Source organism: Paenibacillus sp. FSL R7-0331, from assembly GCF_000758645.1.
In the GTDB taxonomy this organism is placed as follows: Bacteria; Bacillota; Bacilli; order Paenibacillales; family Paenibacillaceae; genus Paenibacillus_AQ; species Paenibacillus_AQ camerounensis.
Genome location: NZ_CP009284.1, coordinates 2,944,360 through 3,059,702 on the forward strand (window position 1 = coordinate 2,944,360; position 115,343 = coordinate 3,059,702).

Below are 115,343 nucleotides of genomic sequence, written 5' to 3' on the forward strand. Positions count from 1 at the left end.
AGCCGGCGCCATCAGCTAGCCCAAACAACAGCGCTAGACGAAGACTGATCCGTAAGTGTGTGCGGACCGGTCTTTTTTGATTCTGAAGCATGGTTTTTCCTGTGTATATTTCATTCTGCTGCCCCGGACTGTTATAATGGATGGATATATACGGTTATGGAGAACAGGGAATTACTTTCACCGTTGAGCGATCAATATGCAGAAGGAAGTGGACAGATGACCAGCGATAACGCACAGGATTTGCAGGGCCTGCAGGCAGCAGGGAAAGTGGTTGGCTATACCATCGCAGAGATGAAGCGCAGTGTGGTTCCGGGTATGACAACGGCAGAGTTGGATAAGATTGGGGAAGAGCTGCTGGAGCGTTTCGGGGCCAGATCAGCACCCCGGGTAACCTATGATTTTCCGGGAAGCACCTGTATCAGTATCAATGATGAGGTTGCGCACGGTATTCCCGGCCCGAAGGTGATTCAGCCTGGAGACCTCATTAACATTGATGTATCGGCTGAGCTGAACGGATATTATGCAGATGCCGGGGTTTCTTTTCAGCTGCCTCCTTATAATGAAAAGCTGATTCACCTGTGCCGCAGTACAGAAGAGACCATGATGAGTGTAATTAATCATTTGCGTGCGGGGATGAAGGTCAATGAGATCGGCCGGGTGATGGAGCGCGAAGCCGGCAAACGCGGCTATAAAGTAATCCGTAACCTGTGCAGCCATGGAATCGGCAAGGCGCTGCATGAGAAGCCGTTTGAAATCCTGCCGTTTTATAATCCGCGCGTACAGACGGTGCTTAAGGAAGGCCAGGTCATCACTGTTGAGCCTTTCCTGAGTACCGGAGCGGATTTTGCAGAGCAGCAGAGTGACGGATGGACCTTAAGTGTCGGTGACGGCAGCCGGGTTGCCCAGTTTGAGCATACCATTATCGTGACCAAGGGCAAGCCGATTATCCTCACGAGCGCTTAAGAAATAACAGACAGCAGGAAAACGCGATGTAATCAGGGCTGCACCGGTAATAGTCAGGCAATGGCTGTCCGGGGCAGCCTTTATTATTGGTCGCCGTACTGCTCCAACGTTGTAAAAGCGCGGATCGTCCAAGACGGAAATGTTATCACAGGCGGCGGTGTCTCCACCTCTATTGACCTGGGGCTGTACATGCTGTCACTGCTGGCTGGTGAAGAGGCTATGCTGGAAGTGAAGAAGCAGATTGATTATCCATATATTCTACAAGGGATCGTGCAGCGGCAGTGAAATTTGCTAGTTAAAGGGGCCTTTATGTATGAGCGGAAAAAAGGATCAATTTGAACCGTTGCAGGAGCTGCTTGACAGCAGCGGGTGCTGGCCGCAGCTTGAGGAATATATGCTGCGCAATAGCGGCCTGCCTGGGCCGAGAGCTAATCTTGCGCTGGCAGCACAGTTTGCCAAATATTATGCTGAGAAGGAAATTACAGATACAGCATGGTCTTTGCTTATACAATGGACCGGAGATCCCGGTGAATACCTCCCGTTCTGTGCCGTTCAAGCTTGTGCTGCCCACTACAGCTACGCGGATAACGAACGCCGCAGACGGATCGGGGCCATACTCAGAACGGCCATGAACGATCCAAGGTGGAGAGTCCGTGAAGCGGCTGCAATCGGATTACAGTACATAGGGGAAGATGATTTCCGGCTGCTGCAGGAGCTTCTGGACGGCTGGAGGCCCAATGCTTCTGTTTTGGAGCAGCGTGCTTTTCTGGCCGGCCTGGCTCATCCGCCCCTGCTCAAAACCAGCCGTCAAGTGCTGTATTGTCTGGAGCTGGCAGGTGAAATGACGGATGGCATTATTCAAGGGAAGACGCAAGGCTGTGATCCTGAACATTTCCGCGTATTGTCCAAGGGTCTTGAATATAGTCTCAGCCTGTTTGCAGCCGGCGAACCGGAGGCCGGATTCGCTCTGCTGCGCAGGCTGGGAGAGAGCGGCGATGCCAGGATGATCCGGGTCGTGAAGGAGAATCTGGGCAAGGCGCGGCTCAGTAAAAAATATCCGGAGCAGGTTCAGGAGCTGCTTGCGGGATTGACAACAGTTTAAAATGTAACTATTATAGTTGCATCTATAGCTTTTGTCTGAAGGCCCTAAAGGAGAGATACTCATGAACATCAGCACCCGCTTTGCGGTCGCTATTCATATTTTGACGCTAATTGACAGTAATAAGGAAGGAAAAAGCACCTCCGAGTGGATTGCCGGCAGCGTAAATACCAATCCGGTCGTGATCCGGCGGCTTACCGGTATGCTTAACAAGGCAGGGCTGGTGGAGGTCCGTCCCGGTGTAGCCGGTGCCAAGCTTACGCGCAGCGCAGCAGAAATTACCCTTTTGGAAATATACCGTGCTGTGAACGCTGTAGAGGAAGACAGCTTGTTCTCGGTGCATGATCATCCGAATCCTGAGTGTCCTGTCGGCAAGAACATTGCAGGTGCGATTGTTCCAGTCTTTTCTATGGCCCAGAAAGCGATGGAGAAGGTGCTGCAGGAGGTTACGCTTGATCTGATTGTGGACCAGATTCCCGTCGGTTAATGTAGCAAAAATGTGTATTTTTTAGAATTTTAAGTTAGCTTTCAGCAGGATTTTATCTTATTTTAAGGTTTGGGGAGTATAGTTGAGGTCTCCACCCCCCAGTGGATGCATTTTGATAGATCCTGTCGTGCCTCGGCAGGGTCTTTTTATTTGCCTTTTTTATTTGAATTCATTTCATAAAACCTTTATGCGCGGTTCATCCGTTTTTAAGGTTCAGCCGTTATAGTAATCACATGACCCCCTTATAATAGACCTTGGCCCTGCCGGACACCGGCGGGGCTACTTTTTTGCGGGCAGAAGCATTCCTTTACAGAATATTCCATAACCTTTAGACTTACATGAAGAGAGCCGCTGTGGCAGGGAAAGAAGAGGCCGGGCATACCGGAAATATGAAATAAGGGAGACAGAATACATATGAAGAATCATTATCTAGCCATGCTTGGATCAAGTCTGATATTGGGCATTTCCTTTATCATAGGCTGCCTGATTATCAGCAGTGAACGTGCAGAGAGCAGTGATAAGGCCGTGCAGGCGGCGGTAGCGCAGACACAGATTGAAGCTGAGGCTCAGTCTGAGCTGCTGGTGAAGATAAAGTCAGAGGGTAAAGAAGTGTTGAATATCCAGGAAGCAGCGCAGCTGTTGGGTCTGGAAGAGGATCAGATCATTAACGTTATAAAAGCGGAGAATGCAATCCTCAGTAATAATGGAATCTTTACCGGGCATATGCTGCCATTTTTTAAAGTGGATAATGAGTTTAAATTTAGCAGGGAAGAATTGATGGAATGGGTCTACGTTGTCACAGAGCAAAACCGGATCTATAGGGCAGACAAGATTATTAAATAGAGATTGTTAAAGTAATTGACAAACTTATGGAGTGCAACTATAATAAAGTTAGTTTAAATGTAACTGAGTAAGTTACAAGTGAATGATAATAGTAGCAGAAGCTAAGACTAAGCTGCAATTTAAGGTTCAGCGGAGGCAGCTACCTTCAGGAGGGATTCCATATGACGGCAACAGCGGTATTACACGAGACAACGGCGATTGGTTTTGTAAAGATTAGAGTAAGCAACCTTGAACGCTCGCTCGCCTTTTATCAGAATGTTGTGGGGCTGCAGGTTCTGCGCCGGCATGGCCGGGAGGCGGAAATGACGGCAGACGGGCAGCGGGTACTGCTGAACCTGCGTGAAATTGAACATCCGCAGGTGTTAAGCCGTAAAGGTGCGGGATTATTCCACTTCGCAATTCTGTTGCCCGACCGGCCAAGTCTGGGGCTGGTGCTGCGCAATCTGATTGACTCAGAGATGGAGATCGGACAAGGCGACCATCTGGTCAGTGAAGCTCTATATATTCAGGACCCGGACAACAACGGGATTGAACTCTACCGTGACCGTCCGCGTGATACCTGGCAGCGGGACTCTGCCGGGGATTACGTGATGACCACTGATCCGGTGGATGTGGACGGACTGCTGGCTGCTTCAGAAGGACTTGCCTGGAAGGGCCTGCCTGCAGGTACAGTGATTGGGCATGTGCATTTTCATGTCGGAGATTTAGCAGAGGCCAAGAAGTTCTATGTGGATGCACTCGGTTTTGAGCCGACGACCCATTATGGTAATTCAGCGTTGTTTATATCGGCCGGCGGCTACCATCACCATATGGGGCTGAATATCTGGGCAGGCCAAGGTGCGCCTGCAACTCCGGATAATGCTCCGGGCATTGATTATTTCACGCTGCAGCTGCCCGGCGTACATGAGGTTGAAGCAGTTGCACTGCGGGTGAGGGAGGCCGGTTATCCGGTGACGGATACAGCAGACGGGGTTATTTTAACAGACCCGTGGAATGTCGGCATTCACCTGACTGTGCAACATCAGAAGCAATAATAGACCTGGAGGGATAAACGATGAAAATTGCAGTTATAGGAGCAGGCGGCAAAGCCGGAAGCGAGATTGTAAAGGAGGCGCTGGACAGGGGCCATGAGGTTACCGCCATTGTACGCAGCGCTGCAAAAGTAACAGATAGCCGGGCAGCCGTTTTGGAAAAGGATGTTTTTGAGCTGTCTGCCGCTGATTTGCAGATTTTTGATGCCGTAGTCAATGCTTTCGGCGCGCCGTTCGGCCAGGAGCATCTGCATGTGGATGCCGGAAATGTGCTGATTAATGCACTTAAGGATGCTAAGGGAACACGGCTGATCGTCGTCGGCGGAGCGGGCAGCCTGTTTGTGGATGAAGCCAAAACAACCAGAGTAGTAGAGACACCGGGCTTCCCGGACTTCGTTAAGCCCACGGCGCTGAACCAAGGGAAAAATCTTGAAATTCTGCAGGGCACGGAAGGTCTGAAATGGACCTTTGTCAGCCCGTCCGCAAACTTTGCTGTTGGGGCTAGAACCGGTTCCTATACCAAGGGTAAGGATCATCTGCTGGCCAACTCCAAGGGTGAAAGCTACGTCAGCTATGCAGATTACGCTATTGCTATTGTAGATGAGCTCGAACAGCCGCAGCATATCGGGGAACGGTTCACGGTTGTTTCCGAGTCCTGAGCCACAAGTGAATGGTGGATGATTAATTAGTGTGCAGGAGGCATAGCCGGATGATGCGGCCATGCCTCTTTTTGGGATATAATAAAGGGAAATTGTATGGAATGGAGCTGAGGCAGCTTGGAAACTTTTCTTGCGGTACTGTTAATGCTGGGGCTCATTGCGGCATCCAATGTTGTGAACAGGTTCATTCCTTTTGTGCCGGTTCCCCTGATCCAGATCGGTCTTGGAGTTATCGCCGCACTGGTTCCTACGGGAATACATATGCATTTTGAGCCTGAGCTTTTCTTTGTGTTATTCATTGCTCCGCTGCTCTTCAACGACGGCAGGCGGACACCCCGCGGGGAGCTGTGGAATCTGCGGGCACCGATTCTGCTGCTGGCGCTGGGGCTGGTGTTTGTCACTGTGGTTGTTGCGGGATATGCCATCAACTGGATGATTCCGTCCATTCCGCTGGCTGCAGCTTTTGCGCTGGCGGCAATCCTCTCGCCGACTGATGCAGTCGCGGTAGGCTCGCTGGCCGGAAGAGTGCATCTGCCTGGCAGCATCCACCGGATTCTCGAGGGGGAGTCGCTGATGAATGATGCCTCCGGCCTGGTTGCCTTCAAGTTTGCGATTGCCGCTGCGGTTACCGGTGTATTTTCGCTGCCGAAGGCGGGTCTAAGCTTTGTTATCATTGCTGCCGGGGGTCTGCTGCTGGGGGCAATACTTTCTTTTTTGCTGATCCGCCTAAGTGTGTTCCTGCGCCGGTTTGGCATGGAGGATGTTACTATGCACGTCCTGCTGCAGATCCTTACTCCGTTCATTATCTATCTGGTTAGTGAGGAGATCGGGGTCTCCGGCATTCTTGCCGTTGTCGCAGGCGGGGTTGTATATGCGATTGAGAAGGACCGGGCCGCTTCTCCGCAATACAAGCTGCAGCTGGTATCGGCGAGCACCTGGTCAGTCCTGCTGTTTGTGCTGAACGGCCTGGTCTTTCTGATTCTTGGAGTGTCAGTGCCGGATGTCGTTGAGGTCATTTACCGGGATGAGTCGATTAACAACTTTATGGTGTTCGGGTATGTGCTGGTCATTACCGCCCTTCTGATTGTGCTGCGCTTTGTCTGGGTGTATCTGTATTCCCTGATTGAAAATCTGAGGTTTAAGGACAAGCGGACCCCGCTCAAATCGCTGGTGATTACCTCAGTCTCAGGTGTCCGGGGAGCCGTTACACTGGCCGGTGCGTTCTCTATACCTCTGGCATTGGGAGACGGAACCCCGTTTCCTGAGCGCGACTTAATCATTGCGCTTGCGGCCGGTGTTATTCTGATGTCTCTGGTAATCGCAAGTATTCTGCTGCCGCTGCTGGCAGGCAACCCGGAAGAGACGGTTCTCCAGGCAGCAGGCGGAGGCAGTACAGAGCTGGCGGCAAGATCGGTGGTTATAGATGCAGGAATGAGCATGCTGCGGAGCCTTGTCACAGAGACCGGGGAACGCGCGAACCAGCCTGCGCTGCTGGAGTTCACCGACAAGATTGACCGCATCTGTGCGCTCAGGCAGGATAATGATCCGGCAGCAGAACGAATGCGCCGCCTGGGCGTTGAAGCGAGGCTGAACGGTCTTGAGGCGGAACGCACCGAGCTGAGGCGGATGACGGAGACCGGAACGATTCCAGCCCCTGTTGCAGTGAAAATGGAGGAAATGCTGGATCATACTGAATCCATCCTGTGCCAGCGGTTTGATACGCATGTGAAGTTCTCGCTGACCGAGCTTCAGCGGCTGTTCTCGGGGCTTTTTACCGGCAGGCTCGGCGGTGAAGAAGGCAGGCAGGCGATCCAGAATGCGGAAGAGGCCCGCAAAGCCAAAATCGCTATGTGCCAGGCTGCCGTCAGTGCAGTCACCAGCGGGATCAATGATGAGAACCGTGCGGCGGCCGAGCGGGTTATCGATAAATATGAACGAATCGAATCAAGGCTGGAGCAGGGGGAAGGCTGGAGCAAAGACGGGATTGTTGACGATCAGAAGCTTGAGCTTAAGCTTAAGGCGATTCAGGAGCAGCGGGATACGGTACAGCAGATGTATCAGACCGGGGCGATCAATCTCAAGATTGCCGGCAGGCTGCGCCGGTTCGTCGATCAGCTGGAAACATCAATCTGGGAGGATTAACTATGGGGGAAAGCGAAACAATCGGGGTTGGCCTGCTTTTTGAGGAGATGACAGAAGAGCATCTGGCCGGTGTGCTGGACATTTATAATTATTACGTGCTGAATACGACCGTATCATTCCATACGGAGCCTTTGACTCTGGACGAAATGAGACAATCCGTATTAAACGGCGATCCGCGCTTCAAATCCTATGCCGTTATGCAGGCAGGCAGTTTAGCGGGTTATGTCCTTATAACCAGGCATAAGAATAAGCAGGCTTATGATACTTCCGGTGAAATCAGTATTTATCTGAGTCCCGACAGCGGCGGGCGGGGGATTGGCGGGCAGGCATTGATGTTCATAGAGCAAAAAGCAGCTGCCCTCCGCTTCCATGCTCTGGTTGCCACCGTCTGTGCAGACAATGAACACAGCCGCCGTCTGTTCACCAGACACGGCTACGAGCAGAGTGCCCTGTTCAGGCAGATTGGCCGTAAGTTTGGAAGATGGCTGGATATCGCCAGCTACCAGAAAATAATCGGACCGGCTGATCAATCAAACAGCTGATCCTGTTCATAGATAAGGCCGGCTGCGGTAAGGGGGTTCCCTTGACCGCAGCCGGCCTTTTTCTGTGTACACTTGCGTCTATTCACAGACCGCAGCCGTCAGGCCTTTTTCCGGCGGAACATCTGGCCGAGAACCTCGCTTAAAACAAGACCTGTTGCAATGGCCCCGGATAACAGCAATGCCTGGACGCCGTATTGGATCGCCTGATTATTGTCATTCTCGACAAATTTGCGCATGGCATCATACGCCAGCCCTCCGGGAACCAGCGGAATGATCCCGCCGACACTGAAGATGATAACCGGCATTTTGTAGGAGCGGGCAAACAGCTGGCTTATCACACCGACCACAACTGTAGCCAGGAAGGTCGCGACTACCGTGTCCAGCTGTTTATCAAGCTCCAAGTAAAGAACCCAGCCGACCATTCCGGCAATCCCGCACTGCAGCAGCGCACGTGCCGGAGCATTGAACAGGATACAGAAGGCGGCGGCGGCAATGAAGCTGGTAACTAATTGCAAAATCATGAACGACAGACCTCTTTCGCACCGTATATTTTAGAAGAGTGACAGCACAAGCCCGATGCCTGTCCCGATAGCAAATGCGGTCAGGAAAGCATCTGCTCCCTTGGACAGGCCGGATACGAGATGGCCGGCCATCAGATCGCGGACTGCGTTGGTAATGAGAAGTCCCGGAACGAGCGGCATGACCGAGCCGATAATAATCTTGTCCATCTCCTGGCCGATTCCTGCCTTGACTGAGAGAAAAGCAGTCAGGCCGATCAGAAACGAGGCAGAGAATTCTGCGAAAAACCGGACCTGGACAAGCCGGTGCAGATAAGTTGCAGCTGCGAAGCCCAGCGCGGATACCAGCAGGGCCGGAAGTGCGTCCCAAATGCTGCCCTTGAACATGATTGTGAAGCATGCCCCGGTCAAGGCAGCTGCAGCAATCTGCAGCCAGGCCGGGTAAGCATGAGCGGCATCATCCACTTCCCCCAGGCGCTTGCGGGCTTCAGCTGCCGTTAGCTGGCGTTCGCTCAGCCGGCGGGAAATATCATTAACCTCAGACACCTTTTTCAGATCCGTTGTCCGTTCCGCAATCCGGAACAGCTTGACCGGCTCGAGCCGGCTCGTAGTGAACATAATAACTGTCGGGGTCACATAGCTGTGTGCTCCGGGAAACCCGAGCGCTGCCGCCATGCGCGACATGGTGTCCTCCACACGGTAGGTTTCTGCACCGCTTTGAAGCATGATTTTGCCGGCCAAAAGACACACATCAATAATATCATGCGTGGAAGTCATACTGTTGTTGCTTGTACTGTCCAACTTCGTTAGATCCTCCCCTGGAATGTTATATATCCGATTGTCGCCGCAATTCCGCAAAAGATCAACTATTATTCATTTGAAACGCCAGAAAGTTAAAAATTAATCGAAAAAATGAATTAAATATCAACTTTTCACTTTTATCTTACGATATAAAGATGAAGAAAATCACAAAATGTTACAGGACTAACCCTTTTTTTGCTTGAACTGAAAGGAGAATTTTATGCCAGGCGCTTTTCCGGAGGATTCCCTGCTTGAACTCTTTATCTTTGAAACGATGCAATCACTGCAGCAGCTGGAGGATTCCGTACTTGCCGGAGAGCAGCAGGATTCACTTCATCCCGAGGATATCAACCTCATATTCAGGATTATGCATACGATTAAAGGCTCGGCAGCTGTGATGGGATATGTGAACATCTCTGCACTGGCCCATGTAATGGAGGATTTGTTTTTTTATCTGCGTGACCGGCCTGAAGCAGCTTATGACAGCTCTGATCTGTCGGATCTGATGCTGCAGGGCATAGATTTCATTAAGCTGGAGACTGTCAAAATCCGCAGCGGAGATCCGGCAGACGGGGATGCTGCTGCTTTGGCTGAAGAACTGTCAGCTTATCTGCAGCTGCTGAAGATCAGCACGGAGACATCAGAGGAGACGGCCTGCCGTCAGCACCCGGTAGCGCAACCGGCTAAGGAGGTTAAGGCCGGATCAGCGGAGCCCGGGCGCTACAGGGCACTTCTGCGGTTCGAGGAAGCCTGCCAGATGGAGAATATCCGCGCCTTTGCTGTGATTCATCAGCTGGATGAAACGATAAGCTGTACTTTTACTTACCATCCTGATGATATTATTGAGAATCCCGACAGTGCAGATGTAATCCGCAGGGACGGATTTATTATTATGCTGGAAACCGCTGCCAGCGGGGATTCTGTTGCTGATTTTTTACGGAATGCCCCTTATGTCTGTGAACTGGAATTCGACAAGCTCCATACAGCCGGAGACGCAATAGAGACGTCCGGTATGGATGCGGAAATACTGTCTTTGGCGGATACACTGCCGGTTCATACTGACCGCAAGCCTGCAGGGCCGGCGGTCCGGGATAAGAAGTCCAGGGAAGCCGTCTCTCCGCCTGCACAGCAGACTATGATTAATGTGCATGTGTCCAAAATGGATAAGCTGATGGATCTGATCGGTGAACTGGTTATCGCCGAAGCCATGGTAACCCAGAATCCCGATCTGGCAGCCGTACACGGCCCGCTGGATAATTTCGCCAAGGCTGCCCGGCATTTACGCAAAATATCGGGAGAAATGCAGGATGTGGTTATGTCGCTGCGCATGGTTCCTATCTCAGCCACTTTTCATAAAATGGGCCGGATTGTCAGGGATATGACCCGTAAGCTGGATAAAGAAGCCAGCCTCGTAATTGTGGGAGAAGAGACAGAGGTCGATAAGCACATTATTGAGCATTTGTCCGATCCTTTAATGCATATCGTCCGCAATGCGCTCGACCACGGTATTGAGCTGCCTGAGGAAAGGCTGGCTGCAGGCAAGCCGCGCAGCGGAACAGTGACGCTGGAAGCCAGGCATTCCGGCGGAGAGGTGATTGTCATGATCCGTGATGACGGAAAGGGGCTGCACCGGGATAAGATTATCCGCCGCGCAGCGGAGAACGGCCTCCTGAGCCGGGATGAACGTGAGCTTAGCGACCGTGAGGTGTACAGGCTGATCTTTCATCCGGGCTTCTCGACAAAGGACAGCATCAGTGAGTTCAGCGGCAGAGGAGTGGGCATGGATGTAGTGGTAAAAGATCTGGAAAAGGTGGGCGGCACAGCAACTGTAGACAGTGTGCCGGGTGCCGGCTCGACCGTCACTTTAAGAATTCCGCTTACCCTTGCCATTATTGACGGGATGAATGTCGGTGTAGGCAGTGCGAGGTTCACCTTGCCGACAAATTCCATTGTACGCTCCTTCAGGCCGGAACAGCAGGATCTGCTTACCGACCCGGAAGGAAACGAGTGGATTATGGTGCGCGGCAGCTGTTATCCGGTAATCCGCCTGCATAACCTTACAGCCGCTGCCGGAAGCGCCTCCCCCGTTGAGCAGGGCATTCTGATCATGGTCGAGGATGACGGGCGCAGCCTGTGTCTGCTGGCAGATGAACTGCTGGGACAGCAGCAGGTTGTTGTTAAAGCACTTCCGGACTATATTCTGAACAGTGCGGGAAGCAGGCCTTTTAGCGGATGTACCCTGCTGGGCGACGGCAGCATCAGCCTGATTCTCGATATCATCCGGCTGACGTCGTCCGTGAACGCTGTTTCGGGTCAATAACTTTCAGGAGGTGATCACTTTGTCAGGTAACAACGTATATGAAAACACGCCGGAGGAGGATACACAGAGGGATAAATATCTGGTTTTTTCACTGGGGAGCCAGGACTACGGTATTGAAATTCAATATGTTACAGAAATCATCGGCATTCAGCCGATTGCCGGGATACCGGATCTTCCGGAATATATTAAGGGAATTATCAATCTGCGCGGGACTATGATCCCGGTAATGGATGTCAGGGTGAGGTTCAGAATGGAGCCGCTGCCCTATCATGACCGTACCTGTGTCATTGTCATTAACATCATGGATGAGGTGCTGGGTCTTATTGTTGAGAGTGTGTCTGAAGTATTGACCATACTTCCGGGAGATACGGTTCCGGCTCCGGATATAACAGCAGGCGGCGGCTTTGTTACACGGATCGGTAAGACGGTGCAGGGAGTGAAGCTGCTGCTGGACTGCGGAAGGCTCCTCCGGGATGCTGAATTGGAAATATCAGGCGGAAGCAGACAGCCAAACGAATAAGGAGTAGATGATGATGAGATGGTTCAGTAACATGAAAATCAGTGCCAAACTGATAACTTCGTTCATTATTGTCGCCATAATGGCCGGCATTGTAGGAGTTGTGGGGATTGTAAACCTTAACCGGATCGACCGTGACTATTCGGAATTGTACGTTAATTATGGTATAGGTGTGGCTGATATCGGTAAGGCCGGAATTGAATTTCACAAAATCCGTGCGCTTACGCGTGATGCGCTGATCGATGACAGCACCGTGGACAGAGAAGAGATTCTGAATGAGATTAACGAGCTGGACATCCAGCTTATGGACAGTCTGAATGCCTTTGAAAAGAGCATCCAGAGCGAAGAGGCACAGGTAATCTTTAATGAGCTGAAAGCCGGTATACTTAAGTATGACGAAATTCGTGACCGGGTAATCGCTATGTCTGCCGGCGGACGTAATGAACAGGCGCTTACTTTGTTTTATGATAGCACATCTGGAATTGCTGCCAGTGCTAACGAAGCTATCGACAGCTTGTTTGCCAGCAAGGAGACTAACGGCTTAACCAAATCGGCGGAGTACACACAAGCCGCAGGCCGCACCACCATTATCATGATTGTTGTTGTAATTGTTGCTGTGCTGCTCGCTGTGCTGCTCGGGCTGATGATCTCCCGCATCATTAGCAGGCCGGTGGTCAAGCTGGTGCATGCGGCAGACCGAATTGCTGACGGTGACCTGAATGTGGAGATACAAACGGATTCCAGAGATGAAATCGGCCAGCTTGCAGCAGCTTTCAGACGCATGTCGGGCACGCTGAGCGAGGTGATGGGCAGTATCCGCGCCGCTTCCGAGCAGGTTGCTTCCGGAGCCAAGCAGATGTCCGAGTCCAGTATGGCATTGTCCCAGGGGGCAACGGAGCAGGCGAGCTCGATTGAAGAGCTTACAGCATCCATCGAAGAAATTGCTGCACAGACCTCCCGCAATGCACTGAGTGCAGAACAGGTGAACACCCTCGCCCGCGGGACCATGAACAATGCGGTGGACGGCAACGCCCGGATGAAGGAAATGCTGGGTGCTATGGAGCAGATCAATGAATCCTCCGGCAGCATATCAAAGATCATCAAAGTGATCGACGAGATCGCATTCCAGACGAATATTCTGGCACTGAATGCGGCTGTAGAAGCGGCGAGAGCCGGCCAGCATGGTAAAGGCTTCGCGGTTGTTGCCGAGGAAGTCCGCAATCTGGCGGCACGTTCTGCAGGTGCTGCCAAGGAAACTACAGTAATGATAGAGAGCTCCATCAAAAAAGTGGAGGGCGGCACCAGGCTTGCTGCTGCAACCGCTACAGCGCTTGAGCATATTGTCGGAGACGTCTCAAAGGTAGCCGAGATCATCGCTGAGATTACAGCTGCTTCGACAGAGCAGGCTGCCGGTATCAGCCAGATTAATCAAGGGGTAATCCAGCTGTCACAGGTGGTACAGAACAACTCCGCCACTTCGGAGGAGACGGCTGCCGCCAGCGAGCAGCTTGCCGGCCAGGCAGAGCTAATGCGTGATCAGGTATCCCGATTTAAGCTAAAGGAGCAGGGACATTACGCTTATGCCGGGCTCGATGAGCTTAATCCGGAGGTACGGCGCATGCTGGAGCAGATGTCACTGGGCAGACAGGGTTCAGGCAGCGGGGCCGGCCAATGGCCGAAGGAACATTCCCACGCAGCTCCTGTGTCTATTGCGCTCAGTGATAAAGAATTCGGCAAATACAGCTTATGATTCCAATGACGGACCTTGAGTTTACCCAGCTTGCAGAGCTTATCAAGCGCAGGGCAGGCATTCATCTCAAAGCGGAGAAAAGAGCCCTGCTGGCCGGCAGGCTCCAGAAGCTGGTTCAGGATAAGGGGTTGGAAAGCTTCAGTGAATATTATAATCTCCTTCAAGGCAGGAACCATACTTCAGCAGCGGAGCTGACGCAGCTCGTGGACCGGATCAGCACGAATCATACTTTCTTTATGCGGGAGCAAGGACACTTCACTTACTTCCGCCAGCAGGTGCTTCCAGAGCTGCTGCAGCGGCAGGGGGAGCGTGATCTGCGGATCTGGAGTGCCGGCTGCTCCAGCGGGGAAGAGCCGTATACGCTGGCAATGCTCATTGATGAGGCGTTCAGCGGGGACGGCAGAAGGGGCTGGGACACTCAATTGCTCGCTACGGATATCAGCAATTCTGCCCTGGAAGCTGCACGCAGAGGCAGATATAGCGCAGAGGCGCTGGGTGCTTTGCCGGAGCGCTGGGCCAGGCGTTATTTTGAACCGGAGGAAAAAGGGTATTATACTGTAAAGCCGGCTATCCGCAGCCAGGTGCTGTTCCGCAGGTTTAATCTTATGGATGAGAAATTTCCGTTTACCCGGCGGTTTCATGCTATATTCTGCCGGAATGTGATGATTTATTTCGATCAGGCTACCCGTATCAGGCTGGTGCACAAATTTTATGAGATGACGGAGCCTGGAGGATATTTGTTTATCGGTCATTCAGAATCGCTTGACCGCGAGCGTACGGCATACCGCTATGTAATGCCGGCTGTCTACCGCAAATAATAACAACGGCCACAGGGAAAGAAGGTTGGCTTTATGAAGAATACCCGGGCTATTCGGGTATTGGTAGTGGATGATTCTGTGCTGTTCCGGGAGGTTATCTCCCGGGGCATTTCGTCGGATCCGCAGATTGAGGTTGCAGCCCGGGCCGGTGATCCGTTTGAAGCCCGGGACGAGCTGCTGCGTGTACGGCCGGATGTGATGATCTGCGATGTTCAGATGCCGAGAATGAACGGAATTGAGTTCATCCGCCGGCTGCTGCCCCAGTATGCTATTCCGGTAATCGTCGTCAGCGGGGTTTCGGAGCTGGTATTTGAAGCGCTAAGCGCCGGTGCGGTTGATTTTGCAGCCAAGCCGGATATCCATTCTGCGGGAAGCGTCCAGCATTTTCTGGAGCAGCTTATTGTAAAAATCAAAAATGCCGTGCTGGCTAAAATTGTCACTCCGCTTCCGCAGGTCCAGACTGGCGTTGCCGGCTATGTGGCTGACAAAAGTGGTGCAGGCACACCGGTTCCGTTCAAAGAAAGGCTCATTGTCATCGGTGCTTCAACCGGCGGAACAGAAGCCATAGCCAGTGTACTTAACGCATTGCCGGCAGAAATGCCGGGAATTGTTGTTGTGCAGCATATTCCGCCGTTATTCTCGCGGATGTTCTCCGAGCGGCTGAATCTCAGCTCTGCGCTGACAGTGAAGGAAGCAGAGGACGGTGAGCTGGTCGTTCCGGGAAAGGTGCTGGTAGCTCCGGGTGACAGGCAGGTTAGCGTGCGCAGCCTGGGAGGCCAATACCGGCTTGAGTGTACAGCAGGAGAGAAGGTGAACGGCCACTGCCCGTCGGTGGACGTGCTGTTTGCTTCAGCGGCCAAAGCGGCAGGCCCGAAGGCGGTAGGGATTCTGCTGACCGGAATGGGGTATGACGGGGCAAAAGGGCTGCTGGCGATGCGCCGCAAAGGCGCACACACGATAGGACAGGACGAAGCCTCATCCGTCGTTTACGGAATGCCGAAAGCGGCTTATGAGCTTGGTGCTGTAGAGAAACAGGCAGCACTTGCTGCTATTCCCCGGTTACTGCTGGCTATGCTGCAGTAGCCGGTTTTTTTATTTATCAATCGTACATAACCCCGTAGCTACACCCCCGGAGAAGATCGTCAGGATAGAATGGAAAAAGGTTTCTTTGGAGATCAGCACACCGCCTGCCCCGATAATTACAATATCGCTCAAAAAAATAATAATCCCTACGTTCAGCGGAATGTACCGCTTGATAAACTTGGCCAGCAGATCGGTCCCGCCTGTGCTTGCCTTGAAGCGCAGCATCAGACCGAGTCCGGTGCCCATAAGAAAGCCGCCGATGATCGCGCTTGAAATGGAGCCGATTTCAATATAATACAAAAAGTAATATTGCAGCGGCCCCAGCAGCTCGATCAGGAAAGAAGAGGTAAGCAGCCCAAGAATGCTGTTGTAAAAAATATCCCGTTCCTTCATCCAGGCTAACAGGAAAATAGGCAGGCTGCAGCAGATCACAGCCAGTCCGATTTTGATGCCGCTCATATAATTGATAATAAGGGCGATGCCGATGATTCCGCCGTCGAGTATTTTGTAGGGGACGAGAAAAAAGTTAGTTCCGGCTGCGATAAGCAGGCTCCCCAGCAGGATAATTACAAACCGTGACAATGGACGCATATTCAACATCTCCACTAGTAAGGCATGTCTTAATGAATATGCGGTAAACTGGAAAAAAATAGCCGAAACACAAAAAATCCTGCTTGCGCAGGATGAATGGGCGATATGCCCTATACTTATACAAGCGCCGGCTCCGGCGATTTGAGCTGAAGCGGCGGCGGTACCAGCCAGCCCTTTTTCTTGTTTAATTTGAGTAATTCTAGTCCAAGCGCAGCCATCTGATTATGGAATTTCTTATACATGGCGCCAAGATCCTCACGAATTGACATTCCCATGGCCTGGCTGCATATAACAAGGCCTGCTGCAGATGAGGTGCTTAAAGCTGCAGCGATTTCCGGGTCGGAGAATCTGGCTCCGGCCGGGATTTCCTCAAGCTTCACCGAGGGGCGGTCAGGCAATACCGGCGGTGGAGTGAAGCCGTGCAGCTTCAACAGCTTATCGCATTCTTTGATTTCCAGATATACCTGGTCTATGCATTCGTCGATGATCTTTTTCAGATCACGGTCACCGGCATGATAGTGAAATGCCTGATATGTGGACAATGCCATTTTGGCTGAGGCGGAAAACTGCCATAAATCATAAATTTCCCCGTAATGAAGAGGCTCATCCTTCGGGTTCCCGTTAAGTACTCCAGACATATCCATATCTCCTTCGAAAAAATATAATTAAGAACGTGAAGTTAGATTGTCCGGCAGAGCTTATTTTATACGGATACATCCTGAAGCCAAGCCAATAAGACTTGCTGCCCCCACGCCGGAATCTGCTTGTACACAGGATGCCGATTACCAGAGGGGTTTATACGCTTGCTTTACCGTGAATACCGCTTGCGGTAACGGAGCGGGGAGATGCCCACCTTGCCGGTGAACCTTCGTGAAAAGTAAGCCGCACTCTCAAAGCCCGCCCGTTCGGCAATTCCGCCCACAGATAATTCTGTCTTCAGCAGCAGCAGCTTGGCCTGCTCCAGCCGGTAATCAGTCAAATATTCCATCGGTGTCAGCCCGTAGACTCGCTTCATGCAGCGGGCAAGGTAATTATAATGAAAATGAAGCTCCTCCGACAGAAGGGCATTCGTAAGCGGTTCCGCATAATGATTGCGGATATAAGCCTCCGTCTGCTCGGCAATCTCGACAGCATGGCTGCCGGCAGTATCCTGCTGGACCTGATCCATCATCCGCAGCATTTCCTCGAATATCCGCTGCTGCTGCCATACCGCTCCTGAGCGCCGGACACGGTTCAGCTGCAGCAGCAGCTCAGCCTGGCCGCTGCGCTCAAACGGGTCCGGCAGCGGACCAAACTGCGGCATCCTGATGGTATAAGGATAGGTTAGAAATTGCCGGAAGTGGGCATCCCGGTCAGCATAGACCGGCTCGCCCTCCGCTTCGGCCCACTCCCCAACAGTGTGAAAATGAACCCATATAAAGGAGGTAGTCACCTCGCAGGGCCTAGCCGGGTAATGATACCTGTCAGGCAGCAGCAGCAGGCTGTGACCAGCAGGCACGGCCCACTGCTTATGCTCCTCTCCGAGATAAAGGCAGCCCTGTTCAACGAGAATCAGATCAAACTTGCCCATCGCTTTGCGGCTGGGATGCTGGTCTCCGGGCTGGTAGACGGTACGGTCACATTCCAGAAAGTAAGGGAAGGGCGGCGCCGCCAAGTGAATATATGAAGGTGGGAAAATCATTTTCAGGCTCCTCTCCGGCTGTGTGAAATAGTGCAAAAACAGGGTTGCTTCTGCTCCTGTTTTTGTTTCATTTTACCGCCTATAATAGCAATTAGCGAGGAGAAATATATAGCGGAGGGAATATAAATATGAACAAAATTACACAGCCAGCAACAACGCTTCCTGGCACTACCGAGATTAAAGATGAATTCTGGGGCCGTTATATCAAGCTTGTACAGGATGTTGTGATCCCTTATCAATATGAAGCGCTGCATGACCGTGTACCGGAAGCCGAGCCGAGCCATGCTATTGCCAATTTTGAAATCGCTGCCGGAAGAAAAAGCGGTGAATTCAAGGGCTGGGTGTTCCAGGACAGTGACGTGGCCAAATGGCTGGAAGCGGTCGGCTACTCTCTGAGCATTAGACGTGACCCGGAGCTGGAGCGCCAGGCGGATGAGGTTATCGATCTGGTCGGCGAAGCGCAGCAGCCTGACGGGTATCTGGATACTTATTTTATCGTTAAAGAACCGGGGAAACGCTGGACTAATCTTCAGGATTGCCACGAGCTCTATTGCGCCGGACACTTCATCGAAGCAGCAGTTGCCTATTATGAAGCGACCGGAAAAGACAAGCTGCTGAATATTGTCCGGCGGCTGGTTGATCATATCGCAGACGTCTTTGGACCTGAAGAGGGTAAGCTTAAAGGTTACGACGGACACCAGGAGATTGAATTGGCGCTGGTGAAGCTGTACCGGCTGACCGGAGAAAAGAAACACCTTGAGCTTAGCAGCTTTTTCATCGACCAGCGCGGACAAGAGCCTAATTTTCTCCGTAAAGAGTGGGAAGAACGGGGTCAGGTTACACATTGGAGCGGCAAAACAGACAAGACGGATCTGGCTTATCTCCAGGCGCATCTGCCGGTCCGTGAGCAGAGCGTAGCAGTAGGACACTCTGTCCGTGCAGTTTATATGTATACGGCAATGGCGGATTTAGCCGCTCATACCGGGGACCAATCACTGCGCGAAGCCTGCGAGCGATTGTGGCACAATATGACCCGCAAGCAGATGTATATAACGGGAGGGATCGGTTCGACCCATCACGGTGAAGCGTTCACCTTTGATTATGACCTGCCTAATGACACTGTATATGCTGAGACCTGCGCTTCAATCGGGCTGATCTTTTTTGCAAAGCGCATGCTGGAGCTGATTCCCGATGCGAAGTATGCGGATGTGATGGAACGTGCGCTGTACAATAATGTGCTTGGCTCTATGGCACAGGACGGCAAGCATTACTTCTATGTGAATCCGCTGGAAGTGTGGCCGCAGGCCTGCAGCTGTAATCCGGGCAAGCATCATGTAAAAGCAGAGCGTCAGGGCTGGTTCGGGTGTGCCTGCTGCCCTCCGAATGTGGCGCGTCTGCTTACTTCACTGAACCAGTACATTTATTCGGTGCACGGCGATACGTTATATACGAACCTGTACATCGGCAGTGAGTCCAGCTTCAAGCTTGGCGGGCAGGAGGTTGCGGTCAGCCAGCAGAGCAGCTATCCGTGGGAAGGCAAGGTGCAGCTGAAGATAGACCCGGCTGCGGCTGCAAAATTCGGTATTGCGGTGCGTATTCCAGCCTGGAGCGCAAGTGCAGAGCTCACTGTTAACGGAGAGTCAGTTGATATTACTTCTGTTCTGGAGCAGGGCTATGCCGTTATCCGCCGCACCTGGACAGCTGGTGATGTCATTGAATTAAGCCTCCCTATGACAGCAACCCGTATCTACGCCCACCCGCAGCTGCGGGCGGATGCCGGCCTGACAGCCATTCAGCGGGGACCGCTCGTCTATTGTCTGGAGGAAGCAGATAACGGGGCAACGCTCAGCTCCATTTCGCTGGATGGAGCAGGAGCATTCACTGAGCGCTTTGAAGAGTCGCTGCTCGGCGGAGCCGTCGTAGTGAAGACAGATGGCTTCCGGATCGATGAGGGAAGCTGGAACGGAGGCTTGTACGGCAGTATGAAGGCCGGGGTTACGCCTGTTGAGGTTACGGCCGTCCCTTATTACCTGTGGGGCAACCGCGGCAGCGGCGAGATGAAGGTATGGGTCCGGGGTTAGCTTTTGACATACCGGCTCTCGACAAAAGCTGTAAGACAGCTGATTGAGTAATCAGTCTCGGGGCTAAGCGTCGTTAACAGCAACTTTTAGACCGGCATTGGCGTCTCATAAGTATCCGGGAATAAGGAGGATACTTATGAGACGTTTTTGGATGATGCTGTCTATACTGGCAGTGCTGCTGCTGGCAGGCTGTGGAGACAACGGTCCGCTGAACGGGGCAGGCGGACAAGCTTCAGAAGCAACAGCGCAGAGATTGGCAGAAGCAACGCAGCCCGTATCTGAAGCATCCGGAAGTCCTGTGTCTGTGCCGTCAAGCGCACAGGAAACCGCTACACCGCAGATGGCGGAAGCCGTGGCATATATGCGTGAAATAGCTTTTGATATCGATGCCATTGCTGATCCTATCGTTAATGATGAGATCAAAGCCAGCTTGAAGGACGCGCTGGAGGGAATCGTCAACGAGGATCAGGAACAGTTCAACGGAGCTTTTACAACACAGGAGCTGGCTCAGGCGAATGAGTACGGATTTAAGACCGGAGGCGGAATTATTTTCACCGGAGTGGATTACATCTCCAACCAGCCGGAGGGAAGAGTAGTAATGAACGTGAATTACAACTGGATAACCGCAGACGGTGAAGAGAGGGAGGACAGCCCGAATTACTGGTTCATGCAGAGCAAGGAAGGCAAGTGGGGACTGGTTACTATCGACTGAGGCGACGTAGAGCGTACGATTTCTTAGCCAACATAGGAGACTGTAGTATCTCGCTCAGAGCATGCTTTAATTTCAGTAGCTTCTTATCCTTACAACCAGACAGACGGAAGCGGAGGCGGCTCTCAGCTACCATGACTAAGGTGTTTAACTGTACTTTGTACAATTAAAACACCTATTTTTTTGCGGAAATGGATTATAGTTGCACTTTGTACACTTAAAAGTACTCAAAAACTCCGAATTAGGCTATCCGGCCTGTTTTAGTTGCACAGAATACACTTAAAGCGCATAAAGGCAACTATTTACCAGATTTAGTTGTATAAACTGCAGTTAAGCCGGCTTACTCGAACCTGCATGTAGAAAGATATGACTATGGGAGCAGGCGGATGTGCGGTGGATGTAGTTTGTATAATAGACTGTTTAACGAATCCATTGTTCATCCGAATTTTCAGCATCTAGTGTACAACATACAAAAGATTCAGCATACAGAGTAAATTGAGCCAAGCAGGAGCATCCAGCAACGCCATTAGCACGCACATTAGCGCAGAAGCTCCCGATAGCATTTAGCTCCCGACAGTAACTCTCCGCAGCATATAGCTTCCGGCAACATTGAGCTCCCACAGCACGTTACTCCCGGCAACATAAAATTCCCCGTAGCACTGAACCCGGCAGCCGTACACACAAAGAACCCGGTTACGCCGCATCAGCGGATAACCGGGTTCTTTTACATATAACAGATTTAAGCTTACGCCCGCCTCAGCGGCCTCAGCAGCCTCAGCAGCTAATTAACCAAGCGTGACAACAACCTGGTGCACAGCGCCGTCGCCGACTGGAGTAATGATATTGCCTTCAACAGCAGCGCCGTCGAGGGTCAGGCTGGCAACGCCCTTGGATACATGGTTCGGGTTCTTAATGTTGATGACATAAGTGTCGCCGCGGAAGACGCGGGTGATTTCGAAGCCATCCCACTCGGAAGGGATACAAGGATCAACCTTCAGACCGGCAAAATCAGCCTGGATACCAAGGATCGACTGGGTAATCGCTACATAGTTCCATGCAGCTGTACCTGTCAGCCAGGAGTTCTTCGCTTCACCGTGACGCACAGCGTCTTTACCGGCGATCATCTGCGAATACACATAAGGCTCCATACGGTGCACTTCACTGATATCCTCCAGGTAGGCCGGAGCGATTTTTTTGTAGATTTCAAACGCTCTGTCCCCGTGTCCAAGCACGGTTTCGGCGATCATGATCCACGGGTTGTTGTGGCAGAAAATACCGGCATTTTCTTTGTAGCCCGGAGGGTACGTGGAAATTTCACCAAGGTTCAGATAGTACTTGGAGTAAGCAGGCTGCTGCAATACGATACCGTATTCAGTATCCAGGTGCTCCTCTACAGAAGTCAGGGCCTTGGCTGCCTCGCCTCCTTCTACACCGATACCTGCCATAACGCAGATACCCTGCGGCTCGATGAAGATTTTGCCTTCTTCGTTCTCGTTGCTGCCGATTTTATCGCCGTAGTGGTCGTAAGCGCGCAGGAACCAATCTCCGTCGAAGCCGTGAGTCAGCGTAATTTCACGCATGTTGTCGATCTTCGCTACAGCGTCTGCAGCTACATCATCAAGTCCGCGCAAGCGGCAGATTTCTGCATAGTCCGGTCCGACGAAGACGAATAGTCCGGCGATGAACACGGATTCTGCTGTACCGCCTGCGATATTCTCAGTGGTCTGGAACGATTCGCCCGGAACGGTGGAGAAGCAGTTCAGGTTGAGGCAGTCATTCCAGTCCGCGCGGCCGATCAGCGGCAGGCCGTGAGGCCCGAGATTGTTGGTAACATGCTCAAAGGACAGCTTCAAGTGCTCAAACAGGGTAGCGGTATGGTCCGGATTGCTGTCAAAAGGAACCTGCTCATCAAGAATCGAATAATCGCCGGTTTCCTTAATGTAGGCAGCAGTTCCCGAGATCAGCCAGAGCGGATCATCATTAAAGCCGGAGCCGACTTCGTTGTTGCCCTTTTTGGTAAGCGGCTGGTACTGGTGATACGCGCTGCCGTCAGGGAACTGGGTAGCAGCGATGTCGAGAATACGTTCTCTGGCACGCTCAGGAATCTGGTGTACGAAGCCGAGCAGATCCTGGTTGGAATCGCGGAAGCCCATACCGCGGCCGATACCGGATTCGAAGTAGGAAGCGGAACGGGACATGTTGAACGTAACCATACACTGATACGGATTCCAGATGTTGACCATCCGGTTCAGCTTGTCGTCACCGCTCTGGATCTGGTATTTGGACAGCAGGTTATCCCAGTGTGCAGCCAGGACAGCAAGTGCAGCGTCAACCTGCTCGTCTGTTGCGAACTGGTCGATAACAGCCTGTGCCGGTTTTTTGTTGATGACATTCAGCTCTTCCCATTTCTCGTCTTCCGGGTTCTCGATATAGCCGAGTACGAAGATGAAGGACTGCTGTTCGCCCGGTTCGAGCGTAATATCCAGAGCATGGGAGCCGATTGGCGACCAGCCGGAGGCTACAGAGTTCTTTGCCTGTCCGGAAGCGACCACCTCAGGGTTGTCCAGTCCGTTGAACATGCCGAGGAAGGATTCACGGTCAGTGTCGAAGCCGGCCAGCGGTTTATTTACAGAATAGAAAGCGTAGTGGTCTCTGCGCTCACGGTATTCGGTTTTGTGATAGATAACAGAATCCTTGACTTCAACCTCACCAATGCTCAGGTTGCGCTGGAAGTTGGTCATATCATCATGGGCATTCCACAGACAGAACTCGGCAAAGGAGAACAGCTTAACTGTTTTCTTAACATCGCCAGTGTTCTTAACGATGAGGCGGTGTACTTCGGCATTATGGCCCATCGGTACAAAAGCAAGCTGGTTAACGGAGATACCATTGCGCTCACCAGTGATGGAAGTGTAGCCAAGACCGTGGCGGCACTCGTAGAAATCGAGGTCACGCTTAACCGGCATCCAGCCCGGAGTCCAGAAATCACCATCGTCATGCAGGTAGTAGTAGCGGCCGCCATTGTCCAGCGGAATATTGTTATACCGGTAACGGGTAAGTCTTCTCATGCGTGCATCACGGTAGAAGGTGTAACCGCCGGCAGTATTAGAAATAAGACCGAAAAATTGCTCGTTACCGAGGTAGTTGATCCATGGATAAGGTGTTTTTGGGGTGTTAATTACGTACTCTTTGCGAGTGTCGTCAAAAGTTCCGAATTTCATTTAGGAGAGTCTCCTTTCGATTGTGAACGCGCGTTTACGGGAGTCAGAAAAAATTCCCTCGGGGCAAAGGGAGTTTCCCGCAGAAACGGAATCCCTCCTGTTAGGGATGGATGAACCGTTGCTGCTTGCTTATTCAGGTTGCCTTCGGCGGCTGACAGGAATCTCTTTCGACCAGCCGGGCCGGAAAGCTGATGGTGCTGAAGGTCGGCTGCTGCGAATCGCAGAGCTCGATGACCTTCTCGACGGCAGCCTTGGACATTTCATAAATCGGCAGGCGCACAGAGGTCAGCTTGGGATGAATGCGGGCAGCGAGCTGCACATCATCAAATCCGGCAATCGAGATGTCCTCAGGCACGGAGATGCCGTGCTCGGCGAGCGCTTCCATGGCCGAAATCGCCATATCGTCATTGGAGGAGAAGATAGCGGTCGGCAGCGGATTGCCTGAAGCAATCAGCTGTTTAACCTCTTCATAAGCCTTTTCCTTCAAAAAATCGCCCTGCAGGACAAACTGTTCATTGGGAATAAGCCCGTGGCGCTTCAGCGTATCCGCATAGGCCATGTAGCGTTCCCTGCCGGAATAAGTGTTCATCCGTCCGCAGATCATGCCGATTTCCTTGTGGCCAAGTCCGATCAGATGCTCTATGGCTTCGACCGTGCCCTCATAATCCTTGGAGTTAACAATAGCCAGATGATTGCGGTCCAGATGCTCTGCCATGATCTCCGAAATATCATAATCGATCAGCACAAGCGGGGAGTCAAGCCCCACCATTTCCCGCACGATATCAATATCCTTCTGGGTGCCGACGATGATGCCGCCGTCGATCCGTTTCTGCAAAAAAGCCTGCTTGACCTTCAGGAAATCATCGGGGGAGTATACGGTGTGGATCAGCACATAACAGCCTCTGGCATTCGCCGTGTCAACTACGGCATCGACGAACGGTGCAAAGTAGTTATTCTGGTAGATCCGGGTCGTGTTCTCCTTCTCGTTCATGCTGATGGCAAAAAGCCCAATCGTATCGGTCTTCTTGCCGGCCAGAGCCCTGGCAAAGCTGTTGGGCTCATACTGATGCTGCTCAATAACCTTCAGTACCTTGGCCCGCGTCTCTTCAGGGACATTGGAATAATTGTTGATCACGCGGGACACCGTGCTTCGGGACACCCCTGCGAGCCTCGCTATATCTTCGCTGCGCATATTGCCCCCTTTTTGCTTGTAAACGCGCGTTTATGAGTTCATTGTAAAATATAATGTCCCGGAAATCAATCCTCTTTTTACAATTCTCTTTATGAAAAACTGGTGAACAGAAGCTGCTATAATAGAATAGATTCATTATAAAGAGAAATAGAAGCAGAACTAAAAACAAACGGGTCAGGTGATGAAGTGTCAGTGCTGTCTATAAAACAACTGGAAAGCTATACCGAACACTCTGTTGTATTTCCCGCGTTTACAATGGAGGTTTCCCGGCATGAAGCGGTTGCGCTGCATACGGGCATGAACGCACGGACTGTGCTCCTCGGCATTCTTACAGGCAAATTGCCTGTGGCCGAAGGAGAAATCACAATTAATGGCCATATATATACCGGACGTATCCGGCAGGCGGTGCCTGAGATTGGTTTTTTGCTGCTGGAGGAAGGGGAATACACCAGATTAACGGTAAAAGAGAACCTGCGCTTTTACAGTAAGCTGTATGGCTACGGCCGTCCGGTCGAGGAGGTAATGCGGATGGTCAGGCTTGATACCAAAGCGGGTGTGCGTTTATCCTCTCTGAGCCATTCCGAGAGAAAACGTGTACAGTATGCCCGGCTGATTATCCAGGATCTTCAGCTGCTCGTCTGTGAGGAGCCGGACCAGAATGTCGATAACGAAACAAAGCTTGTGTTCAGGCGGCTTGTGCAGCAGCTGTGCGACAGCGGGAAAGCAGTGCTTATTCTGACTGGCAACATGGAGACTGCGCTCAGTGTGACCAACCGAATATACCGGCTGGATGAAAAGGGACTCCAGAGTTTTGATATACAGGATCAGGAGGAGCAGACTGCCGGGGCAGCCGAAGCTGAGCCGGATCTTTTAGATATAGCAGGGGAAGCTGCAGCTGAGGGGATAGAGCAGACGCTCCAGCTGTTCCGTTTTGAGAAAATACCAACCCGGATGAACGACAAAATCATTTTGTTTAATCCGCCGGAAATTGACTATGTCGAGAGCAGTGACGGACAGACCCAGCTCTCAATCGGAGGGGAGCTCTATCCGACTGCTTTTAAAATTAATGAGCTGGAGGAGCGGCTGCATTCGTACGGATTTTTCCGCTGCCACCGTTCCTATCTCGTTAATCTGCAGAAGGTCCGCGAAGTCATCACGTTCACCCGGAACAGCTACAGTCTCGTGCTCGATGATGCGGCGAAGACCTCGGTCCCGTTGTCCAAGACCAAGATGGCCGAATTAAAGGAAATGATGGGCCTCAAATAGCTCCATTCAGGGATACATATGCTCCATTCACGCTCTTTTGTGCTCCATTCGCGGTGATTTTAATGCGCTGCTGCGGCATTTGCCGTACGATTTGGACATAGACAGCACAAGACGGAGGATGAGCAGGAGATGGAGAATATTATTGAAGTCACTTCATTACAGAAGGCATTCGGGTCTTCCCGGGCGCTGAAGGATGTCACGTTCAGTGTGAAAAAAGGAGAGATATTCGGGTTCCTCGGTCCCAGCGGTTCAGGCAAGACGACGACTATTAAAATCCTGACAGCCCAGCTGAGGCCGACATCCGGAAGCGCGTATGCCTTTGGTGTAAGCACCGAACAGCTGAAGTCTGAGGCCTACCGGCAAAAGGTCGGCATCGTCACAGACAACACGGCCCTGTACGGCAGGCTGAATGTCTACGATAATCTGAAGCTGTATTGTGATCTTTACAGCGTGCCTTATCAAAGAATTGCTGAGGTGCTCCAGATGGTCAACCTGGCAGGTGAAGAGAAGAAGCCTGTATCCAAGCTGTCAAAAGGGATGCTGCAGCGGGTTATTCTGGCAAGGGCATTCCTGCACGAGCCTGAGCTGCTGTTCCTGGACGAGCCGACTTCGGCGCTGGATCCGGTCAATACAAAGCATATTCATGAAGGGCTGCTTCTATTAAAGGAGAAGGGCACGACGATTTTTCTGACGACACATGACATGAATGAGGCAGAGGCGTTATGCGACCGGGTTGCGTTCCTGAACAACGGGGAAATCCGGCTCCTGGACAGCCCCAAAAAGCTGCGCCAGCAGCGGGGGGAGCCTACTCTGACGGTCGAGCTAGCCGACGGCAGCATGGTCATTGTGCCGAAAGGGCCTGAAGGTGCGGACCAGATGTTCCGTTATATGAGCACGAACCAGCTTGTATCCGTGCAATCGAATCATCCGACACTAGGCGATATCTTTGTAGAAGTGACAGGGAGGAAGCTGGCATGACATTTTCAACGAGAAGAATATTTGCTATTTTACAAAAGGATTATAAGGACTTGTCCCGCAATTTGTTCGTATCCACCACATTAATTCTGCCGCTCCTGATGGCTGTTTTATTCGGCCGCATGGGGATTGAAGGCATTGCTTCTCATTATATAATCATTAATTTGGGTTTTATCCTTGTCGCTACCTACGTCCAATCCGCACTGATTGCTGAGGAGAAGGAGAAGAATACGCTGCGCGGACTGATGCTGTCTCCGGCCAGCACGATGGAAATCTTTTGCGGAAAAAGTCTGCTGAGCTTTATCGCCACAGCTGTTATTGTTGCCGGATCGATCTGGCTTAGCGGCTATAATCCCCGGAATATGGCTGTAATTGCTATTGCGCTCGTGTTATCCGCTGTGTTCTATGTTGGACTAGGTACGCTGATTGGATTGTTTACCAAATCGGTTATGGAGGCCTCTGTAGTTATCGTTCCGGTAATGTTCATCTTCAGCTCCGGCTCCTTCCTCACCTCGTTTATCGAGAAATATCCGGTACTGGCTGTGGTAGGATATATGCCGAACCTTCAATTGCTGGAGCTGGCGAACCGTGTAGAGGCTGGTGCCGGCCTGGGTGATGTTATGCTGCATCTCCTTGTTATTCTGGCATGGGTACTGGTGATACATGCTGTTGCTGCCTATGTATATAAGAAGCGGTTGGTGGATGAATAAGGCCCCCTAAAGATTAAGAGAGGGACAGTCTGTGACCCGTTGTAATGGTTACGGCTGTCTCTGTTTGTTCCTGTATGCTGTTAAAACAGATGAGTTTGTATAAAAAATCCGCTGAGAAAGTGCATTGAAACTTCGCTCAGGCATGCTAGTATTGAGCATATGATTATTGAGAATGATAATCAATTACATCGATGTCGGGAGTGGAGATTTCAATGGTAAAATGGGGCAGAAAATATATCTGGGCGGCTATGCTTATCATGGTAATGACCGTGCTGGCCGCTTGCGGAACAAATAATGATGCAGCCAGCGGAAATGCCGCGCAGACAGAGAATGCGGCAGAGGCGGCAGCAAGCAGTGCACCTGACGGCAATACAGCGGCAGAGACGGACAATTCAGGTGCCGCAGAAGGCGAAATGCGCACCGTAACCGGAGAATTCGGCGATGTTGAAATTCCGGCTAACCCGCAGCGGATCGCGGGTATTTATGTAGAGGATTATCTGAAGGCGCTGGGGGTTACACCAGTGGTGCAATGGTATCACCCGAACTGGGGCAAGCAGGATTATCTCGGGCTGGATGTTCCGGAGTTTGATATAACCGGCAGTATGGAGGCGCTTCTGGACCAGAATCCGGATCTGATCATTGTGGACGGCGGTGCGGATGCAGCGGCTTACGAGAACTACTCCAAGGTGGCACCGACCTACCGGCTGCCGGAGAACGTGCTTCAGGACTCCAGGCTGATGCTCGCTGCAATTGCTGATGCCCTGGGCATTCCGGAAAAAGCGGAGAGTGTGCTGGCAGAATATGATACAAAACTGGCAGAGGGCAAAGCCAAGCTGGAGCAGGCGATCGGCCAGGAGAAGGTGGCAGTAATCCGGCTCAATGTAGCAGATAAGTCATTTGCCTTATTCGGCGTCAAAAACCGTTACACCGGGGTGATTTATGACCAGTTCGGGCTTACGCCTGTCGATATGGCTGCAGAGATGACGGAGTTCCAATCTATTATCTCTGAAGAGGTGATTCCGGAGCTGGGCGCTGAGCATATTATTGTGTTCCTGGATAACGGGGACTGGGATACACCTGAGAATCAGGAGGCCCTGAGCATTTTGGACGGGCCGCTCTGGAAGAACATACCGGCTGTGAAGAACGGGCATATCTACAAAATGGAACGGTCACACTGGCAGTCCGGTGCCATTACCGCTAATTCCATGAAGCTTAATGATCTGCTTGAGGCGATAGTTAAATAGTCCATTCCCTTGGCAGCAAATATTGAAGAAGGTCTATCAGCATGGTTGATAGGCCTTCTTTTTTGTTTTACACTGGATTAATGAAAATGATTCTCAGTCAGGAGGCGGAGCAATGGAAGAAAGGGCATATGAAGGTACATACCCTTACAGACTGTTATACAGTCTAAATAGCATAGAGACATTGGCGCAGTCCATGTCTGATAACAGGCAAACCGGCTATTTTCCGGTTCCGGCTCTTATTATAGTAACAGACGGGCAGGGTTGGATTGAAGCAGACGGGCAGCGTTACCAGCTGGACAAGGGCGCCGGATTCCTGTTTGAATGCGGAGCAGTGGGCCGGATCAGTGCGGGGGAGCAGGGGCTGAGCTTTTACCGGCTGAATTTTGAAGTTATTGCTTCCGGTGAGAACGGGATGTACGCAATGCATAATTTTCCTGAGGATGGGCTGCTGCAGTCTGGTCCGATACAGTGCCGTCCATTCCCGCAAATCAATATGCTGCTGGAATCGATTCATCAGAGCCTTAGAAGCTTAGAGCATATAGAGCACTTTGCCGCCCAGAGCCGGTTCCAGGAACTGCTGCTGCTGCTTATGCGTGCCAATCCCTGTGCAGCTGTGCCAGAGGATGAGCGGGCGGCGGTTCAGCGTTCTATTCAATATATGCAGGAGCATTTCAATGAAACGGTAACGGTTGACGGTCTGGCTGAAATTGCCGGCCTGGGACGCAGCCGCTTTACGAGACTGTTCAAGGAACAGACCGGCCAGATTCCGCTGGAGTACCTTAACGGACTGCGGATTGAACGGGCACAGCAGCAGCTGCTGATGAGTAAAGACCGGCTGCATGAGATTGCTCTGGCAGTGGGCTATAGCAATGAGTACTATTTCAGCCGCCGTTTTAAGGGGAGCGTCGGGGTTACACCGGGCAAGTACAGAAGCCTCTATCAGGAGGGGACACGGATATTCGCCCCGTTTCTGGAGGATTATCTGCTGGCCCTGGGCATCATGCCTGTTGCGCAGTACTGTCACGCGGATTGGGGCAAGCAGGATTACCTTGGGCTTCACCAGATTCCGGCATTTGATATTTCCACCGGTGACTGGCAGGGACTGTCCCGTTATACGCCGGAGCTGATTATGCTAGATGACGGCTTTCAGCGCTGGCATCTCGAGGAATGCCGTCAGGTAGCGCCATTGTTCAAGCTTCCGTTTCATCAGGAGAACTGGCGTGCTACCCTGCGTTCAGCGGCAGCGATTTTTGGCCGGTCAGGAAGCGTTCAGGAGGTTATTGGAAGTTATGAGGACAAGGCGCGTGCAGCCAGAGAACGGCTCAGCCGCTTAGCAGGCATGCAGACTGTAGCGGTGCTCCGGATCTCTTCCGCGGGCATTATGCTGTATGGATGTGACGGTCTGGGCTATACGGGAGGTGTGCTGCATAGCGACCTCGGGCTGCAGCCGCATCCCTTAGTCCGTCAGCTGTCCCGGGGGCAGAAGCAGGTGAATCTCAGCCTGGAGGCACTTGCACAGCTGACGGCAGATCATCTGTTCATTACCTTTGACCGCCAGATGGGGGAGGGCCGTGAGCTGCTTGAAAGTCCGCTCTGGCGCAGCTTGCCGGCTGCACGCAGCGGCTGTGTCTACGAGATGGATTTTATGGCCTGGATGAATTATGGCGTGATGTCGCACCACCGCAAAATTGCCGATGTACTGCAGGTGCTGGCGTAAGGCTGATTTTCGCAGGGATACCTGATATAGCAAATAACAATTACTAGGAATATGACTAATGATAATGCTTTCATAGAAAATGAAGGGTATTCTTTATTTGGAACTAATAGGTAATCATCTGGAGGTTTCATAATAACCATTCTATGGAGGTATGTATGAAAAAGATCATTTCCGTTCTTATGGCAGGCCTCATGTTAACAGCGAACACCGCAGCAGTCTCGGCAGAGGAGCAGCCGGACCCGGCTCCGCTGGTAACGCAAGCAGATGCAGAGGCCAAAATGCAAAGTATTTTATTTACTGAGGGAGAGCTTCAGGACACTTCGGTTGACAAGGCAGCAGCAACAGCCGTTCAGGAATTTCTTAGTCAAATATCTGTCTTTGAACAAAGCGGCCTGCAGAGAAGAGCCGGAGCGGAGCGTCAGGAAATAACGCCATTGAAGGGGATTGATGAACGGACTTATTACAATATCGACCTTTATCAGGGTGACAGCTATACAGGCTACATCATTCTCGGAGATCTTGAAGGTAACGGTAAGCTTGCCGTTATGGAGCATGGAACATCGCCCTCACCCGTCCAAAGAACGAACGCTGATCCCGCATTGGACAATACAGAGATCCTCTATGGCGGACCGCTGTTGTCCTATAGTGTAGAGGTTGATAAAGAGCAGCAAGCCTTTGATAAAACAGCGCTTAATGTTATAACCGGCGAGAGAATTTCAACAGAAGCCCTGGCCTTTCAAATGCCTGAGTTCAGTGTGGCAGCAGCCCAGCCTTCTCCGCCCAGCAGCGGCTATACTCAGATTACTTTCCCGTCCCAAAGTGTCTTTCTTTCAAATGTTCAGGGCTCCTTGGGATTAGCTGAGAATTTTGGCTGCGGTCCTGCTGCCGGCACTAACCTTTTATATTCGCTGGGGCAGCGCAATTCATCCTATAATGATATGCTCTGGTGGAAGGCTGATCCGGCAAGGGCTATGGATATGTATACTATGGGCAGTATTTTAGTGAACAGTATGTCTGCGATTTGGGGCACTACTTTTCCTGAATTCAAAGACGGTCTTAATTCATATTTGAGCAATTATAATCATAGTCCTTACTTAGCGTCGCAATTAAGAAGTGATAACACCAATCTCGGCACTCCCACAACGACCTCTAATACATTGGTATGGGAGAATATCAAAACAGGCATCAACGGGAATAAACCGGTTGCTGTCCTCGCCGGCAAAAAAACGTCCACAGGCAGTACCACCTATCCTGATACGGGAAGTACCTCCAGCATGGTGTTTCACTGGTTTACAGCATTAGGCTACATTCAGGACAGCAATGCTAATATGTACATGAAGATAAGCAGCTGGGGCAATATCTATTATGTGAGCTACAATGCTTTATGCTATTGGAGAGATACGCTAGGTTCGGTGTATATCTATGCCAGCTATTAGAATCAGCTAACGGGGAGGGTTAACGTGGGTGTAGTATTAGTGCTCGCAGCTTCTATACTGTATCCGGCTCTACTATACAGGATATTCCGGCTCATCCATGACAAAAGCCGCCTGCGGATGTATTGGATTATTGTGCCTTTATGCCTCATTATCAGCTTGTCCATCCCGTTGCTGTATTCCTATATTAAGGATTCGTCCATCTTATTGTCCCTGGAAACCATGGTTGATTATTCGCTAAAATCGGGACTGCTGACTTTTCTGGTCATCCCTTCTGTTACAGCGGGCTTAATCTGTACATTGTATGGTTACCTGAGAATCAGCAGAGTGTCCGTCGCCCTTATGTCTGCAGTATGTATTGCAGGTGTGGCAGGAGTCGGGCTGGGGGGCAGCATGGCGGACCGTCTGCTTAATGAACCGGCTATCCGTTGGGAGCAGCTTGGGACAAATGAAGTTAGCGGGGCTGTATTTTGGATTTTTGGTGACGGGCAAAATACGGAGAACCGTTACATAAAGCTGAATGAACAGGAGACGGATCGGGTTAGAACAATGCTTAACTCTATTCCGGAGTCTGCGATTAATGAAATTCCGTATGCTGAACGTACATTGACTGCGGAGATTGGACTCAGCCTGAAAAAGAATGATCAGCGATCGATCCGGATTCATTATGACAAACATGAAATGTACGCTGCTATAACGGATAAGCGGAGTCAAAAGTATTTCTCTGTCCAATCCGGCGAGCTAAAAGCCTTCTTTGATCAAAAGCTGCTGGAGTAAGGGTAAGCAGACGTAGAAAAGCCACTGTCAGCAGTTATTTGCGGCTGTGGCTTTTTTTGTCCGCCGAAAGGATTTATAAGGTTAACAAGGCAAGCCGGCAATGGCTTAACGGGGTACCGTTTACCTCAGGCGTATCCCGCTCAATACATAATCCCAGTTCGCATAATCATTCATATCATTTGGAACCTCCAGCGCACAGACCTGCTCCATGCCCCAGGGAAGCTCCCGGCTGACAGTCAGATGCTCCGCAGGGTTGAGGATCAGGATGGTGAAGCTTCTTCCGCCAAGCAGTGCAGATATAATAGACCGCAGCTCATACACCTGCTCGTAGCTGGCAGACCACCTGATGAACAAAGAGCTGCTGCTAGCCATCATACTTGACCAGAAGCGGGCAAGCCGCCGGTCAAGCTTTTGCCGGTAGGCCGGATAGAAGGCACGCCAATCTACATTCGGAATGACCGGGAAATCATGGGCGGAAATGATATTGTACAAAGAATCCCTGATAAAATAGGACTGCGATAAGCTGCCCCGGGCAGGATCGTCATACACCGGATTCCCGTCATTGAGAAAAAAGTGCGTCTCCTCCAGCCTGCTTAGATTCTCAAGTGCCATAAAGCGGTTAAAACGGCTGCTGATAAGCCGGTTCACATCACTCAGCGAGGCCGAGATCATCCAGTCCAGTGGCATAGCGAACCTGCGCAGCCCGTATCGCCTCATATTAATGGCGGGTGAGCAGGAGGAGCCCAGGCTGATAATCAAATCGTATTCTTTTTGAATTTCCTGAAGGTTCATGTAATGTGTCACCTGCTTCTGTCCGGAATCATTCCATTAATAAAGTGTATACGCTGACAGATGGAATGGATTGGACTAAGCGGCGGATATTTGTAATGAATACTTCTTCATCTATATCTCCTCGAAAACTCTATGCCGCACTAAATCATCTAAGACAAAAGAAGACTATCGAGACATTCTCGACAGTCTTCAGCTGTTATAAGAAGCTTATTCCTAAATTAGTAAACTACCACGGAATTATACATGGACCATTGGGACCTGAAGGGCAATAGCCTGGTGGTCTAGGAGGTACACCAGGTTCATTTCCTCCGGGTTGGCCCGGGTTGAGAATTCCTCCTGCCAGAGCAATACTAGAAGATAAGGATACAACCATAACAATTGCAAAAGTGACAGCCAGTAATCTTTTTTTCATGTTTAACCTCCTAATATTTATGTGGTTTATACATCTCAACAATACCACATAAATACAATAAATGACAACATTTTACTTATAGATGAGGGAGTGGGAATATTGCAATGTTCACCTAAAGAATTAGATTTAGCACAGAAGAATGAAGTTAATTGGAGATATTATCATCAGGAGAAATGTAAAATGAGGTAATAAAAAAAGCAAACAAAAAACCCTTATACAATAAGGGCTTTTTGCTGAGATATGATGTTAAACCTATATAGGACGGATGGGGTTCGAACCCATGACCCCTACCCTGTCAAGATAGTGCTCTCCCGCTGAGCTACCGTCCTGCAACGAAATTTATAATACCATAGGATGTGAGATAATAGCAACCTTTATTTTTTCGTGAATCCTAGGATAAGAACCAGCCGGAATTTATTCAATGTAATCACTATGAACTAAGTTGCAGATCAGGTAAAATATAGGAGTCTGTATAAATGAAAAGGAGTGAGCACATGGCAACTATTTTCAATACTGCAAACACTGCTTTTACGCAAAAACAGTCTCCTATACCCGAGTTTGCCTGGCATACCAGTGAGAAGCTGGCAAGTATGGCGGGCTCGAAGCATCTGATCTTTGATATACGCTCGCTGGACCCCGGGAAATATTCTTACCCTTATCATTTTCATAGAAATGCGGAAGAGATCTTTGTAATCATGGAGGGGAAATCCTTACTGAGAACCCCAGTGGGAATTCAGGAGCTGAGTGCAGGAGATATTGTGTTTTTTGAGACCGGGCCGGAAGGAGCGCATCAGCTGTATAATCATACCGGAACTCCCTGCAGGTACTTGGATCTGCGGACCAACAACGGGCTGGATGTAGCAGAGTACCCGGATTCCGGTAAAATCAATATTTTACCGTATGAAGAGCTGTATCAGGCGGCGGATCAGGTTGATTATTACAAGGGTGAGGATACCATCAGAGAGAAGTGGGAGCAATTATATAGTAGAGATAGAGGGGATAACCGGTGAAAGTAACTATACATACTGATGCTGTAGAAGAAGAGGTTTCATTAGAATATGTAGTCATTGCTGTCAGGCAGGATAATCAGTGGGTCTTGGCCAGGCACAAGGAGCGGAGTACATGGGAGTTCGCCGGAGGACATATTGATTCTGGTGAAGCGGCAGATGCTGCTGCGGCCAGGGAACTATATGAAGAGACTGGTGCAGAGGAATTCTCGATAATCCCAGTCTGTATCTATTCAGTAGCCATAGAGGGGGTGCCCGAGAGTTACGGAAAATTCTATCTTGCAGATGTAATCAGGTTCGGGCAGATCCCCCAGTATGAGATGGCTGAGATAAGGGGGTTTACGGATTTGCCGGAGGATCTGACCTATCCCCTGATTGTCCCGGTACTCTTGGCAGAAGCTAAAGCTTTTATGCTGCAAGGCGGGCGGTCGTAGCGGCCGGAGTGCCCTACTTCCTTTGACAGGTATTCTCTGGCCTAAGATCCTACCTTAAATTCAAATTCAGCCGCTCCGTCTCTTCTTCAATCTGCTTCAGGTCAATCCGCTCAAACAGCAGGGTCAGACCTTGAATAGTCTGGCCTTCTGGTACGGAGATGCTGTGCCAGCCTGGCTGCCCAAGTGACAGGAAGGAGCGTATCCGGTCACAGGAAAAAGGAATAAACGGGTTCAGCAGGTTAGCAAGGTTAGCAATAATCTGAACACAGTTATAAAGGGTGTTGGCGCAGGCAGCAGGGTTTTCCTTCAGCTCTATCCAGGGCTTTTGTTCGTCAAAATATTTGTTGGCCCGGCGGATGCCGGAAAAGATTAGCTCCAGCGCATCTTTAAACCGGCCTGCTTCAATCAGCCTTCCGGCATCCCCATACAAAGCGTTAATAGCATTGTCCCATAACGGATCGGTTTCTCCACCCGGAACCTTACCGCCGAATGCTTTATTGATAAATGCCAGGCTGCGGTTGACGAAATTACCGAAGGCGCCAAGCAGCTCACCGTTATGGCTGTGGATAAATTCCCGCCAGGAGAAATCCGTATCACGCTTTTCAGGGCCGTTCGCTACCAGAAAGTAGCGGACCGAGTCCGGCTGATAGCGGCTGAGAATATCCGGCACCCAGACGGCCCAGTTGCGGCTGGTGGAGAACTTCTGCCCCTCCAGCGTCATATATTCACAGGCGAGCAGCCGGTCCGGCAGGTGCAGCCCGCCGGCGCCTGTCAGGATGGCAGGCCAGATCAGGCTGTGGAAGGGCACATTGTCTTTGCCGTGCACATAGTAAGCACAGATATCCGGTTGCTCTCCGGTGCTGTCTTCACGGCTCGCCAGCCAGAAGTCTTCCCAGCTTCCGCCGCTTTCCAGAGCCCATTGTTTACTCGCGGATAAATAACCGCTGACCGCCTCGATCCACACATAGATTTTTTTGCCGGCGAAGCCGTCGGCAGGCACATCCACACCCCAGTCCAGGTCCCGTGTTGCTGCGCGGTCCTGCAGCCCTTCCTGCAAATAACGCTGGGTTAGCCGCACGGCGTTATCCCTCCATCCATGCTCCGCCTCCGCATAAGCGGTCAGCTCCTCCTGCAGCTTCGATAGCGCAAGGTAATAATGCTCCGTTGGCCGCAGTACAGGCGGGGTACCGCAGATTTTACAGACCCGCTCCAGCAGGTCGGACGGATCAAGCAGGGCTGAGCAGTAATCGCACTGGTCACCTCTGGCCGGCTGCCCGCAGCGGGGACAGATGCCCTCTACATAACGGTCCGGCAGAAAACGCTGATCCTGCTCGCAATAACACTGTAAGGTTGACTTTTTGTACAAATAGCCGTGATCCAGCAGCTGCACAAAAAGCTCCTGAACTACCTTGTGATGCTGAGGCTGATCCGTGCGTGTGTACAGATCATAGGTGAAGCCAAGCCTCCTGAAGCATTCTGTGAATTCCTGATGGTACCTGCCGGCAAAATCTCCAGGAGTTACACCCTCCTTGGCAGCCTGCACAGCCACCGGTGTCCCGTGACAGTCACTGCCTGATACATACAGCACCCGGTCGCCCTTGGCACGGTGGTAGCGGGCAAGGATGTCTCCCGGCAGAATGCTTGCCAGCCTGCCCAGATGCAGCGAGCCGTTGGCATAAGGCCAGGCTCCGCCGATAAAAATATTTGTCATTAATCATACGCCTCCCGTTGCTTCAATTGTCTGTCTGAACAACAAAAAGACTCCTGTCCCCAAAAGGGACGGGAGCCTGTGCTCACGTGTTACCACCCAACTTCATCAATGCCTCGCAGCATTCATCTCTTCAGGTACGCCGCAGATTAAGCGGTTATACCCTAGCATGTTAACGGATGCGGGTTCCGGCGCAGCCTACAGCCCTGTAAGGGATTCGGTGCACAGCTCAGAGACCATATTCCCTTGGGTTTTCCCTGCTCCTTTTCAGCGGACGGAGCTCTCTGTGAGAGAATTGCCAAAGTACTCTTTCTCTTCTTAGCTTTTGTTGTATCCTAATTACTGGATATCTTACGGCTGGCTGCGGCTTAAGTCAAGTGGAAGTTTAAGTTTTGCCTAAGCCGTCAAAGCTGAAAGCAGCAGATAAGATTAGGAGGAACTGTATCATGCGCAAATTATGTGCTATTACAACTGCAGGCATTTTTCTTCTTCTGTCTGCAGGACTGACCGGCTGTACTGCAGAGTATAAGGCACCCGAAGCAGTGGAAATCCGTCCGATGACACAGCTGAACAGCAGACCGGACAGCATGTACGGCCCGGTATCACCGGTAATGCAGGATGTATATGACCGTTCCATATCCGCAGAAGTATATTCAACCGAATAAGCGCTGAATTTCCTGCGGTATGCCTCCCTGTACAGAATATCAAAAATTCTGTATAATAATTCAACTATTGCTTTGAGATGAAGAGGAGTGGGCAGGAACCATGGCAGCGGAAATTGTACATGTAACGACAGAGGAACAGCTTCAGATGGGGTTGGATATCCGCAAAAAAGTATTTGTGGAAGAGCAGCAGGTACCGGTTGAAGAGGAAATTGATGAATATGATGTGATAGGCGATCAGGTGCATCATCTGCTGGTTGTGGACGACGGGCTTCCGGTAGCCGCCGGCAGACTGATCTATTATAAGGCAGGATCTGCCAAAATGCAGCGGATTGCGGTGCACAAGGAATACCGCAGCAAAGGCTATGGCCGTGTCCTGTTAATGGCGCTTGAAGAACGGGCCAAGGAGCTGGGGCTTATATTCTCGGTGCTGGATGCGCAGTGCCAGGCTGAAGATTTTTATGCCAAGCAAGGCTATGAGGTCATTTCGGATGAGCCGTTTTATGACGCCGGAATTCTGCATGTGAGAATGCAGAAGAAGCTCTAGGATTGCAGGATACATACTTTTTCGCGGACCGGGGACTCTATTAGTATCCCATAGGGCGAATCCATACGCGAAGGAGCGGAATCTGAATGATTAACAATGAACGCGAACGTTTTATAGCAGCACAGAGGAACGGGGACGGCGACCTGCTGATGTTCCAGACCTCTTCCGGCCGTGTTCTTGATTACCAGCAGGCGCTGCAGGAGGTACAGGCAGGAAGCATTGCCGGAGTGAATGTTTTTAAGGGAAAAGACGGTGAAATGTACATCCGCGGAGACGCCGACGGAGACCCGACGAATAACCTGGATCAGCTGCCGCAGTTTTAGCACCATACATTGCATATGAAGACCGGACAAGCGTTATATAACGCATATGTCCGGTCTTTTTTATGCTTATATCCCCGCAGCATATCTGAGTAACCACCGAAGCTAAGGCCCTTGAAGGGTTATTTTTCCGTATAGTTCAGTGGGAAATGGCGGATAATGTGGTTACCAAGATTAGACTGGCGGAGGGATGCAGATGTTCTCATTATTCCGTAAACCAAAAGCGAACATCGGCAAGGCCGCGAAAATAGCTGAAAGCACGGCACAGCCGGCTCCGGGAAAAGAGCTTGGGCAGCGGCTCCAGTGGTTTCAGGAAAAGCTGGACAAATGCGTGGATGCGGTATTCCGGACCTTTACAGGCGCAGGCGGGCGGCAATATGCTCTGGTGTTCCTCGGCGGCATTGCCGATCTGGAGCTGCTGCAGGAGGATCTGATAAATCCGCTGACCAGTGAAGACTCCGGGGACAAGACTTCAGCCGGGCCTGCTGCAGACTTCAGCCGTCTGCTGATTACTTCATGCAATGTTAGTGTGGATTACGCAGAAGTGCTGCAGTATGTACTCGAAGGTGCGGTGCTGCTGATTATTGACGGTGAAGACCGGATGATCTGTTACCCTTATGCCCGGTTTGAGAAACGCAGTATCGGTGAGGCGCAGAATGAGGTGGTTATCCGCGGCTCCCGTGAAGCCTTTGTGGAGGAGATCCGGACAAATGTAACGATGCTGCGCCGCCGGATCAAGAGCCCGGAGCTTAAAATTCAGAGCAGCTATATCGGGAGACATACCCGGACTGAGGTGCTTGTCATTTACATGGAAGGGATCTGCCGCCCCGAGCTTATAGAGGAGGTGCATCACCGGCTATCCAAGATTGAGATTGACGGCGTTCTGGAAAGCAGCTATCTCGAAGAGTTCATTGAGGATCATCCGTACTCACCCTTTCCGCAGATCCAGAATACAGAACGCCCGGATACAGCGGCAGCTGCCCTTTTGGAAGGCCGGATCGTAATCTTTACCGACGGTACTCCGATTGCGCTGATCGCGCCGGTAACCTTTCCTGTCTTTTTTCAATCCCCGGAGGATTATTATCAGCGATCCTATGCCTCGACCTGGATCCGCTGGATCAGATTGCTTTTTATGTTCGTTTCCCTGCTGGCACCCTCCTTTTATATTGCACTGACCACTTATCACCCTGAGATGATTCCGGCCAGCCTGCTCTTTAGTATTGCTGCTGCACGTGAGCCTGTTCCATTCCCGGCTCTGTTTGAAGCGTTCATTATGGAGATTGTCTTTGAAGGCCTGAGGGAAGCCAGTATCCGCATACCGTCGGCAATCGGGCAGGCTGTCTCTATTCTGGGTACGCTGGTGATCGGCGAGGCGGCAGTCCGTGCAGGCATTGTCTCTTCACCGATGGTCATAATCGTCTCTCTGACTGGTATTTCATCGTTTATTGTACCCAGCTACAGTCTGGGGCTGACACTGCGGCTGATCCGTTTTCCGATTATGATCCTGTCAGGGAGCTTCGGGCTGCTGGGCCTGTCGGTCGGAATCTATCTGGTGCTGCTCCATCTGGTCGTGCTTTCGTCCTTTGGTGTGCCTTATCTGGCCCCGATTGCACCGCTTAAATGGAAGGATATTAAAGATACTGTAATTCGCGTGCCCTGGAGGCTGATGAAGAACAGACCTTCTGTCTATGGAATTGAGCCCACAAGGCGGTTAAAAACCATACTTCACAATGATGGGGATGACCGGGATTGAGCGGATTGCCTATGCACAAAAGAATAGCCGTAATAATACTGCTCCTGACTCTGCAGTCCCTGGTGCTTACCGGCTGCTGGTCAAGAATTGAGATTAATGACCGCCTGCTGGTGGTGGCCATGTTCCTGGATGAGCTGGAGGACGACAAGGTTCTGCTGACGCTGGGCTATGCTAAGCCTAACCAGATTGCCTCGGGAGCAGGCGGTGAGTCATCGGGGGCATCGATGCCCTATGCTACTGTCCAAGGGGAAGGACGCAATATTTCAGAGGCTTACCGTAATATCCAGACCAACATTTCACGCGAGATTTTTTGGGGACAGGTAAAAATCATTGTCATGGGCGAGCAGTATGCCCGTACAGGAGTTCAACCGCTGCTTGATTTTGTCAACCGCAAATCGGCAATCCCGCTGAAGACCTATATTCTGGTGGCAAAAGAAGCCGCAGAGGCTATTTCCATGTTCCCCACCCAGATTGAAAAATTTCCAAGTGAAATATTCCGTGAGCTGGTTGCCCGCAAAAAGATCATCACCGGCAGTGTAAAGCATTTCATGATTGCCCAGGAGTATGGCAGAGGCATGATTGTGTCTTACCTTAGTCCTAACCCCGACAAGTCACAGGGGAATCAGATCCGGGTGCTCGGTGCAGCGCTGTTTCAGGATAACCGGATGGTTGATACTATTGATATTTACAAGACGAGAGGGGCCATGTGGCTGCGCGGCAACATTAAGGATGCGATTATTACGTTTCCTTCACCGTCTGACGGAGAGCTAATCAGTCTGCTGATTATCAATGCGAAGTCCAAAATCAGCCTGAGCCGGAAGGACGAAAAGTTTGTTTACACCTTCAAGCTTGAAATTGAGAGCATTGTGGACTCCTCCAATTCCTCCATTGAAATGGCTGACCCCGATACTATGAGGCATCTGGAGAAAATACTTGACGGTGAGGTTGAGTCGAGGATTATGCAGGCATTTGACGCTTCAATTAAGGCGGGAAGTGACGCCTTTCAGCTCGGCTCCCATATCGCCTGGAATTATCCGGAAGAATGGAAGGCGGTTAAGGAGGATTGGAGCCATATGTACAAGGAGCAGGTTAGGCTTGAAGTGGAGACAAAAGCAGTGATCCGGCTGCTGGGCACACAGAAAAAATAATCTATATAATCCTGCGGGGAGATGTGACTATGGCTCTAGTATTTGTACTGTTCCTGCTCATATTCCTGTTTGAATATTCCTATTTGAGATCTAATAAAAGGAAACTTCGCACGCATCTCATCGTTTACGGGATCATGCTGCTGTCATTGACCTATAATCTGGCTGCAGCCTGGCTTCCAAAGCAGCTGAACCCTAATCTGATCATTGAAGCGGTTCTGCAAAAATAACCGGTAAGGAGAATGCTGCATGAAGCATATATCGGCCTCCCAGCTCGTTATGCTGCTGACAATCTATATCTATTCAGAGAATGCCGGTTTTCTGATCTCGCCGATCATCAAAACCGCTTCATATAATGCCGTGCTTGCCGTCATCCTCGGAGGCGTGCTGGGACTGGTGATTGTGCTGGCCGGCGCAGCTGTTGCCCGGATGAATGAACGCGAGTATTTTGCCGTATTCGGTAAATATATTGTAGGCAAATGGGTGCATATCCCGCTGATTCTGCTGCTTGCCGGATATATGCTCCACCGGGCATCCATGAGTATGCGTAATGTTGAGGATTTTTTGATGGTCAACCATTTGCCGACTACGCCGGAGACGGTGATTGCAATTCTGCTGGGATTAACCGTTGCGCTGACGGTCCGGGCCGGGATACAGGCGATTGCCAGAATGGCTGAAGTGATTTTTTTTGTGAATCTGCTTCTGTTAATTATTTTGACACCGCTGCTGCTGGGGATTGAGCTCCAGACTCCGATGCTCAGGGCATTCGTAACCAACTTTGATCTGAACCGTACAGCAGCCGGAACGCTGCAGGCAACCCCCTGGTTTGGAGATGCATTTGTGGTTCTCTTTATCTACCCCCACCTGAAGCAGCAGATCAAGATCAGGCGGGTGGCGGTCTGGGGGGCTGTTTTTTCCATGATTCTCATACTGTCCTATCTGGTTCCAAGCCTTTTGGCCTTTGGTCCGGAGCTGGGCGGCAAAATGACCTATCCGGTAATGGAATATGTCAGAAGCATGCGGATTGCCGATTTCATCGAGACGCTTGACCCGTTTCTGACGATCCTGTATATTCCTGCACTGATGCTGAAGATCAGCCTGCTGGTCTATGCCGCGGTAATCAGTCTGGCCAGAATACTGTCGCTGCATGATTATAAGCCGCTGGCCTTCTCCGTTTCAGCTGCCGTTGTGGGGTACTCTGTCCATTTTGCCGATAACACAGCAGAGCTGCTCTACTTCATGACGGCCTACTGGCCTTCGTACGCCCTCTGTATGCAGCTGATACCTATACTGTACTGGCTTGTGGCCAAAATCAGAGGAAAAGGCGCTGCGCATCCTAAAGCTCCTTGATATTTATAACGGATAAACCGTCTGCTGTTCGAGAAAGGTCATCTCGGCCGTTTTTCCTTCGTACATTGGCTTCTCGTCGCTGTAATGCATCAGGCTGATCATCTCCCGGATATCCGGCGGCAGGGAGAGTAACTGATGGAGTGATGTATGGATTACACCCTTGCCCGTGAGCTGGCATTCGTGGAAGATTCTGCGGACCCCATGCTTGCGGACGAGCTTCAGGAGTAGTTCAGGCTGAAAGATGATATCAGCGCTGTAAAAAATAGTGCTGTTCAGCAAAAGAGAGTAGCTGTCTTTCCCGCGGATATGCGGCGTGCGGATTAGCTTGATTGTTATTTCAGCAGAAAGAACATGCGCTATGTCCGGCTTCAGCAGCTTCACGTCGAAGGCTTCATCAAGGGAACGGGGGTAGCGGGAGTCATCCGGACGGTTTTTCAGAAAGCTCTCGCGGAGCGGTTCATCTAAAGCTTCAGCCGCCAAAAGGGCCATCCGGCTGCCAGTCTGGGTAAATTGCAGGCTTAACTCTGGCAATCCGCCGGCATGATCATCATGAAGGTGGGTAATCAGAACAGCATCCACCTCTAAGGATGAGCGGCCTGCCGCCTTTATTGCAGCCGGTGCCGTTGTGCCGCAGTCAATCAGCAGCGTAAAGTCCGGACTGAGCAGCAGCCCGTTATTATTATAGTAGTGTTTGGCATGGGCATCCCCTGTGCCGAGCATTTGCAGCTGTACAGCCATTGCCGAATTCCTCCAATAGTTTTCCGGAAATAGTATCCTGCCGAAGCGAATATGTCCTTACTCTAAATATAGTATTATTTTAACCGGAATGATGAAATTTTTACCTGGACCTCCGCAACTTGTAGCCATACATGTAGTATACATTAACAGCATGAATTACTTGGAGGGTCTCGGTTATGAGATGGAAAAAAATTGCTCTCTGCGTGGCTGTGTTTTCCCTGTTGGGAGGCTCAATGTTATTCGCGGATTCTGTAAATCAAAAGATTAGAGTATGGAGCAACGGAAAGGAAATCGCTGATGGCGGTTATCTGATCGACGGTAAAACGTACATTCCGGCGAGGGAAGCAGGAGGTGTCGTCAGCTGGGACGGTTCGGGTAAAGTGACGATTCTGAAACCGAATGTTCACATCGTCCTGTTTAAAGGGGATACTGTATTCGGTAATACGTATACAGGAAAGCTGAAGATGAAGGTTCTGGCCCAGGTGGACAGTCTAAAGGACAGTGTGTCGGCTGTAAAAGTAGCGATTACGGATCCATCCGGGAATGTGAAGGATATACTGGAGGACGCTGGCGGCTCAAAGAATGAGGATTTCTGGTTCTCAACGCCGGAATTCACCTATGATTTCAAGGATTCGGGCAAATACAGCGTGGGCTTCTATATCAAGGCTTCCAAAAATGCAGATTACGTTCTTGTGTCAGAAAAGGTAGTTACAGCTACAACGAAGAATTAAACGCCTTCTGCAAATTGACCTGAACTCAGCATACGTGTTACGATACGTAAGGCAGGATAATTCAATTAAAGTGAGGTATTTCAATGAGCGATCACAAACATGAGCATGGCCATGAACATGGTGAAGCATGCGGTTGCGGACATGATCACGACCATGAGCACGAGGAGTTTGTGCTGACCTTGACGAACGAGCAGGGCGAAGATGTAGAGATGGTGCTGGTTGAAACGTTCGATGTAGGCGAGAAGCTGTACGCACTGCTGCTGGAACGCGAAAACCCTGAAGCAGACGGCATCATTCTGCGTATGGAAGAAGAGAACGAGGAAATGGTTCTTTACAACATTGAAGACGAAGCTGAATGGAAAGCTGTTGAAGAAGCATACAACGAGCTGCTTGCCCAGCAAGAATAGATTTCAATGCAGCTGAGAGCGTGCCTGCCGGACAGGCAGCAGCGCTCCATGCACAAAACCCCGATACTGGTTCAGTATCGGGGTTTTGTTTAGGTTGCAGAGGCTGCTGCCGATCAGGAGATCGGGTCAGCCTCTACAATGACTTTGACAAAGTTGATGCTGCGGTCTTCCGGTCCTTTGACCGGGAGGCCGATTTCGACGTGGTCGATGATATAGTCGATGTTGTCTTGGGTAATAACTTCACCAGGCAGTAAAATTGGAATTCCCGGCGGATAGACATAGATAAATTCAGCAATAATGTATCCGGCAGATTCGCGGAACGGAACCAGCTGCGTATCAGCGTAGAAGGCATCCCGCGGAATCAGGGCGAGCTGCGGAATTTCCGGCACCTGCACCTTAAGCTCGTAGATTTCACCCTTGCTGTAGTGAACAGCTGACAGCACCCGCAGTGCGGATATCAGCTTGTCCACAGATTCACGGGTATCTCCCGGGGTAATCAGGCAAAGAATATTATACATGTCACTAAGCTCAACTTCGATATTGTACTTCTGGCGCAGCCAGTTCTCGGTTTCATAGCCGGTGATGCCCAGGTGGCGGACATGGATATTCAGCTTGGTCGGATCGAGATTAAAGGTTGCTTCTGTGCCGAGAATTTCTTTCCCGAAGCTGTACAAGCCGTCAATGCTGTTAATAGCTTCACGGGCGTAATTGGACAGGGCAATCGTCCGCTCAGCCATATCATGGCCGTTCAGTGCCAGATTGCGTCTGGAGGTATCCAAAGAGGCCAGCAATATATAAGAAGTAGATGTTGTTGTAAGCATGCTGATGATCGTCTGGACCCGCTGCGGGTTAACCAGGCCGGTCTTCGCATTGAGATTCAGCACCGAGCTCTGCGTCATGGAGCCGCCCAGCTTGTGTACGCTGGTTGCTGCCATATCCGCACCGGCCTGCATGGCCGACACCGGCAGATCTTCATGAAAATGAATCAATACTCCATGCGCCTCGTCCACCAGTACGGGAACCCCATAGCTGTGAGCAAGGTCTACAATCGAACGAAGGTCGGCCACTACACCGAAATACGTCGGATTGATGACCAGAACGCCTTTGGCATCCGGATGGCGCTTTAATGCCTTTTCCAGCGAACTGGTAGTAATACCGTGGTCTATCCCAAGATTCTCATCCTGAACAGGTGAGATGAATACAGGCTTGGCTCCAGAGAAAATAATGGCCGACATCACGGATTTGTGAATGTTGCGGGGCACAATTATTTTGTCTCCTTCCGAGCAGACAGAGAGGATCATAGTCATGATGGCATTGCTCGTGCCTTGTACGCTAAAATACGTATAATCGGCGCCGAAGGCCTGCGCAGCCAGCTTCTGAGCTTCTAAAATCACGCCGGTAGGCTGATGAAGGTCATCAAGCGGTGCGATGTTGATCAAATCTATGGATAGCGCGTTATCGCCGATAAACTCACGGAATTCGGCATCGGTTCCTAGCCCCTTCTTATGCCCGGGAATATGAAATTGTACAGGGTTTCCGGCGGCATGCTTTTTAAGAGCGGTGAAGAGGGGAGTATCGTGTTGATTCATTTAATGCTGTCACAACCTTTCGCCAAGATTTATTATTTTACGGCAAGCATCAGTATAACAAATCAATCACCATAATACTAGGATGTGATAAAATGACTGGCAAAGCTGCAGGACGTATGCATATCAATCTGGCCTCACCGTTTATCGTGGAGATGTGGGTTATCATCTTTCTGGTCGAGTTTGTAAAAGGCTCCTTACTGGTTGCACTGCTGCCGGTGTACATGGAGAATATCCTCGGATTGTCTGTTACTGTGGTAGGCTTCTCCTTTGCCCTGCAGTATTTAGGCGATAATCTCTTCCGGAGTCCGTTCGGCTGGGTGATGGAGCGGATCGGATACCGCTGGACAATGACCGGGGCGCTGGTATTGATTGTACTGGCCGTCGGGATGATTATTTATGCCAAGGATGCAGCTACACTGTCGGTTGCCTGCCTGATCCTGGGCATCGGGACCTCTCCTCTTTGGCCGTGCACCATGACCGGAATTACCGAGCTGGCCGGCTCTACAGAAAGCGGCAGCAGCGGGGCGGCTATGGGCGCTGTAGAAATGGCCTCGCTGGCCGGTACGGGCATCGGGCCCATCGTCGTCAATTTTATGATGGACCACGGCGGACAGAGCTACCGGGCGGTATTCCTTGTGCTAATGGGCTGCGCCGCGGCGGTATCTGCTGTAGCGCTCTTCCTCCCGTCACGGATTGCGGGCCATGCGCCGCGTGCGGCACAGGACATGCATGGTGATGCCCAGGCAGACCAGCACAGACCATTTCAGCCGTTGCAAAGCCTGAAGCGGACCTTCCGGCAAGTGAGAACTTCGCTGAAGGTCAGCAGGCTGCTGTTCCCGGCGCTGTTCCTGCAGGCCTTTGCCATCGGGCTGATGACACCTGTAGTCACCTTATTTGCACGTTCCGAACTGCATGTCACACCTAACCAGTTCAGTCTGCTGCTGATTGCCGGAGGCGGGATTACGGTGCTTACACTCATTCCGGCCGGCAAGCTGGTTGACCGGATCGGAACGACGGTATTCCTGAACATCGGCTTCCTGCTTGCAGCTGGTTCGCTGGCCTTTTTTTCACAGGTGCGGCGGCTGCCTCTGGCATTCATGGCTGTGGCACTTGTCGGCATCAGCTATGCGCTTATTCTTCCGGCCTGGAATGCGTTCGTTGCCAAGCAGGTGCCAAAAGGAGAGCGCGGAACGGTCTGGGGCTTGTTCCTGACTCTTCAGGGCTCGGGCATGGTTGCCGGTCCGGTGCTGTCGGGGCGGTTATGGGATTCGGTCAGCCACAGCGCGCCGTTTCTGGCAAGTGCCGTTGTAATGGTACTGCTTGCCGGACTGCATCTGCTGATCGTGCACCGTACTAAGCTCAAGCATTTTAACAGCTGAAACAGCTGTCTATCACTGCTGGCGTTTGGGAATGGCGGGAAGCGGGTAAAAATAGTCAATAAACCAAGTTACCGCTACATAAGATGAAGTATAAAATATCAGTAAGACGAACGAAAAGAGATTGACATCAGGTGGAGGTCCGGCAGTCCGTTTTATTCTAAGGTTCAGATCAAGCTGCTTTAACAAAGCTGTTAGGAGGGAGTGCCGTGAATAAAAACGACGAGGTGGAGTACTGCAACCTGGAGCTGCGCTTTGACAGGCAGCACATCCAGAACCTGATCAAGGATCTGATCAAGGAAGGCTATTCCCTGTACTGGAGTGAGAATGAAAATGTATTCCTGATCTCGGTACGTACCGGCCGTAAGCTGGTTAAGCTGCGTTTTCAGCAGATAAAGGGCGGATATAAGCTGGTTGGCGATTATATGATCCGGGACGCACGCCTGTCAGAATGGATGGAGAAGCTGATTGGTGATATGCGCGGGCATGCGGTCGTCAAGCGCTTCCGCGACCGTCAGATTATAATTGAGAACATTATGTTCGGCGAAGTGATCCGGCTGGTGGAAATTTCCGGGTACCAGCAGCGTGTGCTGTACCAGAAAGGGCCGCTGCTTACCGACCAGGAGCTGAGCAAGCTTTTTTATTCGGTGGAAGGCGAGGAACGGATCCGGCAGCGCAGAGTGGAAGTAGATGAGGAGCTTGACCGGTTAAACGAAGCGCTGCGCAGCAAGGATGATTCGCTTATCACAGCATGCAGATCGAAGCTGGCCTTGTTATCCCGTGAGCTTGATCAGCTGGAATGGTGAATGCTGTACAGTTGTTCAGGGCATCCCGTTGTACGGGATGTCCTGATTTTGCATGCGGGAGCTGTTTGTATTGAACGGGCTGATGCCTGCAGAGTTGTATACCGCCTTGGATATCACTTGCGGACAGGGGTTCACTTATGCTGCTAAAAACGTTAAAATAGTCATTGTGAGCAATTTCCTGATAGGCCGTGGCTTTGTCAATGAAATTGATCTCTAATTCGCAGGCGGAACTTTGCTGTATCTGACAAAGGGTGGTATTCTTATACTGCGAGAAATGGATTTCACAAAAATATAGGGTGCAAAGGGTGGAGAACCAGATGGCAAAACAACAAATCGGCGTTATTGGCTTGGCAGTAATGGGTAAAAATTTGGCTCTTAACATCGAGAGCAGAGGCTTTTCCGTATCGGTATTTAACCGTTCCCCGGAGAAGACCAATGACCTGATTGCCGAAGCTGAAGGTAAAAACTTGATAGGTACTTTCTCTGTTGAAGAGTTTGTTCAATCCCTTGAAGTGCCGCGCAAAATCCTGATCATGGTACAGGCCGGTAAAGCAACGGACGCTACTATTGAGCAGCTTCTGCCGTATCTGGACCAGGGTGATATCATCATCGACGGAGGTAACGCATACTTCCCTGATACTGTACGCCGCAGTAAAGAGCTTGAAGACAAAGGCTTCCGCTTCATCGGCACCGGTGTATCCGGCGGCGAAGAGGGCGCACTTAAAGGACCTTCCATCATGCCTGGCGGACAGGAAAGCGCCTATAAGCTGGTTGAACCGATTCTTACGGCAATCTCGGCCAAAGTGGACGGAGAGCCTTGCTGTACATATATTGGACCTGACGGTGCCGGACACTATGTTAAAATGGTGCATAACGGTATCGAGTACGGCGACATGCAGCTGATCTGTGAAGCTTACCAGCTCCTGAAGGATGTTCTTGGCCTGGATGCCAAGGAACTGCACAGCATCTTCAAGGAGTGGAACAGCGGAGAGCTGGACAGCTATCTGATCGAGATCACTACAGATATCTTTGCACAGTATGATGAAGAAACCGGCAAACCGATGGTTGACGTGATCCTCGATTCCGCCGGCCAAAAGGGAACCGGTAAATGGACAAGCCAGAGCTCGCTCGACCTGGGTGTACCGCTGTCCATGATCACCGAGTCTGTATTCTCCCGCTTCCTGTCTGCTATGAAGGATGAGCGCGTAGAAGCCAGTAAAGTTCTGAGCGGACCGGAAGTGGAGCCGTTCCAGGGTGACAAGGCTGAGTTCATCGAGAATGTGCGCAAAGCACTGTTTGCCAGCAAAATCGTATCCTACGCACAAGGCTTCGCACAGCTTCGCGTAGCTTCCGACGAATATAACTGGGATCTGAAGTACGGCAGCCTGGCTAAAATCTGGCGCGGCGGCTGCATTATCCGTTCCCGCTTCCTGCAGAACATCACCGATGCCTACGAGACTAATCCGGAGCTGAAGAACCTGCTGCTTGATCCGTTCTTCAAGGACATCATGAGCTCATACCAGGCTGCATGGCGTAAAGTGGTATCCGCGGCTGTTGCCCAAGGAGTGCCTGTGCCAGGCTTCTCCAGCGCGCTTGCATACTACGACAGCTACCGTACAGAGCGTCTGCCTGCGAACCTGCTTCAGGCACAGCGCGACTACTTCGGCGCCCACACCTTCCAGCGTGTGGACAAAGAAGGCGTCTTCCACCACAACTGGATTAACGAATAGGTTTTACAGTACATCTGTAAGACTGGCGGTCCGAAGGTTTCCCGGCTGCGGGAAGCCTTCGGGCTTTTTTATCATGTGAGATAGAGCCGGCAGCCAGGAAGTGGATTGTGCAACCTTTTGGGCTTGTGTTATGATATGACAAATGTCGCGGTTGGAGGGTAGTTATGTCGGGGGAAATTGCAGGGCAAAGTGCTGCTGAAACAGAGCGGCGCAGGAATATTATTCTGGTCGGGATGATGGGTACAGGCAAATCAACTGTAGGCGCGCTGCTGGCAGAGGAGCTTGGCTATGAGCTCATTGATCTGGATCATATTATAGTAGAGAATGAAGGACGGAGCATCGCGGATATTTTTGCCGCAGACGGTGAGGCGTACTTCCGGAAGGCTGAGTCTGCTGCACTGGCGCAGGTGCTTGAAGGAGAAGCCAGGATCATATCAACCGGAGGCGGAGCTGTACTTGCACCGGGGAACCCGGAAATTATGCTGGATAAAGGGCTTGTAGTAGCTTTAACAGCAACAGAAGAGGCTATTATTGCGCGTGTAAGCGGGGATTTGAACCGACCGCTGCTCGCCGGCAACGCACAGGATAAGGTCCGCGCCATTATGAAGCAGCGGCGAGAGGCTTACCGGTTTGCGCATTGCACGGTCGATACATCGGAGCTGAATGCGGCAGAAGTGTCGCAGTATATTTTAATGCATTACCGCGTTTGAGCTTTTAAGTGTATTGGCGAAAGCTGCTTAGCTTTCCGCAGTTTCGTTCCATTCAATCATTCCGCCGCTCAGGTTGGACGATTGGATGCCGAACTGCTGCAGATATTCGCAGACACGCTGGCTGCGTGCGCCGGACCGGCAAATGAAGATGATGCCGGAATCAGCCGGTAAGTCTCCGCTGCGCTGCGGAATCTGTCCCATAGGAATGTGCTGCGCGCCCGGAATCATACCGGCTGCCACCTCATCCTCCTCACGGACATCAATCAGAAGCAGGTCTTCGCCTGCCGCAAGGCGCTGCCGCAGCTCGTCCGGTGTAACTTGTGGAATATCGTTCATGAGTAAGTAAGACCCCTTTCAACTGCAGAATAATGTTATGATACCTAGCTTTGGACAGGCATGTCAAACAGTGCACTGCCTATACACATTACATAATATAAGGAGCGTATAAATAATGGACGTTATCGTTAGGCCGACACCTACCCTGCAAGGAGAATTTGGAGCGTTGTCCTCCAAAAATTACACGACCCGCTATCTGCTGGTTGCGGCGCTGTCTGAAGGTGTGAGCACAATCTATCATCCGGCCCACAGTGAAGACAGTGATGCCATCCGCAGATGTATCGCCGATCTTGGCGCTGTCCTGACGGAGGATGACGAGAAGATCGTAGTGCAGGGCTTCGGCCGGAATCCGCGTGATGTGAAGGAGCTGAATGTCGGCAATGCGGGGGCGGTGCTGCGGTTCCTTATGGCTGTGGCTGCGCTGAGCCCTGAAGTGACTTTTGTGAATACCTATCCCGATTCGCTCGGTAAGCGTCCGCATGACGATCTGATTACAGCGCTCGGGCAGCTGGGTGTGGAAGTTGAGCATAATAACGGAAGACTGCCGATTACGATCCGCGGCGGCAAGCCGGCCGGCGGACGGATTACGGTCTCCGGTGCTGTAAGCTCACAGTTTCTAAGCGCACTGCTGTTCCTGACACCGCTGCTGGAGGAAGACAGTGAGATTATCGTGCTGGACGACCTGAAATCCAAGGTTGTGGTCGGCCAGACTCTTGAGGTGCTTGAGCAGGCGGGAATCGTTGTCCACGCTGCAGATGATTATATGTCATTCCAGGTGCCGGGCCGCCAGGCTTACGCTGCCAAGTCCTATACAGTGCAGGGTGACTATCCGGGTTCTGCGGCTGTGCTTGCGGCAGCGGCTGTAACGAAGTCAGATGTGAAGATTCACCGTCTGGCTGAGAGAAGCAAGCAGGGGGAACGTGCTATTGTGGATGTGCTGCGGATGATGGAAGTTCCGCTGACCCATGAGAACGGTACGGTGCATGTGCAGGGCAACGGCGTACTCAAGGCTGTGGAATTTGACGGTGATGCAGCTACAGATGCTGTACTGGCAATGGTGGCGGCAGCTGTCTTCGCAGAAGGAACTTCGCGCTTCTATAATGTAGAGAATCTGCGTTATAAGGAATGCGACCGGATCACAGATTATTTGGCTGAGCTGACGCGTGCAGGAGCCAAGGTAGAGGAACGGCGTGACGAGATTATCGTACATGGAATGCCGGAAGGGGTTGAAGGCGGCGTTACGATCAACGCGCATTATGACCACCGGGTTATTATGGCACTGACCGTTGTCGGACTGCGCGCCTGCCAGCCGCTGCTGATTAAGGACGCCCATCATGTTGCCAAATCGTACCCGCAGTACTTTGATCACCTGCGTGAGCTTGGCGCTGATGTAGAGTGGGTAAAATAGGGTAGAGAACATATAATAACACTCTGCCGTGCGGGCGGCACCGTCTTGAGTTATCCTCTGACGGTCTCTGTGTAGACTGCCCTTACTGAGGCTCCGGCTCCTTAGATGACCGGTTCAAAGCGTGTTCTGCTGATGAATACTTCCCCCTGCTGTGTCTTATAACGCAGCAGGCTGCGGTTTCGTTGTGATACTCTTGTGACATTCTTAGTAATATGAATGAATTTTGACAACAATCATTGACAGGAGGGACATTGCGATGAGTTTTGAGAACCCTAGCCGTGAACAGATTGGAGATATCCTCGCATCAGCAGGTAATATTGCTGTTGTGGGCCTGTCCGACAAATCGGACCGCACCTCATACATGGTGGCTTATGCCATGCAGAGCCGGGGATACCGGATCATACCGGTGAATCCTATGGTAGACGGCGACATTCTCGGAGAGAAGTGCTATCACACACTGGCTGAAATTCCGGAGCCGGTTGATATTGTCAACGTGTTCCGGCGTAGTGAATACTGTGCTGAGGTGGCACAGGAGGCTGCTGACATCGGTGCCAAGGTGCTGTGGCTGCAGCAGGGTATTATCAGCCAGGAAGCGGCAGATATTGCTGCTGAGCATGGCATGACCGCAATCATGGACCGCTGCATCAAGGTTGAGGAGGCCATTACGATGCACGGGCGCAGCCGGGGCTAGTAATCAGGCTGGAAATAAACGAAGTGCATTGCTATACTGGCTTTAGACGAAGAACGTCCATTACCCGTTAGGTTACATCCGGGCTGTGGGCGTTCTTTTTTTATTTTTCCGGAGGGGGCTATTTATGGATTTCGAAGAAGCACATGGATTGTGGATTGGCCGTCATTCGGCTGAGCGGAGCGGTGAGCGCAGAGGCAGGCTTTTACGGGGGCATAACTTTGCGGAGAAGCTGTTCGTGCAGAATGTATGGTGGCCGCTGTTTGGATCGCTGGGGCATTTGCATCCCGAGTACGAGGTGTACGACTGGAACCGTAAATCACAGTTTCTGGATTTTGCCTTTTTGCCGGAGAGCGGCCCGCAGATTGGGATTGAATGCGACGGGTTTCAGACACATATTAAGGACATGGACCGGGAGAAATTCAGCTACGCGCTGAACCGGGACAATTTTCTCACCGGCATGGGCTGGCGGATGCTGCATTTTTCGTTTGATGATATCCAGCAGCGTCCTGAAGTGTGCAGAATGCTGCTGCAGCTGGCGCTGGCTCCATATTTGACAAGAACAGCCAGTGCTGCCGACCTGCTGTCCGCAGAAAAAGAGGTGCTGCGTTTAGCCTGGCGTCTTGGCAGGCCGGTGCGTCCGAAGGATGTTGTGAACCATTTTAAGGTTAATTTCCGTACGGCGCAGAAGCTGCTGATCTCTTTGAGCGATAAGGGCCTATTAAAGCCAGTGTGTTCCAAAGAACGGGTGCGGTACTACGAGGTGAAGAGTCTACAGCCCGGCCAATTGTGGTAATATAGTCGCCGGTGAGTGCCGAATGTCACTAAATGCAGAGGCCCCGTCGAATAACTGTATTCCGTACAATTAAAGTAGCCATTTTGGCGCATTTTTTAAGAATAACTGCATTCTGTGCAACTAAAATCTGCGAAATTGCTGATTAAGCCAAAAAACGTGAGGAATAGTTGCACAAAGTGCAGTTAAAATTAATTTTTGGGCTGAAGTAGTATTTTTAGATGTACAAAGTACACTTATTCAGGCTGGTGGCTGGTGGCTGGTGGCTGGTGGCTGGTGGCTGGTGGCTGGTGGCTGGTGGCTGGTGGCTGGTGGCTGGTGGCTGGTGGCTGGTGGCTGGTGGCTGGTGGCTGGTGGCTGGTGGCTGGTGGCTGGTGGCTGGTGGCCAGAATAAACTTCCCATCCTCCTGCCGTACGTGGTATTCTAGGAGTTGCGTATTCTTTTGACAAAAAATGCTGGAGCACTTACCATTTAGGATAGAATGAAAGGAGAGGGTCACCTTGAATTGGCTCGGATCACTGCAGCAGTTGGGCAGAGCCATTATGCTTCCTACCATGGTGTTGCCGGCTGCAGCTATTCTGCTGAGTCTGGGCAGCTTGCCGTGGTCTGCATGGGGACTTTCTTCGGTATCTGAAGTGACTACATACGCGGGGCAGGGAATATTTTATTTCATGCCTTATTTGTTTGCTGTCGGAGTAGCCTGGGGGCTGTCCAATCAGGCCGGACCGGCCGGACTTGCAGCATTAGCGGGAATGTTCACCTATGACCGGATTGTTTCCAATATGGGCGACGGAACGGTTCAGCCTGCCACACTCATCGGGATTATTCTCGGAATTGTCGCCGGTGTGGCACATAATAAATTTAAAAATATCAAGCTGCCGGAGGCGATCCAGTTTTTTGGCGGGTCGCGTTTCGTGCTTCTGTTCATGGGACTGTTCTCGGCCTTGTTTGCCTGGGTGATGCTCGGCGTTTCGCCGCTGCTTCAGAATGTGCTGGATCACCTGTTCCGGGATATCCAATCTGCCGGAGGCTACGGTGTCTTCGTGTACGGGGTGCTGTACAGGGTGCTTACCGCCTTCGGGCTCCATCATATCCTGAACAATGTATTCTGGTTCCAGCTTGGCAGCTTTACCTCTCCTGACGGCAGTGCGGTTGTACAGGGGGATTTGCCGCGGTTTTTTGCCGGAGACCCTACTGCCGGTATCTTTATGGCCGGATTGTTTCCGATTATGATGTTTGCCCTGCCGGCGATTGCACTGGCAATTATCCAGGAGGCGCGCGAGGACCTGAAGCCAAAGATCAAGAAGACCTTTTTGCGGGCTGCGCTGGTCTGCTTTTTGACAGGGGTGTCGGAGCAGATTGAGTTTGCCTTTCTGTTCGCGTCCCCGTATCTGTTTGCGGTGCATGTGGTAATGTCAGGTCTGGCAATGGTGATAACCTATTTGCTGGGCATCCATCACGGGTTCTCGTATTCGGCGGGAGCGATTGATTTTTTCCTGAATATGCATCTTTCACAGCGTGCCTGGCTGCTGATTCCGATCGGCATCGGCTATGCTGTGGTTTATTATAATCTGTTCCGCTGGGCAATCCGCCGTTTCCAGATTCCGACACCGGGCCGTGAGGAAGGCTCGGAGCTCGGCGACTGGGCGGGGAATATCCCTTATCAGGCTCCGCTGATTCTGGAGGCGCTGGGCGGCAAAGAAAACATTGTCCAGGTTCAGGCCTGCATCACAAGGCTAAGATTAACGGTGCATAACGACCGATATATAGATACAGCAGCACTTAAGGGCCTTGGCTCTGCGGGTATCATTAAGCTTGGCGGGGGCAATGTGCAGGTTGTATTCGGTACATACTCTGAGCTGATCCGCGAGGAAATTGACAAGCTGATGCTGCGCGATCTGCCGCAGGTGCTGTTCTGTGCCCCGATTCAGGGCAAAATGATGCCGATTGAGGAAGTGCCGGATCATATATTTGCCGCGAAGCTGGTTGGCGACGGAGTTGCTTTTTTTCCGGAAAAAGGAGAGCTGGTCTCGCCCGTCTTCGGCAAGGTCATGCACGTGTACCCTACAATGCATGCTGTAGGCATTTCTACGCCTGAAGGGCTGGAGGTGCTGATGCACATCGGGATTGATACCTCTCAGCTTAAGGGACCGTTTGAGGCCCTTGTACAGGAAGGTGACAGTGTGGAGCCGGGGCAGCTGCTGGTCCGGTTTGATCTGGCTTACCTGCAGGAGCATGCCGCGTCACTTGCAACACCAATGGTTATCACCAATCCTGACCGTGTCAAATCCTGGAGCTATGCTCCATTCAAAAATGTTAAAAAGGGGCAATCCTCAGTAATGTCCGTGGTATTACATGAAAGTGTTGGAGGGGTGGAAGCATGATTCAAGGCATAGGCGCTGCAGCAGGTGTAGCTATCGGGAAGGCCTTTGTCCTGCCGAGCTGGGAATGGAGCCTGCCGGATACGCAAGTGAATCCTGTAGATCTGGCTCAGGAGTTTGAGCGGTTATATGAAGGAATCCGCACCTCTAAAGATGAGATTGAATTCATTAAAAAAGAGTTCCGTGAGGTCGTAGGGCCTGAAGAGTCCAGCATCTTTGACGCACATCTGGCAATCCTTGATGATCCGGTGTTCATGAGTGAGATCCGCGGTATTATTGAACGCCAATATAAGGCGGCTGAGGTTGCCGTAAAAGAAGCCATAGATCATTTTGTAGCGATGTTCGATCTGCTGGACGATGAATATATGAAGGAACGGGCCGTTGATATCAAGGATGTCGGCAACCGGCTGCTTAAGCATCTGCTGGGCGCGCCGGAGGTCACGCTGCCGTCCGATACTCAGCCATATATTCTGGTGGCAAAAGAGCTGTCTCCATCCCAGCTGGCTCACCTCAACCCGGTCTACGTACTGGGGATTGTCACCATGATGGGCGGCAAGACCTCGCATTCCTCAATCATGGCCCGGGCGCTCGGCATACCGCTGGTGGCCGGACTTGAGAATAAAATTACCAATCCGATACAGACCGGAGACATGCTGGCAATGGACGGGGATACCGGAATTGTCCAGCTTCATCCGGATGAGGCGGCGATTCAGTTATATGCCTCAAGACGTGAAAAGCAGCAGCGCAAAAAAGAGCAGCTTGAGCTGCTCGCTACGGTGGAGGCAGTTACCAAGGATGGGGTGAATCTGCATCTGGCCGGCAATATCAGCTCGGTCAAGGAGCTGGATATGGCCCTGAAATACGGTGCAGAGGGTGTAGGGTTATTCCGTACAGAGTTTCTGTATATGGACCGGCATTCTTTCCCGACAGAAGATGAGCAGTTTGAAGTATACAAGCTGGTCGCCGAGAAGGTGGGCGGCAGCACTGTAGTTATCCGTACGCTGGATATCGGAGGAGATAAGCACCTCGACTACTTCCAGCTTCCGGAAGAGCAGAACCCGTTCCTGGGCTACCGTGCAATCCGCATCAGTCTGGACCGAAAGGATCTGTTCAAAACCCAGCTGAGTGCCATTCTGCGGGCCAGCCATTACGGTAATGTCAAAATAATGTTCCCGATGATCTCTTCCGTAGAAGAGGTTCAGGCGGCCAACGCTGTATTAAATGAAGTGAAGCAGGAGCTGGATGAGCGGGGCATCCCTTATAACCGCAGCATTCCGGTCGGCATCATGATTGAAGTTCCCGCCGCTGTAATGATTGCTGACCTGCTGGCTGAGGAGGTTGACTTCTTCAGCATCGGCACCAATGATCTGGTCCAGTATGTGCTGGCAGTAGACCGGATGAATGAGCAGATTGCCCATATGTACCATCCGTATCATCCTGCGGTGCTGCGCATGATCCGGATGACCGTACAGGCGGCCCGCAGTGCAGGCATCGATGTCAGCGTCTGCGGCGAGCTGGCGGCGGATGAACGCTCCCTGCCGCTTTGGCTGGAGCTTGGCATCAGCAACCTCAGCATGTCACCGCAGGCGCTGCTGCGGGTGAAGCACCGCACGCTTAATACCCTGGCTTCCGATGCCAGGGAGACAGCAAAGGCCTGCTTCCGCTACAAGACAAGCCTGGAGACAGAAGAGGTGCTTGGCGCCTTTGCCGGATTAAGCAGTGCGGCGAAGACAGTGCCGACTGAGCAGCTCCCGTATTCTGCAAAATGATGTGCCAAAAGGTCCGGCTGCTGCCGGGCCTTTTCAAATGGAATGAGAAAAAAAGTAAAACCTTTTGACGTTCAGCGAAGTAATTATAGAGTAAGACGTTTTTTTAAGAGGACAGGGGTGGGAATAGACAAGTGGCAGAGAAGAGTAGGGATGGAGCGAAAGCGGAAGAGGACGAGAAAGAGCAATTGTATAAGCTGGTATCCCGGGAGAAGCATAAGCTGTACGGGATTGCCTTCAGCTATTTTCGTAATGAAGCTAGTGCCTTGGAGGTGCTGCAGGAAACGGCCTGCCGGGCTTGGATGAAGCGTGATAGCCTGAAGGATACCGGAGAATTCCCGTCCTGGCTGATACGGACCCTGATGGATTGCTGCAATGACGAGCTGAAGAAAGGGAGGGCTGGACTGCAGCCGGACTATTCCGAAGACAGGATGACAGTGATGAAAAGCGGCTTCAGACTGGACCTGGAGCAGGCGCTGGACAGTGTGAAGGACAACTGCCGCCAGGTGCTTGTGCTTAAATATTATCAGGAGCTTAGCTTTTCAGAGATTGCCGAAGTACTGGATAAACCGGAGAGTACCATTAAAGCCTGGCTGGACAACGGCCTGAAGCAGCTCGGGGATAAAATGCGGAGGAAGGCGGAGCCGCATAATAACATGGCAGAGACTGAAGATAAGCTGCTGAGAGGTTATTTTCAGAAGATGGCCGGGATAACGGCGGATGTGCCTGAATTAAAGCTGGATACGGCTATACATAACGGAATCGCAGAGGGCAGGCACCGCAGTCCTGTACGACGCAAAAGAAACAATAGAGTGATTGTTGCGGTATTAGCTGTTGTCCTGTTAGCAAGTCTGGCTTGGATCTACGGGCAGTTAATACGGGAACCCGAAGCGCTGCCTCCCCAAAGCTGGGGTGAGCTTGAGGATTACCGTGAGGCCATTGGTGACAATATGACGGTTACCTCTGCGCTGGATGCCGGATATGTGCAGCATGTCAATATTGTGTCTCCGGAAGTGGGAGGATTTCAATTTACTATCGATGGTGTCATCGCCGACAGACGGGGAGTAATCCTTCTATATAGGGTAGAGAATAGTACAAATCAGCAATATTTAAATATGAAATTCAATTTTAAAGCAGATGAACATTCGTCAGCCAATTTGACTGCAGAGGGCACATATTTTTATAGCGGTTATCATAATTACAAACCTGGCATGTATACTGGAATTGTCCGTGATGTAATGATCATTCCCTGGAATAATCTGCAGACTGCGTTGCCGGATCGTGTGTTTGCCACACTGACGCTGCTGCCGATGGATGATGATCAATATATATTTCAGGATGCTAACGGTGAAGTCATCATGCATAAGCTGGGTGCGGTTATAGACTTAGACGAAACAGCAGAATATTCAGCGGGGGATGAGGTTGTTTTAGAGGAGGGCTTTAATATTGCCGGCTACACCTATAATATAAAGGACCTCTATCTCGGACCTACTGGGATCTACATGAATCCCGGGTATGAAGGAAAGGATCTGGACGTATACGGTGAGTATGGCTTCGGCATAGTCATGGGTACCGGGAAACATGAGAAAGAGCTGTCCAAAGCCGGGGAGTTTTCATCGGACAGTAAAAGCTATTACCTTTTTCATAATGATAGTATACGCCCAAAAGACCCGGTCAGGATGGATATCGGAGGCTTGTATGCAATTGACAAAGCGAGGCTTAATCTGATCATTAACAGCGATACCCGGGAAATCATACAAGCTCCTGACGAACGTCTGACCTTATCAGATCAGATGGTCAATGCGGAGCCTGATGAACTGATATTGGATATGACAATGCAAGTGCCGGAGGAAGAGGAGTATGCCAATATTAGGGGCTTTTCTCTGGATTCCACTTTCATGGATGGTGAAGGAACTTGGCATTGGCTGGTTAACCCGGAGGCTCAGAACGCTACACTCGACTGGAATCAAAGAACTGAAGGCACGAACGCAATTACTACAGTCCGATTCAGACTTGGTACAGAGAAGCTGCCGCAGCCGCTGACCTTTAAGCTATCTGCGTATCCGGGTATGATCATCGGGGATGACCGTATTAGAATCAGATAGTTCATATTGTCTAACACAGCATTAAAGATTAAAGGGTCTGGCGGGTACGCCGGCCTTTTTGCATTACCTGCCCACTTATGAGTTGACGTGAAAATAACTAAAACCGTTTCCGGGCTCCGGTAGTCAGTATAGATAGAAGTACAAAAAGATGCTTTTAGTAATGGAGCATGAAGGAGGGAGACCAGTCAGAGAATGGAAAGTTTAATGGAAGTTGAACGGGTCCAGCTGGCTAAAGAGGAAGCACAGACCTTTATCAGTCTCGTATCAGCACAGAGGAAAATACTTTACGGTATTGCCTACAGCTATTTCAGGAGTGAGCCGGATGCGCTGGAAATGCTGCAGGAAGCTACATACAGGGCCTGGAGCAAGCGTACAAGCCTGAAGGACCCGCAACGGTTCGCTCCTTGGATAACACGCATTTTGATTAACTGCTGTAACGATGAAATGAAGCGGAGGAAGCGTCTTATTTCCGTAAAGACTGCAGGTGTCCCCAGCGGTGAGGTGATGGTAATGACTAGTGACCGTAAGCTGGATATGGAGCAGGCACTCGACAGCGTTAAGCTGAAATACCGCCAGGTGATTGTGCTTAAATATTACCGTGATATGACGCTGGCAGAAATTGCGGAAGTACTGGGCAAGCCGGAGGGGACAGTCAAGACCTGGCTCAACAAAGGCCTTAAACAGCTCCGGAACAAGATGAAAGGGGGTCGGCACATGGCTGGCAATGAGGATAAGCTGTTAAAAGAGTATTTTGCCGAAATCACGGGACAGGCGGGTGAGGTATCGGATATTAAATTGAATACAGCAATCCGCAGCGGAGTTTCCAGACCGGTCCGTTACCGTTTCCCGGCAGGCAGGCAGTATTTGCTGGGGGTAGCGGTTGTGGCAGCTGCCTTGCTGCTGTTTGCATTCCCCTGGATTGGCAATCAGATAGAGCCGCATAATGCCCGCGGGCCATCTGCAGCATCTCAGGCAAATGCTTTATTTATACCCTATTTGGAAAAAGCCAACAATACAGTAGCTTCGGCCATTGAAGCGGGGCTGGTACAGCCTGTCAGCGGTGTTACGGCGGAGCAGAACGGTTTTGAACTCACAGTAGACGCAATTGCCGCAGACCGCAAAGGGATTATTCTATTGTTTTCACTTCACAATAATACCGGCCAGAAAGCACAGATAAATGTGCTGCAGCTTGCAGGGAAAGGCTATTCTCCGGTGAACTATCCGTATGGCATATCTTTAAACACCGGGGAAGTACCAACAGGTACGACGTATAGTTATGAAATATTGCAATGGGCCGGAGGCTTTGGCTCGCTCCCGGACAATATCACGTTTGAGCTTAATATTGGTGAGCTTGAACGGCATCCTTCAGCTCCAGTCGTCGTAGATAAGCCGTTGGCAAAACTGTCCGTTCCCATCACGCTGGATAAGAAAAAGATGGCCCAAGCGGGTGAAATCATGAGTGAAAATAAAACCCTCACCGTAGATGGACAAGAAATTCATATTGATGAAGTGTATGCTGCTGCCAGCGGTATCTATCTGCAGTATACCTACAGCCAGCAGAACAGCAAACAAATCTTTTCTATAATTAATCCGCGGTTTCATTTAGGCGGTAACGATGAGTATTCAAGCTTCAGCCCGGTTCGCACCTTGGTGGCTGAGGGCAAGGAAATTCTGGTGTTCGGCAATGACAGCCGGTCCGGGCAGCCGCTCAAAATGCAGCTAGACGGTATTCTGGCGCTGGATAAGGATGCACTAAATGTGGTTATTGATACGGAAAAGCAGCAGGTCCTCAAAGCGCCTGACGATAATTTAACCGTGTCCATGTACGCAACAGATAGTGGAACAACAATGGTTATGGAGCATAATACGGAGCCGGGAAAGAAAAAATTTTATAACTCCTTAATACTAAAAAGTGAGTTTACCGATGCAAAAGGTCAGGTTCATTCGTTCCCGGGCCTGTATGCTATTCCGCCGACTCAGGCATCTAAGGACCTGAAATCCGTGCCTGTGAAGAATTACCTGGGAATAGGCAGCAATAAGTACGCCCAGCCGCTGACCTTTACTATATACAGCTATCCGGCTCCTATTAACCAGAAGATATCCCTTGATATCCGTCAGTAGCTGCTGTACAGAACGAGAACAAGCCCTTAACCTCAACAGCAGAAGATGAGGAAGGGCTTGTTTGTCCTTTGAAAATATACCTGCAGCCTATTCTCCGGCCAGCGCATCGCAGAATGCTTTGCCGTAAGGCGGAAGATCCGGCGGACGGCGGGCGGAGATAATATGTCCGTCTGTCACGACAGCCTCGTCCTTCCAGATGGCTCCGGCATTCTCCATATCATCGCGGATACCCGGTGTGGAGGTTACAGTAACGCCGTCGAGAATTTTGGCGGAGATGAGCACCCAGCCGGCATGGCAGATCTGGCCGATCGGCTTCTTGGCTGCGTTGAAGTCCTGAACAAGCTTCAGAACAGCGCTGTAACGGCGGATTTTATCAGGGGCCCAGCCGCCCGGAACAAGAATGCCGTCATAATCGGCAGCATTCAGGTCGTCCCAGGAATATTCGGCTGTAGCCGGCACGCCGTATTTGCCGGTGTAGGTTTTGCCTTTCTCCAGACCGGCGAGATGAACCTCGGCACCCTCTTCCCGGACACGGTATACCGGATACCATAACTCCAGATCCTCGAACTCCTCATCAACCAGCGCAATAACCTTTTTACCGGATAATCTCATTGTCAGCAGCTCCCTTCAGATCACAATATTCTATCCATTCTATCAAATTTAAAATATGAAGTCATCTTTGAGTAAGTAATAATTTGCTTTGTTGCCAAATAAAACATTTTATGCAAATGGGAAGGAGTTTAGGCGAATGAAGTCGAATATAGCATATTGAAAAGGCGGGTTCTGTGTTTTTCAATATTTCAGCCTGAGGTGTAGGAGATGTTAAAAGATAACCTATTCAAAAAGTCATGCGGCTGCGGCGGCGCCATGACCATACATATGCACACGCTGGTCTACAGCGCCAAGACCAAAATCACTCATGTTCCGGTATATACCTGCGGAGTCTGCTCCCGTTATGAACCGTTGCCGTCCATTAAGAAGGAACTGGGCAAGCTGATCGGTGAGCTGGAGCCTACGATGTCACGGCGGCGGCTGTCTTTTGCCGAACGTAATGAGTGGGCAAATGTGCTAAAGGAGGTTTTCAGCGCTGGCGTATTTCCCGGCGGGTTCACTGAACTGGAAGAAGACATAGGCAAGGCTGTCCAGGCCCGGATTGATGTGCTGCTTGATGTGTACAGGCTGGCTGTAGAGCTTGCTGATCTGCAATGGATGGAAGAAACAGGCTCCAGACTGTCGCAATTGGCAATTCAGTCGGCAGAAAACGCGAAATGAAAAGATTTTTCTGCAAAATCAATGAAAACTTTTCACGAATGTTGGATTTTTCACGGACTTTTTGTTACGATAGAAGCAGGTTCATTATTTGTGCAGGGATGAACGGGCTGAAATGCCGATTATAGACAAATATCATCATAATCTTCAGCGGCTTTTTTTTACCTTTGAAAGAAATTTGAAAGGAAAATGAAGCGTTATCATTGCACAATTGTACAAAGTATCGTATCATAATTTTAATTAGTCGAACGATAAAATTTATCGCAATGGAGAGAGTAATTTGACGGTAACCATTTACGATGTAGCTCGCGAAGCAGGCGTATCTATGGCTACGGTATCACGGGTTGTGAATAATAACCCTAACGTGAAGCCGCAGACCCGGAAGAAGGTATTTGAAGCAATTGAACGTTTGGGCTATCGTCCTAACGCCGTGGCGAGAGGTCTTGCCAGCAAGAAAACAACAACTGTCGGTGTAGTCATCCCCGATATCTCCAACTCGATTTTTGCAGAAATTGCCCGCGGGATTGAGGATATCGCGAACATGTATCATTACAACATTATTTTGTGTAATGCGGACAAACGCAAAGAAAAGGAAATCCGTGTAATTAACACGCTTCTGGAGAAGCAGGTCGACGGGCTGCTCTTCATGGGCGGAACGGTAACAGATGAGCATATCCAGGCTTTCCAGACCTCTGCGGTTCCGATTGTGCTCTGCGCAACACGCGATGAGAAGGGAACGTATCCTTCAGTTGATATCGACCATGAGACTGCGGCTTTTGATGCTGTGAATACGCTTATCCGCCACGGACACCGTGAGATAGCAATGATCAGCGGAACTCTGCAGGACCCTGCCAACGGCTACGCCCGGTTCCACGGCTACAAGAAAGCATTGGAAGCGGCAGGAATTGAGTACCAGGAGGATCTGGTACGAATCGGCAACTACCGTTACGAATCCGGTGTCGAAGCAATGAAGTATTTCCTCGGCCTTAAGAAGAAGCCGACAGCAATCTTTGCTGCAACGGATGAAATGGCGATTGGTGCTATCCACAGCATTCAGGATGAGGGTCTGAAGGTCCCTGATGATTTCTCAATCATCAGCGTAGACAACATCCGCATGGCTTCCATGGTTCGTCCTCTGCTGACAACTGTAGCTCAGCCGATGTACGATCTGGGTGCGGTGGCAATGAGACTTTTGACCAAGCTGATGAAGAAGGAGACCGTTGAGAACCCGCGGGTTATTTTACCGCATGAGACGATTCTCCGCCTGTCTGTTAATCACGTCAACAAATAAGTTTTTTTATAGTGGTATATGGAAAGCTCCTTCGGGAGCTTTTTATGTTGCCTGAGCATAATGGAGGGATACATAGTGAATGAGATTATCGGATTAATCGGTGCGATGGATGAGGAGATTGAGCTGCTGCTTAGCAGCATGGAGAACAAGCAGACCACGGTCAAGGCGGGAGTAAGCTACTATACCGGTGATATTTTCGGAAAAAGGGCGGTTCTCTGCAAGTCGGGTGTCGGCAAGGTGAATGCGGCAGTAACCACACAAATTCTAATCGGTCAGTTTGGAGTGTCGAAGGTACTGTTCACAGGGGTTGCGGGAGCGGTTCATCCCGGTCTGAATATCGGTGATATTGTAATCTCCCTGGAATGTATCCAGCATGATATGGATGCAACTGCACTGGGTTACTCAAGAGGTGTCATTCCTTATCAGGAGGTATCTGTCTTCAATGCGGACTCGGTGCTGGTGAAGCTTGCAGAAAAAGCATGTATCGAGCTAGAACAGCATTTTGTTACGGGAACTGTGCTTTCCGGAGATCAGTTCATTGCCAGCAGCAGCGTGGTAGAAAGCTTATATAAAGAGCTGAACGGCGCCTGCGCGGAGATGGAAGGGGCGGCTGTTGCCCAGGTGTGCTATATGAACGCTGTTCCGTTCGTCATTATCCGTTCAATGTCCGATAAGGCCGACGGGTCGGCCCATGTGAACTACCGTGAATTTACAGTAACGGCCTCCCGGCGCTCCCATGCCATTCTTGAATATATGCTGCAGGCGCTCTAGATTCATACCCTGAAGCCTAATACATAAAGCGCTGCCTGAACCGGACTCTGTCAAAGGTCTCCTGTGAAGACAAAGGGACTTCCCGTCCGATCCTGACCATCAGGCAGTTGGCCGGATGTGAGCAGATCTCCGGATCATCGGTGGCATACCAGACCATACCAGCCGGTTTCATTAGCCTCTCCATCATACTCCTGTATGCCCACACATCCAGTCCGCTGCCTTTTAGATCCCAGTGCCAGTAGTATTCAGTAGTGAACACAATGCAGTTCTCCAGCTGTCCTTCTTCAAAAGCGGCGGCAAGCATCTGCTTGCCGAGACCGCCTCCCCTATAGGCGTCAGCTACCTCTATCGCCCCGAGCTCAATCAGATCTGCCATATTCCCCTGAGACCAGAGCTCCATTTCATCCGGATAATGAAAAGTGATGTAACCGAGCAGCAGACTATTAGAGACCGCGGCAATAACTCTGCCTTCGGGCAATGCTGCGATTTCTATCAGCGCTTCCAGCTGTTCATGCGGTCTGCGGAAGGCATCGAGATCGGGATGAATCGCAAGATCCTGTAAGAACGCGGAAGTTACAGGGCCGCAGACGCTGATGTTAGTATTGTTATGTACAATCAGTTGTGAAACAGGGATTTTGCGGTGCTCCATGAATAGGCTCCTCCCCTTCAACTAAATTATGGAATGTAACCGTTTGCTGTGCTATACTGATTCCGACACAAAATATTCATAATTGTTACGTTGACAGTCATGGCGAACTTGAAATCCCGCCCTTAAAGCTTAAATCAATCCAGCAGGGGAGGCAAGAGTAATGGGGCAAGTCCACAATGAAATTTTGCCGGGCCGTGTGCAGCAGGCGAATATGAATGATTATTCCCTGGCTGTCGAACAATTCCGGTGGGAGGATGTAGAGCAGACCTTTTCCTGGCATCATACGGGAAAAGTCAATATGGCTCACGAGGCGGTAGACCGTCATGTAGCGGAAGGGCGGGGTGCTGTCACTGCTCTGATCTATAGTGATTCTTCCCGGGAGGAGCGGTATACCTTTGCCGGCTTGCAGGAGCAATCTGGCAAGTTCGGAAATATTCTGCGCAAATACGGCATCGGCAAAGGTGACCGGGTGTTTATCTTTATGCCGCGTTGCCCGGAACTGTATTTCAGTCTGGTCGGAATTCTAAAAGTTGGAGCGGTTGCGGGACCGCTGTTCGAGGCATTCATGGAAACTGCCGTCAAAGACCGGCTGGAGGACAGCGGGGCAGTTGCGCTTGTCACCACACCAGAGCTGCTGCAGCGTGTGCGCCGTGATGAACTGCCTGAGCTGAAGCATATTATCGTTGTAGGCCGGAACAGTGCGGCCGATAAGGGGGTAATCAGCTATGAGGAAGAGATGGCTGTGTCCTCAGCAGAGCTGGAGCCGGAATGGCTGACGCTGGAGGATGGCCTGATCATGCATTATACATCAGGGTCAACCGGGAAGCCCAAAGGTGTCTATCACTTGCAGAGGGCAATGATCCAGCATTATTACACGGGGAGAATCGTGCTCGATCTGCGTCCTGAGGATATCTATTGGTGTACTGCAGATCCAGGATGGGTTACAGGCACCTCATACGGCATATTCGCGCCTTGGCTGAACGGTGTTACCAACATAGTCCGGGGCGGGCGCTTCAGCCCCAGGGACTGGTATAGGACGATTGAGCGGTTTGCTGTCACAGTCTGGTACAGTGCACCTACGGCATTCCGTATGCTGATGGGAGCAGGTGAGAACAGCCTGCAGGGTGCCGATCTGGGCAGCCTCAGACATGTGCTGTCGGTTGGGGAACCGCTGAATCCGGAGGTGGTCCGCTGGGGGGATAAGGTGTACGGCCAGCGTATCCACGATACGTGGTGGATGACGGAGACCGGTGCCCAGCTTATCTGCAACTACCCGGGGATGGATATAAAACCGGGGTCCATGGGACGCCCGCTGCCCGGTATTGAGGCAGCCATTCTCGATGACAGGGGCAATGTGCTGCCGCCCTATTCCATGGGCAACCTGGCGATCCGTACACCCTGGCCGTCCATGATGGGGATGATCTGGAACAATAAAGCTAAATTTGATGAATATTTTCGCATTCCAGGCTGGTATATCTCGGGAGATTCCGCTTATGTGGATAATGAGGGATATTTCTGGTTTCAGGGCAGGATTGATGATGTGATTAACTCCTCCGGAGAGCGGATCGGCCCGTTTGAGGTTGAGAGCAAGCTTGTAGAGCATCCCGCGGTTGCAGAAGCAGGGGTTATTGGCAAACCAGATGTGCTGCGCGGAGAGATTATTAAGGCCTTTATTTCACTGAGAGAAGGGTATAGGGCTACACCTGAGCTAAAGGAGGAAATTGCTGCCTTTGTTAAAGCAGGGCTGTCTGCACATGCGGCGCCCCGTGAAATTGAGTTCAGGGAGAAGCTGCCCAAGACCCGCTCCGGCAAAATTATGCGCCGGGTGCTGAAGGCCTGGGAGCTGGAGCTTCCTGCCGGTGATTTATCCACGATTGAAGACTAATAGCCAGAGCCACGACCAATAGTCAGTAAAAACACCGGTACCCGTTATTGCGGGTTACCGGTGTTTTATGTGTTCTATAGATTACGGCGTGTTGCTGCTGCCGGCATTATTGGCACCGCCGGCCGGCACTTCTTCGCTGCCCGGCGGATGCACGATAATCATTCCCGGATCCTCTTCCGTCCCGCCAGGCAGAATTCCGCCCTCCGGCGTCGCTTCTGCTCCAGGCAGTTCTTCCGGCGTAGGGGTTGGCTCAGGTGTAGGGACCGTGCCGCCGGCAATACTGCCTGAAGCTGTCTCATGCCCGGCGACATCCACAGCGGTCACATAGAAGGTGGCGTTGACACTTTGCGGAGTACCCGGGGTAAAGACCGTGTTCTCCCCTGCAGAGATCACAGACTGCTTCTGGAATGCACCGCCGTTCAAGGAACGGTAGAGGCGGTAACCCACTACATCAGAAGAGCTGCTTGGAGCAAAGCTGATAACCGCTTTGCCTGTGCTGTACGACACGCTGAGGCTACCTGGCGCTGCCGGAGCATTTCCGTCGTCTACACGTGGATCTACCTCGGTCGGGAAGTCGGTTTTGGCATCAGCCGGCATATAGTAGGCCAGAGATTCATGCTCCTTCATCCCGTCGAATGCCGCCAGCAGCTCCTTGATAAGATCCTGAATCGGCTTCTCCCGCTTGACGACAATCTTTTCTTTGAGGAAGTCGTCCGGCGTGCCTTCCAGAGGCAGATAATTCACACCGCTGTAAGTAATATATTTGGCTTTGGAGATGCCGTCATCACTGTCGGTCGGCACATATTTAGCATTGAACAGATCAGTGGTGAACTTGTCAGTCAGCTTTGTCGGCAGCTTGCCGCTGTAGGCAGAGACAGTCTTCTTGACAATCCCTTCAGGCTGGGCAAACTCCTTGGTCACGAACAGCTCCGGCTGCCTTTCAATTACGGCATTCAAAACCTTTGTCCAGAGCGTCTGCGCCTGGCGTTTCTGGGTATCGCCCTGAAGCGTATTAATCTGCTCCTTGTAGCCGACCCACATGCCAAGCGTCACGTCCGGCGTATAGCCCATGAACCAGACGTCCCCGTAGTTCTGGGTAGAGCCTGTTTTACCGACGATCGGCACGTCCTTGAAGTGCTCGTAATTGTTTTTTACAGTGCTGGCTGTACCTTCTGTGATAACTGTACGCAGCATATCTGTCATCAGATAGGCGGTCTGCTCAGAGAATACCTGCTCCGGATTCACTTTATGCTGATAAATAATTTTACCTTGGAAATCCACGATCTTCTCGATCATATAGGCATCATTAAATGCACCGTTGTTGCCGATGGAAGCATAGGCATTGGTTAGTTCCTCGACGGACACACCATAACGCAAGCCGCCGATAACCCCGGTCTGTGCGCTGTAATCATTATCCTGTATTGTCGTGATTCCTAGCTTCTTGGTAAAAGCCCAGGATTCCTCGATGCCGACCTTATCGTTGAACAGCTTCAGTGCCGGCAGGTTAAGCGATTTGTTAAGCGCATAACGTGCAGTAACCAGTCCCTGATAGCGGTTATTGGCATTCTTGGGAATATGGAAGCCTTTGGAGCCGTCTTTCAGGATAATAGGCGCATCGTCCAGGATGCTGGCAGGCTGAATCAGTCCGCTGTCGAGCGCAGGCAGATAGGCGGCAATCGGCTTCATGGTAGACCCCGGCTGGCGTATCATCTGTGTAGCATAGTTCATCTGCTCGATATTGAAGTCGCGGCCTTCGATCATACCGAGAATTGCCCCGGTCTTGTTGTCGATCAGCATACCGGCCGTCTGCTCTTTGCCTCTTGATTCACTGTCCTTCGTGAAATTGTCACTGTTCTCTGAAACGCTGTGCATGGCGCTGTACACTTTTTTGTCAATTGTTGTGTAGACGCGGTAGCCGCCCGTCATCAGCTGCTGGCGTGCTTCCTCTAGCAGCACAGTATCGTTTCCGGAGACCGCGGTGCTCTCCGTGCCCTCGGTACCGTTCTTGCCCTCGTTGAGGGACAATAGGATAGCTGCAGCCTTGCGTTCCGTTTCCATCATCAGATAAGGGAAGGTAGCATAGGCTTTCTTCGTATACGGAGCCAGTGAGGCCTTGATGTCAAACTGCAGGGCTTCATTGTACTGTGTTGTAGTAATCTTGTTCTCTTCAAGCATCCGGCGCAGCACCAGCTTCTGGCGGTCCATGGCCCGGCCGAAGGCGGTTTCGTTAAACTCGCCGATACCACTAAAGGCGGAATACTTGGAGGGAAGCTGAGGGAGCCCGGCCAGATAAGCGGCTTGGGCGATATTAAGCTTATCAAGATCATCCAGCCCGAATATGCCTTTGGCTGCCGCCTTGATGCCAAATACATTGTAGCCGTTGGAGCCGTTACCAAACGGCACCTTGTTGAGATAGGCCGTTAGAATTTCGTTTTTGGACAAAAAACGCTCCAGCCGCAGCGACAGCAGAATTTCCTTGACCTTGCGGTCCTCTGTACGGTCCAGGCTTAGGAACACGCGTCTGGCCAGCTGCTGGGTCAGTGTACTGCCTCCTGTCTGGACAGACTCGTTAAGCAGCTTCTGCTTGACGGCACGCAGGGTACCGCTGAAATCTATTCCTACATGGTCGTAGAAACTATTGTCCTCAATGGCGAGGACGGCATCAATTACCAGCTGCGGGATATCATTAAATTCAATAAGCCGGCGGTCTTCTTCGGTGCGGAGCTGACCAATCGGCTGGCCGTCACGGAAATAAGCAAAGCCGGTGATGGCGTTCTGGCTGACTTGCTGCTGAATCAATTCTTCGGAGCGTACAGGATCTTCCTTCACTATGGAAGTGACGTAACCTGCCACTGCGCCGCCGGCAAACAGAAGGCCCAGGATGCCAAGTATGAACATCCACTTTACGACTGAACCGAACCTGCGGAGCCAGGATCTGCGCGGGGGACGCTGTTTTGCGGTCTTCTTCTTTTTCTCCTCAACCATCGACGATAATCCTCCTTTTAACGGAACTATTATAGCACAATTTGCCGGTTTTGAATGCGCTTCTGGCGGAAAGTCGGTTTACGGCACGGTTGACTTTCCAAAACCAGACGTGGTATAAAATAACTTAATTGGATATCAGAAAAGCATTGAAGGACATCAGTAGAAGGCAAGCCATGTGTTTCAGAGAGCCGGTGGGTGGTGCGAACCGGCAGCAGGCCCCTTTGAATTACAGTCCGGAGCTGGACGGAGGAACATCAGGTGTGTAAGCAGCGCCTGTCAGTAGTCCGGAACCGGGGCATCCCCGTTATAACAATGGAGCGAAGAATCTGCTGCCGTATACGCTGCAGAGATTCTTAATTAGGGTGGTACCGCGAGTCTTTTGCTCGTCCCTTGAGGGATGAGTGAAAGGCTCTTTTTGCGTTGTGCACAGAAGTATTTATAAGGAGGATACGGGATGGAATGGGGAGAATTGACCCCTGCGCAGCAGCAGGAGGTGGAGCGCCAGCTGGAAACGGCAGTACGGGGGGCGGCAGAAATCATACCAGTGGAAGAATTGAGAAGGAAGCTGATGAAGTCAGTGACGGCAGGAGTACCTTTGAATATCAAGCTGGGACTGGACCCGTCGGCGCCGGATATTCACATAGGGCATACGGTTGTACTGCACAAGCTGCGGCAGTTCCAGGAGTCTGGACATCAGGTGCAGCTGATTATCGGGGATTTTACGGGCCGGATCGGCGACCCGACAGGCAAATCGGAAACACGCAGACAGCTTAGTGAGGAGGATGTTCAGCGTAATGCCGCAACCTACAGTAAGCAGATTTTCAAGATTCTAGACCCTCTCAAAACAAAGCTTCTCTACAATTCAGACTGGCTCAGCCCGATGGATTTTGCGGAGGTAGTCAATCTGGCGGCGAAAGTCACGGTGGCGCGGATGATGGAGCGTGATGACTTCACCAAACGCTTTCAGAGCGGTCAGGCCATCAGTGTCCATGAGTTCTTCTACCCGCTGATGCAGGGTATGGATTCTGTTGCCAACGGAACGGATATCGAAATTGGCGGAACAGACCAGAATTTCAATATTCTGATGGGCCGTACACTGCAGAAAGAGTATGGTGCTGAGCCGCAGGCCGTTGTGCTGATGCCGCTGCTTGAAGGACTGGACGGAGTCAAGAAGATGAGTAAAAGCCTCGGTAATTACATAGGCATTGATGAAGCGCCAAACGATATATACGGAAAAACGATGTCCGTGCCTGATGAGCTGATGCTAAAATACTATGAAATGGCGACGGACCTCAGCAATGATGAGCTGGTTTCGCTCAGGCAGGCTGTGGATGCAGGGGCAGTCCACCCGCGGGATGTAAAAATGCGTCTTGCTCATACCCTGGTACGGCTGTACCACGGTGCAGAAGCCGCGGATGCCGCTCAGCTGCACTTTATAACAGTCTTTCAGCAGCGTGCCCTGCCGGAGGATATCGCAACCTGCAGAGTTGCTGCCGAAGAGCTGGAGGACGGAGGGCTCAAGCTGGTCAGACTGCTGGCAGTGGCGGGTTTTGCCGAATCGAATAGCGAGGCCCGGCGTCTGATCGTGCAGGGGGCTGTTAAGCTTAACGGGGTGAAGCAGACGGATACAGGCGGATCGGTACAGCTGCAGGAGGGTGATATAATCCAGGTTGGCAAAAGAAAGCTCGCCAGGCTGAGTCTTGGTTAGGGCAGCCCGCCTGCAAAATATATATACTAGATGACGCAAAAAAGCCTCCGGGGAACCGGAGGCTTTGATGTATGAATCTTAACGGTTGTAGAACTCGACGATTTGCTTCTCGTCAACTTCTTGGGTCAGCTCAGCGCGTTCTGGCAAACGAACATATTTGCCTTCGAATGCTGCATCAGCATATTCCAGGTAAGCTGGAAGGTGATTGCGGTTTTCCAGAGCTTCCTTGATGGATTTCATGGAACGGCTTCTTTCACGAAGACCGATTACATCGCCAACGCTTACGCGGTAAGAAGCGATATCGACTTTCTTGCCGTTAACGGTTACGTGGCCGTGGGATACCAGCTGACGTGCGCCTGCACGGGAGTTAGCAAATCCAAGACGGTAAACCAGGTTGTCCAGACGGCTTTCGAGCAGGAACATGAAGTTTTCGCCCGCGATACCCTGGATCTTTTGAGCTTTAGTGAAGAGAGTTTTAAACTGCTTTTCACCCAAGCCGTACATGTGACGGAGTTTTTGTTTTTCCAAAAGCTGCATTCCGTAGTTACTTACTTTTCTGCGTTGGTTAGCGCCGTGCTGTCCTGGAGGGAAAGGGCGTTTCAGGTCTTTGCCTGTACCGCTAAGGGAAATGCCCAGACGGCGGCTGAGTTTGAATTTAGGTCCGGTGTAACGTGCCATGTTATAGTAGACTCCTTTATAATTGAAATTTCATGGTAGGGCCTATTTGTGCCGCAACCGTATTCGTGAAAGCGTGTATTTGGTTTCACTCTGTCAGGGAAGTTCAGCCGCTGCCCTGACAGTAACGGGATGCGTGAGGGTGACACAACGTTACGCCCAAGTAAGACTTATTATCAGTCTTGTTCAACAATAAATATTATATGAAAAGAACAGGTAAAGTCAAGCTCTTATTTAATAAGATTTTGTCTATCTTTGTCGTTAGTTCTTTGGTCCTAAAAAAAATCCCGGGTTTTAGGAAAATATAATGCATTACAGCCAGAAAGAGAGTAAAATATAGCTAATTAGATGTTATCGGATAATATTATTTTTAATTTGATGTAAAGGGGATCCAAGTTATGCCGGAACAGGAAGCATACGGTCATAGAGACACACGTATGCTGTTGCAGGACACTATGCAAGCAAGCGGAGAGCCAGGTGATCCCGCCGCATGGCTAAGGGAGACGGATATTGTATCCTATGATTTCCCTTACGCAGGCCAGTTGCTTGCAGAGAGCTTCAGGGAATGGTGCGGGCTGGCTGTACTGCCGTTTGCCCGCTCTTGGGAATGGTGCGTACTGAATTCTAATGGTAAATGGGTTGAAACGGCAGACACAGCTGGTGAACAGGGCAGCCAATGGAAGAAGGAGTGGGAGGCGGCGGCTGCCGGAAGTATGCGCACACGGGAAATCTCCGTGCTCACGGCGGAGAATCCGGAGGGGAATTCCGGTCTCATACTGCTGATGATTCCTGTCTTCACCAGAAGTAAAGGTGAAATATTTGCCCTGCTGGGCTGTGTTATGCCGGAAGAACAATACATACAGGGCGGGCGGCATACGGCAGAAGCAATGGCACTTCATTACCAGACCTGTTTTTACCGCAGGTTTGAATATGTGTTTGTGTCCGATCTGGCAGGGGTCCATCAGCATGCCGAGCGCGAAAGTAACCGGAGGTCGCTGCTGTTCCAGATTGTCCAGCGGATGCACGACAACATCGATGTCAATGCTGTGCTGACAGAGGTCATTGACAGTATTTCGGCAATGTATCCGGGTGCGCGGCTGGAGCTGTTCATGTCGCAGGACCACCGCAGTACCCACCCGCAGGTGAAGCCGCTGCCGCTGTACTGGGATGCGGATAATGTCTGCGCCAAGGCTTTTAAGGACGGGCGTGTGGCACTCCATGCCGGACGGGATACCAATTCTGTGGAAATCGGCTTGCCGCTTGGCGGGAAGCAGGGTGTGTACGGTGTGTTTCATATGATGCTGGACAAGCCTGCTTTTCCCGATGTCGATCTGCGCTTCCTCACGATGGTGGCGGATACTGCAGGGACGGCCTTTGAGAACGCCAAGCTGTACGAGCGTTCCAATCAGCTGATCCGTGAACTGCGGATGATGAGTGAGCTGACCCAGCGGCTGAATCAGAGCCTGCGCCTGGGGGATATTTTTCAGTATGCCAATGAAGAGCTGCTGGAGATGTTTGATGCTGATTACTGCTGTATTCTGCACTTGAATGAAGAAAAAGGGGGGCTTGAGGCAATTGCCTGCAACTACCCTCCGCTGTGCGGGGAGATTATTGATACGGGCAAGGGATTGGGCGGGAAAGTGTATGGTACAGGAGAACCGCTTATTTTATCGGAGTACAGCAGTGCGGAAGGCATCCATTCAAGGCTAATGTCAGCAACGCAGTCGCAATCGGCGATTGCAACACCGCTTAATGTGGGCGGCGAGATACGGGGAGCCATAATGCTGACCCACCGGGAGCCGCATTTCTTCTCTTATGACAGCTTCCGTCTGCTGCAGGCTATGGCCGGCCATATCGGGCTGGCTGTCGGCAATGCACGCCTGCATGCAGAGGTGCGTTATCTGGCGAACCGGGACAGTCTGACCGGGCTGTATGCCCGCCATTATCTCGACGAGGAGATTAAAGAGCGGCAGACCAAGGACTTCTGCGGATCGCTTGTTGTAGTCGATATCGACCAGTTCAAGATGGTTAACGACACCTACGGCCACCAGAAGGGCGACAAAATTTTAAAGCAGGTCAGTGAGATCGTGAAGTCTTCCATCCGCCAAGGTGATATTGCGGCAAGATGGGGCGGAGAGGAGCTGGCAGTCTATCTTCCGCAGCTTGGCGTCCAGCAGGCCCTATACGTGGCAGAACGGATACGCAAACGGGTTATGGGTGAGACGGAGCCTCGTGTAACGGTATCCTGCGGGATTGCTGAATGGAGCTGGACAGATGACCGGGTTAGCGTCGAATCCCTTTTTTACAGGGCTGATATGGCACTGTACGAAGCAAAGAACAACGGCCGTAACCAGGTCATCATTGACAGTAAAAATACGGATATCAGTGTAAAGAATCCTTAGGCGCAGGCCGAGCGGATTCTTTTTTTGTTTGCATGAAACATACGTATAAGCGCACGGGTAAAGGAGAACCTATATAGATTGAAATTGAAAATATAACAAAAGGGATGTCTTTCATATATGAAGATGATTAAAACGGCTCTGTTAACAGCTATCTTGCTGCTCAGCGGCTGCAGTCTTGGAGACGGCAGGCCGGCAGCGGAGGATCTCGATCTGGCTCTGGCCGGTATGGACGGCAGGGATGCTGTATCCTTTGAAGGTTCCGCTGCGCTTCTCGTTGCCGGCAAGCCGGTGGAAGAATCCGCGTTATATTACGGAGGCAAGCTGCAGGATCATAACCGGGTCAGTCTGTATTCCCTGCTGCCAGACGGGAAGGGAGGGCCGGAGGCTGCAGCAGGACAGAGGCTGCAGCAGCTTGAACAGAGCGGGACGGCAGGCTCCACCTATTATACCAGCCTGGTGAAAAAGGACGGAGAATGGAAGCCGCATCAGCCGGCCGCTCTGCAGGAAGGCGCCGGAACGCTCGCGGCACTAAATCCTCTTCGCCAGCTGGAAGAGCTGCAGGAGAAGGATAAGGAGGTAACCGAGGAGGCGGGCTCTGCCGGAGGCAGCCGGGTGCTGCGGGTCAGACTCAGCTCGGCAGCCGCCAAACAGCAGCTGGTGCAGCAGCTGGAGCAGGAAATGCAAGCCGTCCGCCCCGGGACTTCAGATGCGGGTTATGCGGCACAGCCGGCTGAGGTCAGGTCAGCGATGAATAATTTATGGCTGCGGAAGAGCGGGGAGCTTAAGCAGAAGCTGGACAAGGCTGAAGTGACGTCTGTCTATTTTTTGAAGGTGGACACAAGACGGAATTTGCCCAAGCGTTTAACCTGGACGCGTACTGTCCGTTATCCGGGAGCGTCCGGTACTTCTGCCGAGGAGGCCTTTGTGACCAAGGTTGATTTTTACGGGTATCAATAAAAGGGTGAAGAACGACCTGACATAAAGCCTTGCGCTGGGTAGAGGGCGTGCTACAATAGAACGGTATGCCAATTTTTATGTAAGAGGAAGGAAGAGAGCAGGATGAAGGATCCAAGAATTCAAAAGCTGGCGGCAAACCTTGTGGGTTATTCCGTAGACGTGCAGCCGGGCGAAAATGTGCTGGTCGAAATGATCGGCAGCGAAAGAGATTTGATTAAGGCGGTTGTGGAGGAGGTCGGTAAAGCCGGAGGTAACGCTTTTGTCCAGCTGACAGACCGTACCGTCCTGCGCAGTATGCTTAAATATGCAACCCCGGAAGGGATTAAGACCTGGGCTGAGATTGACCTGAACCGCATGAAGCAGATGGATTGCTATATCGGCATCCGTGCCGGCGAGAATGTCAACGATCTGGCTGATGTGCCGGAAGAAAATATGAAGCTCTACAACTCCCTGTATTCACATCCGGTACATAGCGAGCAGCGGGTTAAGCACACCAAATGGGTAGTTCTCCGTTATCCTAACGCGAGCATGGCTCAGCTGGCCAACACTACTACCGAAGCTTTTGAAGATTTCTACTTTGAGGTATGTAACCTGGATTACGCCAAAATGGACAAGGCCCAGGATGCGCTTGCCGGTCTTATGCGGAAAACAGACAAGGTGCGCATCACAGGTCCCGGAACAGAGCTTTCCTTCTCCATTAAGGGAATCGGTGCAGAGAAATGCTCAGGCCAGAAAAATATTCCTGACGGCGAAGTTTACAGTGCTCCTGTCCGTGATTCCGTCAATGGTACAATTAGCTATAATGCAGCGACTCTGTATAATGGAATCACTTTTGAAAATGTGAAATTCCGCTTCGAAAACGGCAAAATTGTCGAGGCAACCAGCAATGATACCGCACGTCTTAACGAAATTCTTGACTCTGATGATGGTGCGCGCCATATCGGAGAATTTGCTATTGGCTTCAACCCTTATATTCTGCATCCGATGAAGGACATCCTGTTCGATGAAAAAATTGCAGGCAGCCTGCATTTCACACCGGGTCAGGCGTACGATGTGACCGATAACGGCAACCGTTCTTCAATTCACTGGGACCTCGTGCTGATTCAGCGTCCGGAATACGGCGGCGGCGAGATTTATTTTGATGATGTGCTGATCCGCAAGGACGGTATTTTTGTGATTCCGGAACTTACAGGTCTGAACCCGGAAAATCTGAAATAAAATGTAATCAAAAGAAAACATCTTGCGTGAGTAAGCGGATTCAAGGTATCATGGAATTGGTTACAAATGAACAAGCGTACTAAGTTTTTCTAATCAAGTTGCGGAGGGATTCCTATGTCCAGTACCAATGCGGCAATCGTGGATATTGCCCAAACGGCAAGCCAGTTCAACTCATCTATCGTTCTTCAGGCGGACAACAAGTACATTGACGTTAAGAGCATCCTCGGGTTGTTTACAACTCTGGTTTCCAGTCAAAGCTACGAACTTCATGTACATGGCACCGATGCCGAAGAAGCAAAAAAAGCGATGAGCGAAGTATTTTCCAAACATGGTCTGAATTTTACTGTTGTTGCTGAGTAATCGGGCAACCTCAAAGACGTCCTGCCGGGAACGGCGGGGCGTTTTTTTGCTTGCTGCAAACTGAATTCTTGTATTGGCTCTCAATTTCGACTAATATTAAATTAAATAGCATTAATAGCTGTAACTTTTGGACATGGGGGGGATAATGCATGACTTCATCGGATTTGCAGGAACAGCTTAATCTCAAAGCAATTACTCTTCTACACGAAGATGCCGATAAAATTCAGAAGCTCATCGAAGTGCAGATGGAGAATCTGGCGACTCGTTACTGCCCTCTCTATGAGGAAGTGCTGGATACCCAGATGTACGGCTTTTCAAGAGAGGTCGATTTTGCGGTCAGAGCAGGGCTTGTGCCTGAGTTCACGGGCAAGCAGGTACTGAGTGAGCTGGAACGCAATTTGGCTGTGCTGTACGAGGCGTTGAATAAGAAAGCCAACGAACGCGAGAACTAAGCGACCGCCTGTACTGATCATAAAAACGCACATGAGGGACTAAAGACCGCTCATGTGCGTTTTTTGTTGCGGTGAGAGAGTGGAGAAACAAGTCTATACCAGATAGAAGGACACGCCCAGTATTAAATACACCGCCAGCAGCAGTAAGCCTTCATACCAGTTGGTTGCACCATCCTGTATAATAGACTTGGCAATAAACACAGAGACGGCGATCGCAACAATTTCTATGGTCGTAAAGACAATATCCATTGTATTACCCATGAAATAGCTGGCGAAAATCAGGACAGGCGCCACGAACAGGGCGATCTGCAGACTGCTGCCGACGGCGATCTCCACTGCGGCGCCCATTTTGTTCTTCATCGCCAGCATGATCGCCGCGCTATGCTCGGCTGCATTACCGATGATCGCGACAAGGAAGGCGCCGACGAACAGCTCGCTGAAGCCGAAGCGCTCAGTCAGGGTCTCAAGTGTGCCTACCAGCCACTCACTGACAAAAGCGACCATGACTGTTGCCAGAATCAGATAAAAGATGGACTTGCCCTTGGACCAGACAGGCGCATGCTCGTTAGGCAGTTCCTCGGCGGAGTCATCCGTTACATCAGCCAGATATTTTTTGTGCGTAATCATGGAGAAGACCAGCCAGGCCATATAAGCGGCAATCAGCAGTCCGGCCACAACGAGGCTGAGCACATCGGTGTCCCGCTCGGTGATGGAATGGGTGTTGAAGAACATGGCCGGGACAAACAGGGCGATGACCGCCACGATCATCAGCGAGCCGTTGAGCCCTGCGAGGGTAACATTGAAATTCTGGATTTTGAACTTCATTCCGCCTGCAAAAATACTTAGGCCCAGTACCAGCAGCAGGTTGCCGATAATGGATCCGGTCAGGCTTGCCTTGACCATGTCGAACAGACCTTCCTTTACGAGGAAAAAGGCGATGATCAGTTCAGCGGCATTTCCGAAGGTGGCATTAAGAAAGCCCCCCAGCCGCTGTCCGGCATAGTGGGCCACACTTTCGGTTGCCCTGCCGAGAAAGCCGGCCACAAAAACAACCGCAATCGCGGATAATACGAACTGCAGTGTGTGGTCCCAGTTCGCGTAGTGTCCGATCGCGCTTAAGATAAAGGTGATTATCAGCAGCGCCGGAGAAATCCATTTTTTCAAGGTAAACGCACCCCGGTTTCTGTATGTAGGTTAAATTCATATTCAATATACCCAACTTGATCCGGTGTGTAAACGGGTGTTGCAGAAGTCATTTGCTTTTTAGCCTGTTTTCGAATTACAATAATTGATAATGAGTGTAGGGGGGATATGGCATGGCGGAACAACTTCAACTTGAAATGGGAAACATACGGATATCGAATGACGTCGTCTCTAAAATTGCCGGTTTGGCGGCATTGGAGACTCCGGGCATAGCAGCCATGTCGGGCGGCTTGTCTGAAGGCTGGGCGAAGCGCCTAAGCGGCAAGAATGTGCAGAAGGGTGTTACCGTAGAAGTCGGGCAGCTTGAAGCCGCAGTGGATCTGCGCATTATCGTACTGTACGAGACGCCGATCCATGAGGTCTGCCGGATGCTTCAGCAGAATGTACGCGAGGCTGTAGAGAGTATGACCGGTCTTCATATTGTGGAAGTGAATGTTAAGGTTGAAGGCGTTGCCTTCAAAAACGACGAAATTTCATAAGCGTAATCAAAAAGGCAGTCCGGAATTATTTCCGGACTGCCTTTTTATAGCTGGTGCGTACATCTGCCCGTTAGCGGCTGGCGCGTACCTGCCGCACGGTAGTGACTGATTTGGTGACCTCTTCTTTGGCCGGGCGGTTCGTTTCTCGGGAGATGCTGAGCATAATGCCCATACAGAACATCGTAACGACCAGAGAGGAGCCGCCGTAACTGATAAAGGGCAGTGTAACCCCTGTAAGCGGGATCGTCTTGGTAACCCCGCCAATGTTGACAAAGGCCTGTATGGCAATCAGGCCCATGACCCCGACGCCGACGAGTGTACCAAAAGGATCGGTGCACCTGAGGGCTATCATGATTCCCCTCCAGATAAAGTACAGATAGACCAGCAGGAAGATGGCTGTGCCGATAAAGCCGAGCTCCTCACCGATAACGGCGAAGATAAAGTCCGTATAAGGATAGGGCAGATAATGAAGTTTTTGGATACTCTGTCCGAAGCCTGCCCCGCTGGTCCCGCCTTCTCCCAATGCCATCAGCGACTGGATCATATTATAGCCTCCGTCCTGGGCATCCTGGAACGGGTCAAGAAATGCTGAAATGCGGTCCATTTTGTAATTATTATCGGCAGCCACAGTAGCTGTCTGCGGTGACAGGGAGTCGATGGCAGTCTTGGCACCCATGACAATACCCACGCCGAGCACGAGCAGTGCGATCGAGGCGATAATATGCTTCATGCTGGCGCCGCCGGCATAAATGACAAGTCCGCTTGTTGCTACAAGGATAAGGCAGGAGCCCAAATCCGGCTGCATCATGATAAGACCGGCGACAATACCTACGATTATCATTACCGGGATATAGCCTGTGCGTAAATCCCGCAGCCGCTCGCCCTTTTTGGTAATCAGTGCAGACAGATAGAGAATGATCGAGATTTTGGCCAGCTCCGTGGGCTGGATGCCGAGCCCGCCGATATTGAACCAGCTCTTAGCGCCGTTGGTGCGCTCAGCGAAGGCGACGAGCAGCAACAGAACGAGCGTAAGTAAAAAGATCGGGGCATACCATTTCTTGAATTTGCTGTAGTGAATGTTCATCACAGTGAACATGACGATACTGCCGACCACTACCCATTGAATCTGTTTTTTAATGAAGTATAAAGGATCATTGCCGAATAATGAACTGGCCAGTGTCAGGCTGGAGCTGGAGCTGAACACCATGACGAGCCCGAATCCGACCAGGACCAGAGTCAGAATGAGCAGCTGGAAATCTGGTGTTCCTCTTTTAGGGAGACTGGCTTTTTGTTTGGGTTTTCCTTTTACGGTATTCAAGCTTCAAGCAGTCCTTTCAGCTCAAGAATGCGCTGTGCTGCGGTGTCGAGTACAGGCTGGGGGACCGGTGAGTCATACTCCAGGCCATGGGGAAAGGTGGCCTTGCCCAGGTAGACGGCTTCAATAGCCAGCACGGCATCGGGCTTCTCCAGCTTGCCTTCGACAGCGCGTGTGTTGACCCGCAGGAAGTATTCGCCGCCGCTCTGCCGGTCCTCGATCTTGCAGTCGTAAGTGGCGCGGGAGTACTCCCACTGCCAGCGGATAAACCCGGCCTTGGCCGCACTTTCGTCCAGATACTGAAGATCGCTTTGCAGTCCTACGAGGCCAGTGTTCTCAAATATCATAGCGCACATATCCCCCTTATGAAGTATAATGATCATTTCGCTAGTGTCATTATAGATGTTCTACCTCATGATAGTATGTTTCCGGGGGTTGCGCAAGGTAAGCGGGGCTTAGCCATACACAGTTTTTTGCGTTTCTGCTACAATGTAAAAATACGTGAGAAGGGAATGGAACCGTAATGGACAAAAGAGAGATTGACCGGCTGCTTCCGGAGATGGTGGAATGGCGCCGCCATTTGCACCGTCACCCGGAGCCGTCCTATCAGGAGAAGGAAACCTCCGCATTTGTAGCCGCGAAGCTGGAGTCATTCGGTATTGAAGTGAAGCGCAGCAAGGCCGGCTACGGACTGACCGGAGTTATAAAAGGCAGCCGGCCGGGGAAGACGGTAGTGCTGCGTGCTGATATGGATGCACTGCATATCACCGAGGAAAGCGGCAGCGAATATGCTTCGCAGAATCCGGGAATCATGCATGCCTGCGGGCATGACGGGCATACGGCGATGCTGCTTGGAGCTGCGGCCTATTACAGTGCCCGCCGGGACGGGCTGCAGGGTGAGCTGCGCTTTCTGTTCCAGCCGGCGGAGGAGATCTGTCCGGGCGGAGCGAAGGATATGATTGCAGAAGGCGTGCTGGAAGGCGCCGATGCCGTCTACGGCCTGCATCTGTGGACACCGCTGCCGGTGGGTACCGTTGGGAGTGCACCGGGGCCGCTTATGGCCTCGGCGGACGAGTTCTTCATTGATATTACCGGCAAGGGCGGGCACGGCGGGATGCCGCACCGTACTGTGGACAGCATTGTTGCCGCAGCCGCGCTGGTTACGCAGCTGCAGACTATTGTCAGCCGGAGCGTTGATCCGCTGCAGCCTGCTGTTCTGAGTATCGGAACGATTCAGGGCGGGACAGCACAGAACATTATCGCGGAGCGCTGCCGGATAACGGGGACTGTGCGGGCTTTTGATGAGGAGACGCGTTATGCAATCCGCAGAAGAATCGAAGAGATGGCGGCAGCGGTTGCTGCGGTCTACGGGGCGGAAGCGCAGGTGGATTACCTGATGGGCTATCCGCCGCTGGTTAATGATGAGGCGGAATTCCGCCGGTTTTTCCGGGTTGCTCCCGAAGCGCTTGGAGATATGGTGCAGGTCATTCAGATGGAGAAGATTATGCCCGCTGAAGACTTTGCTTATTACGTGAAGGAGATTCCCGGCTGCTTTATCTTTGTAGGCGCCGGAAATGCGGACAAGAATGCCGTGTATCCGCATCATCACAGCAAGTTTGATTTTGACGAGGATGCCATGCTGCACGGTGCCACGCTGCTGGTGGCGCTCGCTGACTCCTGTTTGAATGAATAATTGCACTTATGATGCATAATTAGCCAGGATTGGGGGAACCTACTTCCGTATATTACGGAGGACAGGAGGTTCCGACTTGAAGACAGTAAGAGAAGTGATGACAGAGCAGCCTGCAGCGGTTACGCTGCTGGATAACGTCTATGAGGTTGCCGTCAAAATGAGAGACTATGACACCGGGTTCATTCCGGTGATTGATTCAGAGTCAGGCAACAGGCTCATCGGTGTAATTACGGACCGGGACCTTGTGCTGAGAGGGTATGCGCAGAAGCATCCGGGCTCCACTGCTGTGGAGACTGTGATGAGCAAGCAGGTTGTTTCCGTTGAGCAGTCTGCGACTGTAGATGAAGCAGCTGAGCTTATGGCTTCACGTCAGATCCGCCGCCTGCCGGTAACCCGCAACGGGCAGCTGATTGGCGTTGTGTCGCTGGGTGATCTGGCAGCAAAGGATCTTTTTGCGGACGAAGCTGGAGAGGCGCTGAGTGAGATATCCCAGCACCGGCTGCATTGAATACGTTACAGGATGAGCTCATAGCCGCTGAATTGCGGGCATGGGCTTTTTCCTGTTGGGCCTGTGCTTGCAATCAGGCACGACAGGCAGCTGATCCGTTATAAACAGACAGGAGGAGAGCAAATGAACGGAACAGGGGCATGTATAGCCCGTAAAGACAAGACTGTGCTGCTGGAATGCGGACACCCGGGATTCGGGGCTGCGGGAATGGAGCTTGCAGATTACGCCGAGCTTGTAAAAAGCCTCCCGGCCTATCACACCTACCGGATCACTCCGCTGTCATTGTGGAACGCCGCTGCCGGAGGGATGACCGCTGAAGAGATTATTGCCAGTCTGCAGCGCCTGGCGCGCTGGGGGGTTCCAGCCGGGCTGGAAGAAGAAATCCGCAAGCTGGTCATGCGGTACGGAAGACTTACGCTGCATGCTCATACAGCTGACAGCCGGCTGGTGGTGCTGCGCGCCGACAGCCCGGCGCTGCTTGATGAGCTGGAGGGCCTTTCCGGGCTGGACAGGCTGAAGCTGAGCAGAGCAGGAGAGCTGGAATGCGCTTGTCCGGCAGTCTCCCGAGGGCTATTAAAACAGGAGCTGACCCGGCTAGGTTACCCGGTCCTTGATTACGCTGGCTACCGCGAGGGTCAGGGACTGAGTCTTGCATGGATTAGCGGGGAGCCGGAGGGTGACGGCGGAAATGCTGCCTCCTTCGGGCTGCGGGCATACCAGCAGGAAGCGGTCCGCTTATTTTACGGGACGGGCGGCAGCGGAGTTGTTGTTCTTCCTTGCGGGGCAGGTAAGACAGTCGTAGGGCTCGCTGCAATGGAGAAGCTGCAGTGTGAAACGCTGATCCTTACCTCCAATACAACCTCTGTGGTGCAATGGCGGGAGGAGCTGCTGCAGCGGACCACCCTGCAGAACGGGCAAATCGGGGAATACACCGGTGAACGCCGGGAGGTCCGGCCCGTTACGCTGACAACCTATCAAATGCTGACACACCGGCGGTCGAAGGAAGAAGAGTTTGTCCACATGGATCTGTTCAATGAGCGGAACTGGGGGCTGATTATCTATGACGAGGTTCATCTGCTCCCGGCACCGGTCTTCCGGGCTACCGCCGATATCCAGGCGACGCGGCGCCTGGGGCTGACTGCAACGCTAATCCGGGAGGACGGCCGCGAGGGGGATGTCTTCTCGCTGATCGGGCCGCGCTGCTATGAGCTGCCCTGGAGATCGCTGGAAAGGCAGGGGTGGATCGCCGCTGTGGAATGCGTGGAGCTGGTCGTGCCGATGGATAACGCTCTGCGCAGCAGATATCTGTATGCCGGGGGCAAAGAGCAGTTCCGGCTGGCTGCCGGTAATCCGTCCAAGGCAGAGGCGGCAGCAAAGATTATCAAGGAGCATAACGGGGCAAAGGTGCTGGTGATCGGCCAATACCTGGATCAGCTGGAGGCGCTGGCTGGCTGCCTGAATGCACCGCTAATCACCGGAAAAACACCGCAGCGTGAGCGCAACGCGCTGTATGAGGCCTTTAATGAGGGGGAGCTAAAGGTGCTGGTGGTATCCAAGGTGGCCAACTTTGCCGTCAATCTGCCGGACGCTTCCGTTGCGATTGAAGTATCGGGTGCATATGGCTCCCGGCAGGAGGAGGCGCAGCGGCTGGGGCGGATTCTCCGGCCCAAGCAAGGAGAGAACAGGGCGTATTTCTATACGCTTGTCACCGGAGACAGCCGTGAACAGGAGTTTGCCCTGCGCCGGCGCCTGTTCCTGACGGAGCAGGGCTATGAATATGCGGTCAGGACAGCCGGCCCGCCGGAGGAGGCTTGGCGATGATGAATAAGCTTAGTCCTTATTCCATTGAGGTGCTGCAGCGCATCTGCGCGGCATATGCGGACAGGGCGTTTCCCGTAGAGAAGGCGGAACAGCTGCGGCCTGAAGCGCTTTGCCGTGCTGAGCTTCAACTGGTTGTACAGGAGCTGCGCCGGGCCGGGCTGCTGGAGCTGCGCCAGAGAATCTGGGGCGAGCAGCTGTACCAGATTCCCCCGCAGCAGCTGGCAGCTATACAGCAGGAATGCTTCAGCTTCCGGCCTGAACCGCTATTTGGCAGCAGTGTATCGGCAACAGGGCCGGCTGAGGCCGGACTGGCTGCACAACTGTTTCGCGCGCTGGTATTTATGCGGGAGGAAGGGCTTCCGTTAACAGCCAAAGGAGGCATTCACAAAAAGCATGCAGGCAGACTGGCAGGCCTGCTGCCGGTGCAGGATAAGCATCTGTACTGCCTCGTCCCGAAAGCTTCTGCAGATGAGACGGGTTCGATTAAGGTTACTGTGCTGCTGGATATAATGCTTGCGCTGGGTCTGGCAGAACGCGGGGAGACTGCTTACCGGCTGGCAGAAGAGAAGGTGAAGAGCTGGCTTGACCATAGCGAACTGCAGATGACAGGAATTCTGTACAATATGATTCTCAGCCGTTATGCTGCTGCTGAGCCGGCGCAGCAGCATTTCCGGTATCTGCTCACTTCCGGCGCTTTCATTCGGGGCAGCTGGTATGTTCTCGATGATATTCTGGAGTTATTGCAGCAGTCGGGCCTGTCCGCAGACCATAATGCCGAATCGCTGAAGCCGGGCTGTCTGGCCTGGCTTCATTGCATGGCCGGCTTCGGCTGGTGTGAAACGGGAACGGCTGATAACGGAGAAGACTGCTTCCGCTGGATGATGGACAAGCCGGTGCTGCCGGCCAGGCAGCAGGACACGGATGCAAGACACAGTGCCGCCGCAGACCTGCCCGAAGACGGGCATGACACCGGCAGAGCCGGGGGCGGCTTTATTGTACAGCCGGATTTGGAGGTGCTGGTCCCGCCGGATGTCTCCTACAGGCTGCGCTGGGGGCTCGCAGGCTGCGCTGAGCTGCTGAGCACCGATGACGGGCTGTGGAGCTTCCGTCTTAGCCGCGGGAAGCTGGAGGCGGCGGCTGAGCGCGGCTTGCCGCCGGAAGCAGTGACGGGCTGGCTTGCCGGCCATGCCGCAGGCGGGCTGCCTGATCAGGTCAGGCAGTCTCTTGTACAGTGGTCACGCACCATTGGCCGGACCTCTTGGTCAGAGGTTCTTCTGTTAACCTGCCAGGGTAACAGAGACGCTGACGACATTGCCGCACATCCGCGGCTGGGGGACAGCCTGACCCGGATCGGGCCGCTGCATTTCATTGTGCAGCAAGGCAGCGCGGATCTGGTGCGCAGGGAGCTGACCGCAGCGGGTCTGGCGCCGCCCAGGCTGTCCGGCGGAAGCGTGCCGGGAGATGCACTGCAGCCGTTTGAGCTTCCGGATGATGACGTCCCGGCTCAGAGTGAGGCCTACGACCTTCCAGCACTGGAAATGACGCGAGGCCTGCTTGGCAACACCGCTGTGCTCCGGACCGTTCCTCTTGCGGCTGCTGAAGCAGTTGAAGCGCTGCTCCCCGGAGCAGACGGTGTACCGCAGATGTGGCTGCGGGAATCGAGGGAATACCATATCACTACAGCGCAAAAGGTAATGGAGCAGGCTTACCGGTGGGGTATTAAGGTCCGCTTATCAGTAGAGGGGCAAAGCTGTGATTTCATCCCGGAGCAGCTGCGCGGTAATCCGTGGAGGGCAGCCGGCTGGCTGATGACTGCCGGAACTAACCAGTATGAGGCAGCGGAGCTGGCACCGGGCGACTGGAAGGAAATGAAGCTGCTTCTTCCGGAACAGCACAGAAATTCCTCTTCTGCTTAGGTGACCGGTTATGTTATGATAGGGTAGTCTACATTTTGCTGTAGAATATTAGTATAGAAAAGAGTTGAAGTTCATGAGCGTAGCGGAATTGAATACGGTTGATATGGCCGAAGTGCTGACATACGCCTATGAATTAGGCGACATGATTAATCAATCCGCCGAAGTGTCGGATTATTTATACTGGAAGGGGCGCGTCAGCGCCAATCCGGAAATTCAGATTATAGTCAGACGGCTGCAGAGCAAGAAGGAGCTGTTCGAAGAGACACAGCGGTTCGGGCATTTTCATCCCAACTACCATATGGCCAAGGATGAAGTAACAGCAGTAGAGATGGAGCTTGAGCAGTTCGAGGAGGTCGCCCGCTTCAAGCAGGCGGAGGCGACGCTGGACGATATTTTGCATTCCATGTCTGAAGCGATTGCATTCTCGGTATCGGAGAGCATCAAGGTTCCGAGTAATGACCCGTCGCCAAAGGGCGGCTGCGGCAGCGGAGGCAAATGCTCCTGCGGATAAGGTGCCGCTTGCAGGGGAGAGAACGAAAGGGCGGATGAGCTTATGTTTGCAGAACGGACAGGATATATCGTATGGGTCAGCGATGTCAAAGCGGCACGCAACCTGGAGAAATACGGAACACTGCATTATGTATCGCGCAGGATGCATTATGCGGTAATGTACGTCAATGCGGAACGTGCCGAAGAAGTAATGAAGAACGTCCGCAGGCTCTCATATGTGCGTAAGATTGAAAGATCCTACCGCAATGAGCTGAAGACGGAATATACCAGTAACGGGCAGGACAAGTCCCGTTATTACGGATTGTAGAATGAATAGCAGATTTGAAGCAGGCGCTCAGGCGCCTGTTTTTTTGTCATAGAGGATTTATATGTTTTGCGGTTCCGCGTTGTAGATTTATTGTGATCCGGTTGAAAAAAAGCAGCCGGTTGTCGATATTTGGCAGGAGATTTAATCGCCTCTTAATATTTGGCGTATATGCTTGTGCTAAGAGTGATAAAATTCACGAAGACAGGCATACAGGTGATCAAATGAGCAAAGAGTGGGCACTGGCCCAAAAAATAAAACAAATTCCCCGGTATCTTCAGCATTTAAATGTCAGATTAAAAGGGGAACTGCAGGAGCTCGGCCAATTATCAGCATTACTGGATATTATGAATAATGAACGTCTCGATACCTATTTTCAGCCGATTCTGCAGCTGCGCTCCGGGATTACCGTTGCACATGAGGTGCTTAACCGTCCCCCGTCCTCTGTACACTTTCCCACGACCGAGCAATTCTACGAATTTGCCGGGCGGACGGATCAGATGTTCCGCTTTGAGCAGAACTGCCGGCGGATGTCGCTGCAGCGGTATATGGAACGGCTGTCTGCGGAGGGACGTGCAAGCGGTACGCTGGTTTTTGTCAACGTCCATCCCGGGATGCTGAATGACTCCCGCCATAAGAGCGGGGAGACGCTGGCCCTGCTGCAGTCACTGGGGCTGTCACCGGAGCGTGTCGTGTTCGAGCTGACTGAACGTCAGGCGGTCCAGGATTATGTCGGATTTGAAAAGGTGCTCTCCCACTATCGGGAGCAGGGCTTCCGCATTGCGGTTGACGATGCAGGGTCCGGCTACAACAGCCTCAAAACGCTCGTCTACCTGAAGCCTGAATTTATCAAGCTGGATAAGTCGCTGATCCGCGGTATTGAGTGCTGCCGGGAGCAGCAGGAGCTGCTGGAGCTGATCCGGGAATATGCTGCAAGGTCATCTACCAAGGTAATCGCTGAGGGAATCGAAACTGCGGAGGAACTGAAATATTTACAGAGAGCAGGCATCGAGTTCGGCCAGGGGTATGCGCTGGGCAGGCCGGAGCAGCTTCCGGTCCAGGGGCGTTGTCCGGTTGAGCCCATCAAAGCTGCTGGAAGGGGAGTCTATGGCTATGTTTCTTCAAATCGGTGAAATTGCGGAGCAAATCCCGGAGATTTCCCCGCAGCATAAATGCGAGTATGTGGATCAGATTTTTAAAGGCAATCCCAGGCTGCAGGGGGTATGTGTAACAGAGAACGGGCAGGCGGTGGCCCTGATCATGCGTATCCGCTTTTATCAGCAGATCGGGACGCTGTACGGCTACACGCTGTATATGGGCAGGGCTGTGGAGCTGGTTATGGACCGCAATCCGCTTGTGGTCGATTATAAGACACAGATTACAGAGGTCAGCCGGCTGGCGATGGACCGCAGCGAGGAGAACCTGTACGATTATGTGCTGGTCCTGCATGAGGGGCATTTGTTCGGAGCGGTGAGCGTGCGTGATCTGTTGCTTAATTTTGCCGAAATCCAGGCGGTGGCTGCCAGCTTTCTCAACCCGCTTACCGGCCTTCCGGGGAATCTGAGTATTAATGAATGGATGGTAAAATCACTGCTGCAGGAGCAGTTCAGTGTGTTATACATAGATCTTGATCATTTCAAGGCTTACAACGATACGTACGGATTTAAAGAAGGCGACCGGCTGATTCAGGCGGCTGCGGAAATATTGAAGCATTGCGCTCTGCAGCTGGAGGGCTTTTTAGGGCATATTGGCGGGGACGACTTCATTATTTTCATTAGCGATTATCAGTTTGAGGACTGCTGCCGGGCAATAATCGGTGAATTTGATAAGGTTATAAAAGAGTTCTATCATCCGGGCCATCTGGCGCAGCAATTTGTACTGGCGGAGAGCCGGTCGGGCGGTATGGAAAAAATCCCGCTGGTCTCTATTTCCGTTGCGGTAGTGACTAACCGTTTCCGCCAGTTCGTTACGATTGAGGCATTGTCCGAAGAAGCGGCGCGGCTCAAAAAGAAATGCAAGAAGATCAAAGGCAGCAGCTATGTAGATGATTCAGACCTGGCGGTTAGCCAAGGACAGGCAGCTCAGCCGGAGCGGTATGCTTGAACAAGCTGCGTCAATGCGGTAAGATTGACAACAATAAGATCGTGCCCTAGACCCTTCCGGTGGAGAGTGATGATGATGCATGGCAAAGGGCTTGACTGGTGGGGGGCGTACGAGCCTTTCCACATCATGCTGAATGACTACAGGGTCGCAGATATCGTTGTAACCAGCCATGCGCAGAGCCGGTATGCAGACCGGGTCAGCAGGGAAGGGGAGGCCGGTGGTGAGGTCGCCGCCTTCCTCTGGCAGAGCCTGAAGCAGAACCGGATTAAGCCTTATCAACAGAGTAAATACAACGCCTATCTGATTGATGAGGATACCGTGGTGATTGCAGAGTTCAAGGAGCTTGAAGGCGTCACCAGCCTGTCCGGCCGGCCGCTCTATATCATGGTGATTGTATCCTTTCTGGGGCGGATCTCGGCGACCCCGCAGCTGCGTGATCTGCAGGGCTACTATTCCCGATTGCGGAATACCCGCCGCATGAAGCTGATGAAGAAGCGCCGCAGACGCAAATAAGGTACAGCAGTTTATCCAGGGAAGGCATGCGGCTTAGGCTGCATGCCTTTTTTGGAATTAGAATGAAGGAGTCCTGAATACATGAATTTTCATCAGCTGCATATTTTTTATACGGTATCCGAACAAGGGAGCTTCTCTGCTGCAGCCCAGCGGCTGCATATGACCCAGCCGGCGGTTACGATGCAGGTGCAGTCGCTGGAGGATTATTTCGGCACCAAGCTGTTCGACCGCTCCAGTAAAAAGATCGTGCTTTCGGAAGCCGGCCAGGTATTGCTGCCGTATGCGAGGCGGAGTATCCAGCTGATCCGCGAGGCGGATCAGGCTATGACGGCTTTTACGCACATGCTTGAGGGGCGGCTGCAGCTCGGGGCAAGCCTGACGATCGGTGAATATGTGCTGCCGCGCATGCTCGGACCCTTCGGCAAAGAGTATCCGAACATTTCTATTACCATGAAAGTTATGAATACTTCGCAGATTATAGAGGAGATTCATAAGCATCAGCTGGATTTCGGGCTGGTTGAAGCACAGGTAACCCACCCGGCAATGGTGCTGGAGCCGGTGATGGGCGACGAGCTGAAGCTGATTGTACCTTGGGAGCACCCGCTTGCTGAACAGGAAGAGGTTACTTTGGAGGAAGCGCTGCAATACCCGTTCGTCCTGAGGGAGCAGGGGTCGGGTACACGGATTGTAATGGAGGAGCAGCTGCTCAACAAAGGACTAGACCCGGGAGCCATGAGAATCGTCATGGAGCTGGGCAGCACCGGTGCTGTAAAATCGGCAGTGGAAGCCGGATTGGGCATCACGATCATCTCAACCTCATCGGTCAAGCATGAAGTAGCACTGGGTCTGCTGAAGGTTATTGATATCGCTGATGCATCTTTTAAAAGACAGTTCTACGCCATTCATCTGAAGTCAACGCTGCTGCCGATCCCGGCAGTCACCTTCCTGAATTATCTGCGTGAGCATAAGGATGACCGTTAGGGCCGGTACCGGCTTCTAGATAAGACATAGAGAGCGGGGGATTAGGGCATGGCTGTACGGATACAAGGGAACAGAGTGAATCTGCGTGATCTGGCTGAAGATGATCTCCGGATCATCTATTATCACTACTTTGAAGCGGAGGACCGGGAGTTTCAGAAATGGGACGGTCCTTATTACCCTACAGAAGTTGAGAGCTATGATCAATTTGCCAAAGGTTACTTGGGAGTGCTGGCGGTTACCCGTACGGACAATCCGCGGTCCCGGCTGGTTATTGAGATAGACGGTGAGCTTAAAGGTACGGTGAACTGGTACTGGGTATCGGAAGAAACGAACTGGCTCGAAATCGGAATTACCATCTTCGATTCCCGTTATTGGTCAGGCGGCTACGGAACCGAAGCCCTCAAAATGTGGATGCAATATCTGTTTGACTCGCTGAGTACTGTCCGCCTTGGCATTGCCACCTGGTCGGGCAACACCCGGATGATGGGGCTGGCTGCCAAATGCGGCATGACACTGGAGGGGCAGATCCGCAGAGCACGGATTGTCTGCGGCGAATATTACGATGCAATCAAGATGGGTATTCTCCGTGAAGAATGGGAGAGTAGGGTCTCATCGCAACAATTGAACAGCGGGGTGGCAGAGATAAACAGCCAGCAGAATGATAACACGGTTAAAGAAACCGGCAGTACCGGGCTGCAGGGGCGTGCCGACCTGCATACGCATACCCAGGCTTCGGACGGCATGCAGCCGCCGGCCGAGAATGTGCGGATCGCCTTTGATAAAGGGCTGGCGGCTGTAGCTATAACGGATCATGATACCGTAAGCGGCGTCGCGGCAGCTTTGGAGGCCGGACGGACATACGGCATTACCGTCGTACCCGGCGTAGAGATCAGTACCCGGGCGGAAGGAAAAGAGATTCATGTGCTTGGCTATTATATTGACTTTGAAGAGGAGAGGTTCCTCTCCAGGCTTGCAGCCCAGCGGGATACCCGGGCTGCCCGGAACGAGGCGATCCTGGCCCGGCTGCGTGAGCTTGGTATCGATATTACACTGGAACAGGTCGTTAAGAACCTTGGCCGTGATTTGAAGCCGGATGAGAGCATCGGCCGGCCGCACATTGCTGATGAGCTGGTCCGGCTCGGGGCAGCTTCCGATATGCGCGATGCGTTTGACAAATACCTTGCCGACGGAGCGGCTGCTTACGTATCGCCGCCGCGGATTACGCCGGAGGAGGCTTGTGAATGGATTCTTGAAGCAGGAGGAGCTCCGGTGCTGGCCCATCCCGGCATCTACGGCGATGATAAGCTGGTACGGGGAATTATTGCCCGCAGCGGACTGCGCGGCATTGAAGCGTATCACTCAGATCACAGCCCGGCAGATGCTGCGCGGTATCTTGCGATGGCAGAAGAATACGGCCTGCTGGTTACCGGCGGTTCCGACTTTCACGGTGCGCGCCAGGGGGTTGTTTTCCATGGTGATCTGGGCAGTGTGAACGTGTCTGCTGATATACTCGAACAGCTGCGTGATGCTGCACTCGGGAACCAGTAATACCAGAACAGCAGGCGGTAAGGCATGAAGGCAAGGCTTCTCTATGAATCTGGCAGCGCTCTAGTATCCAGGGAGACGGAATAACATATAAACGCCGTACTGCAGGACAGGGAATCACGTCTGCGGTACGGCGTTTTTTGTGGTTTCTAACTGCGAAGCGTATTCGGCAATGCTTTAATCCGTTCCTCATCCGGTGTGACGAACAGCGTTTTCTGATGATCATAGATGACGAAGCCGGGCTTCGCGCCGCTTGGCTTACGCACATGGCGGATCAGTGTGCAGTCAACCGGAACACTGCTGGATTGCTTGGCCTGGCTGTAAAAAGCCGCCAGTTGAGCAGCTTCCTCCAAAGTGGCATCCCCGAACGCTTCGCTGCGGATAACGACATGCGAGCCGGGAATATCCTTGGTATGCAGCCAGGTGTCATTGGGTGAGGCCAAGCGGTTTGTAACATATTCGTTTTGCAGGTTGTTTTTGCCGACGTAAATATCAATGCCCTCTGATGAGGTGTAGACCTGGATAGTCGGCCGGGCAGACTTCTTTTTCTTTTTACCCTTCTTGCTTCGGTCGCGCAGGTAGCCCTGGCTGACCAGCTCATCGCGGATCTCCTCAATATCGTTAAGCGAGGCGTGTGCAAGCTGCTGCAGGAGTGTCTCCATATAGGTGATTTCCTCGCGCGTCTTACCCCGCTGCTCTTCTATGACAAGCAGGCTGTTCTTGTACTTATTATATTTCTTGAAATAACGCTGCGCATTGTCCGATGGTGTTATCAGCGGATCCAGCGGAATCGTAATTTCCGCCTGGTTGTCATCGTAATAATTCACCAGTCTGGCTTCCTTATCGCCTTTGGAAAGAGTATGCAGGGAAGCAAACAGCAGCTCTCCCCAGATCCGGTACTGGTCGGCATCGTCCGCTTCCTCCAGATCCTTCTGAAGCTTGGCCAGCTTCTTCACATTTTTACTGCGCTCGTTAGTGAGGAAGCGGATCAGGTCAGAGACCCGTTGCTTGACTGTATCGCGCTCCGCTTTGTCTCCATAGTACTCCTCAAGGCAGCTGCTGATAGAGCCGTAGTTCCGCACCTCTCCGCCCAGTACAGTCAGCGCAATGGCAGAGAAAACCGGCTTGCCTTTGGCGTTGTTCCCGGAAACCGGAGCGAACGCAAACTCCCCGACTGGCGTCATTACAGATTCAAAAGCTGCCCACAGCTGTGCCGGCGCCTCCGTGCTCTGCGGATTATACTCCTTGCCTGCCCTATGCAGAATTTCTCCGGCGATCAGCGGGCTTAAGCCGCTGAAGGCATGTACCATCCAGCCCATGGGATCTGCTGAGGGTGCAGGGCCGCCGCTTCCGTCTTTCACCGGTTCTTCCAGCGAGCGCAGCAGATTGGCAAGCTCCCCTTCGATCATGTCTTCAGGCTCCTGCTCTTCTTCGCTTCCGTCCAGCAGAGCTGATTCCTCGGCAGCGGCCATCAGGGCAATGAATGCCTCCTGATCCACGGCCAGCGGATTCAGCTTGTGCTGCTGCGGCGGCTCGGTGTAGGCGGCTCCGGGCATGACAACCCGGTAGCTGCTGATCGACGGGGTGACATGATGAATCCCGTCAATAATCGTCCCGGCGGTAAGATCAGTTAGAATAATGTTGCTATGACGGCCCATCAGCTCGATAATCAGCTGCTTCGCTGATACATCGCCAAGCTCGTCGCGGGTCCGGATATTGATGTGGATGATCCGTTCCATGCCGACCTGGGTAATGCTCTCAATCATACCGCCCTCACAGTGCTTGCGCATCAGCATACAGAACATCGGCGCTTCCGCCGGATTGATGCTGCTCCGCTCGCTCAGATGCAGGCGGGGATAGGTCGGATTGGCCGATAGCAGCAGCTTGCCGCCGCCTCCGGCCCCGCGCAGGATAAATATAAGATCGTGGGTGCTGGGCTGATATATTTTGCCGATGCGCGCACCTATAAAGGCTTGAAGCTCGTGCACGATCGCTCTGGTAACAATTCCGTCTAATGCCATGATAAAAGCTCTCCTGTCGCTAAATGATAATGTTCTTCTTCCTATGATGCCATACTTTAACACATTCACGCAAAAGGAGAAGCAGACAGGCAGTGATATTTTGGGACGACCATGAATACACTTGGTCATGAACAGGTGGAAAAGCTGTGTGCCGCCGGAAGTCAAGAAACGACCGGGAGGGGAAAGTAACGATATGGAACAAAAAAGCTGGCACCGGCTCGGTGCAGAGGAACTGCAAAAGCTGTTCGGCGTTCAACCGGGTAAGGGCCTGAGCGCAGAGGCAGCGGAGGAAAGACGCAAGGAGAGCGGGTTCAACGAACTGTCGGAGGGTAAAAAGGTCTCGCCGCTGACCCTGCTGCTTAACCAGTTCAAGGATTTTATGGTGCTGGTGCTGATGGGGGCGACACTGGTATCCGGTCTTCTGGGCGAATACCTGGATGCTATTACGATTGTTGCCATTATTCTGCTTAACGGCGTGCTGGGTTTTGTACAGGAGTTCCGTGCCGAACGTTCACTGCGGGCGCTAAAGCAGCTATCTGCCCCACATGCTAAGGTGCTGCGGGAAGGCAGGCAGGAGACCATAGCAGCCAGACTGCTCGTTCCAGGTGACATTGTGCTGCTGGAAAGCGGCGACCGGGTGCCGGCCGATGTACGCTGGCTGGAGTGCAGCGCGTTGTATGCAGAGGAGTCGGCGCTGACCGGCGAATCACTGCCTGTATCAAAGCATGCAGAGTCTATTCATGCAGCCGAGCTACCGCTGGGTGACCAGAAAAATATCGGCTTCATGGGCACGATGATTACACGCGGCACCGGCAAAGCTGTGGTTGTCCGGACCGGCATGGATACGGAGATGGGCAAAATAGCCGATCTGATCCAGAATACCGAATCCCAGGAAACCCCGCTGCAGCACCGTCTGGAGCAGCTCGGAAAGATTCTGATCTACGTATCGCTGGGACTGACTATTGTTGTGGTGCTGGCCGGTATTCTGCACGGACAGCCTGCACCGGCGATGTTCCTCGCGGGAGTAAGCCTTGCAGTAGCGGCCATACCTGAAGGGCTGCCGGCGATTGTGACAATTGCTCTCGCGCTTGGCGTACAGCGGATGATCAAACGCAAGGCAATTGTCCGCAAGCTGCCATCGGTAGAAACGCTCGGCTGCGCATCGGTCATCTGCTCTGACAAGACAGGGACACTGACCCAGAACAAGATGACGGTGACACGGGTGTGGAACGCCGGCCGGATTCTTGAGGTGACAGGTGAAGGCTATGCCCCGTCTGGACAGGTTCTGCAGAAGGGCAAGCCGGCTGATCTGAAGAATGACCAGAATCTGCGGCGGATGCTGCAGATCGGGGCACTCTGCAGTAATGCCGAGATTGTGGAGACCTTTCCGTCTGAGCTGCGCGGCAAACGCAAGGGGAAGGATAAGGCCGAAGCCGGTGAGAATCCGCTCAGCAGCCAGCCGGTATGGGAGCTGAAGGGAGATCCGACCGAAGGTGCCCTGGTAGCCTTATCCGCTAAAATGGGCCTTACCGCACAGTCACTGGCAGTTACGTATACAAGGGAGCAGGAATTCCCGTTTGACTCGGAACGCAAGCTGATGTCCGTTGTCGTCAGCCATCCCGGCGGAAAGATGATCTGCACCAAGGGTGCACCGGACGTGCTGCTGAACTGCTGCACATATATGCTGTGGGAAGGCGCAGTTGTACCCTGCACGCCGACGCTGCGCCAGAAGGTGCTGGAAGCGAACGAGGAGATGGCCTCCGGGGCCCTGCGGGTGCTGGGCATGGCCTACCGCGACCTGCGCTCCGGCGAGAGTGCCGGCAGCGAGAAGGAAGCAGAAAGCCAGCTCGTTTTTGCCGGCCTGGCCGGCATGATTGACCCTCCGCGGCGTGAGGTGCGTGATGCAATCAGCGTAACCCGTCGTGCAGGCATCAAAACCGTGATGATTACCGGCGACCACGGGACAACCGCAGAAGCAATTGCCAATCAGCTTGGCATCCTGCAGCGCGGCGGAACCGTGCTGACCGGAACACAGCTGAGCCGGATGGACGATGATGAGCTGGATAAAGTATCCGATACCGTGAATGTATATGCCCGCGTATCTCCGGAGCACAAGCTGCGGATCGTTAAGTCGCTGCAGCGGCGCGGCCATGTGGTTGCGATGACCGGCGACGGTGTCAATGATGCCCCGGCGATCAAAGCGGCAGACATCGGCATCTCCATGGGTATAACCGGCACCGATGTTACCAAAGAGGCTTCATCGCTGGTGCTGGGTGATGATAATTTCTCTACCATTGTCGCCGCCATCGAGGAAGGCCGGAATATTTACGAGAATATCCGGAAATTCATCCGCTACCTTCTGGCTTCCAATGTCGGCGAGATTCTGACCATGTTCTTTGCAATGATGCTGGGGCTTCCGCTGCCGCTGGTGCCGATTCAGATTCTATGGGTTAACCTGGTAACGGACGGGCTGCCTGCTATGGCACTCGGGGTTGACCAGCCGGAGAAGGATCTGATGGAGCACAAGCCGCGCGGGGCGAAAGAGAATATCTTTGCCCGCCGCCTGGGCTGGAAGATTATCAGCCGGGGACTGCTGATCGGGCTCTGCACATTAGGAGCCTTCTGGCTGACGCTGCGCACAGCCCCCGGCAGTGCAGAGCAGCTGGTCCGTGCACAGTCTGTAGCCTTTGCTACACTGGTCATGGCCCAACTGATCCATGTGTTTGACTGCCGCAGCTCGCGCTCGATATTCCACCGCAATCCGCTCCAGAATAAGGCGCTGGTGCTGGCTGTTCTTTCATCCGTGCTGCTGATGCTGCTCGTTATGTACCTGCCGGTACTGCAGCCGGTCTTCAAGACCGTACCGCTGAATTTCCGGGAGTGGTGCCTGGTATTCGTAAGCGCTGGTATTCCAACCTTCGTGATGGGGGCAGGCAGCGTATGGGGCGGCAAAAAGAACCGCAGCAAGAACAGCGGGCGGCCGATGATGAAAAGTACAAAAATTTCAGCATAAAATCAATAGCAATGTCCCCGCTCCTTAAGGTATGCTTGGTTCACATATGATTGCTAACAAACAACCTTTTAGGAGTGGACCCAATAATGGAATTTACAAAAATGCACGGTCTTGGCAATGACTTTATTATCGTATTCGGCGAGCAGGAGCTGCCTGCCAATGCTGCAGAGCTGGCAGTTAAGCTGTGCAACCGGTTCTTCGGAATCGGTGCCGACGGGCTTGTATACATTCTGCCGTCCGAACGCGGAGACTATATGATGCGTATTATGAATTCGGACGGCTCGGAGGCCGAGCAGTGCGGGAACGCGATCCGCTGTGTATCCAAGTATGTGTATGAGCATGGTCTGGTTGAGTCGGAGGAGATCGTAATCGAAACGATTGGCGCCGGCCAGCAGAAGGTATCGCTGAAGGTAAAGGACGGCGTGGTAGAGACAGTAACCGTGGATATGGGCGAGCCTGTGTTGTCCGGAATGAAGATTCCGGTTGCTATTGATGCCGAGCCGGTGCTGAACCAGCCGATTGAGGCCGACGGAACCGAATTTAAATTTACTGCTGTATCGATGGGTAACCCGCACTGTGTTATTTATGTAGATGATGCTGTCAGCTTTGATCTGGCAACCTGGGGACCTCAGCTTGAAGTACATCCGCTCTTCCCGAGAAAAGTTAACGTTGAATTTGCAACGGTGCTGGACCGCGGACATGTGGACATGCGCGTCTGGGAACGTGGTGCAGGGCCAACTCTGGCCTGCGGTACAGGCGCCTGCGCAACGCTGGTATCCTCTGTCCTGAATGGTCTGACTGACCGTTCGGCTGTTATCAGCCTTAAAGGCGGAGATCTGTTCATCGAATGGAATGAGCAGGATAATCATGTATATATGAGTGGCCCGGCTCAGGTAGTCTATACGGGATCTGTAGAAGTATAATAAGGCCGGGACTGTCCCGTCCATTAGCCTTCTGCAGCAAATAGAAGGGTGTCTGATAAGCCTTACGGCTTGCGGACACCCTTTTTTGTGCAAAGATAAGACTTTATATGTTTTGCGCAATAAATGCTGCTTATCTTTCTCGCTGAAACGGATACCGTCCTCATAAGGACGGCGTAGCCGTTTCCACTTGTTTATACCGGCATGATCAGCCGAATAATGGCAGGAAGATCCGCGAATAATAGGAAACATTGTGATTGAAAAAGGGGGAGTCCGATGAACAGCAGACGGCAGACTCTGAGAAGCAAGAGTAAAGAGCAAGGCTTGCCCGGCTCTGAAACGGGGACTCCCGGATTAACAGGGACTCTTGACGAGGACATCCGCAGTATCAGGATGGCGCTTGGAGGAAGCCCTGATCTGAAGGTGCGGAAAATACAGGTTGGAAAAGAGTATCCATTACAGGCAGCGGCGGTTCATATCAGCGGTCTGGCGGATACGACTGCCGTCAATGAGTTCGTAATCGGCTCGCTCTTGTCTGACCCGCCTGGACAGCAGCCGGAAGAAGCGGGCAGCCCGGAGCCGTTCCCTGCATGGCTGGTTCAACGAGTATTAGAGCTTGGCTCGGCTGAAGTTACAGAGGAATGGAATGATCTGCTGCTGGCCGTGCTATCAGGTGACACGGCTGTTCTCGCTGACGGATATATAAGTGCGGTCATCTGCGATACTAGAGGCGGTGAAGCGCGCTCTGTAGAAGAGTCTTCTTCACAGATGGTTGTCCGCGGGCCGAAGGACGGGTTCGTAGAATCCGTGGCCACTAATATTTCACTGATCCGCCGGCGGATCAAATCGCCTAAGCTGCGGCTTGAGTATACCAAAATCGGTACAGAAACCCAGACCCATGTAGCGATGCTGTATATGAAAGAGATAGCCGGGGGAGATCTGGTGGATGAGGCCAGGCGCCGCTTGAACAAGATTTCAATTGATGAGGTACTGGAATCCGGATTCATTGAAGAGCTGATTCAGGACAAGACGATAACGCCCTTTCCGACGATCTATAATTCAGAGCGCCCGGATGTAGCGGCAGGCAATCTGCTGGAAGGGCGTGTTGTCATCATCGTTGACGGTACACCGTTCGTGCTGATTCTTCCGGCGGTGTTCACCCAATTTTTTCAGTCTGCTGAAGACTACTCGCAACGGTTTGATATTGCAATCCTGATGCGTATTGTCCGGTACGTCAGCTTCATCGTCCTGCTGCTCGGGCCGTCAGTATACATTGCACTTACAACCTATCATTACGAAATGATACCGACTACCCTGCTTATTAATCTGCTCTCACAGCGTGAAACGGTGCCGTTCCCTGCCTTTGTGGAAGCTCTTCTGATGGAAGGGGCCTTCGAAATCCTGCGTGAGGCCGGGGTGCGGATGCCGCGTGTCATCGGACAGACGGTATCGGTGGTCGGGGCGCTTATTCTCGGTTCGGCAGTTGTGGAGGCCGGTATTATTACTCCCATTATGGTCATTGTGATCGCCCTGACCGGAATTGCCAGCTTCGCGATTCCCGCTTACAACATGGCAATAGCCGGCCGGATTATCCGGTTTGCCTTCTTGCTGCTGGGAGGAATGTTCGGATTTTATGGTATTACGCTCGGGCTTATCATGCTGGTTGCACATATGAACAGCTTGCGCTCATTCGGGATTCCATATTTGTCCCCTTTTGTCCCGTTATCTGTGAAAGGACAGAAGGATACCATTCTCCGGCTTCCGCTCTGGCTGATGGGCCGGGGCAAAACAGCGGCACAGCTCAGGGAGGAACAGCCGGAATACAAACGTGTAACAACCGGGCATGAAGCAGGACTAGCCCCGCTTATCCGGAATAATGCAGCTGCAGGCAGGTCTGAAGAAAAGGTGGAGCACCATGAAGAAGAATAAACCGGTACTGTGCCTGCTCCTCATCCTGCTGCTGGTGCTTCCACTTCTGTTAACCGGCTGCTGGGATAGTGTGGAGCTTAACCGGCGGGCGATTGTGTCCGGTGTCGCCATTGACCGCGGAGAAGGGGAGACCGAAAAATATGTGCTGTCCTTTCAGGTCATTGTCGCCGACGAAATTTCCGGACAAAATGCGCGCGGAATCTCGCCGGTCGCCTTATATACAGGAAAAGGCCGCACAATGTTTGAGGCGCTGGCCAATGCGTCCCGTCAGACCGCCCGTTTCCTCTCCCTTGCCCATGTCCGCGTCCTGGTTGTTTCGGAAAAGCTGGCGCGGGAGGGGATCAAGGACATGATGGATGTGCTCGAGCGGGAAAGTGATACCCGGCTGACCAGTCTGGTGTTTGTTGCCAAGGGTCAGCCGGCCCGGGACATTCTGTCAACCATGACTGTGTTCAGCAAAATACCGGCAAATGACCTGGTTGAGAAGCTGGATACGACCTCAAAACAGTTCGGCTATAACTTCCGTTTGGAGGTAGATGATGTCATCAGGGGCATTCAGCTCAGAGGGGGAGGTCCGGTTATTAACGGCGTTACTATCGACGGTAACCGGGAAGGGGCAGATACGAATGATAATATGAAAACGATCGCACCGCTTGCTGTCATTAAGGTGACAGAACTTGCCGCCTTTAAGGACGACCGGCTGAAGGGCTGGCTGACAGGGGATGCGGCGCTGGGGACTGCGCTTTTGCATAATAAAATTAAAGGCTATCCGGCAGTCATCCGGCATCCCCATGAAGGTTATATTACCTTCGATGTGTATCAGTCACAGGTAAAGCTTAGTGTCGAGGGCTCAGATCCGGAGCATCCGGTATTCATAGTAAAAATCAGCCAGCAGGCAGCGATTAAGGAGAGTCCCAATTCTCTGAATCTGACCTCCCCGAAGACGCTTCAGAATCTGTCGCAAATTCTTATTGATGATACCGTACAGAAGATGAGGACTGCCGTAGAATCCGCTAAGAAATACAACAGTGATTACATCGGATTTGGGCAATTAATGGAGCGGAGTAATCCGCGGGGCTGGAAAAAGGTCAAGGATCACTGGGAGGATATTTTTGACAAATGTGAATACAGAATTGATGCGGATGCCGTTATCCGGCACACCGATATGCGCAATAACTCTTTTCAGGTAAATCCTTAGAAACGGGGGGAGGTCTATTATGGGAAAAGTAAAGATAGGGCTGCTGCAGTTTTTCAGTATTACGCTGCTCTTTGAGCTGGGGACCTCGCTGGTGGTCAATCTGGGCATGGCTTCCGGGAGAGATGCCTGGCTATCCATACTCATTGGCTGTATGGCCGGCCTGCTGATGTTCTGGGGCTATGCCTATCTATACAGAAAGCATCCGGAAATGCCGTTTACGGCGTATGCCCGCAAGCTGCTTGGCCCTGTAATCGGCACACCGGTGGCGGTGATGTACATCATTCTGTACATGAATCTTTCAGGCCGGGGACTGCGTGACGGCAGTACGATGCTTGCAATGGCAACGATGCATAACACCCCCCTCTTTATTCTCAGTATGCTGATGATCCTGTCCAGCTCCTATGTGCTCCATAAGGGGACGGAGGTACTAACCCGGACCTCACTGGTCTTTACTATGATTGTTCTGATGATCGGATTGTTCAGTATGGTACTGCTGATGCTGTCAGGCTCCATTAATCTGCAGCAGCTGCTGCCTGTTCTGGGGGATGGACTCTGGCCGGTAATAGATTCAGTGGTGCGCCAGAATTATATGTTCCCGTTCGGTGAAATGGTCGTTTTTACAATGCTGATGCCTTATCTGTCCGATATGCGCAAGGGTCCTTGGGTAATTGCAGCGGCCATGCTGGCTTCAGCCATGCTGTTAAGCGTAACGATTGCGCTTAACATATCGGTGCTCGGAGCAGATATTGCAGAGCGCTCCCCGCTGCCGCTGATGCCGACGATCAGCAAGATTTCCATTTCGGATTTTATCCAGCGGGTCGATATATTTGTGGTAATGGTGCTGATTATCGGGGTGTTTTTCAAAATGTCCGTCTTCTTCACTGCTGCGCTAATCGGAATCTCGGAGCTCTTTAATCTGCCGTACCGGAGAATGCTCTATCCCTGCAGTCTGATAATCCTGTTTACCTCCATGCTGGATGCCCGCAGCTTTACCGAACATCTGGATGAGGGGGCACGGCTGCTGTATACCGTCTATCCGGTGTTTATGATAGTGATCCCGGTGATTCTGATTATTATCACAGCTGTACGCAGTTATTTTTCGGCCCCGCGCCCGGGCTGAGAGCCGCGTATCCAGTAGATGACATCCAGCACAATAAGCGCAAGCAGCATGACGGCGGCAGCCAGCTTCTCAGAGGCGGTATAGAGCAGGTAGTTGAGAATGTAACCTATGTTTCCGAGGCCATAACCGAACATCCAGTCAAGCAGATACAGATAGGATAATGAGAGTACGGATAGAATAAAGAGTACAGCATACTTGCGGATCAGAAGCCTGCGCACTTTTCGTTTCAACTGGAACAGTCCTTTACTGGTTAATAAAAGTAGTATGGGCATTTTCTGTAATGCCATGCAGAACAATAGCAGGGCAGGCTGAGAATTGGGGCTGTTGAATGCTTATCATCCATCCCGATTTATGTTACATTAGTATGAAACTAATGACAGTATAGGGGAGGTTCTTGCGGTGAAGCCGGATTTGCGCTCTGCATGGAAGAATAACGTATTGGTCGGAGACGGAGCGATGGGAACCTTTTTGTATCAGAAGGGCTTCCCCGTCGGTATCTCCTATGAAGAATTGAATCTGACCTCGCCTGAGGTCATTGAAGATGTGCACCGCAGCTATATTGAAGCCGGAGCGGTGCTGCTGGAGAGCAACACGTATTCTGCCAACTATGACAAGCTGGCCAAATTCGGGCTGGAGGGCAAGGTTGAAGAGATTAACCGCGCGGGTGTAAGAATTGCCCGCAAGGCAGCGGGAGAAGCAGGCTACGTAGTCGGCGCTGTCGGCTCCATCCGGGCCGGTAAACGGGCAAATCTGTCTGCCGCGGAGCTGAAACGCTTCTATGCCCAGCAGTTTTCGGCCCTGCTGGAAGAGCAGCCGGACGGTATCATGCTGGAAACCTTCTATGATGTGGAGGAGCTTCATCTGGCCCTGAAGTCGGTACGCAAGCTTAGCAGCCTGCCTGTTATCTGCCAGCTGGCAGTGGATGAGACCGCGCGTACGCTGGACGGATTAACGCTGCCGGAGGCGTTTCGCATTCTGGAGCAGGACGGGGCAGACGTAATCGGCTTTAACTGCCGGACCGGACCTAACGGTATCAAGCGTGCCCTTAGAACCCTGCAGGGAAGCCTTGCACTGCCGGTGTCGGTCTATCCGAATGCGGGGATCGCTGACTATGTCGACGGGCAGTACCGCTATGGTGCCACTCCGGAGTATTTCGGGCAAATGGCCCCCGTATTTGCTGATATGGGCAGCCGGATCATCGGCGGCTGCTGCGGTACTACACCGCAGCATATCGCTGAAATCTCGGCTGCACTGCGCGGATATACTGCCCAGCCGCTCGCTGAGCCGGCAGTGACACGGAAGGCAGAGCAGATTGTGGTGCACGAGCATCTCGATGAGGGCGCAGATCAGAACGGACGTGAACCAAACCTGGTCGATCTGGTTAAGGAACGCCACACGGTAATAGTAGAGCTGGACCCACCGCGTGATCTGGATATTACGAAATTCATGAAAGGCGCGGAGGCGCTGAGAAGAGCGGGGGCTGATGCATTAACGCTGGCCGACAATTCTCTGGCGGTAACCCGCATGAGCAATATGGCGCTTGGTTCGCTGGTACAGGCCCGCACCGGACTCCGCCCGCTGGTCCATGTGGCCTGCCGGGACCGCAACCTGATCGGTACCCAGTCCCATCTGATGGGCTTCGATGCGCTCGGTATTGACCATGTACTGGCTGTGACCGGCGATCCGGCGCGGTTCGGTGACCTGCCGGGCTCAAGTTCGATCTACGATCTGACCTCCTTCGAGATCATCCGGATGATTAGACAGCTTAACGACGGCATCGCCTTCTCCGGCAAGCCACTCAAGCAGAAGGCCAAGTTCGTTATCGGAGCCGCGTTCAACCCGAATGTGAAGCATCTCGACAAGGCTGTGCAGCGTCTGGAGAAAAAGATCGCCTCCGGTGCCGATTATATTATGACTCAGCCTGTCTATGATCCGAAGCTTATCTCGGAGATTGCGGCAGCGACCAGGCATCTTGAGATTCCGATCTTTATCGGCGTTATGCCGCTTGCCAGCGGCCGCAACGCCGAGTATCTGCATAATGAGGTGCCGGGCATCCAGCTGTCGGACGAGGTTCGCAGACGGATGCAGGGACTGGAGGGCGAAGCCGGCCGTGCGGAAGGCGTAGCCATCGCCAAAGAGCTGCTGGATGCGGCTACTGCGCATTTTAACGGTATCTATCTGATGACTCCGTTTATGTTCTACGAGATGAGCGTACAGCTGCTGGACTACATTTGGGCTAAGCAGGGGCGTAAATTGTCCCCCTTGTTTCGCTAGTAAGAATCAATTACAATAGTGTAATGGATGTGATTCCGTTGTCATTTAGCATGACCGGATACGGTCAATCCTCCCTGCAATTCGGCGGTTACAAGATTACGTTCGAAGTCAAATCGGTGAATAACCGTTACTGCGAAGTTGTGCTGCGGATGCCCCGGGATTGGATGATTTATGAGGATATGCTGCGCAAGCTTGTGCAGGATCATATCAGACGGGGACGGGTAGATGTTATCATTAACAGAGAAGTCACGGAAGATGCAGCCTCCCTGCAGGTTCTGAACCGTCCGGCGGTGAAGGCCTACCTTGAGGCGGCGGAAGCGCTCAGGAACGAGTTCGGAGTGGACGGGGAGTTGACTTTGCGTGATATACTCTCTATACCCGGTATTATGGAACTGAAGGAGGAGCCGGCTCCCATAAAGGCCGGTTCAGCCGAGGAGTGCTCCGGAATGCTTGAGCGGGGATTGACGCAGAGTCTGCAATCGCTGCTTCAGATGCGTGCCCGCGAAGGGAATCATCTGGCTGATGATTTGTCAAGACGGCTTGTCCATCTTGAAGAGCTGCACACCGCGATGGTTAAGCTTGCCCCCGCAGTTGTAAGTGAATACCGCGATAAGCTGCGGCAGCGGCTGAGCGAACTGAATGACGGAACGTTCCCTTTTGAAGAGCATAAATTCGGAATGGAAATGGCTATCTTTGCTGACCGCTGTAATATCGATGAAGAGCTTACCCGGCTGTACAGTCATTTTGAACAATGCAGGGCCCTGCTTAACGGAAGCGGGCCGGCAGGACGCAAGCTGGACTTTCTCATCCAGGAAATGAACAGGGAGACGAATACAATCGGGTCGAAATGCAATCATCTGACTCTGGTGAACCTTACGCTTGAGATGAAGGCTGAGCTGGAGAAGATTCGTGAGCAAGCAGCGAATATGGAGTAACAGGGATTTCGGTAAGCGAAGATGTAACTATGGGGGGAACAACCGGAACATGGCAATCAAATTAATTAACATCGGCTTTGGGAATATCGTATCGGCCAACCGTATTATTTCCATTGTCAGCCCGGAATCTGCACCGATCAAGCGTATTATACAGGAAGCAAGAGACCGGCATATGCTGATCGACGCAACCTACGGCCGCCGGACGCGTGCTGTTATTATTACTGACAGTGACCATGTCATTCTGTCGGCTGTCCAGCCGGAGACTGTGGCACACCGCTTGTCCAGTAAAGATGACGATAACGACGAATAACAACAATTGGAGTGTACTATGTCAAAAGGATTGCTGATTATTTTATCCGGACCTTCCGGCGTTGGCAAAGGCACGGTCTGTACTGCACTGAGACCCAAAATGCCTGAGCTTGTCTATTCCGTATCTGCCACCACCCGGAGTCCGCGTGAAGGCGAAGAGAACGGAGTCAACTATTTTTTCAAGACCAGAGATGAGTTTGCAGCTATGATAGAAGCAGACCAGCTGCTGGAGCATGCAGAGTATGTAGGGAACTATTACGGAACTCCGCGTGATTTTGTGGACCGGACGCTGGAGAGCGGCAAGGATATCATCCTCGAGATTGAGGTGCAGGGAGCACTTAAGGTGAAGGAAAAGTTCCCTGAGGGAATCTTTGTGTTCCTGCTTCCGCCGTCGATGGATGAGCTTAAGGACCGTATCCGCGGACGCGGGACGGAGCATCCTGATGTAATCAGCCACCGCATGTCTGTAGCTGAAGATGAGATTGGGCTGATCCGGCACTATGACTATGCCGTAGTGAATGATGAGATCGACCTCGCCTGCAAGCGTATTGAGAGCATTATTATCGCCGAGCACTGCAAAGTAAGATAATATGCGCTACAAGTTTGGTTCGTTTTTACAGTAAATGAAGAAGAGGTGTCTTACGTGCTATATCCGTCTATTGATGAAATGATGAACAAGGTTGACAGCAAGTATTCGCTGGTTGTTGCTGCAGCCCGCCGGGCCAGATCGCTCCGTGAAGGCGGAAAAACAGATATTAAGGCTCCGAAATCACACAAGTATGTCGGTGTCGCGCTGGAAGAGATTTACGAAGACCGCATCATTGTAACCCGCGGCGAAGAGTAGTAAGCACGGCTTGCTATACCGGCAATATGAAACGGCTCCGCCATGTTTAACAGCGGCGCAGCCGTTTTTTTTCTTCGGATAGCCGGAATTGTGTTGTATAATGTCATATGTAGCCCGGACGGGGCTGTTCCTGACAACCGGAAGGTTGTTATTTTTTTAAAGCATAAGAATCTGTATGTACTACACTATAAATTATCCTTATATTTCCGCAGAAACGGATAGCGTCCTTTAAGGACGACGAAGCCGTCTCTACCTGACAACGAAACGGGTGCCAACCTTGACTGAAGGCGGCGCAGCCGTTTCTTCTTGCCGGTACAGGAGATTCAGACTATCATCCGGTTATTGATTATAATATCCGGTTCATTTGAGCCTGATGACAGGCTTGGAACAGGGGGGATTATGTTGAACAGCTTAACAGGCAAAACTATTATCCTTGGTGTTACAGGGGGCATTGCTGCCTACAAAGCAGCAGCCTTGACCAGCAAGCTGGCCCAAAAGGGGGCGGAGGTTCATGTTATTATGACAGCTTCGGCTAAGCAGTTTATAACCGAGCTGACTTTTCAGTCGCTGTCCAAGCAGCGGGTTTACAGTGACACCTTTCAGGAGCGTGACCCCGCTTCTATCTCTCATATTGATCTGGCCGGTTCAGCGGATCTGGTGCTGATTGCCCCGGCAACAGCCAATATTATCGCCAAAATGGCACACGGTATGGCAGATGATATGCTGTCCACTACCCTGCTTGCGACGACTGCGCCTGTCATGGTTGCTCCGGCAATGAATGTCCACATGTACCAGCATCCGGCTGTGATCAGTAATATGAATACTCTTGCTTCACGCGGCGTGCAGTTTATTGAACCCGGTGAGGGGCTGCTGGCCTGCGGATATGTGGGCAAAGGCAGACTGGAAGAGCCCGAATCTATCATCCGTGTGGTCGAGAATTACTTCAACATTCAGGCTGTTAAAGCTAAAGGTCCCCTAAGCGGCAAGAAAGTGATAGTTACGGCAGGCGGCACGGTCGAACGTATTGATCCGGTCCGGTACATTTCCAATGATTCTTCCGGGAAAATGGGTTTTGCCATCGCCCGGGCCGCCCGGGCGATGGGGGCTGAAGTTACCCTGATTGCCGCCCGGACGGATGAAGCGCCGCCGCAGGACCCGGACATCAGCTTGGTCCGGGTTGAGTCTGCCCAGTCAATGCTGGATGCGGTTGTCAGCCGCTGGAACAGCTGCGACATTCTTGTTAAAGCGGCAGCTGTAGCAGATTACCGTCCCAAGCACAGTGCAGAGGCAAAGATTAAAAAAAGCGGGGATACCATGACGCTTGAGCTGGTTAAGACAACCGACATCCTGGAGAGTCTGGGTAAAGTGAAGGACAGACAGTTCCTCATCGGCTTTGCCGCCGAAACAGGCAATGCTGAATTCTATGCCAAGGACAAGCTGGTCCGCAAAAATCTCGATTTGATCGTTGCTAATGATGTATCCAAGGACGGAGCCGGCTTCGGTACGGACACCAATATCGTATCCATCTATGATGCGGACGGGCTGGTGCTGGATATTCCGCTTAGCTCCAAGGATGAGGTGGCACGCCGGCTGCTGAGTCTTGCGGCTGAGCGGATATCGGGAGTCCCGTTATAATGGAAATAGCGAAGGTCATTGTCGATGTTCCTGTGCGCAGCACCGACCGGCCGTTCGATTATCTGATTCCTGACGCGCTTAAGCTGTGGATTGAAGTGGGCAGCCGGGTAGCTGTTCCCTTCGGCCACCGGACGGTTCAGGGCTTTGTAGTATCCCTGGAATCCGGCGAGACCGGAGCTGGCTCCAGACTCAAGCCTATCCAGGAAGTGCTGGATCTGCTGCCGCCTTTGTCGCCTGAGCTCGTTGAGCTTGGCGACTGGATGAGCCAGCGGTATGCCTGCAGGCGTATTTCGGCTCTGCAGGCTATGCTGCCTACCGCGCTGAAGGGCAAGGCTGAACGTCTCATCTCGTTAGGTGAGGGGGCTGAAGCTGCGGTTAACGCGGAGGATGAGCTGTTTCCGCTGTTTCTGGAGGAGGATCTGGAGGAGCGGACAATTATTGATTTTGTCAGACAGGCTGGCGAAGTGACCATGAAGCAGCTGACCCGCAGCTTCCCCGGAGCAGCGGAGACGGTAAAATTCATGCTGCGCCGTGGCGTACTTACCGAAAGCCAGTCAATCAAGGACAAAATGGGCAAGAAAAAGCTGAAGGCGGTTGACCTGGCGATCGGGCTGTCTGCAGCCCGGGAATCTCTAAACAGCTTCCCGGCTCGTTCAGTCCGTCAGAAAGACGTCCTGTCTTATCTGATCGAAATGGAGCAGACACTGCCGATGCCGCTCAAGGATTTACTGGCGGTTTTGCAGGTTACCGCAGGCACGGTCAAGGCACTTGAAGAAAAGGGCTACATTGAAATAAGTGAAATTGAAGTTTACCGCGATCCCTACCAGGGCCGCGACTTCAAGCCGAGCGCGCCTCTGCCGCTTACACCGGAGCAGCAGCAGGTTTTCACACGGATAGCCCGGACGGTGGATGAGCAGCAGCATGAGGTCTTTCTGCTGCACGGCGTAACCGGAAGCGGCAAGACGGAGATTTATCTGCAGTGCATCCAGCGGGCAGTGGACCAGGGCAGACAGGCGGTGGTGCTGGTGCCTGAAATTGCACTCACCCCGCAGATGGTGGAACGGTTCAAGGGCCGGTTCGGCAGCGGTGTCGCTGTCATGCACAGCCGTCTCTCCGTCGGTGAACGCTACGACGAATGGCGCAAGATCCGTGAAGGAAAAGCGACGGTAGCGGTGGGTGCGCGCTCTGCGGTATTTGCCCCATTTGCCAGCCTTGGCCTGATTATCATGGATGAAGAGCATGAATCCTCTTATAAGCAGGAGGAGAATCCAAAGTACCATGCCCGTGATGTAGCGGTCCGCAGGGCTGAGCAAGCCGGTGCGGCGGTAATACTGGGCTCGGCCACTCCTTCGCTGGAGAGCTATCATGCGGCCAGGTCGCAGAGTGACATCCACTTCTCACCGGTGCTGCTGGAGATGCCGACCAGGGCGCTGGGCAATGCCTTGCCGAAGGTGCATGTCGTCGATATGCGCGATGAGCTGAAGGAAGGGAACCGCTCTATGTTCAGCCGCAGGCTGCATGCTGCACTGGAGAGCAGGCTGGAGAAGGGGGAGCAGACGGTTTTGCTACTGAACCGCCGGGGCTTCTCCACCTTTGTCATGTGCCGGAGCTGCGGTTACGTTGCTACGTGTCCGGAATGCGACATTTCACTCACCTATCACAGCCGCAGCGACAATCTGCGCTGTCACTACTGCGGCCATGCAGAGCCCTCGCCGAAGGTCTGTCCCGATTGCGGCAGTGAGCATATCCGCTTCTTCGGTACCGGAACCCAGCGGGTAGAGGAAGAGCTGGGCAAGCTTTTCCCAGGTATTCGAGTCATACGAATGGACGTGGATACAACTACAGAGAAGGGCTCGCATGAAAAGCTCCTCAACCAGTTCAGGGACAAAAAAGCCGACGTCCTGCTGGGTACGCAGATGGTAGCCAAGGGGCTTGATTTCCCGGATGTTACCCTTGTGGGTGTTATCACTGCCGACTCTGCCCTGAATCTGCCTGATTTCCGGGCCGGAGAGAAGACATTTCAGCTGCTGACACAGGTAGCCGGGCGTGCCGGAAGACATCAGCTTCCAGGGGAAGTGGTGGTGCAGTCGTATACGCCGGAGCATTACTCGATCGTACATGCCAGCGGACATGACTATGCTTCCTTTGTCCGCGATGAGCTGAAGCACCGCAGGACCCTGCATTATCCGCCGTACTGCAGGCTGATTCTTGTCACTCTCTCGCATGAGCAGCTTCCGCTGCTGCTGAAGATGGCAGAGAACTATGCGCTGAATCTGCAGGGGCGGGCCAGACAGCTGCGCTGGTTCGCCAGCCTGGACAAGCTGTCTGCGGATGCGCTTGACCTGCTTGGTCCGGTCGCTTCCCCGCTGCCCAAGCTGAAGAGCAGATACCGGTTCCAGTGTATTATTAAATGGCGCGGAGCCATCGATGCCATCGGACTGGCCCGCCAGATTGCCGAGGAGCTTGAAGATTCGGTAAGAGATAACAATCTGCAGATCAGTATTGACGTGGATCCGCAGATGTTGATGTAGCTCTAAGGCGTGATACAATATAGAGAATTATAGAACGTTCAGAACAAGGATGGTGTACGTGTAATGGCAATCAGATTAATTGTTAAAGAACCGGATGAGGTATTGCACAAAACAGCAAAAGAAGTAACCAAAGTAACCCCGAATGTCCAGAAGCTGCTGGATGATATGGCGGATACCATGTACGATGCAGAGGGCGTTGGCCTTGCCGCGCCGCAGGTGGGAATCCTCAAGCGCCTGATCGTTGTAGATGCTGATGAAGAGCACGGGCTAATCAAAATGATCAATCCGGAAATCGTAAGCACGGAAGGTGAACAGTTTGGTCCGGAAGGCTGCCTGAGCATTCCCGGCTTGAACGGAGATGTCCGCAGAGCCGAGACAGTAACCGTGCGCGGGCTTGACCGCGAAGGCAATGAGATCACGATTACTGGAAGCGGGTTGCTGGCTCGTGCGTTCCTCCATGAAATCGATCATCTCAACGGGGTTCTTTTTACTGATATCGCAGAGAAGGTCTATGAATATACAGCTGAGCACAGCGAGTCCGGGGAGTGAGCGGAATGAAGATTGTTTTTATGGGTACTCCGGCATTCGCTGTCCCTTCGCTGAAAATGCTGGTTGAGGAAGGTTATGAAGTGGTTGCTGTTGTTACTCAGCCGGACCGGCCTCAGGGCCGCAAGAAGACACTCATGCCTACTCCGGTAAAAGAAGCGGCACTGGCGCTGGGGCTTCCAGTACTGCAGCCGGAACGGCTTCGCCGTCCGGAGGCGGTGGCAGAGCTGGCGGGGTATGCGCCGGATCTTATCGTTACCGCTGCCTACGGGCAGATTCTGCCGAAGAGTGTCCTTGATTTGCCGCCAAACGGCTGCGTCAATGTCCATGGCTCTCTGCTGCCGAAATACCGGGGCGGCGCACCGATTCAGCGCTGCATTATCAACGGTGAAAAGGTTACCGGCGTAACCCTGATGTACATGGCTGAAGGGCTGGATACCGGTGACATGATATCACGCGTCGAGGTGCCGATCGGTGATGAGGATACAGCAGGCGATCTGTTTGACAAGCTCAGTACAGCCGGACGTGATCTGCTGAAGTCGGAAATGCCGCGGCTGGCTGAAGGCCGTGTAGACGCAGTGAAGCAGGATGACAATGAAGCGACCTACGCTCCGAACCTTAGCCGTGACGACGAACGGATCGACTGGACTGCCGGCTCACTTGACATATTCAACCGGATCCGGGGGCTGGTGCCTTTCTCCGGCGCATTTACGCTCTGGAACGGTGAAACCTTCAAGGTGTGGGCAGCCGTTAAACCGGAGGCCGCTAAACAGGCGGCATCCAAAGCGCCGGGGACCGTGCTGGCCGTCAATGAGCGTGGTGTGGAGGTGAGCACCGGTGACGGTTCACTGCTGCTGACCTCTGTGCAGCCTGCCGGTAAAAAAGCAATGAGTGCCGCTGATTTCAGCCGCGGTGCGGTTATGAGCCCGGGGACGGTGCTCGGTTGAGCGCGGGCATGAACGGCTCCGGCCGCAACGGACAGCGCCCCGGTTCCAAATCAGGAGCTGCCAAGCCGCAGAATTATGGTGCTGCACAAGGCCGGACAGCTGACGGCAGAGGGGCAGACAGAAACAGCCGCCCGCCGGCTTCAGCCCGCGTTGTGGCACTGGATGTGCTGGTCAGGGTCGAGCAGGAAGGGGCATACAGCAACCTGCTGCTGAACAGCAGCCTGCAGAAGTCCGGTCTCAGCCGCGAAGACACCGGACTGGCAACGGAGCTGGTATACGGTACCCTTTCCCGTCTTATTACCCTGGATTACGTTCTGGATGATTTCGTTAGCAAAGGTATTGCCAAGCTGACCCCATGGGTGCGCAGCCTGCTGCGTCTGAGCTTGTATCAGATCATGTATCTGGACCGTATTCCGCCGCATGCCGCTGTTAACGAGGCTGTCAATATTGCCAAGAAGCGCGGCCATCAGGGGATTTCCGGAATGGTGAATGGAGTGCTGCGGAGCGTGCTGCGTGCCGGTGAGCTGCCGGTGCTGAAGAAGGGTCTCAGCGAAGCGCAGCGGATCTCGATTCTCTATTCGCACCCGCTCTGGATGGTTGAACGCTGGGAGGCTGAGTACGG

The 115,343-nt window shown here is 52.2% G+C and carries 106 protein-coding genes, 1 tRNA gene, 1 pseudogene and 2 other annotated features (2 of these 110 only partly in view); of the genes and pseudogenes, 86 read left to right on the forward strand and 22 right to left on the reverse strand.

What is annotated here, in order from left to right; translation table 11 throughout:
• The 10 genes from R70331_RS12140 to R70331_RS12185 form a co-directional block, all read left to right on the forward strand.
• Positions 1 to 19 carry the 3' portion of an SGNH/GDSL hydrolase family protein gene (locus R70331_RS12140; protein ID WP_042175726.1) on the forward strand. It extends 611 nt beyond the left edge of the window, so 19 of the gene's 630 nt are visible here — the last part of the coding sequence; the start codon falls outside the window, past its left edge; its stop codon occupies positions 17 to 19.
• Between the two features lie 197 nt (positions 20 to 216).
• Complete coding sequence (gene map, locus R70331_RS12145; protein ID WP_042175728.1) at positions 217 to 963, forward strand: type I methionyl aminopeptidase; 747 nt, start codon at positions 217 to 219, stop codon at positions 961 to 963.
• A gap of 60 nt (positions 964 to 1,023) precedes the next feature.
• Positions 1,024 to 1,248 carry a type 1 glutamine amidotransferase family protein gene (locus R70331_RS12150; RefSeq protein WP_042175730.1) on the forward strand — a complete coding sequence of 75 codons (225 nt, stop codon included), beginning with the start codon at positions 1,024 to 1,026 and terminating at the stop codon, positions 1,246 to 1,248.
• 28 nt (positions 1,249 to 1,276) lie between these two features.
• On the forward strand, positions 1,277 to 2,065 hold the full coding sequence (locus R70331_RS12155) for a hypothetical protein (protein ID WP_042175732.1): 789 nt from the start codon (positions 1,277 to 1,279) through the stop codon (positions 2,063 to 2,065).
• Between the two features lie 61 nt (positions 2,066 to 2,126).
• Positions 2,127 to 2,549: an Rrf2 family transcriptional regulator gene (locus R70331_RS12160; RefSeq protein WP_042175735.1), complete on the forward strand. Its 423-nt coding sequence runs from the start codon at positions 2,127 to 2,129 to the stop codon at positions 2,547 to 2,549.
• A 414-nt stretch (positions 2,550 to 2,963) separates the two neighbouring features.
• Positions 2,964 to 3,392: a MerR family transcriptional regulator gene (locus tag R70331_RS12165; protein ID WP_042175737.1), complete on the forward strand. Its 429-nt coding sequence runs from the start codon at positions 2,964 to 2,966 to the stop codon at positions 3,390 to 3,392.
• A 161-nt stretch (positions 3,393 to 3,553) separates the two neighbouring features.
• Positions 3,554 to 4,426 carry a VOC family protein gene (locus R70331_RS12170; protein ID WP_042175739.1) on the forward strand — a complete coding sequence of 291 codons (873 nt, stop codon included), beginning with the start codon at positions 3,554 to 3,556 and terminating at the stop codon, positions 4,424 to 4,426.
• A gap of 20 nt (positions 4,427 to 4,446) precedes the next feature.
• Entirely contained in the window at positions 4,447 to 5,082 is a 636-nt protein-coding gene (locus R70331_RS12175; protein WP_042175741.1) for an NAD(P)-dependent oxidoreductase, read from the forward strand.
• A gap of 117 nt (positions 5,083 to 5,199) precedes the next feature.
• Positions 5,200 to 7,224, forward strand: coding sequence for a Na+/H+ antiporter (locus R70331_RS12180; protein WP_042175743.1), 2,025 nt, complete (start codon positions 5,200 to 5,202; stop codon positions 7,222 to 7,224).
• A 2-nt stretch (positions 7,225 to 7,226) separates the two neighbouring features.
• Positions 7,227 to 7,766: a GNAT family N-acetyltransferase gene (locus R70331_RS12185; RefSeq protein WP_042175744.1), complete on the forward strand. Its 540-nt coding sequence runs from the start codon at positions 7,227 to 7,229 to the stop codon at positions 7,764 to 7,766.
• Positions 7,767 to 7,864: 98 nt separating this feature from the next.
• Here the strand turns inward: R70331_RS12185 and R70331_RS12190 are convergent, their stop codons facing one another.
• Together R70331_RS12190 and R70331_RS12195 are read right to left on the reverse strand one after the other, a co-directional pair.
• Entirely contained in the window at positions 7,865 to 8,287 is a 423-nt protein-coding gene (locus R70331_RS12190; protein WP_042175748.1) for a threonine/serine exporter family protein, read from the reverse strand.
• A 30-nt stretch (positions 8,288 to 8,317) separates the two neighbouring features.
• A complete protein-coding gene (locus R70331_RS12195) occupies positions 8,318 to 9,061 on the reverse strand; it encodes a threonine/serine exporter family protein (protein ID WP_042182577.1) in 744 nt (247 codons plus the stop codon).
• 244 nt (positions 9,062 to 9,305) lie between these two features.
• Between R70331_RS12195 and R70331_RS12200 the strand changes: the two genes are divergently transcribed.
• From R70331_RS12200 to R70331_RS12220, 5 genes are read left to right on the forward strand one after another with little or no spacing between them, the layout of a single operon-like run.
• Positions 9,306 to 11,405, forward strand: coding sequence for a chemotaxis protein CheA (locus R70331_RS12200; protein ID WP_042175749.1), 2,100 nt, complete (start codon positions 9,306 to 9,308; stop codon positions 11,403 to 11,405).
• Between the two features lie 19 nt (positions 11,406 to 11,424).
• On the forward strand, positions 11,425 to 11,925 hold the full coding sequence (locus R70331_RS12205) for a chemotaxis protein CheW (protein WP_156131116.1): 501 nt from the start codon (positions 11,425 to 11,427) through the stop codon (positions 11,923 to 11,925).
• Positions 11,926 to 11,932: 7 nt separating this feature from the next.
• Positions 11,933 to 13,672, forward strand: a complete 1,740-nt coding sequence (locus R70331_RS12210) for a methyl-accepting chemotaxis protein (RefSeq protein ID WP_197071424.1) — start codon at positions 11,933 to 11,935, stop codon at positions 13,670 to 13,672.
• Entirely contained in the window at positions 13,669 to 14,490 is an 822-nt protein-coding gene (locus tag R70331_RS12215; RefSeq protein ID WP_042175755.1) for a CheR family methyltransferase, read from the forward strand. Before R70331_RS12210 ends, R70331_RS12215 begins: the two co-directional genes overlap by 4 nt.
• A gap of 33 nt (positions 14,491 to 14,523) precedes the next feature.
• Entirely contained in the window at positions 14,524 to 15,573 is a 1,050-nt protein-coding gene (locus R70331_RS12220; protein ID WP_042175757.1) for a protein-glutamate methylesterase/protein-glutamine glutaminase, read from the forward strand.
• 9 nt (positions 15,574 to 15,582) lie between these two features.
• Here the strand turns inward: R70331_RS12220 and R70331_RS12225 are convergent, their stop codons facing one another.
• The 3 genes from R70331_RS12225 to R70331_RS12235 all read right to left on the reverse strand — a co-directional run bounded on the left by R70331_RS12225 (position 15,583) and on the right by R70331_RS12235 (position 17,845).
• Positions 15,583 to 16,164 carry a YitT family protein gene (locus tag R70331_RS12225; protein WP_197071425.1) on the reverse strand — a complete coding sequence of 194 codons (582 nt, stop codon included), beginning with the start codon at positions 16,162 to 16,164 and terminating at the stop codon, positions 15,583 to 15,585.
• 116 nt (positions 16,165 to 16,280) lie between these two features.
• Complete coding sequence (locus R70331_RS12230; protein ID WP_042175762.1) at positions 16,281 to 16,802, reverse strand: DUF3231 family protein; 522 nt, start codon at positions 16,800 to 16,802, stop codon at positions 16,281 to 16,283.
• Between the two features lie 170 nt (positions 16,803 to 16,972).
• Positions 16,973 to 17,845, reverse strand: a complete 873-nt coding sequence (locus R70331_RS12235) for a helix-turn-helix transcriptional regulator (protein ID WP_042175763.1) — start codon at positions 17,843 to 17,845, stop codon at positions 16,973 to 16,975.
• 128 nt (positions 17,846 to 17,973) lie between these two features.
• On the opposite strand from R70331_RS12235, the gene R70331_RS12240 reads away from it, so the two are divergent.
• Positions 17,974 to 19,926: a glycoside hydrolase family 127 protein gene (locus R70331_RS12240; protein ID WP_042175766.1), complete on the forward strand. Its 1,953-nt coding sequence runs from the start codon at positions 17,974 to 17,976 to the stop codon at positions 19,924 to 19,926.
• A 136-nt stretch (positions 19,927 to 20,062) separates the two neighbouring features.
• Entirely contained in the window at positions 20,063 to 20,638 is a 576-nt protein-coding gene (locus tag R70331_RS12245; protein WP_042175769.1) for an LptM family lipoprotein, read from the forward strand.
• A 782-nt stretch (positions 20,639 to 21,420) separates the two neighbouring features.
• On the opposite strand, the gene R70331_RS12250 is transcribed toward R70331_RS12245, so the two are convergent.
• Together R70331_RS12250 and R70331_RS12255 are read right to left on the reverse strand one after the other, a co-directional pair.
• On the reverse strand, positions 21,421 to 23,856 hold the full coding sequence (locus R70331_RS12250) for a glycoside hydrolase family 94 protein (protein WP_042175771.1): 2,436 nt from the start codon (positions 23,854 to 23,856) through the stop codon (positions 21,421 to 21,423).
• A gap of 133 nt (positions 23,857 to 23,989) precedes the next feature.
• On the reverse strand, positions 23,990 to 25,048 hold the full coding sequence (locus R70331_RS12255) for a LacI family DNA-binding transcriptional regulator (protein ID WP_042175773.1): 1,059 nt from the start codon (positions 25,046 to 25,048) through the stop codon (positions 23,990 to 23,992).
• A 192-nt stretch (positions 25,049 to 25,240) separates the two neighbouring features.
• Between R70331_RS12255 and R70331_RS12260 the strand changes: the two genes are divergently transcribed.
• The 7 genes from R70331_RS12260 to R70331_RS12290 all read left to right on the forward strand — a co-directional run bounded on the left by R70331_RS12260 (position 25,241) and on the right by R70331_RS12290 (position 33,170).
• Complete coding sequence (locus R70331_RS12260; protein WP_231576460.1) at positions 25,241 to 26,314, forward strand: LytTR family transcriptional regulator DNA-binding domain-containing protein; 1,074 nt, start codon at positions 25,241 to 25,243, stop codon at positions 26,312 to 26,314.
• 129 nt (positions 26,315 to 26,443) lie between these two features.
• The gene (locus tag R70331_RS12265; protein WP_042175777.1) at positions 26,444 to 27,292 is read left to right on the forward strand and encodes an ABC transporter ATP-binding protein; all 849 of its coding nucleotides are present in this window, start codon (positions 26,444 to 26,446) and stop codon (positions 27,290 to 27,292) included.
• Complete coding sequence (locus R70331_RS12270; protein WP_042175779.1) at positions 27,289 to 27,999, forward strand: ABC transporter permease; 711 nt, start codon at positions 27,289 to 27,291, stop codon at positions 27,997 to 27,999. Before R70331_RS12265 ends, R70331_RS12270 begins: the two co-directional genes overlap by 4 nt.
• A 212-nt stretch (positions 28,000 to 28,211) precedes the next feature.
• On the forward strand, positions 28,212 to 29,243 hold the full coding sequence (locus R70331_RS12275) for an ABC transporter substrate-binding protein (RefSeq protein ID WP_042175780.1): 1,032 nt from the start codon (positions 28,212 to 28,214) through the stop codon (positions 29,241 to 29,243).
• 112 nt (positions 29,244 to 29,355) lie between these two features.
• A complete protein-coding gene (locus R70331_RS12280) occupies positions 29,356 to 30,960 on the forward strand; it encodes a helix-turn-helix domain-containing protein (protein WP_042175782.1) in 1,605 nt (534 codons plus the stop codon).
• Positions 30,961 to 31,115: 155 nt separating this feature from the next.
• A complete protein-coding gene (locus R70331_RS12285; protein ID WP_042175784.1) occupies positions 31,116 to 32,396 on the forward strand; it encodes a hypothetical protein in 1,281 nt (426 codons plus the stop codon).
• 24 nt (positions 32,397 to 32,420) lie between these two features.
• The gene (locus R70331_RS12290) at positions 32,421 to 33,170 is read left to right on the forward strand and encodes a hypothetical protein (protein ID WP_042175786.1); all 750 of its coding nucleotides are present in this window, start codon (positions 32,421 to 32,423) and stop codon (positions 33,168 to 33,170) included.
• Between the two features lie 120 nt (positions 33,171 to 33,290).
• Here R70331_RS12290 and R70331_RS12295 read toward each other — a convergent pair whose 3' ends face one another.
• Both R70331_RS12295 and R70331_RS12300 read right to left on the reverse strand, forming a co-directional pair.
• On the reverse strand, positions 33,291 to 33,962 hold the full coding sequence (locus R70331_RS12295) for a DUF1796 family putative cysteine peptidase (RefSeq protein WP_042175787.1): 672 nt from the start codon (positions 33,960 to 33,962) through the stop codon (positions 33,291 to 33,293).
• Positions 33,963 to 34,631: 669 nt separating this feature from the next.
• A tRNA-Val gene (locus tag R70331_RS12300) sits at positions 34,632 to 34,703 on the reverse strand.
• A gap of 165 nt (positions 34,704 to 34,868) precedes the next feature.
• On the opposite strand from R70331_RS12300, the gene R70331_RS12305 reads away from it, so the two are divergent.
• Entirely contained in the window at positions 34,869 to 35,384 is a 516-nt protein-coding gene (locus R70331_RS12305; RefSeq protein ID WP_052419038.1) for a cupin domain-containing protein, read from the forward strand.
• Positions 35,381 to 35,815: an NUDIX hydrolase gene (locus R70331_RS12310; protein ID WP_042175789.1), complete on the forward strand. Its 435-nt coding sequence runs from the start codon at positions 35,381 to 35,383 to the stop codon at positions 35,813 to 35,815. Before R70331_RS12305 ends, R70331_RS12310 begins: the two co-directional genes overlap by 4 nt.
• 49 nt (positions 35,816 to 35,864) lie before the next feature.
• Here the strand turns inward: R70331_RS12310 and metG are convergent, their stop codons facing one another.
• A complete protein-coding gene (gene metG, locus R70331_RS12315) occupies positions 35,865 to 37,526 on the reverse strand; it encodes a methionine--tRNA ligase (RefSeq protein ID WP_042175791.1) in 1,662 nt (553 codons plus the stop codon).
• Positions 37,527 to 37,587: 61 nt separating this feature from the next.
• Positions 37,588 to 37,852, reverse strand: a binding site (T-box leader).
• Between the two features lie 117 nt (positions 37,853 to 37,969).
• Here metG and R70331_RS12320 point away from each other — a divergent pair.
• The 7 genes from R70331_RS12320 (at position 37,970) to R70331_RS12350 (ending at position 43,300) form a co-directional block, all read left to right on the forward strand.
• Positions 37,970 to 38,188 (forward strand): hypothetical protein, encoded by a 219-nt coding sequence (locus R70331_RS12320; protein ID WP_042175793.1) that lies wholly within the window; start codon positions 37,970 to 37,972, stop codon positions 38,186 to 38,188.
• A 100-nt stretch (positions 38,189 to 38,288) separates the two neighbouring features.
• A complete protein-coding gene (locus R70331_RS12325; protein ID WP_042175795.1) occupies positions 38,289 to 38,732 on the forward strand; it encodes a GNAT family N-acetyltransferase in 444 nt (147 codons plus the stop codon).
• A gap of 86 nt (positions 38,733 to 38,818) precedes the next feature.
• Positions 38,819 to 39,055: a DUF3892 domain-containing protein gene (locus R70331_RS12330; protein WP_042175797.1), complete on the forward strand. Its 237-nt coding sequence runs from the start codon at positions 38,819 to 38,821 to the stop codon at positions 39,053 to 39,055.
• 193 nt (positions 39,056 to 39,248) lie between these two features.
• Positions 39,249 to 40,805 carry a spore germination protein gene (locus R70331_RS12335; protein WP_042175800.1) on the forward strand — a complete coding sequence of 519 codons (1,557 nt, stop codon included), beginning with the start codon at positions 39,249 to 39,251 and terminating at the stop codon, positions 40,803 to 40,805.
• A gap of 11 nt (positions 40,806 to 40,816) precedes the next feature.
• Positions 40,817 to 41,953, forward strand: coding sequence for a Ger(x)C family spore germination protein (locus R70331_RS12340; RefSeq protein WP_156131118.1), 1,137 nt, complete (start codon positions 40,817 to 40,819; stop codon positions 41,951 to 41,953).
• Between the two features lie 29 nt (positions 41,954 to 41,982).
• Positions 41,983 to 42,180, forward strand: coding sequence for a hypothetical protein (locus tag R70331_RS12345; protein WP_042175804.1), 198 nt, complete (start codon positions 41,983 to 41,985; stop codon positions 42,178 to 42,180).
• 19 nt (positions 42,181 to 42,199) lie between these two features.
• The gene (locus tag R70331_RS12350; protein WP_042175805.1) at positions 42,200 to 43,300 is read left to right on the forward strand and encodes a GerAB/ArcD/ProY family transporter; all 1,101 of its coding nucleotides are present in this window, start codon (positions 42,200 to 42,202) and stop codon (positions 43,298 to 43,300) included.
• Between the two features lie 3 nt (positions 43,301 to 43,303).
• On the opposite strand, the gene R70331_RS12355 is transcribed toward R70331_RS12350, so the two are convergent.
• Positions 43,304 to 44,038 carry an MBL fold metallo-hydrolase gene (locus R70331_RS12355; protein ID WP_042175807.1) on the reverse strand — a complete coding sequence of 245 codons (735 nt, stop codon included), beginning with the start codon at positions 44,036 to 44,038 and terminating at the stop codon, positions 43,304 to 43,306.
• A 176-nt stretch (positions 44,039 to 44,214) separates the two neighbouring features.
• Here R70331_RS12355 and R70331_RS12360 point away from each other — a divergent pair, with 176 nt between their 5' ends.
• A complete protein-coding gene (locus tag R70331_RS12360) occupies positions 44,215 to 44,769 on the forward strand; it encodes a copper amine oxidase (protein ID WP_042175808.1) in 555 nt (184 codons plus the stop codon).
• 83 nt (positions 44,770 to 44,852) lie between these two features.
• A complete protein-coding gene (locus tag R70331_RS12365) occupies positions 44,853 to 45,176 on the forward strand; it encodes a DUF1292 domain-containing protein (RefSeq protein ID WP_039872519.1) in 324 nt (107 codons plus the stop codon).
• A 113-nt stretch (positions 45,177 to 45,289) separates the two neighbouring features.
• Here the strand turns inward: R70331_RS12365 and R70331_RS12370 are convergent, their stop codons facing one another.
• A complete protein-coding gene (locus R70331_RS12370; RefSeq protein WP_042175810.1) occupies positions 45,290 to 46,765 on the reverse strand; it encodes an aminotransferase class I/II-fold pyridoxal phosphate-dependent enzyme in 1,476 nt (491 codons plus the stop codon).
• Between the two features lie 92 nt (positions 46,766 to 46,857).
• Between R70331_RS12370 and R70331_RS12375 the strand changes: the two genes are divergently transcribed.
• The 5 genes from R70331_RS12375 to R70331_RS12390 all read left to right on the forward strand — a co-directional run bounded on the left by R70331_RS12375 (position 46,858) and on the right by R70331_RS12390 (position 51,387).
• Complete coding sequence (locus tag R70331_RS12375; protein ID WP_042175812.1) at positions 46,858 to 48,144, forward strand: MFS transporter; 1,287 nt, start codon at positions 46,858 to 46,860, stop codon at positions 48,142 to 48,144.
• Between the two features lie 206 nt (positions 48,145 to 48,350).
• Positions 48,351 to 48,947 carry a hypothetical protein gene (locus tag R70331_RS12380; protein ID WP_042175814.1) on the forward strand — a complete coding sequence of 199 codons (597 nt, stop codon included), beginning with the start codon at positions 48,351 to 48,353 and terminating at the stop codon, positions 48,945 to 48,947.
• Positions 48,948 to 49,017: 70 nt separating this feature from the next.
• Positions 49,018 to 49,164, forward strand: a complete 147-nt coding sequence (locus R70331_RS31525) for a hypothetical protein (protein ID WP_156131119.1) — start codon at positions 49,018 to 49,020, stop codon at positions 49,162 to 49,164.
• A 100-nt stretch (positions 49,165 to 49,264) separates the two neighbouring features.
• Positions 49,265 to 50,677: an NADP-dependent phosphogluconate dehydrogenase gene (gene gndA / locus R70331_RS12385; RefSeq protein ID WP_042175818.1), complete on the forward strand. Its 1,413-nt coding sequence runs from the start codon at positions 49,265 to 49,267 to the stop codon at positions 50,675 to 50,677.
• 164 nt (positions 50,678 to 50,841) lie between these two features.
• Complete coding sequence (locus R70331_RS12390; RefSeq protein WP_042175821.1) at positions 50,842 to 51,387, forward strand: shikimate kinase; 546 nt, start codon at positions 50,842 to 50,844, stop codon at positions 51,385 to 51,387.
• Positions 51,388 to 51,414: 27 nt separating this feature from the next.
• Here the strand turns inward: R70331_RS12390 and R70331_RS12395 are convergent, their stop codons facing one another.
• Positions 51,415 to 51,723 (reverse strand): rhodanese-like domain-containing protein, encoded by a 309-nt coding sequence (locus tag R70331_RS12395; protein ID WP_042175824.1) that lies wholly within the window; start codon positions 51,721 to 51,723, stop codon positions 51,415 to 51,417.
• 115 nt (positions 51,724 to 51,838) lie between these two features.
• On the opposite strand from R70331_RS12395, the gene aroA reads away from it, so the two are divergent.
• The 8 genes from aroA (at position 51,839) to R70331_RS32420 (ending at position 62,986) form a co-directional block, all read left to right on the forward strand.
• Positions 51,839 to 53,131, forward strand: coding sequence for a 3-phosphoshikimate 1-carboxyvinyltransferase (gene aroA, locus R70331_RS12400; protein ID WP_042175826.1), 1,293 nt, complete (start codon positions 51,839 to 51,841; stop codon positions 53,129 to 53,131).
• Positions 53,132 to 53,387: 256 nt separating this feature from the next.
• Entirely contained in the window at positions 53,388 to 53,822 is a 435-nt protein-coding gene (locus tag R70331_RS12405; protein ID WP_042175834.1) for a CoA-binding protein, read from the forward strand.
• Between the two features lie 124 nt (positions 53,823 to 53,946).
• Positions 53,947 to 54,615, forward strand: a complete 669-nt coding sequence (locus R70331_RS12410; protein WP_042175836.1) for a PDDEXK family nuclease — start codon at positions 53,947 to 53,949, stop codon at positions 54,613 to 54,615.
• 218 nt (positions 54,616 to 54,833) lie between these two features.
• The gene (locus tag R70331_RS12415) at positions 54,834 to 55,040 is read left to right on the forward strand and encodes a hypothetical protein (protein WP_156131120.1); all 207 of its coding nucleotides are present in this window, start codon (positions 54,834 to 54,836) and stop codon (positions 55,038 to 55,040) included.
• A gap of 73 nt (positions 55,041 to 55,113) precedes the next feature.
• Entirely contained in the window at positions 55,114 to 56,997 is a 1,884-nt protein-coding gene (locus R70331_RS12420; protein ID WP_042175841.1) for a glucose PTS transporter subunit IIA, read from the forward strand.
• On the forward strand, positions 56,994 to 58,763 hold the full coding sequence (ptsP, locus tag R70331_RS12425; protein WP_042175843.1) for a phosphoenolpyruvate--protein phosphotransferase: 1,770 nt from the start codon (positions 56,994 to 56,996) through the stop codon (positions 58,761 to 58,763). The genes R70331_RS12420 and ptsP overlap by 4 nt, the downstream gene beginning before the upstream one ends.
• 131 nt (positions 58,764 to 58,894) lie before the next feature.
• Complete coding sequence (locus tag R70331_RS31065) at positions 58,895 to 60,865, forward strand: RNA polymerase sigma factor (RefSeq protein WP_081947595.1); 1,971 nt, start codon at positions 58,895 to 58,897, stop codon at positions 60,863 to 60,865.
• Between the two features lie 192 nt (positions 60,866 to 61,057).
• Positions 61,058 to 62,986, forward strand: coding sequence for a sigma-70 family RNA polymerase sigma factor (locus R70331_RS32420; RefSeq protein WP_081947596.1), 1,929 nt, complete (start codon positions 61,058 to 61,060; stop codon positions 62,984 to 62,986).
• Positions 62,987 to 63,073: 87 nt separating this feature from the next.
• Here the strand turns inward: R70331_RS32420 and R70331_RS12440 are convergent, their stop codons facing one another.
• The gene (locus R70331_RS12440) at positions 63,074 to 63,598 is read right to left on the reverse strand and encodes a type 1 glutamine amidotransferase domain-containing protein (RefSeq protein WP_042175846.1); all 525 of its coding nucleotides are present in this window, start codon (positions 63,596 to 63,598) and stop codon (positions 63,074 to 63,076) included.
• Between the two features lie 207 nt (positions 63,599 to 63,805).
• Here R70331_RS12440 and R70331_RS12445 point away from each other — a divergent pair, with 207 nt between their 5' ends.
• From R70331_RS12445 to R70331_RS12455, 3 genes are all read left to right on the forward strand, one after another.
• Complete coding sequence (locus R70331_RS12445; protein ID WP_042175848.1) at positions 63,806 to 64,258, forward strand: hypothetical protein; 453 nt, start codon at positions 63,806 to 63,808, stop codon at positions 64,256 to 64,258.
• 277 nt (positions 64,259 to 64,535) lie between these two features.
• Positions 64,536 to 65,546, forward strand: coding sequence for a catabolite control protein A (gene ccpA, locus R70331_RS12450; protein WP_042175851.1), 1,011 nt, complete (start codon positions 64,536 to 64,538; stop codon positions 65,544 to 65,546).
• A 75-nt stretch (positions 65,547 to 65,621) separates the two neighbouring features.
• Positions 65,622 to 66,317 (forward strand): 5'-methylthioadenosine/adenosylhomocysteine nucleosidase, encoded by a 696-nt coding sequence (locus tag R70331_RS12455; RefSeq protein WP_197071426.1) that lies wholly within the window; start codon positions 65,622 to 65,624, stop codon positions 66,315 to 66,317.
• Between the two features lie 16 nt (positions 66,318 to 66,333).
• Here the strand turns inward: R70331_RS12455 and R70331_RS12460 are convergent, their stop codons facing one another.
• The gene (locus R70331_RS12460; protein ID WP_042175856.1) at positions 66,334 to 66,966 is read right to left on the reverse strand and encodes a GNAT family N-acetyltransferase; all 633 of its coding nucleotides are present in this window, start codon (positions 66,964 to 66,966) and stop codon (positions 66,334 to 66,336) included.
• Positions 66,967 to 67,126: 160 nt separating this feature from the next.
• Between R70331_RS12460 and acsA the strand changes: the two genes are divergently transcribed.
• Entirely contained in the window at positions 67,127 to 68,851 is a 1,725-nt protein-coding gene (gene acsA, locus R70331_RS12465; RefSeq protein WP_042175858.1) for an acetate--CoA ligase, read from the forward strand.
• 81 nt (positions 68,852 to 68,932) lie between these two features.
• On the opposite strand, the gene R70331_RS12470 is transcribed toward acsA, so the two are convergent.
• Positions 68,933 to 71,836 carry a transglycosylase domain-containing protein gene (locus R70331_RS12470; protein ID WP_081947597.1) on the reverse strand — a complete coding sequence of 968 codons (2,904 nt, stop codon included), beginning with the start codon at positions 71,834 to 71,836 and terminating at the stop codon, positions 68,933 to 68,935.
• 137 nt (positions 71,837 to 71,973) lie between these two features.
• Positions 71,974 to 72,230, forward strand: a binding site (T-box leader).
• A gap of 60 nt (positions 72,231 to 72,290) precedes the next feature.
• On the opposite strand from R70331_RS12470, the gene tyrS reads away from it, so the two are divergent.
• Complete coding sequence (tyrS, locus tag R70331_RS12475; protein WP_042175861.1) at positions 72,291 to 73,544, forward strand: tyrosine--tRNA ligase; 1,254 nt, start codon at positions 72,291 to 72,293, stop codon at positions 73,542 to 73,544.
• A gap of 78 nt (positions 73,545 to 73,622) precedes the next feature.
• Here the strand turns inward: tyrS and rpsD are convergent, their stop codons facing one another.
• A complete protein-coding gene (rpsD, locus tag R70331_RS12480; RefSeq protein WP_042175863.1) occupies positions 73,623 to 74,222 on the reverse strand; it encodes a 30S ribosomal protein S4 in 600 nt (199 codons plus the stop codon).
• A gap of 395 nt (positions 74,223 to 74,617) precedes the next feature.
• Between rpsD and R70331_RS12485 the strand changes: the two genes are divergently transcribed.
• The 5 genes from R70331_RS12485 to R70331_RS12505 all read left to right on the forward strand — a co-directional run bounded on the left by R70331_RS12485 (position 74,618) and on the right by R70331_RS12505 (position 79,608).
• Entirely contained in the window at positions 74,618 to 76,621 is a 2,004-nt protein-coding gene (locus R70331_RS12485; protein ID WP_052419039.1) for a sensor domain-containing diguanylate cyclase, read from the forward strand.
• A gap of 117 nt (positions 76,622 to 76,738) precedes the next feature.
• The gene (locus R70331_RS12490) at positions 76,739 to 77,578 is read left to right on the forward strand and encodes a hypothetical protein (protein WP_042175866.1); all 840 of its coding nucleotides are present in this window, start codon (positions 76,739 to 76,741) and stop codon (positions 77,576 to 77,578) included.
• Between the two features lie 102 nt (positions 77,579 to 77,680).
• Positions 77,681 to 78,796: an aminopeptidase gene (locus R70331_RS12495; protein WP_042175868.1), complete on the forward strand. Its 1,116-nt coding sequence runs from the start codon at positions 77,681 to 77,683 to the stop codon at positions 78,794 to 78,796.
• 114 nt (positions 78,797 to 78,910) lie between these two features.
• Complete coding sequence (locus R70331_RS12500) at positions 78,911 to 79,156, forward strand: HPr family phosphocarrier protein (protein WP_042175870.1); 246 nt, start codon at positions 78,911 to 78,913, stop codon at positions 79,154 to 79,156.
• Positions 79,157 to 79,305: 149 nt separating this feature from the next.
• On the forward strand, positions 79,306 to 79,608 hold the full coding sequence (locus R70331_RS12505) for an Fpa/YlaN family protein (RefSeq protein WP_042175873.1): 303 nt from the start codon (positions 79,306 to 79,308) through the stop codon (positions 79,606 to 79,608).
• Between the two features lie 93 nt (positions 79,609 to 79,701).
• On the opposite strand, the gene cax is transcribed toward R70331_RS12505, so the two are convergent.
• Complete coding sequence (gene cax, locus R70331_RS12510; RefSeq protein ID WP_042175875.1) at positions 79,702 to 80,772, reverse strand: calcium/proton exchanger; 1,071 nt, start codon at positions 80,770 to 80,772, stop codon at positions 79,702 to 79,704.
• Positions 80,773 to 80,924: 152 nt separating this feature from the next.
• On the opposite strand from cax, the gene R70331_RS12515 reads away from it, so the two are divergent.
• Entirely contained in the window at positions 80,925 to 81,290 is a 366-nt protein-coding gene (locus R70331_RS12515; RefSeq protein ID WP_019911482.1) for an Asp23/Gls24 family envelope stress response protein, read from the forward strand.
• 70 nt (positions 81,291 to 81,360) lie between these two features.
• Here R70331_RS12515 and ftsW read toward each other — a convergent pair whose 3' ends face one another.
• Together ftsW and R70331_RS12525 are read right to left on the reverse strand one after the other, a co-directional pair.
• On the reverse strand, positions 81,361 to 82,608 hold the full coding sequence (ftsW, locus tag R70331_RS12520; protein ID WP_042175877.1) for a putative lipid II flippase FtsW: 1,248 nt from the start codon (positions 82,606 to 82,608) through the stop codon (positions 81,361 to 81,363).
• Positions 82,605 to 82,952, reverse strand: coding sequence for a YugN family protein (locus R70331_RS12525; protein WP_042175880.1), 348 nt, complete (start codon positions 82,950 to 82,952; stop codon positions 82,605 to 82,607). The genes ftsW and R70331_RS12525 overlap by 4 nt, the downstream gene beginning before the upstream one ends.
• A gap of 176 nt (positions 82,953 to 83,128) precedes the next feature.
• On the opposite strand from R70331_RS12525, the gene R70331_RS12530 reads away from it, so the two are divergent.
• The 12 genes and pseudogenes from R70331_RS12530 to R70331_RS12580 all read left to right on the forward strand — a co-directional run bounded on the left by R70331_RS12530 (position 83,129) and on the right by R70331_RS12580 (position 94,502).
• The gene (locus R70331_RS12530) at positions 83,129 to 84,298 is read left to right on the forward strand and encodes an amidohydrolase (RefSeq protein ID WP_042175883.1); all 1,170 of its coding nucleotides are present in this window, start codon (positions 83,129 to 83,131) and stop codon (positions 84,296 to 84,298) included.
• A 76-nt stretch (positions 84,299 to 84,374) separates the two neighbouring features.
• Positions 84,375 to 84,806 (forward strand): CBS domain-containing protein, encoded by a 432-nt coding sequence (locus R70331_RS12535; protein WP_042175886.1) that lies wholly within the window; start codon positions 84,375 to 84,377, stop codon positions 84,804 to 84,806.
• A 123-nt stretch (positions 84,807 to 84,929) separates the two neighbouring features.
• Positions 84,930 to 86,627 carry a DNA repair helicase XPB gene (locus R70331_RS12540; protein WP_042175888.1) on the forward strand — a complete coding sequence of 566 codons (1,698 nt, stop codon included), beginning with the start codon at positions 84,930 to 84,932 and terminating at the stop codon, positions 86,625 to 86,627.
• The gene (locus R70331_RS12545) at positions 86,624 to 88,543 is read left to right on the forward strand and encodes a helicase-associated domain-containing protein (RefSeq protein WP_042175890.1); all 1,920 of its coding nucleotides are present in this window, start codon (positions 86,624 to 86,626) and stop codon (positions 88,541 to 88,543) included. The genes R70331_RS12540 and R70331_RS12545 overlap by 4 nt, the downstream gene beginning before the upstream one ends.
• A 73-nt stretch (positions 88,544 to 88,616) precedes the next feature.
• Positions 88,617 to 89,054: a YlbF/YmcA family competence regulator gene (locus tag R70331_RS12550; protein ID WP_042175891.1), complete on the forward strand. Its 438-nt coding sequence runs from the start codon at positions 88,617 to 88,619 to the stop codon at positions 89,052 to 89,054.
• 42 nt (positions 89,055 to 89,096) lie between these two features.
• Complete coding sequence (locus R70331_RS12555; RefSeq protein ID WP_039872590.1) at positions 89,097 to 89,360, forward strand: YlbG family protein; 264 nt, start codon at positions 89,097 to 89,099, stop codon at positions 89,358 to 89,360.
• Between the two features lie 221 nt (positions 89,361 to 89,581).
• Positions 89,582 to 90,490, forward strand: coding sequence for an EAL domain-containing protein (locus tag R70331_RS12560; RefSeq protein ID WP_042175892.1), 909 nt, complete (start codon positions 89,582 to 89,584; stop codon positions 90,488 to 90,490).
• Positions 90,432 to 91,460, forward strand: a complete 1,029-nt coding sequence (locus R70331_RS12565) for a GGDEF domain-containing protein (protein WP_231576461.1) — start codon at positions 90,432 to 90,434, stop codon at positions 91,458 to 91,460. Before R70331_RS12560 ends, R70331_RS12565 begins: the two co-directional genes overlap by 59 nt.
• Positions 91,461 to 91,529: 69 nt before the next feature.
• Complete coding sequence (locus R70331_RS12570; RefSeq protein WP_442950574.1) at positions 91,530 to 91,973, forward strand: hypothetical protein; 444 nt, start codon at positions 91,530 to 91,532, stop codon at positions 91,971 to 91,973.
• Positions 91,974 to 92,054: 81 nt separating this feature from the next.
• Positions 92,055 to 92,954 carry a selenium metabolism-associated LysR family transcriptional regulator gene (locus tag R70331_RS12575; RefSeq protein WP_042175897.1) on the forward strand — a complete coding sequence of 300 codons (900 nt, stop codon included), beginning with the start codon at positions 92,055 to 92,057 and terminating at the stop codon, positions 92,952 to 92,954.
• Between the two features lie 48 nt (positions 92,955 to 93,002).
• Positions 93,003 to 93,455: pseudogene (locus R70331_RS32065) on the forward strand (GNAT family N-acetyltransferase); the annotation flags it as partial.
• Between the two features lie 192 nt (positions 93,456 to 93,647).
• Positions 93,648 to 94,502, forward strand: a complete 855-nt coding sequence (locus R70331_RS12580) for a PHP domain-containing protein (protein WP_231576507.1) — start codon at positions 93,648 to 93,650, stop codon at positions 94,500 to 94,502.
• Positions 94,503 to 94,648: 146 nt separating this feature from the next.
• On the opposite strand, the gene R70331_RS12585 is transcribed toward R70331_RS12580, so the two are convergent.
• On the reverse strand, positions 94,649 to 96,520 hold the full coding sequence (locus R70331_RS12585) for an Rqc2 family fibronectin-binding protein (RefSeq protein ID WP_042175900.1): 1,872 nt from the start codon (positions 96,518 to 96,520) through the stop codon (positions 94,649 to 94,651).
• A gap of 193 nt (positions 96,521 to 96,713) precedes the next feature.
• Between R70331_RS12585 and R70331_RS12590 the strand changes: the two genes are divergently transcribed.
• The 5 genes from R70331_RS12590 (at position 96,714) to R70331_RS12610 (ending at position 104,700) form a co-directional block, all read left to right on the forward strand.
• Positions 96,714 to 99,533, forward strand: a complete 2,820-nt coding sequence (locus R70331_RS12590; protein ID WP_042175902.1) for a calcium-translocating P-type ATPase, SERCA-type — start codon at positions 96,714 to 96,716, stop codon at positions 99,531 to 99,533.
• Between the two features lie 86 nt (positions 99,534 to 99,619).
• Complete coding sequence (gene dapF, locus R70331_RS12595; protein ID WP_042175905.1) at positions 99,620 to 100,456, forward strand: diaminopimelate epimerase; 837 nt, start codon at positions 99,620 to 99,622, stop codon at positions 100,454 to 100,456.
• A gap of 273 nt (positions 100,457 to 100,729) precedes the next feature.
• Complete coding sequence (locus tag R70331_RS12600; protein ID WP_052419040.1) at positions 100,730 to 102,382, forward strand: spore germination protein; 1,653 nt, start codon at positions 100,730 to 100,732, stop codon at positions 102,380 to 102,382.
• A complete protein-coding gene (locus tag R70331_RS12605; protein ID WP_042175908.1) occupies positions 102,369 to 103,580 on the forward strand; it encodes a Ger(x)C family spore germination protein in 1,212 nt (403 codons plus the stop codon). Before R70331_RS12600 ends, R70331_RS12605 begins: the two co-directional genes overlap by 14 nt.
• Before the next feature lie 19 nt (positions 103,581 to 103,599).
• A complete protein-coding gene (locus R70331_RS12610; protein WP_042175910.1) occupies positions 103,600 to 104,700 on the forward strand; it encodes a GerAB/ArcD/ProY family transporter in 1,101 nt (366 codons plus the stop codon).
• Here R70331_RS12610 and R70331_RS12615 read toward each other — a convergent pair.
• The gene (locus R70331_RS12615) at positions 104,673 to 104,930 is read right to left on the reverse strand and encodes a hypothetical protein (protein WP_042175912.1); all 258 of its coding nucleotides are present in this window, start codon (positions 104,928 to 104,930) and stop codon (positions 104,673 to 104,675) included. The genes R70331_RS12610 and R70331_RS12615 overlap by 28 nt on opposite strands.
• 169 nt (positions 104,931 to 105,099) lie before the next feature.
• Here R70331_RS12615 and R70331_RS12620 point away from each other — a divergent pair, with 169 nt between their 5' ends.
• The 10 genes from R70331_RS12620 to rsmB form a co-directional block, all read left to right on the forward strand.
• The gene (locus R70331_RS12620; RefSeq protein ID WP_042175913.1) at positions 105,100 to 106,974 is read left to right on the forward strand and encodes a bifunctional homocysteine S-methyltransferase/methylenetetrahydrofolate reductase; all 1,875 of its coding nucleotides are present in this window, start codon (positions 105,100 to 105,102) and stop codon (positions 106,972 to 106,974) included.
• Positions 106,975 to 107,012: 38 nt separating this feature from the next.
• Positions 107,013 to 107,909 carry a YicC/YloC family endoribonuclease gene (locus R70331_RS12625; protein ID WP_042175915.1) on the forward strand — a complete coding sequence of 299 codons (897 nt, stop codon included), beginning with the start codon at positions 107,013 to 107,015 and terminating at the stop codon, positions 107,907 to 107,909.
• Between the two features lie 49 nt (positions 107,910 to 107,958).
• Positions 107,959 to 108,219, forward strand: a complete 261-nt coding sequence (gene remA / locus R70331_RS12630; protein ID WP_006209218.1) for an extracellular matrix/biofilm regulator RemA — start codon at positions 107,959 to 107,961, stop codon at positions 108,217 to 108,219.
• Between the two features lie 18 nt (positions 108,220 to 108,237).
• A complete protein-coding gene (gene gmk / locus R70331_RS12635; protein WP_042175917.1) occupies positions 108,238 to 108,807 on the forward strand; it encodes a guanylate kinase in 570 nt (189 codons plus the stop codon).
• Positions 108,808 to 108,861: 54 nt separating this feature from the next.
• Positions 108,862 to 109,062: a DNA-directed RNA polymerase subunit omega gene (rpoZ, locus tag R70331_RS12640; RefSeq protein ID WP_042175920.1), complete on the forward strand. Its 201-nt coding sequence runs from the start codon at positions 108,862 to 108,864 to the stop codon at positions 109,060 to 109,062.
• Positions 109,063 to 109,461: 399 nt separating this feature from the next.
• Positions 109,462 to 110,697: a bifunctional phosphopantothenoylcysteine decarboxylase/phosphopantothenate--cysteine ligase CoaBC gene (coaBC, locus tag R70331_RS12645; protein WP_042182599.1), complete on the forward strand. Its 1,236-nt coding sequence runs from the start codon at positions 109,462 to 109,464 to the stop codon at positions 110,695 to 110,697.
• A complete protein-coding gene (gene priA, locus R70331_RS12650; protein ID WP_042175923.1) occupies positions 110,697 to 113,228 on the forward strand; it encodes a primosomal protein N' in 2,532 nt (843 codons plus the stop codon). Before coaBC ends, priA begins: the two co-directional genes overlap by 1 nt.
• Before the next feature lie 63 nt (positions 113,229 to 113,291).
• A complete protein-coding gene (gene def / locus R70331_RS12655; RefSeq protein WP_042175925.1) occupies positions 113,292 to 113,777 on the forward strand; it encodes a peptide deformylase in 486 nt (161 codons plus the stop codon).
• 5 nt (positions 113,778 to 113,782) lie between these two features.
• Positions 113,783 to 114,721, forward strand: a complete 939-nt coding sequence (gene fmt, locus R70331_RS12660) for a methionyl-tRNA formyltransferase (protein ID WP_042175927.1) — start codon at positions 113,783 to 113,785, stop codon at positions 114,719 to 114,721.
• Between the two features lie 8 nt (positions 114,722 to 114,729).
• On the forward strand, positions 114,730 to 115,343 hold the start of the coding sequence (gene rsmB / locus R70331_RS12665; protein ID WP_081947845.1) for a 16S rRNA (cytosine(967)-C(5))-methyltransferase RsmB. The gene runs 862 nt beyond the window's last position; 614 of the gene's 1,476 nt are visible here — the first part of the coding sequence; it begins with the start codon at positions 114,730 to 114,732; its stop codon lies off the right edge, out of view.

Coding starts and splice junctions, on each gene's coding strand:
- R70331_RS12575 (WP_042175897.1), top strand. CDS start 92,055: ATGAATTTTCATCAGCTGCATATTTTTTATACGGTATCCGAACAAGGG.
- def (WP_042175925.1), top strand. CDS start 113,292: ATGGCAATCAGATTAATTGTTAAAGAACCGGATGAGGTATTGCACAAA.
- R70331_RS12585 (WP_042175900.1), bottom strand. CDS start 96,520: ATGGCATTAGACGGAATTGTTACCAGAGCGATCGTGCACGAGCTTCAA.
- coaBC (WP_042182599.1), top strand. CDS start 109,462: ATGTTGAACAGCTTAACAGGCAAAACTATTATCCTTGGTGTTACAGGG.
- R70331_RS12485 (WP_052419039.1), top strand. CDS start 74,618: ATGCCGGAACAGGAAGCATACGGTCATAGAGACACACGTATGCTGTTG.
- remA (WP_006209218.1), top strand. CDS start 107,959: ATGGCAATCAAATTAATTAACATCGGCTTTGGGAATATCGTATCGGCC.
- R70331_RS12220 (WP_042175757.1), top strand. CDS start 14,524: ATGAAGAATACCCGGGCTATTCGGGTATTGGTAGTGGATGATTCTGTG.
- priA (WP_042175923.1), top strand. CDS start 110,697: ATGGAAATAGCGAAGGTCATTGTCGATGTTCCTGTGCGCAGCACCGAC.
- R70331_RS12240 (WP_042175766.1), top strand. CDS start 17,974: ATGAACAAAATTACACAGCCAGCAACAACGCTTCCTGGCACTACCGAG.
- R70331_RS12610 (WP_042175910.1), top strand. CDS start 103,600: ATGGGAAAAGTAAAGATAGGGCTGCTGCAGTTTTTCAGTATTACGCTG.
- metG (WP_042175791.1), bottom strand. CDS start 37,526: ATGACAAATATTTTTATCGGCGGAGCCTGGCCTTATGCCAACGGCTCG.
- R70331_RS12195 (WP_042182577.1), bottom strand. CDS start 9,061: ATGACTTCCACGCATGATATTATTGATGTGTGTCTTTTGGCCGGCAAA.
- R70331_RS12590 (WP_042175902.1), top strand. CDS start 96,714: ATGGAACAAAAAAGCTGGCACCGGCTCGGTGCAGAGGAACTGCAAAAG.
- R70331_RS12345 (WP_042175804.1), top strand. CDS start 41,983: ATGGCTCTAGTATTTGTACTGTTCCTGCTCATATTCCTGTTTGAATAT.
- R70331_RS12365 (WP_039872519.1), top strand. CDS start 44,853: ATGAGCGATCACAAACATGAGCATGGCCATGAACATGGTGAAGCATGC.
- R70331_RS12600 (WP_052419040.1), top strand. CDS start 100,730: ATGAACAGCAGACGGCAGACTCTGAGAAGCAAGAGTAAAGAGCAAGGC.
- acsA (WP_042175858.1), top strand. CDS start 67,127: ATGGGGCAAGTCCACAATGAAATTTTGCCGGGCCGTGTGCAGCAGGCG.
- R70331_RS12525 (WP_042175880.1), bottom strand. CDS start 82,952: ATGATATTTGAGAACACTGGCCTCGTAGGACTGCAAAGCGATCTTCAG.
- aroA (WP_042175826.1), top strand. CDS start 51,839: ATGGACGTTATCGTTAGGCCGACACCTACCCTGCAAGGAGAATTTGGA.
- R70331_RS12265 (WP_042175777.1), top strand. CDS start 26,444: ATGGAGAATATTATTGAAGTCACTTCATTACAGAAGGCATTCGGGTCT.
- R70331_RS12175 (WP_042175741.1), top strand. CDS start 4,447: ATGAAAATTGCAGTTATAGGAGCAGGCGGCAAAGCCGGAAGCGAGATT.
- dapF (WP_042175905.1), top strand. CDS start 99,620: ATGGAATTTACAAAAATGCACGGTCTTGGCAATGACTTTATTATCGTA.
- R70331_RS12445 (WP_042175848.1), top strand. CDS start 63,806: ATGTTAAAAGATAACCTATTCAAAAAGTCATGCGGCTGCGGCGGCGCC.
- R70331_RS12395 (WP_042175824.1), bottom strand. CDS start 51,723: ATGAACGATATTCCACAAGTTACACCGGACGAGCTGCGGCAGCGCCTT.
- R70331_RS12160 (WP_042175735.1), top strand. CDS start 2,127: ATGAACATCAGCACCCGCTTTGCGGTCGCTATTCATATTTTGACGCTA.
- R70331_RS12550 (WP_042175891.1), top strand. CDS start 88,617: ATGAGCGTAGCGGAATTGAATACGGTTGATATGGCCGAAGTGCTGACA.
- R70331_RS12275 (WP_042175780.1), top strand. CDS start 28,212: ATGGTAAAATGGGGCAGAAAATATATCTGGGCGGCTATGCTTATCATG.
- R70331_RS12460 (WP_042175856.1), bottom strand. CDS start 66,966: ATGGAGCACCGCAAAATCCCTGTTTCACAACTGATTGTACATAACAAT.
- R70331_RS12150 (WP_042175730.1), top strand. CDS start 1,024: ATGGCTGTCCGGGGCAGCCTTTATTATTGGTCGCCGTACTGCTCCAAC.
- R70331_RS12495 (WP_042175868.1), top strand. CDS start 77,681: ATGAAGGATCCAAGAATTCAAAAGCTGGCGGCAAACCTTGTGGGTTAT.
- R70331_RS12605 (WP_042175908.1), top strand. CDS start 102,369: ATGAAGAAGAATAAACCGGTACTGTGCCTGCTCCTCATCCTGCTGCTG.
- R70331_RS12295 (WP_042175787.1), bottom strand. CDS start 33,962: ATGAACCTTCAGGAAATTCAAAAAGAATACGATTTGATTATCAGCCTG.
- R70331_RS12570 (WP_442950574.1), top strand. CDS start 91,530: ATGATGATGCATGGCAAAGGGCTTGACTGGTGGGGGGCGTACGAGCCT.
- R70331_RS12440 (WP_042175846.1), bottom strand. CDS start 63,598: ATGAGATTATCCGGTAAAAAGGTTATTGCGCTGGTTGATGAGGAGTTC.
- R70331_RS12375 (WP_042175812.1), top strand. CDS start 46,858: ATGACTGGCAAAGCTGCAGGACGTATGCATATCAATCTGGCCTCACCG.
- R70331_RS12170 (WP_042175739.1), top strand. CDS start 3,554: ATGACGGCAACAGCGGTATTACACGAGACAACGGCGATTGGTTTTGTA.
- R70331_RS12155 (WP_042175732.1), top strand. CDS start 1,277: ATGAGCGGAAAAAAGGATCAATTTGAACCGTTGCAGGAGCTGCTTGAC.
- rpsD (WP_042175863.1), bottom strand. CDS start 74,222: ATGGCACGTTACACCGGACCTAAATTCAAACTCAGCCGCCGTCTGGGC.
- R70331_RS12230 (WP_042175762.1), bottom strand. CDS start 16,802: ATGTCTGGAGTACTTAACGGGAACCCGAAGGATGAGCCTCTTCATTAC.
- R70331_RS12235 (WP_042175763.1), bottom strand. CDS start 17,845: ATGATTTTCCCACCTTCATATATTCACTTGGCGGCGCCGCCCTTCCCT.
- R70331_RS12515 (WP_019911482.1), top strand. CDS start 80,925: ATGGCGGAACAACTTCAACTTGAAATGGGAAACATACGGATATCGAAT.
- R70331_RS12560 (WP_042175892.1), top strand. CDS start 89,582: ATGAGCAAAGAGTGGGCACTGGCCCAAAAAATAAAACAAATTCCCCGG.
- R70331_RS12355 (WP_042175807.1), bottom strand. CDS start 44,038: ATGGCTGTACAGCTGCAAATGCTCGGCACAGGGGATGCCCATGCCAAA.
- R70331_RS12340 (WP_156131118.1), top strand. CDS start 40,817: ATGCACAAAAGAATAGCCGTAATAATACTGCTCCTGACTCTGCAGTCC.
- R70331_RS12370 (WP_042175810.1), bottom strand. CDS start 46,765: ATGAATCAACACGATACTCCCCTCTTCACCGCTCTTAAAAAGCATGCC.
- R70331_RS12555 (WP_039872590.1), top strand. CDS start 89,097: ATGTTTGCAGAACGGACAGGATATATCGTATGGGTCAGCGATGTCAAA.
- R70331_RS12225 (WP_197071425.1), bottom strand. CDS start 16,164: ATGCGTCCATTGTCACGGTTTGTAATTATCCTGCTGGGGAGCCTGCTT.
- R70331_RS12320 (WP_042175793.1), top strand. CDS start 37,970: ATGCGCAAATTATGTGCTATTACAACTGCAGGCATTTTTCTTCTTCTG.
- ptsP (WP_042175843.1), top strand. CDS start 56,994: ATGATTCAAGGCATAGGCGCTGCAGCAGGTGTAGCTATCGGGAAGGCC.
- tyrS (WP_042175861.1), top strand. CDS start 72,291: ATGGAATGGGGAGAATTGACCCCTGCGCAGCAGCAGGAGGTGGAGCGC.
- gmk (WP_042175917.1), top strand. CDS start 108,238: ATGTCAAAAGGATTGCTGATTATTTTATCCGGACCTTCCGGCGTTGGC.
- R70331_RS12190 (WP_042175748.1), bottom strand. CDS start 8,287: ATGATTTTGCAATTAGTTACCAGCTTCATTGCCGCCGCCGCCTTCTGT.
- fmt (WP_042175927.1), top strand. CDS start 113,783: ATGAAGATTGTTTTTATGGGTACTCCGGCATTCGCTGTCCCTTCGCTG.
- map (WP_042175728.1), top strand. CDS start 217: ATGACCAGCGATAACGCACAGGATTTGCAGGGCCTGCAGGCAGCAGGG.
- R70331_RS12215 (WP_042175755.1), top strand. CDS start 13,669: ATGATTCCAATGACGGACCTTGAGTTTACCCAGCTTGCAGAGCTTATC.
- R70331_RS12350 (WP_042175805.1), top strand. CDS start 42,200: ATGAAGCATATATCGGCCTCCCAGCTCGTTATGCTGCTGACAATCTAT.
- R70331_RS12490 (WP_042175866.1), top strand. CDS start 76,739: ATGAAGATGATTAAAACGGCTCTGTTAACAGCTATCTTGCTGCTCAGC.
- R70331_RS12325 (WP_042175795.1), top strand. CDS start 38,289: ATGGCAGCGGAAATTGTACATGTAACGACAGAGGAACAGCTTCAGATG.
- R70331_RS12505 (WP_042175873.1), top strand. CDS start 79,306: ATGACTTCATCGGATTTGCAGGAACAGCTTAATCTCAAAGCAATTACT.
- R70331_RS12185 (WP_042175744.1), top strand. CDS start 7,227: ATGGGGGAAAGCGAAACAATCGGGGTTGGCCTGCTTTTTGAGGAGATG.
- R70331_RS12500 (WP_042175870.1), top strand. CDS start 78,911: ATGTCCAGTACCAATGCGGCAATCGTGGATATTGCCCAAACGGCAAGC.
- R70331_RS12250 (WP_042175771.1), bottom strand. CDS start 23,856: ATGAAATTCGGAACTTTTGACGACACTCGCAAAGAGTACGTAATTAAC.
- R70331_RS12335 (WP_042175800.1), top strand. CDS start 39,249: ATGTTCTCATTATTCCGTAAACCAAAAGCGAACATCGGCAAGGCCGCG.
- R70331_RS12360 (WP_042175808.1), top strand. CDS start 44,215: ATGAGATGGAAAAAAATTGCTCTCTGCGTGGCTGTGTTTTCCCTGTTG.
- R70331_RS12165 (WP_042175737.1), top strand. CDS start 2,964: ATGAAGAATCATTATCTAGCCATGCTTGGATCAAGTCTGATATTGGGC.
- R70331_RS12255 (WP_042175773.1), bottom strand. CDS start 25,048: ATGCGCAGCGAAGATATAGCGAGGCTCGCAGGGGTGTCCCGAAGCACG.
- R70331_RS32420 (WP_081947596.1), top strand. CDS start 61,058: ATGGAAAGTTTAATGGAAGTTGAACGGGTCCAGCTGGCTAAAGAGGAA.
- R70331_RS12415 (WP_156131120.1), top strand. CDS start 54,834: ATGTACAAAGTACACTTATTCAGGCTGGTGGCTGGTGGCTGGTGGCTG.
- gndA (WP_042175818.1), top strand. CDS start 49,265: ATGGCAAAACAACAAATCGGCGTTATTGGCTTGGCAGTAATGGGTAAA.
- R70331_RS12245 (WP_042175769.1), top strand. CDS start 20,063: ATGAGACGTTTTTGGATGATGCTGTCTATACTGGCAGTGCTGCTGCTG.
- R70331_RS12545 (WP_042175890.1), top strand. CDS start 86,624: ATGATGAATAAGCTTAGTCCTTATTCCATTGAGGTGCTGCAGCGCATC.
- R70331_RS12410 (WP_042175836.1), top strand. CDS start 53,947: ATGGATTTCGAAGAAGCACATGGATTGTGGATTGGCCGTCATTCGGCT.
- R70331_RS12530 (WP_042175883.1), top strand. CDS start 83,129: ATGGACAAAAGAGAGATTGACCGGCTGCTTCCGGAGATGGTGGAATGG.
- R70331_RS12390 (WP_042175821.1), top strand. CDS start 50,842: ATGTCGGGGGAAATTGCAGGGCAAAGTGCTGCTGAAACAGAGCGGCGC.
- R70331_RS12305 (WP_052419038.1), top strand. CDS start 34,869: ATGGCAACTATTTTCAATACTGCAAACACTGCTTTTACGCAAAAACAG.
- R70331_RS12285 (WP_042175784.1), top strand. CDS start 31,116: ATGAAAAAGATCATTTCCGTTCTTATGGCAGGCCTCATGTTAACAGCG.
- R70331_RS12540 (WP_042175888.1), top strand. CDS start 84,930: ATGAACGGAACAGGGGCATGTATAGCCCGTAAAGACAAGACTGTGCTG.
- R70331_RS12270 (WP_042175779.1), top strand. CDS start 27,289: ATGACATTTTCAACGAGAAGAATATTTGCTATTTTACAAAAGGATTAT.
- R70331_RS12200 (WP_042175749.1), top strand. CDS start 9,306: ATGCCAGGCGCTTTTCCGGAGGATTCCCTGCTTGAACTCTTTATCTTT.
- R70331_RS12470 (WP_081947597.1), bottom strand. CDS start 71,836: ATGGTTGAGGAGAAAAAGAAGAAGACCGCAAAACAGCGTCCCCCGCGC.
- R70331_RS12210 (WP_197071424.1), top strand. CDS start 11,933: ATGATGATGAGATGGTTCAGTAACATGAAAATCAGTGCCAAACTGATA.
- R70331_RS12405 (WP_042175834.1), top strand. CDS start 53,388: ATGAGTTTTGAGAACCCTAGCCGTGAACAGATTGGAGATATCCTCGCA.
- R70331_RS12330 (WP_042175797.1), top strand. CDS start 38,819: ATGATTAACAATGAACGCGAACGTTTTATAGCAGCACAGAGGAACGGG.
- R70331_RS12280 (WP_042175782.1), top strand. CDS start 29,356: ATGGAAGAAAGGGCATATGAAGGTACATACCCTTACAGACTGTTATAC.